Source organism: Pseudomonas gingeri (assembly GCF_013386165.1).
In the GTDB taxonomy this organism is placed as follows: Bacteria; Pseudomonadota; Gammaproteobacteria; order Pseudomonadales; family Pseudomonadaceae; genus Aquipseudomonas; species Aquipseudomonas gingeri_C.
Genome location: NZ_JACAOS010000015.1, coordinates 1 through 109,227, shown reverse-complemented (window position 1 = coordinate 109,227; position 109,227 = coordinate 1). Strand labels below are relative to the sequence as shown.

Below are 109,227 nucleotides of genomic sequence, written 5' to 3'. Positions count from 1 at the left end.
TCGGTCCTGGCTGCGGTTGGCAATTGCCGGGGTGACCAGGCCGGAGATCACTTCCATGGCGGTCAGCAGGCCCAGCAACAAGCCGGCGCTTTGTTCGCTCCAGCCTTTTTCCACATAGTAGGGGGCCAGCCAGGCCAGTACGCAGGTGTAGGACGCGGTGCCGAGACCGAAGAAGATCGCCAGCAGCCAGGCCCGTGAGTTGCCGAAGAACGACTCCTGTCGGGTGTTCGTCGAGGTCTGTGGCAAGTGTGGCACCGCCGAGCGCTGGCCGAACCAGACCACCAGGCCCACCAGCGCCAGCAGCCCCCAGATGGCCAGGCTGATACGCCAACTCCCGGTCTGGGCCAGCACGAACGGCGAGAAGGAGGCCGCGATGGCCGCACCGCCCATGATCGAGGTCACGTAGACGCCCATGAACAGCGACACGTTGTTGCTGAAGCGTGACTTGATCAGTGCCGGCATGACCGCCTGAATCAGGGCGATGCCGAGGCCGGCCAATACCGCGCTGAGGATCAGCTCGACGGTGCTGTCCAGGTACAGCCGCGAAGCCGTTGCCAGACCGATGATCAGCAAGGACAGGACGATGGTGCGGTGTTCGCCGAAGCGCTGGGCGATGCGCATCCCGAGGAACATCGCCAAGCCCATCGCCATGACCGGCAGCATGGTCAACAGCGAGGCGGCGCTGAAACTCAAGGGGATATCCCCGCGAATCGCCGATAAGAGCGGCCCGACCGCAGCCATGGACGGCCTCAGATTGAGGGCGACCAACACCACACTGACCATCAACCATGCGGCGTGGGTGCTTGAAGCTCGAACATTTTCCATTTGTGAGCCTTAGTTAACAAAGCTCTGATTAGGCCATCCCGGGTAGGTTGAGGCAATTTGATAAATAGGCTGGGGTATCGAGAAATTAGGATTCGGCCTTTTCCGGGGCCGAGAGTTGCCTGGCGTGCAGCGGGGTTTCGCTGGCGGCTGAATGAAGTTGACGGTACGCCGTTACCAATTGATCCAGGCTGAACGCGCGATTGCGCCCACTGGGATTGGGCAGCACCCAGACGGCGGCGTTGCCAAAGGTTTTTGACTGCAGCCCCCAGGCTACGTCTCGTTGGCCGGATAACCCGCCGTACGCGGCTTTGCCGAGAAAGGCCACGAAGCGGGGCGCATAGCGGGCGATCTTGTGTTCAAAGTCTGTGGCGATGGCGGTGAAGTCGGCTGGAGACAGCTGATCCGCACGCGCCGTGGGCCGTTCAACCACGGCGGTCAATCCACAGCCATGTTGCAAAATCGTCCGATCGTTTTCCGGGCGGATTTCCTCCTGGGTAAAACCGGCCAGATGCAGCGTGCGCCAGAAGCGATTGCTCCGGCCCGCAAAGTGATGCCCCTGGGCGGCCGCCAGCAGTCCCGGATTGATACCGCAGAAGATCACCGCCAGACCTTCATCCAGAATGTCTTCGAGTTTTTCACCCACCCCACACCTCACCAGACCGGCGGTTGCCGGGCACTTTATTCAAGCTCATCCGCAGATCACCTCGACGGCATTGCGTGCCAGCTCCGTCAATTCCGCACGGGATTTACCCGCCCGGGCCCGTATTGAAAGGCTGTGCAGCAGGGATGCGGCGAGTACGGCAAGTGCGGCCGGGTTGGCATCGCCATTCAATTCGCCGGAATCGACGGCCAGTTGCAGACGCACTTCGAGATCGGTGTCGAGCTGGTTGAGGCGATCGGCAAGCAGGTCGCGTATTTCACGGTCTTCGGCAGCTTCGGTGGTGGCCGTGCCGATCACAAAGCAGCCCCGTGGCTGACCGTCACCCGAGAAATAGATCGACAACTGCCCCTCGTAGAAACCCAGCAATGCCTCGCGCAAGGTCAGCGTGCTGTCCGTCAGCGCCGCGTGCACGGCGGCGGCGGCCTGCGCCCAATACTGCTCAAACGCCTTGATATAGAGGGCGTGTTTGTCACCGAACGCCGCATACAGGCTGGGGCGGTTCATGCCGGCCGCCGTGGCGATGCTGTCCAGCGATGCGCCGGCATAGCCGGTGCTCCAGAAAACCCCGAGCGCCTGCTGCAACGCTGTCTGCGGGTCATACGCGCGGGGCCGGCCGCGGCCTTTGCCCTCGGTAACTTTATTTTGTGCCATATTGTATAAAAATCCTTGAGTGGAGCCCGTCATGGGCATATTCTTACACCATCGCACAAAATTAAGGAACCAGAAGTTCCTGGATTACAGGTTTGTTGTGGCGGAGCTCGAACCGGGCAGCGCTGCGATGAAACAGATGCGCTGGAGTCACCCTCCAGACCGAGCATGGACTGCTTTCTCACAGCCAATTTTGATCTCGGGCCCCAGGTGGTTTTGTGGGCCCGATTTCCCGGTTAAAGGTGCATTCGATCATGACTCAACCGTTCGACATCCCCGCTTCACAGACCTTCGAGCACCCAGGGCCGAACCCGATCCGCAAACCACTCAAGGAGATATTACGGCCCTTGCTGATGGTCGGTGTCCCGCTGCTTTTCGCGGCGCTCGGGTATGCCCGTTATCTGGCCGGCGAGCCCTATGTCTCGACCGATAACGCCTATGCCCGGGTGGCGAAGGCCTCTATCAACGCTCGGGTTTCCGGGCAGGTGGTGGAAATTGCCGTGGAGGACAACCAAGCGGTGCGCAAGGGTCAGGTGTTGTTTCGGATCAATCCGGAGCCGTTCCAGATCGCGGTTAACCGGGCTGAAGCGCAACTTAACCTGGCGCGGCTGCGTATCCAGGGACTCAAGGCCAGCTACCGCCAACAGCAGGCCGAACTGCAATCGGCCAGAGAGTCGGCCGGCTTCGATCAAAAGGAGTTCACCCGCAAGCAGGCCCTGGTGGCGACCGAGTTTGTCTCGCGTTCCCTTTATGAGCGTGCGGACACCGACCTTAAAGTGGCCCGGCAACACGTGGCCTCTATCGAACAACAGATCGCCAGCACCGTTGTTGCGTTGAACGGCAATCCGGATATCGACGTCGATCGCCACCCGGCGATCCGTGAGGCCAAGGCCCAGCTTGACGAGGCGCAGCTCTATCTCTCGTACGCGACGGTGTATGCGCCGGATGATGGGGTCGTCGCCAAGGTCGATGATTTGCAGGTGGGCAACTACGTCAGCAGCGGGGCGCCGGCCTTTGCGCTGCTGTCTCGGCGGGTTTGGGTCGAGGCCAACTTCCGCGAAACGGAGCTGACCCATATGCATCCAGGCCAAGCCGCGACGATCAGTCTCGATACCTATCCGGGCCACGCCTTCAAGGCCCACGTGATCAGCATGAGCCCGGGCGCCGGCGCGGACTTCGCACTGTTGCCGCCGGAAAATGCCACCGGTAATTGGGTCAAGGTGGTCCAGCGGGTTCCGGTTCGACTCGAACTCGATCAAGCCGATCCGGATTTGCCGTTGTTCTCTGGCACCAGCGCGACGGTCAAGGTCGATACCGGTTATCGCACTCCTTGGTGGCACCCGCTCAAGGCGCTGTTGAGCGCGGGGATTGAGTCATGAACGCCAATGGTGAGGAGGGCACGCGTACGCTGAGGTTTGCCGTGCTGTTCGTGACCTATATGCAGTCGGCGAGCCTGCCGCTGCCGAATGCAGTGCTCAGGTTTATCCAGGGCGCCTTGTCGATGAGCGACGATCAGGCGGGTTGGGTGTTCACCTCCTACCTGGCGGCGAGCGCGATCACCCTGCCGTTGGCGCAATGGCTCGCCGGGCGCTATGGCTTGAAGGCGGTGTATCAAGCGGCGATAGCCTGTTTCGCCGTCGGTTTGCTGCTCGCCACCCAGGCAACCACTGCGCTGGCGTTTGTCGGCGCTCGTATTGTCCAGGGCGCGGCAAGTGGCGTATTGGCACCGCTGTCGATGGCCATTGCCCTGGAGACGTTGCCGCCGGCACGACGTGGGAACTTTGGCTCGGTATGGACGGCCATTGTGTTGCTGGGCATCGTCAGTGGTCCGAGTCTCGGTGGCTGGCTTGGCGAGTTCTACGGCTGGCGCTCGATCTTCTACATCAGCCTGCCGTTGTCGGCTTTTATCTTCCTCGTGGTGACGCTTTTGCTACAGGAGAAGAAGGCCGAGAAACGCCCGTCCTTTGATTTCTTCGGCTTCGGCTGCTTCACGCTGGGCATGATCGGGCTGCAAATGCTGCTCGACCGAGGAGAGCGCCTGGAATGGTTTGCCTCACTGGAAGTCTGGCTGGAAGCCGTGGCCTGTGCCACGGGGTTCTATCTGTTCGTGGTGCATGTGCTGACCGCCAAGGTGCACTTCCTCAGCAAGGGCTTGTTCCGCGACCGCAACTTCGTGCTGTCGACCGTGATGTTTTTCGCATTGGGTTTTGTGCTGCTGTCGACCATGGCGCTGACCTCGCCGATGTTGGATGAACTGCTGGGGTTTCCACCGGACACGACGGGCTTTCTGACGATACCGCGCGGCGTAGGGCTGGTCGGTGCGTTCCTGCTGATGGGCCGTGTGGCCGAGCGTTTCGACCGTCGAACCTTCGTGGCAGCGGGCATTGCCCTGGTGATCTATGCCAACTGGCTGATGCTCGGTTACTCGCCGTTGATGGGCTGGTGGCCGGTAGCGCTGGCGGGTGCGCTCCAGGGCGTCGGGCTCGGTGTGTTGATGCCGGCTCTGGGCAAAGTGGCGTTCAGCACCCTGGACCCGAAGCTGCGCCCGGAAGGGACGGGCTTCTTCAATCTGGCCCGTGTCTACGGCAGCACGATCGGCGTGGCGGTGGTGCAGGCCAGTTTCTTCAACAACACGCAGGCGATGCATTTGGCGCTGGTCAGCCATCTGAGCGCGTATCGCGTGGCGGCCTCGACGTCTTTGCCGGCATTGGGCGCGCTCAACGAAATGATCACCGGCCAGGCGGCCTTCATCGCAATCATCGACCAGTTCAAGCTTTTGATGTGGGCGATGTTGCTGGTGAGTCCGCTGGTGCTGCTGCTTCGCAAACCCGCACCGATCAACTAGTTTTCGTGGAGTCTGGCAAATGAAACCCAATGCATTCGTCCTCAACGGACACTTGTTTCCTACGACGGTCGGTGCGCTGTCGGCGGCTTTTTTCCTGTCCGCCTGTACCGTCGGGCCTGACTACCAAGCGCCGTCGCAAAGCCCGTCGCAACACTATGACCAACAGGCCGAGCTGGGACTTGCCCAAGGCGGCAATATTGAGCTGGGCAAGCAGGTCAACGGTGACTGGTGGTCGGCCTTTCAATCACCGAAGCTCGACCAGGTTGTCCGCCGGGCAATCGCTGGCAATCTTGAACTGGTGGCGGCTGACGCGACTCTCCGACAAGCCGCTTCGTCCGTGGCCGCGGCGCAGGGCGCGCTCTATCCGCAGGTCGATTTTGCCGCCCAGGCCGGTCGCCAGCGGGTTCACACTGATGCCCAACCCTCGGTGGCCAATTTCTACAGCATCGGGCCGCAGGTGGGTTTTGACCTCGATGTGTTCGGCGGTAATCAGCGGCAGGTCGAACAGCAGGTGGCCCTGGTCGATCTTCAGCAGCATCGCTACGAAGCGGCGTACCTGACCCTGACCGGTAACGTTGCCCGCCAGGCACTGTTGCTGGCATCTGCCAACGCGCAGAGGGCGGCGGTCGAGAAACTGCTGGCCAATGACAGCCGCAATCTCGAACTGGTGCGCATGGCCCACCTTAACGGCAGCACCACGCAGATCGATGTTGCCCTGGCCGAGACGCGGCTGGCGCAGGATCGCACGCTGTTGCCACCTCTGGATCAGCAGCGCGATGCGGCACGTCACGCGCTGTCGATTCTGGCCGGGAAGGGCCCGGCTGACTGGGTCGCACCTGACTTCGAGCTGGCCGAATTTGTCTTGCCGGCCAGTGTACCCGTCAGCTTGCCTTCGGAAATGGCCCACCAGCGGCCCGATATCCTGCAAGCCGAGGCTGACTTGCACAGGGCCAGTGCCGCCGTGGGTGTCGCGACCGCCAATCTGTATCCCCATGTCACGCTTTCCGCGTCCCTGGCGCAGGCGGCTTCCGGCAATGGCGGCGCCGCGCTCTGGGGCTTCGCGGCGGGGTTGGCGGGGCCGATCTTTGACGGTGGAACGCTCAAGGCTGAACGCCAGGCCGCGGTCGACGGCTACAAGGCGTCCCTCGCGGGCTATCAGCAGACCGTCATCCAGTCGTTCGGTCAGGTCGCGGACACGTTGCAGGCCATCCACCACGACGGGCAGGAAAACCTTGCGCAAGGGGACGCGCTGCGCGCCGCCGAAAGCAGTTTGCGCTTGAACCAGCAGGCCTATGCCCTGGGCGAGAACAGCACCCTCCAGGTGCTGGAGGCCGAGCGAGCCTATGAGCAGGCGCTACTGGGACAGATCCGCGTGAAGACCGCGCAGTACCTCGACACGGTGCAGTTGTTCGTGGCGCTCGGCGGCCATTGCGTGGGTGTTTTTGATTCGCGGGTGGCTGATCGCTAAGCGCGGCAGCCTTCACACCCGGCGTCAAGCCATTGATCAACCGTTGCTGTGCTGAGCCCTTTCTGCGTTTGGGCCGGCATCCGCGCATTTTATAAACGGTCACTTGCGTGTGGCCCCTGGTAATGGAGTAAAGACATGACCTATCACGATGCTCTTCGCGACACCCGGTTTCCCATTGTTCACGGAACGGGTGAAATGCCGGCCGTTGGCTTTGGCACGTTGTTCCGCGACCTCTCGGTGACCACGCCCGCCGTCAAGGCGGCATTGGAAGCCGGTTTTCGCCATTTCGATTGTGCCGAGCGTTATCGCAACGAGGACGGTGTCGGCGTTGCTCTGCAGGAGGTTTTTCAGGCTGGTAAGGTTCGGCGAGAGGAGGTGTTCATCACCACCAAATTGTGGAATACCAACCATCGTCCCGAGCGCGTCGAAGCGGCGTTTACCGCCAGTTGCCGACGGCTTCAGGTGGATTACCTCGATTGTTATCTGATCCATACGCCCTTCGCCTTCCAGCCCGGTGATGACCAGGACCCGCGAGACGAGCAGGGACAAGTGATCTACGACTCCGGCGTCACCCTGATCGAGACCTGGAGGGCGCTTGAGCGCCTGGTGGATGAAGGGCGCTGCAAGTCCATTGGTTTGTCCGATATCACCTTGGACACCTTGAAAGCCCTGGTGGCCGTGGCGCGGATAAAACCGGCGGTCGTGCAGGTTGAATCCCACCCGTATCTGCCTGAATGGGAACTGCTCGAGTTTTGCCAGCAGCACGGCATTATCCTCCTGGCGTTTGCGCCACTCGGGCATGGCATGGAGCCTAACGTGCTGGAAGAGCCGGTGATTACCGGGATCGCTCAACGTTTGCAGAAGACCCCGGCGCAAGTGACATTGGCCTGGGCGGTACAGCGAGGCGTGGCTTTTCTGACCACCTCTGCGACACCGAACCATATCCAGGAGAACTTCGATATCTCCACCTTGCCGCAGCGGGCCATGGTTGAGATCCGGGAAGAGATCAGCACCCGCATCCGCTTCAACTCGGTGGTTGAAACCGGAGTGCCCGGGTTTATTCCTCGGAAAAAATGACCCGTGAGCGGGGTCGGCTTTTGCAGGGCCGTCTTTCTTTGCACGGGCGCGGCTTCAGCTGGGCCGGTGATATTTTTACCGCCTGAAAAAGACAACGGCCCCAGATCAGGGGCCGTTGTTTTTTCGCGAGAGACAGGCGTCGAGCGGCTTTATTCGGTGGTCCGCTCATGATGGCTGGAAACGAACTGCTTGAAGCGCTCGGTGGGCAAGCCTTCGAACAGTTCCGTTGGCGTGCCCTGGACGTCGATCAGGCCGCCGTGCATGAACACCACCCGGTTGGACACGTGGCGGGCAAAACCCATTTCGTGGGTGACCACCAGCATGGTACGGCCTTCTTCGGCCAGGGAACGCATCACCCGTAGCACCTCGCCCACCAGCTCAGGGTCAAGGGCCGAGGTGGGTTCGTCGAACAGCATGACCTGGGGGTTCATCGCCAGTGCACGGGCGATGGCTACCCGCTGCTGCTGGCCACCGGACAGGTGCGCCGGGTAATAGTCGCGGCGATCGTACAGGCCGACCTTGTGCAGCAGGGCTTCGGCTTCTTCGACGCATTCGGCGCGGGAACGCTTGAGCACGCGCATCGGGCCTTCAATGACGTTCTGCAGCACGGTCATGTGTGACCACAGGTTGAAGCTCTGGAACACCATGCCCAGGCAACTGCGCATGCGCTCGACCTGGCGGGCGTTGCTCGGAGTCTGGCGACCGTCGGCGTGCTGCTTCATCTCGATCACTTCACCGTTGACGGTGATGATGCCTTGATCGGGGGTTTCCAGCAGGTTGATGCAACGCAGGAAGGTACTTTTACCGGAACCACTGGCACCGAGGATCGAGATCACATCGCCCTTGTGGGCCTCCAGGGAAATACCCTTGAGGACATGGGCGCTGCCGAAGGATTTCTGAATATTGCTTACCGACAGGGCTGAAGCGGACTGAGTGCTCATGGCAGGCTCCTTATCAAATCAGGAATGGGTGGGCAGCGAAGGCGCGGCTTTCTTGATCGCGTCCACTGGCCGCTCACGCAGGTGCGGCGAGAGGCGATACTCGAGCCAGGCGACAGCGCGAACCACCAGGAAATTCAGCACCAGGTAGATCAAGGCCGCGCAAATGAACACTTCCATGGTGCGATAGGTGCGCTGGATGATCTGTTGCGCGACGCCGGTGACGTCCCACACGGTGACCAGGCTGGCCAGCGCCGTGGACTTGACCAGCAAGATGGCTTCGGTGGAGTAGGCCGGCAGGGCCTGGCGCAGGGTGACCGGCGCAATGATCCGGCGCAGCAGTTCCCACGGCGACATGCCGACGGCCTTGCCCGCTTCGATCTGCCCCTGTGGCACGCTCAGCAGCCCGCCGCGAATGATTTCGGCGGTATAACCGGCGGTGCACAAGGCCAGGGAAACCACCGCGCAGCCATAGGGTGATTTGAGCAGCACCCAGGCGAAGCTGTCGCGAATGGCCGGGAACTGGCCCAACCCGTAGTAGATCAGGAACATTTGAATCAGCAGCGGCGTACCGCGAAACAACATGATGTAGAAGCGCGCCGGGTAGCTGAAGAACCACCAGCGGCTGACCCGCAGGCTGACGATGCCGACGGAGAGGGTAAGACCGATCACCAATGAGCAGAAAAACAGCGTCAGCGTTGTGGGCAACGCTGCCAGCAGTTTGAGCATGGTGTCAGCGAGGAACGGAAAATCGATCATAAGTAGTCCTTCCGACTCGAACTAGACTGGGCTGCGCTGCTGCGTGCGACGCACGCGAGCCTCGGCGATGTTGAACAGCCGACCGGACAGGCCAGTGAGAACCAGGTACACGATGCCGCCGATGATGTAGAAGGTGAAATATTGTCGCGTCGAGCCCGCTGCCACCTGGCTGGCACGCATCAACTCCACCAGGCCGATGACTGAGATCAGCGCGGAGTCCTTCAGGCTCATCTGCCAGACATTGCCCAGCCCGGGCAGTGCAAAACGCAGCACCTGGGGGATCAGAATCCGTTTGAAACGCATGGCCCGGCTCATGCCGATGGCCAGCCCGGCTTCCAGTTCGCCCTTCGACACCGCGAGAAAGGCGCCCCGGTAGACTTCGGCCTGATAGGAGCCGGAAATCAGCCCGACCGCCAACGCGCCGACGAGAAACGGTGGTACGTCGATATAGCCTTCACCGCCGAACCAGTGGCCAACGGCGGTGACGACACTGGCACCGCCAAAGTAGAACAGGTAGATCACCAGCAATTCAGGGATGCCCCTGAACAGGATCGAATACAGGTCCCCGAGCCAGCGCAGGCCGCGCTGCCGGGATAGCTTGGCCGCAGCGACCAGACTGCCAAATACCGCCCCCACCAGCAAAGCCGCCAGGGTCAATATCACGGTCATGCCCGCTGCCTTGAGCAGCGCCATTCCCCAGCCTGAGTCTCCAAAACTGAGTAGCTGCAAGAGGTTCATAGAAGGTCCCACTTAGGATGAAGGTTAAAGCAGCCCGACAACGGTGACGTTGCCGGGCCATTCAAAATCATTGCTTAGGCGTGAGGTCTGCCTTGAACCATTTTTCGCTCAATTTCTTGATCGTGCCATCCGCCATGGCTTCCTTGAGGGCGGCGTCGAACTTGGCTTTCAGCTCCGGGTCTTTCTGACGGAAGCCCAGGGCTTCGCCTTCACCCCAGATCGGGCCTTTGATGACCGGGCCGGTAAAGACCAGCGGTTTGTTCTCTGGTTTGTCCATGACCGAGTTGAAGAAGGTCACGTCATCGAACGCGACGTCGATACGGCCGGCCAGCAGGTCGAGAATGGCTTCGGCGGAGCTGCCGTACTCGCGAATGGTCGCGACATCCTTGAAGTTTTCATCAATGAACGGGGTGTAGATGGTGCCGGAGGCAATCCCGATGGTTTTGCCTTTGAGGGCCTTGCGCAGTTCTTCAACGCCGGCCCGGACTTCCTTGGCATCGGTGCCCAGGGTGATGGCTGATTCGACACCGCTTTTGCCTGGCAGCAGATCGGCTTTCAACGAAACGAAGCTGGCTGGGGTCTGGGCATAAGGTACCGAGAAGGCCATGACCTTCTGGCGCTCGTCGTTGATGACGATGGCGTCCATCAGCACGTCGAACTTACCGGCATTGAGGCTGGCGATCATCCCGTCCCAGTTCTGTACGACGACGTTGCACTTGAGCTTCATGCGCGGGCAGATGACATCCATCAGTTCCGGTTCGAAGCCACCGATCTTTCCGCCTGGAAGTGTCAGGTTCCAGGGCTCGTAGGCACCCTCGGTGGCGATATTCACCGAGGTCCACTCTTTGGCCTGGAGTGCCGGGGCACAGGCCAGAACCATTGCACTGAGCGCTACAGAACCCAACCAGCTTGATTTCTTCGACATCTTTATACTTCCTGCCTAATCAATGGAGTGTTGCGAACTGATCCGGCTCAGGCCGAATCTCCAATGCTTGTCCGTACAACGGTTCTTGTGCGGGCAAGACAAAACCCTAAAAGCCAACCTGCTAGTTAAGCCGGTTAATTCGCACCCATAACGGTTTCAGCCTGGATAGCTGGCCCCTCTCCATGTGCCCTGGTCCGACAGATCAGCCTGTGATCATCGGCAGGTTCAAGCCTTGCTCTTTCGCGCAGTCGATCGCGATCTGGTAACCCGCATCGGCGTGACGCATCACCCCCGTGGCCGGGTCGTTGTGCAGGACGCGGGCAATCCGCTCGGCTGCTTCGTCGGTACCGTCACAGACGATCACCATGCCCGAGTGCTGCGAGAAGCCCATGCCGACGCCGCCGCCGTGGTGCAGGGAGACCCAGGTCGCGCCGCTGGCGGTGTTGAGCAGGGCGTTGAGCAGTGGCCAGTCGGACACGGCATCGGAACCATCCTGCATCGACTCGGTTTCACGGTTCGGGCTGGCTACCGAACCGGAGTCCAGGTGGTCACGGCCGATCACGATCGGTGCCGACAGCTCGCCGCGACGCACCATTTCGTTGAACGCCAGACCGAGCTTGGCGCGCTGACCCAGGCCAACCCAGCAGATACGCGCCGGCAGACCCTGGAAGCTGATGCGCTCGCGGGCCATGTCCAGCCAGTTGTGCAGGTGGGCGTCGTCCGGGATCAGTTCCTTGACCTTGGCATCGGTCTTGTAGATGTCCTGCGGATCGCCCGACAGAGCGGCCCAGCGGAATGGACCGATGCCACGGCAGAACAGCGGACGGATATAGGCCGGGACGAAACCCGGGAAGTCGAAGGCGTTTTCCACGCCTTCTTCCTGGGCCATCTGACGGATGTTGTTGCCGTAGTCGAAGGTCGGGATGCCTTGCTTCTGGAAGTCGAGCATGGCCTTGACGTGCACGGCCATCGACGCCTTGGCGGCCTTCACCACGACGGCGGGTTCGGTCAGGGCGCGGGCACGGTACTCGTCCCAGGTCCAGCCGGCGGGCAGGTAACCGTTGAGTGGATCGTGGGCGCTGGTCTGGTCGGTGACCATGTCCGGGCGCACGCCGCGCTTGACCAGTTCCGGGAGGATTTCAGCGGCGTTGCCGAGCAGGGCGATGGAGATCGCCTGGCCGGCAGCGGTGTACTTGGCGATACGCGCCAGGGCGTCGTCGAGGTCGGTGGCTTGTTCATCGACATAACGGCTGTTCAGGCGGAAGTCGATGCTGACTTGCTGGCATTCGATGTTCAGCGAGCAGGCGCCGGCCAGGGTCGCGGCCAGCGGTTGCGCGCCGCCCATGCCGCCCAGGCCCGCGGTCAGGACCCAACGACCTTTGAGGTTGTTGTCGTAGTGCTGGCGACCGGCTTCGACGAAGGTTTCATAGGTGCCCTGGACGATGCCCTGGCTGCCGATGTAGATCCAGCTGCCGGCGGTCATCTGGCCGTACATGGCCAGGCCCTTGGCGTCCAGTTCGTTGAAGTGTTCCCAGGTCGCCCAGTGTGGCACCAGGTTGGAGTTGGCGATCAGCACGCGAGGGGCGTTGCTGTGGGTCTTGAACACGCCGACCGGCTTGCCGGATTGCACCAGCAGGGTCTCGTCGTCATTCAGGTTGGTCAGGCTTTCGACGATCTTGTCGTAGCATTCCCAGTTCCGCGCAGCCCGGCCGATACCGCCGTAGACCACCAGCTCCTTGGGGTTCTCGGCCACTTCCGGGTCGAGGTTGTTCATCAGCATCCGCAGCGGCGCTTCGGTCAGCCAGCTTTTCGCGGTCAGCTTGTTGCCACGGGCGGCGCGGATTTCAACGTCACGGCGCTTTGTAGGCTTCTGGGTATTGTCAGTCACGAAAAAACTCCTCTGCGATCAATCCAAACCAGCCCAGGCAGTGGGCGAGTGAGCTTGTGTGGGACGTCCCTCACAAGCGGAAACCGGTTCTGTGTAGCGTTCAGTGGCAACTTATACGCACACACATTTACTTGTACATACAAGCATATGCAATCAAGCGGCCAACTTATGCGGTCGTCGCTCAATAAAACTCGGAATTTTGCTGAGAAGCCCTTGAGACAAGGCTTTGGCGGGAGTAGTTTTTTTCCTGAGGGATTTTGCGACGGTGTTACGACTGTTACCTGAGCTGGGAATTGCGCCACGTTGGGGCGCTCGGTGACAGTTTGAGAGATGTTAGTGCGCGCTGGGAAACGACTGGGAGGGGGATTTGGGGGACAGGAATGGGGCGCGTGACACTGGAAACCGGGTCAGACCTCAAGGCCAGCCTTCAGTCGTCGGGATGCTGCGAAACGCACCCCGATAACGGCTGAAAGGCCGCCTTGGTCTGGCGCTTTTACTTCAGGTGTTTCTGCACCGTGGCCAGAATCTCACCACTGCGCACCTGTTCGGTAACACTCACCATGTCCTGATAGAAGGCCCGATCATGCTCGGCGACCGGCACACGGCTGCGCACCAGGTCATAAACCGCCTTGGTTACACTGGATGCCTTGTGCACATCATGGAAGTCCAGGGCCTGGCAGCCCACCAGCAGTTCAATCGCCAGCACCGACTCGAGCTTTTCAGAAACCTTGTAAGCCTTGATCGCGGCGTTATACGCCAGGCTGACCAGATCTTCCTGGTTGGCGCAGGTCGAGAAGCTGTCAACAGAGGAGGGGAATGACAGTGCCTTCATTTCCGCATACAGGCCGGCGGCGGTGTACTGGAGGATCATGTAGCCGCTGTTGAGGCCGGGGTTGCGAACCAGGAAGGCCGGCATTTCACTGAAGTGCGAGTTGACCATGCGGTCGGTACGACGCTCGGAAATCTTCGCCAGGTTGGCCAGCGCCACACACAACGAGTCCGCCGACATGCCGATGTAGCTGCCGTCGAAGTTGGCCCCGGAGATGGCAATGCCGTCGCCGTCTTCCAGCGGGAAGATGATCGGGTTGTCGCCCGAGGAATGGATTTCGTTTTCGATATTTTCCCGGGCGTGATCGATGAAGCGCTTCGACGCGCCGTGCACCTGGGGAATGGCTCGCAGGCTGTAGGCGTCCTGCAACCGGTAGTCGATGTTTTCGGCGATCAGTTGGCTGTCATGCAGCATCGCCTTTATCTCCCTGGCGGTTTGCGCTTGCTCCTTGTGTGCCTTGATCGAGTGATAGAGCGGGTCGAAGGCGCGAATCGTGCCTTTCAGTGCTTCCAGCGAAAGGGCGGCGGCCACGTCGGCCAGGGAGGCGGTCTGCATGGCGTTATAGAGGGCCAGAGTCGCGATGGCGGTCACCGACATGGTGCCATTGAGCATGGCCAGGCCTTCTTTGCACTGCAGGTCGGTCGGTTGCAGGCCGACCTGTTCCAGCGCGGTGGCGCCATCGACCCATTCGCCGCCATTGACCCGGGCTTTGCCCTCGCCAAGCAGGACCAGGGCCAGGTGCCCTTCGACGGCCAGATAGCCCACCGAGCCTTCGCCTGGCGCAAACGGCACGACTTCGTTGTTGAGCAGGCCGGCAATCAACTCCAGCAATTCCAGACGGACCCCGGAAAAGCCTTTGCCCAGGCTGATCAGCAGCATCAACTGGATCGCCCGGACCTGCTCACGCTTGAGCGGCTCGCCCACCGCGACGGCGTGGGAGCGGACGATATTGACCTGAAGCTCCTTGGCATTCTGCGGCGAAATCACATGCCGAACGTTATCGCCGAACCCGGTGGTCACCCCATAGACCAGGCGATTCTCATCGAGAAAACGCTCCACCAGACCCCGGGATTTTTTCACCCGGTTCTTGTAGCTCTCGGCAAAGGACACCTTGGCGGAATAACGGGCTACCGCGACGAACTCTTCGATGGAAGGTTCTCTGTCGCCAAGAACGACCTGAGTGATCTGCTGAGGATGAGCTTTCATTGCGAACTCCCGAGAAACGAAATAATTGAGGAGGCTGGACCAGCCAGACCATCGCCCGATTGAGCGTGGGAGAAGGCTAAAGCGATTTATAGATGAAGAAAATATGGCAATTTCTGTCAGTTTTAATAGAATTTCTAAACTTAAACAGGCCTTCGAGAAGGTGCATCACCATGAGCCGTTTACCGCCCCTGCGAGCCCTCCAGGTATTTGAAACCGTCGGCCACTGCGGCGGCATATCCCAGGCGGCTAAACGCTTGAACCTTTCCGTGGGCGCGGTGAGCCAGCAGATGAAGTTGCTGGATGAGGCCTTGGGCATGAGCCTGACGGTCAAGGAGGGACAGCGCCTGCGGTTGAATGCCATTGGCCTGCGTTTTCATGCGCGTTGTTCTGCCGCCTTTGAAGAGTTGCGGGCTGCGGTTTCCGAAGTCGAGCGCTCGAAAAATCCCAACAACCTGTATGTCAGTGGCCTGCCTTCGCTGATGACCAAGTGGCTGGCGCCCCTGACCTACGAATGGCAGCACGGGCATGGGGATCTCGACATCTATCTGGACAGCACGTTGGCGGATACGTCAGAGGAGGAAAATGCCGACTTTCGGATCGGCTATGGCGAACCTGGCCAATATCCGGAGCATAGTGCCGTGCTGTTTCGCGATTGTGTGGTGCCGGCCTGCTCACCTGGGCTGTTGGGCGTTCCAGGCTCTCCGGGGCGGGTGGAGCAGGCCGCTGACCTGCTGCAATACCCGCTGATCCGTATCGATTCGCGACCGAAATTCGACTCACCGCCCTCATGGGACGAATGGTTCGAGCGGGAAGGCGTCAGCGTCGAGCAGGCGATTGTCATCCGCCGTAGTTTTTCTTCGTCGAGCATGGCGATTCAAGCCGCCATCGATCATCAAGGCGTGGTGCTGGCGCAGTTCTCGATGATTTCCCGCGACATTGATGAAGGGCGTCTGGTCATTCCCTGGGGGAGCGCCATGGTACTGCCCTCGCCCTACTACCTGAGTTGGCACCCCAATACGTTGCAGAAAGCTCAGTGCCGGGCCTTTCAGCGCTGGCTGATGGGGCGGGGCAGGGCGCAAGAGGACATTACCCGCTCGTTGATAGCAGCACCGCCCCTTGGCAATCAGTGAAGGGAAGACACGCTGATTGCCGTCTCTCACGGGGACTTTAGAGCCTGATCTGCTTCAGGGATCGATTGATACGAACACAATCAAAGGTGGTGGGATCAAAGTCGTTATCGCCGAACCATTCCAGCACGTTTCCATGCTCGGGGTGGCCGGCGTCGTGCAGGGCCGTCAGAAACTCGTCATAACCCAGCATGCCGCCAATATCTTCCGGTGGCCGGGCGTTGGCGCCGTCGATGCAGTAGGGCAATTGTGGGCAGACATCAGCCGGTATGATTTTCTCCAGCCGGATCAGGTGCTCCCAGCCATCGCTGAAATCATAGACATAACGCAACGTCTGTTTGCCTTGCAGGGCGCTGATCAGCGTCTGGCGTTTCTCCACAATGACCGGTGGCTTCCAGCCGGTGTCGGGCGTTGCAACGTCGTAGCTGTCACCGCTGATTTCAAATTCGTGAAGGTGCGTGCCCGTCCAGCCCATTGTCGCCTGAATGACCTGGTGCAGATTACCCAGGGTGATGCTTTCGGGGACCGCTACCTGACGCCAGATCGTGGGTGTTATCCACTTCAATTCAATACGCAGGATCAGCACACGGTCGGTTTGGGGTGTCGGCAATTGGGCAATCTGGGTCATGAGTCAGGCAGCCTCTCGAGGTCAATGAAGGGGCGAGCGATACCAGCAATCGCCCTGATGCTTCCTTTAAGTCATCCACTTCAAGTGTTCAGTCTCGGGAGTATCCGTTGTAGGAACTTGATTGATGGACGCCATACTCCGATGGTAGCGACGTTGTTCATCGACGAAAATCAGACTGCAAGGACACGTTTGGTGTGAAACGTCCTACAGTTGCGGGCGGTATTTAAATGGACTGGCCATATCGACACTGCAATTAAGACCTTTCAGGATCCGGCAGTGAAATTCACGGACTCGCTCATGCGCACAAGGCAACGATCTGGGGGGATTCGTTGATCCTGCTCAGTGCGGCAAGGGGATTGTTCAGCTCGAACCTTCGGCACCCTCAACCGTGCTACGCAGGGCATTGGCCAGTTCTTCGCAGCATCGATAATAGCTTCGCTCGGCGACCTTGACGGCCCGGAATCCTTCTTCCAGCGCATCTTTGTGCGACTTGCTCAAGGCGGCGACCGCCGTGCGCCATGCCTGACGGGCGTTGTCTGCTTCTGTCAGGTAGGGTTTCAAGAGATCGGCGTCAATCATCGTCATAGAGGGCGATTCCTGGTTCTGGTTTTTCTGCGGCAGGCCTGCTGGCGGATCGAGCACCCGTCGCCCCTGTTTTTTCTTCGCTCAGCTTAGGGGGAGGCGAATGAACTGTCGACTGTTCGCGCGCATGTCCGAAGCGCCTCTCGTCGCTCTGTCGAGATTGGGCTTTGTCGATGATGAGGCATACTCTGCGCCATCGAGATGAAAAGGATCGAACCATGTTGTTGAGTAAACGCGAGCAGGCGCAGCTCGAGCGTCGCCTGGTTGCCACCCTGACCGAGGCCTGCGAGACGGCCAAGGCCCGAGTCGTCGGGTTTGCCTGGCTGACCCATGAGGTGGACTTCGCGCACTTTCCCTCCAGCCTGCGGGTGACCTGGGTTTTCGACACCCGGGCCAACCGGGATCAGGCGTTGGCCGGCGAGTCAGCCCGGCAGATGCTCGAACTGACCACTGAGGCCCTGCGCGACGCTGATGTCGAGGTCAAGCAGGTGTCCGCTCATCTGGCGTTCGATAGCGAGGAGCATTGCCAGCAGGTGAGCGCCGGCAACTGGCAGCAGCACCTTGCGCGCAGCCCGCGTCCGGGGCGCGGCTGAACCATGGCCAAGGACATCGACAATCCCTGTATTTCCGTGTGCCAGCTCAACAGCGAAATGTGCCTGAGCTGTGGGCGCTCCAAGGAAGAGATCAAACAGTGGAAACGCATGAAGCGCCCGGAAAAAATGGCCGCGGTGCAACGGGCGGCGCAACGCCTGAAAAGCTTGCAGAAAAAGAAGCGTTAGTCCGCGTCGAAGTCCGTGGAGCGGGTCAGTGCCTCCCAGGCGTCGAGTTCCGCCGCATAGCTGGCGAGCTTTTCCCGAACCAGCGCGAGTGCGTCACTGCCCAGCAGCAGGTGAGCCGGCGGTTGGTCGCTGGCGATCAGGCTGAGCATGGCCTTGGCCGCTTTGACGGGATCGCCCAGCTGTTTGCCGCTCTTGGCTTCGCGGGCGGTTCGGATGGGGTCGAACAGGGCGTCGTAGTCGGCGATGCTGCGTGGCGAACGGACCATGGAGCGGCCGGCCCAATCGGTACGAAACGATCCCGGGGCAACGGCCGTCACCGCGATATTGAACGGCTTGAGCTCCTTGCTCAGTGTTTCGGAGATCCCTTCCAGGGCGAATTTGCTGCCGCAGTAGTCCGCAATGCCGGGCAGGGTGATGAAGCCGCCCATGGACGTGATGTTGATGATGTGGCCCCGGCGGCGCTGGCGCAGATAAGGCAGCAGCGCCTTGGTCACCGCCACGGCGCCAAAGACATTGACCTCGAACTGGTGGCGTATTTCTTCGAGTGATGACTCTTCGAAGATCCCTTCATGGCCATAACCCGCGTTGTTGACCAGGACATCGATAGGTCCCAGCGAGGATTCCATCTCGGCCACTGCGGTGTCGATACGGTCGAAATCGGTGATATCGAGCAAACGCCCGAAGGCTTGGGACGGTGCCAGGGCCTCAAAGGCCTGCCGGGCTGCTTCGTTGCGCAGTGTACCGATCACCCGATGGCCGGCGGCAATCGCCTCAATGGCGAGTGCTCGCCCGAAGCCGCTGCTGACGCCGGTGATAAGCAGGGTTTTGACTGACGACATGCTGATTTCTCTCATGGCAAAGGAGTGGGTCCGACAGCGAGATGTCCCGGTGTACGAATGACTCAACTCTAGTCCCCGGGCGTCGGCAGGGAGAGCTCGCTTCCTCTGAATGTCTAGCCTATTCCTATGAGCGCTCTGTTATTCCCGGCCAGCCTTGCGCACAATCGGCGGCAGTGCCAGTGAGGATGGGAAATCAGGTGAACGCCGAGACGTGGGACCCCAGCGACGTGCGCCAGCGCATGATTGCGCTGATGGACAAGCTGACACCCCGGGAAGGTTACAACCTCACGGCGCTGCCGGATGTACGTTTCCTGCGCTCCAACCGGCCGTTGAGCCTGACCCCGGTGTTCTACCAGCCGGGTATCGTCATTGTCTGCCAGGGCAGCAAGCGCGGCTTTTTCGGCGACCAGGTCTACCTTTACGACGAGCAGCATTACCTGGCCGTTGCAGTGCCCGTGCCATTCACCATGCAAACCCAGGCCACTGAACAGGCACCGCTACTCGCCATTTACCTGCACCTGGATTTCAACGTTGTCGCCGATCTGATCCTGCAAATCGACCAGCAGGGCGGCGTCCCGTCGTCCAAACCCCAGGGTATGTTATCGACGCCCATGGACCGGGCGATGAGCGAGTCGGTCTTGCGTTTTGTCGAAGTGATGGCGCGGCCTTTGGAGGCCGAAATCCTCGGCCCCGCACTGGTCCGCGAAATCTATTTTCGGGCATTGACCGGGGAGCAGGGCGGCGCCATGCGCGCGGCACTTACCCTGCAAGGCCAGTTCGGCAAGATAGCCAAGGCCATTCGCAGAATTCATGGGGCCTTCAGCCTGCCGCTGAGCGTGGAGCAATTGGCCGGCGAGGCGGGCATGAGCGTTCCCTCGTTCCATAGTCATTTCAAGTCGGTCACCCAGACGTCACCGCTGCAATACCTGAAGTCGATCCGCTTGCATCAGGCACGTTTGCTGATGGTCAGGAACGACATGAGCGCCGCGAGTGCGGCCCTGGAAGTGGGCTACGAAAGCGCATCGCAGTTCGGGCGTGAGTTCAAGCGGCTGTTCGGCGGCAGTCCGGTTGAAGAGGTCAAGCGGATGAAGGCCAGCTTTGTGGTTCCGCCGCTGGTATGGCCGGCGAGCGCAAGCCGATAGCGCCCTGTGCACGGCCAGCAGTGCGCTGACCCCGGAACCTGCCCGTCGCCCTGCACATACCTTTCTGCAAGGCGCCTTTACCTGAACTATCTTGTTAACAACCACGTCTGCACCTCGCGGGCTTGGCAGACGAGTGGCTGTCGGCTTTCAAGCAACCTGCGGCGTCAGTTCCAGGCGACCGATGGTCTCAGTTATTGCCGAGTACACCGATAGTCTTGGAATAGTACGGCCAAAGGGATTCTTGCAGTCATGTTCAATACTAATCTGAAGAAGATATTAGAGAGCAAAGAAGAAGAGCTTTTCAGGTTGCACCAATTGTTCCACGGCATGACGGCGGAAATGGTCTCGCTGCTGCTCGATCCGCAATTTCGCATCATCGACTTCAATCAGCGTTTTCTCGATCTGCTGGGTTATACCGACGAGCAACTGCGAGGTCGGCCCTTGGACCAGATCATCCCGGCCTATGTCAAAAACCTGGACTGCTACCGTAACCTCCAGGCGGCGGTGGCCAAGGGCGAGTCGGTCAGCGATAACTACCGTTTCCTGCGCGCTGATGGCAGCCTGGCCTGGATGCATGGCAGTTGGCAGCCGGTCAGGAACGAGAAGGGCGAGCTGTTGCATATCCAGTGTTTCGCTCGCGATGTCAGCCGCACGGTCGAGACCATGAAGGAGAACGAGGCCTTTATCCAGGCCTTGCTGCGTTCCACGGCCGTGATCGAATTCAACCTCAAGGGCGAGGTGATCACCGCCAATGACCAGTTCCTGCGGGCCATGGGCTACTCGCTGGCGCAGATCGTCGGCAAACATCACCGTATTTTCTGCACTGCCGAAGAAGCGGCGTCCACTCAGTACCAGGCCTTTTGGACGACCCTCAATCGCGGGGAGTTCGTCGCGGGTCGCTTCAAGCGCGTCGACAGCCATGGGCGGGATGTCTGGTTGGAGGCCACCTACAACCCGGTCCATGATGCTCAGGGGCAACTCTACAAAGTGGTCAAGTTCGCCAGTTTGGTGACCGACCAGGTGGTGCGCGAGAAGGAGGTCAGCGAGGCGGCGGGCATTGCCTACGATATTTCGTTGCAGACCGACACGACCGCGCAGCGCGGGGCCACGGTGGTCAAGGACACGGTGCTGACCATGCAGGCCATTTCCGAGGAGATGCAGTCGGCCTCGGAGGGCATTGAGGCCTTGGGCAAACAATCGATGCTGATTACCTCGATGGTCCAGACCATTGGCGGTATTGCCGCGCAAACCAACCTGCTGGCGCTCAATGCCGCCATCGAGGCGGCCCGGGCCGGGGAGCAGGGCCGAGGGTTTGCGGTGGTGGCCGACGAGGTCCGGCAACTGGCGGGGCGCACCAGTGCCGCCACGGAGGAAATCGTCACGGTGGTCCAGCAGAACCAGAAGCTGGTGGACGAGGCGGTGCGCGACATGTCCACCAGCCGGCACAAGGCTGAACAGGGCGTCTCCCTGGCCAACCAGGCCGGCGAGGTGATCATCGAGATCCAGGACGGGGCCAAGCAGGTGGTGGGCGCGGTGGGGCGGTTTGCCAATCAGTTGAAGTAAGCGCGGTGGGGTCGCCTGATACCAGGCGATCCTTGCCCTAGAAAACCGCGCGCAATGCCAATATCGCTAGGTAGATCAGGGCCACTGCGCACAGGCCATGACTCAGCCGCTGCCAGCCCGGGGAGGCGGCCTTCCTGAGTCCGTTGACCAGCGCGGCGATCAGAAAGCAGCAGGCCACCGATGCGAACATGAAGCCGGCAAAGAACATCAGGGTTTGCCCATGGCTTGGGGTCTGGCCGACGATGCCCGAAAGCGCGCTGCCCAGTGCTCCCCAGTAGACGACGTTTTTCGGGTTGGCGATGGAAATGCTTGCCCCCGCCAGCAGGGCGTTTTTCCCTGGCCGTTGGTCCGCGCTGTCGGCTGCGGGCAACTGCCAGGCATCCTTCAGGCTGCGCAGGCCCAGCCAGGCCAGATAGGCGGCGCAGACGCAGGTGAGGGGAATCCGCACCTGCTCATGTTCCAGCAGCAGCGACAGCCCCGTGAGCCCGATCACTGCCCAGAGGGCATCCCCCACCAGCGAGCCGATTTGCACCAGCAACGCCGGCTTGAAGCCATGGAGCAAGCCGCGTCGCAAGGTTTCCGCCAGGACGGCTCCCGGCGACAAGCAGAACACCACGCCGAAGATCAGCGCGGACAGGAAGATCGTGAGCATGCCTACCTCCAATAAACGTTTGGCGGCATTGTCGATGCAGAGCTGCAAACGATCTTGTACCGGATTGCACGTTTCAACGTTTTACCGCGCTTTGATAACGTCCGGGCGTCAGGCCATAGGCGGATTTGAAATGCCGATTCAGATGGCTCTGGTCGGTAAACCCCAGGGTGCAGGCGATGTCGCCGGGCGATCCGCCGTTGCGTAGCAGCCCCTGTGCTCGTCGGGTTCGCAATTGCATGGCCCACTGTCGAGGGCTGAGTCCGGTTTCGCGCTGGAAGGCTCGCAGGAGATGGAATTTCGACAGGCCGAACTCGTCGCTCAACTCATCCAGGCTTTGTGGGACCTGCAAACGCTCGGCGATGATTTCCTGGGCCCGGTTCACCAGGCCGCGCCCCACCGAGGCAGTGCCGGGCAGACGCAAACCGCTCAAGGCAACGACTTCGCCCAGCAACACCACCAGCGTCTCTTCGGCGAGGGCCCGCAGCAAGGGGTCTGGCATCAGCGACTGTTCCACCGCCAAGGCGAATTTTTCCGCGAGCTGTGGCTGGTAGCAAAGCGCACGGCCAAACTCCAGATGCTCCAGGCCCAGGTCCGCCGCCAGTTGCCCGGCACTGACGTAGAGGCTCACGAAACGCCAGGGCGTGCCGGGTGCGGCCCCTCCGCCCTGGATCTGGCCGGGGTTGTAGAGGGTGATATTGCCGGCGCCAGCGCTGAAGGTCCGCCGGTCCAGCCAGACCTTTTCCTCGCCGAGCAGATTGACCCCGATTACACATTCATCGTGGCTGTGCCTGGCGAAGTGAAGGCCGGTGCAGGCGGTGCTGGAAATCTCGTACTTTTCCAGCCAGGCATAACGTATGGAGTTCACATGGACGGCCCGACATTGCGCTGTAGGACGCAGGATACCCAGCCTTACGGGGGCAATCCATGGCTGTTTGAAAATATGTTGTTACGTTTTTTCAGTGCTTTGGGGGTAAATATTTTTATGAGTTGTTTGAAGTTTTAGACTTGGGATTTATTGCTGGTGGGCGCTGTAATCTATTCGCTGTGTTGTGTGTAGGTTTTGTCGGTGATTTTTTAAAAATTCAATATATTCAGCGGGTTGTTAAATTTTGATTAAGTTCAATGCTCATGTGTCAGATGGACATAATTCTTATTTGGGCTAGGTTTAAAGTTCTCCCTGAGTTGGAGAGTTTTCTATCAAAGGAGTGATAAGAATGAACAAACCGTTGTCGAAACCCGAACTTAAACATGGTCGTGTCGTTTCGCCTTCCAGTCGTGGATCGGTGGCCGTGGATCTGGGGTTGCTCGGTACCTGGCAGGTCAATGAAATGGAAGGCGGGAAGAATTTTCCGGCGCTCACCGCCGGGCCTTTCCCCAAACCGTTTGAAACCGATGACCAGAGCGTTGTCCCACCCGCTGACGGTTACATCCTCAGTGGCGGGAAAAACGATGCCCGCGACTGCATCAACTTCACCGACGAGGAATTGAGCAAGAAGCTCAATCGTCCCTCTGCCTGGCCACTGTTGAACGTCAATCCAGGGCAGATCTTTAATGTGCAGTGGGAATACACCGCCGCCCACGTCACCCGGGGCTATCGTTGGTTCATCACCAAGGACGGCTGGGACCCCAAGCAACGCATCAGCCGCGCACAGCTGGAAGCCAAGCCGTTTTACGAGGACTTCTACACCCAGGTGCCTTACTACCAGCACAGCGATGAGCTGAAGGCCAAGGTGGAGCACGACGTGAAACTGCCGGCGGGCAAGAAGGGCCATCACGTCATCGTCCTGTTGTGGATCGTCGCCAACACCGGCAATGCGTTCTACCAGGCGTTTGACGTGGACTTCAAATGACCTTGCCGTCGTGCAGTCAACCTCCTGCAAATTTCTAAAGGACTGGAATGTGACCACCATCGATTTTTCACTGCTCAAATCCAAGGCCAGCGATGCGGCATCGGCGATGCCGAGTCTTGCCGGCAAGAAAATCCTCATGGGTTTCTGGCACAACTGGGCCGCGGGGCCAAGCGATGGCTACCAGGGCGGCAAGTTCGCCAACCTGGCGCTGACGGATGTGCCCGCGGAGTACAACGTGGTGGCCGTGGCCTTCATGAAAGGCAACGGTATTCCGACGTTCAAGCCGTACAACCTGTCTGATGCGGAGTTTCGCCGCCAGGTGGGGGTTCTCAACGGTCAGGACCGTGCCGTGCTGATTTCCCTGGGCGGCGCCGATGCCCATATAGAACTGCACAAGGGTTCCGAGCAGCCGCTGGCCAATGAAATCATCCGCCTGGTGGAAACCTATGGTTTCGATGGGTTGGATATCGATCTGGAACAGAGTGCCATCGACTATGCCGACAACAAGACGGTATTGCCCGCTGCTCTGAAACTGGTGAGGAATCACTACAAGGCCGAGGGCAAGCACTTCATCATCAGCATGGCCCCGGAGTTTCCCTACCTCAGCACCAATGGCAAGTACGTCGATTACATCAAGGCCCTCGAGGGCTACTACGACTTCATCGCGCCGCAGTATTACAACCAGGGCGGCGATGGCGTCTGGGTGGCGGAAGCCAATGGCGGCAGCGGGGCCTGGATCGCGCAGAACAATGACGCGATGAAGGAGGATTTCCTCTATTACCTGACCGACAGCCTGGTCACGGGCACACGGGGCTTTACCCGGATTGCGCCGGACAAGTTCGTCATCGGTTTGCCGAGCAATGTCGATGCGGCGGCGACGGGTTATGTGATCGACCCGGCGGCGGTGGTCAACGCGTTCAAGCGATTGGACGCCGCCGGCCACGCCATCAAGGGGCTGATGACCTGGTCCATCAACTGGGATCAGGGGCTCAGCAAGTTGCAGGTGCCTTACAACTGGGAGTTCCGCAATCGCTACGCGCCGCTGATTCATGGCGCGCCGGGGGCGGCTGAAATGCCACTGGGCAGGCTGCAGGCCTGAGCTGAAAAACGAAACCCGGCGCTTGCGCCGGGTTTTGTCTTGCCCGCTCCCGCTTAGTAGCGCCAGTGCCCTGGCACCCAGATCCACTGGTTGTGGCCCCAACGATAATGTCCGGCGACCCAGTGATAACCGGGGGCAGGCATGACCGGTACGACTTCAACAATGGGCGGCGGTCGACGCGGATGCACCGGCTCGACAATACAGCCCGCCAGCGATGCGGCCATCAGGGTGGCGATAAGCGCGGTCTTGAATATTCGCAGCATGGGGTAACTCCTTGCAGAGTATTGAATCGTCACCCGGTTGGCGGGCTTGTAAGGGTTAAACGTCGTACGGCGTAAAATCCGTCGCGGCTACAGGTTTTTCTGCATCGCCTTGCCCTTGCCCTGCCCGCGGAAATACAGCGAGTCGACCAGCTTGCGACGTTCCTCCTGGGGCAGGGTGCCGGCGAACTCCGCCAGGGTGTTGTCCACCAGCGAACGGAGTGCGACATCCGCCTCGCGAGCCTTGCCCAGGTCCGTCAGCAAGGCCGGTCGGTCCAGCGTCGGTGCTTCAAGCTGCTTGATCACATCCTGACGCGCCTGGCGTCCCGCCATGATCAACGGCTGGCTGTCGGCCCGATTGCGTCGCAGCAGTTGGCGCAACTCATGCTGGCGCGCCTCCGGCAACTGCACCATGGCCTGGCGCAAGCCGTGCTGGTTGACGGCGGCCATGGCCGGTTTGGTCTTGACCAGCCAGTGGTAGACGCCACCGCCGATGCCACAGATCAGGAAGACATTGAGCATCAACGACATCAGGAGGAAGTTCTTGATGGTCTTGGACGGTTGACTCATTGCTCGCTTTCCTCGGCGTTTACGGTGAAGACGATGTCGGCATCGCCCTGGTCGAAGATGCTCGGCAGCGCTTCGGATGCGCTGGGCAACGGCAGGCTCAGCGAGGCCACCAGCATCCCGGTGGCAATGCCCGCCAGGCCCACGCCGACGAAGCCGACCCGCGACAGCCAGTCGGCATAACGGCTCCAGAACGACGTCGGCCTGGCCGGGGGCGCCGAAGCGACGATCCGTCGGGCCAGTGCCGGGTCGGGGGTCGCCAGTTGATAGCTGTCGAGCAGGCTGTCGAGCTGTCGAGCCTGTTGCAGCACCAGGAGTGACGTCGCATCGCCACGTTCGAGCAAGGTCCGGGCGTCGACGCGTTCGGCCACCGGCCAGCGTTGCAGGTCCGCGCCGTAGGCGTCCGCCAGGTAAGCAAATCGTTCGGGCGTCATCGTTTTCCCCTTCCTAGGCTGTCTTGACCGTGGGTTTCGGCAAGAGCGCTGCGCAGGTTGCGCCTGGCCCGCGACAGCAGGCTTTCCAGTGCATCGACGCTGATGTTCATCAGCGCCGCCGCTTCGATGTTCGACAGCTCCTGGTAGTACTGCAGCACGATGGCTTCGCGCTGACGATCAGGCAACGCGGCCAGCGCGGCCGCCATTTGCTCATTGCGCGCCGTCGCCTCCAACTGCTCATCGGGGCGTAGTGCGCTGTCGATCGGCTCGTTGCCGGGCTCGTCGTCCTCCAGCGGGCGCTCCTTGCGCTTGCGCAGGCGGTCGTGACAGAGGTTCAGCACCACCCGATGCAGCCAGGTGTCAAAACGCGCTTCGCCACTGCGCCAGCTCGCTGCTTGCTTCCAGATACGCAGGAAGCTTTCTTGCGCCACATCCTTGGCCTCGTCGGCATCGCCCAGTATCCGGCTGGCGAGCGCGAGCAAACGGGGCAGTTTGCGCGACACCATCTCGTTGACGGCGGCAGGCTCCTTGTTGCCAATACGGGCCAGCAGCTCAACGTCCGGATCAGTTTCTTTCAATCGGGCAAGTCTCGGTCCGGTGATGGGTTCGGGAATGACAAGGCCGGGCGCTGCCAAAACGCCGCCCGGCCAGGGGATCAGTGCATCCAGCGCCCTTCGGTCCAGCGCCAGTTAGGACCGTGGGACTCCCAGTGGCCCGGTTCCCAGCGCGCATTGCGCATGACCGGCTGCCAGTGGCCCGGTATCCAGGCGTAACCCCGGCCTTCCCAGCGCCAGTGGCCACGGTCCCAGGCGTAACCTGGACGTTCCACGGGAATGGCTTCGACACGCATGGGCGGTGGCGCTTCGCGGATGATGACTTCGGTCTGGGCGAAGGTCGGCATGCTGGTCAGCGCGGCGAATGCCAGCGGGATCAGCAGGAGGGCATGGCGCAATTTGGCCAGGGGTCGTGTAGATCTCATGACAACTCCTTCAGGCTGCGTACGAAAGTGAACGCTGCTGATGGGTTGAACGATAGGTGTGGGGGAAATCCGTCGCGAGAAAAAAACATTTTTTTATTGATACATTCTGAATAAGGCGCGAGGCCAGTATTACGCAGGGAGGCCGGGCACTTGATGAAAAATATTCGAGGGGCAGCGACGGATTGGTCGGCGTTGTTACGTTCAACCGGTAACCGCCGCAATCGGCAGGTGCCTTGGCCCTGTGCATTGAGCGGTTTCGTTCACTGAATCCCTTGAGGAAACCATCATGTCACGTCGTCTTTCGCTGCTGGGTGCAGCTGTGTTGCTGCTGAGTCTGAGCGGTTGTGTGATCTTGCCGGGCCATCGGGATCATTGCTGCTGGCGCTATTACGGGGACGCGGCGCCTGCGACGGCTGTGAATTCCGTGGCAAACGGTTAAGAGACACACGCTCGAAAACGCCACTCACCCTGTAGGAGCCGGCTTGCTGGCGATGGCGCCAGCAAGCACACCGCAAGGCTCAAGGGCCCCATCGCTGGCAAGCCAGCTCCCACAGGGGGCCGGGGCAACAGGATACTTTTGTGGTGATACGCGGTCCTGTAGGAGCCGGCTTGCCGGCGATGGCATCAGCAAGCACACCACAAGACTCACGGGCCTCATCGCGAGCAAGCTCGCTCCTACAGGGACCGCGTCGATCATCGTTGCGCGTTGGCAGGCAAGACGGTGTCTACAGAGGCGGATTGGCACCTGTTTATGCGCCAGAATTGCCTTGTCATAAAATGAAGTAATTCCCAGCTTGTGTTTTGCGCTTTGCTGAGACTGGAAAATCATAAAAAACAGGCCCATCATTCCCGTCGCTGTCTAAGCTTCACAGGTCTGCGCCGCGCCTCTTGGAGAGCGGTGGGAAATTAGCCTTATTCCGGGAAATTATTTTGTCTAACGTCTGCTCCAGCGGCCTCGATATTGGCTTCGCTTCGCTGAATTATCTGCAAATCGGCATTCTGGGTATCATCCAGGGCATCACCGAGCTGCTGCCTATCTCTTCCACGGCGCATATGCGTGTCGTGCCGGCGGTACTGGGCTGGCAGGATCCGGGCTCGGCTTTTTCGGCCGCGATGCAACTGGCTGCGCTGGCGGCGGTGGTCAGTTATTTCTGGCGCGATGTGCGCGATGTCGTGGGCGGTAGCATCGGCGCCGTGCGCCAGGGCGACTACAACAGCCCGTGGTTCAAGTTGGCGGTGGCGATCATCCTGGCGACCATCCCCATCGGGATCGCCGGCCTGGCCTTGTCTTCGACCCTCAACGCCTGCGACTCGCCCCTGCGCGGGCTGACGGTGATCGGCATTTCCTGCCTGGTGATGGCGGTGTTGATGGCGGTGTCCGAGTTCAGTGCCCGCCATCAGCGGGTGGTGGGCCAGATGCGTCTGCGCGATGCACTGATCGTCGGTATTGCCCAGGTCGGTGCCCTGATTCCGGGTGTTTCCCGTTCCGGCTCGACACTGACCGCGGCGCTGTTCCTCAACTTCAAGCGTGAAGAGGCCGCCCGGTTCTCCTTCCTGCTGGGCTTGCCGGCGATCGCGCTGGCCGGGCTCAAGGAATTGCTGGTGCTGCACCATGCGCAGATCCCGGCAGAGGCCTGGAGCCATCTGTTGTTCGGCTTGGTGGTGGCGAGCATCTCGGCGTTCTGCGCGATCTGGGGCCTGATGCGCTTCCTGGAACGCTTCTCCACCTGGCCGTTCGTGATCTATCGCGCGGCCCTGGGGATTTTCCTGCTGGTTGGGGTCAGCACCGGCTTCCTGTCGTAATCGACAAGCCCGAGCGTAGCCTGCGGGCTACGCTTATTTTGCCGTTGCCAGTGCATAACGTCGGCAATGTTCCAGATACCCCTGCTCATGGCTGCCCACCAGCTGTACGACGCTGGTCCATAACCAGGACGGCGCATCGAGGGTTTTCGAGCGATTGAGCTGCAGCTCCGCCCGCCAGCTTTTACGCGTGGCTTCATCCATCTGCCGGGCATGGGCAATACCGATCACCCGAGCCAGATAACCTGCCGCGTGCTTGGCGTCGGTTTCATTGAGGGTGTCCAGTTCCAGCTTGAGATCCTGGGGCAGCAGCTCCCGGATGAACACCCCGTGGTCGAGAAAACGTGTGGCGATCATCCGCTCTCCCAGGCCCGGAGACAGATGCCGGGCGCCTTCGACCACCCGTTGCGCGTTGTCCCGCGGCATGTGTACATGGGCGCCGCGTGGGGCCGCGGCGGCGACGGCTTCCTTGACGTCGATCAGGCAATAATCCTGCTCGTCATGCCCGCCGACACCCAGCAGGACGGCGTAGCGCAACAACCCCAGCGAGCTGCAACCCTTGACCCAGTAGGCACAGTCGAGCAATTCGACACTGGCGTCATTGGGGCGGCCTTTGAGCGAAGTCACCAGGGCCTGGATCTGCTCGCTGGCGCACAAGGCCTTGATCGCGGTTTTCTCGTCACGGGCCATGGGCCAGAAATGCCGCCCTATCGGCAGGGTCAGCTTGGTGTTCTCCATACGCTCCCGGGCCAGGTTCTTCCAGGTACGCTTGACCGCGTCCCGCAGGCCGGCCTTGACCTGCGACGGTCGCTCGGGCGTATGGTCGGTCTCATCCAGCAGGGCCTGTTCATAGCCCAGCATCATCTCTTCGAGCATGCGCGCGGTGGTCACGCCGGGCAGGTCCGAACCGCGTGCGGCGGTGGCCAGGGACAGGCCGAGGCGCACCAGGTCATGGACGGGGTTGCCGATCACCGTCTGGTCGAGGTCGCGAATATGGATATCGATGCCACCGTGACGGTCCCCGGTGGGGCCCAGGTTGCCGGCATGACAGTCGCCGCAGATCCACACGTTGGGGCCTTGGGGCAGGCGCCTGCCGCGCTGGCTGTGCAACCACTCATAGAACTGCACCGTACTGCCGCGCACATAGGCGTGAGCCGAACGGGCCATTTTCTCATTGCGCAGGTTGGACAGGAGGGGGTTACGTGCGGCAGGGCGTGGTGGTTTCAAGGGCGGGCTCTTCATTCTGGTGAGAAGGCGATGCTCATCTCGTATAGAGCCTAGACCGCTGCGTTGACACGTTCGATCCCTGTCCCAGTGGTTTTTCGCGTTTTTCAGGCAAAAAAAAGGCCCGCACAGAGCGCGGGCCAAGAAGAGGTTTCACCAAAGAAGCAGGTAGAAATATAACCAGCCAACGCCATGCTCACAGTGAAAGAAGTTTTATTCGTTTTTAATTAAAACCTATTATTTTCAATGGTTTAAAGGTGAATAAATGAACCTTTTCCCGGCTGCCCCTGAATATTTTTTCATGATTGCTTTTGGCGGCCTGGGAAGCCTTCCAGGTGCTATCGATGCAGGTTGTTTTCCAGTCCCTGACGAACCTCGGGCCACTCTTCGTCAATGATGCTGAAGCGTACGGAGTTGCGCTTGCGCCCGTCCGGCATGATTCTTTCGTTGCGCACGATCCCCTCCTGCTGAGCACCCAGGCGCAAAATCGCCGCCCGGGATTTTTCATTGATCTCGTCAGTGGTGAATTGCACGCGCACGCAATCGAGCACCTCGAAGGCATGGCGCAGCATCAGGTACTTGGCCTCGGTGTTGACGAAGCTTTTTTGCCAGCGGGTCGAGATCCAGGTGCTGCCGATTTCCAGCTTGCGGTACTGGCGATCGATCTTCCAGAACCGCGTGGAGCCGATGACTTCGCCGCTGGCCTTGATCACGATGGCAAACGGCATCACCGTTCCGGCTTCCCGGCCGGTGAGGGCGTTGCGCAGATAGGACTCGACCGTATTGGGTCCCGGCACCACGGTGAAGGGCAGGTTCCACAGTTCGCCATCCCGGGCGGCCGCCACCAGGGCGTCGGCATCGTCGGGCTGAAGGGGGCGCAGCAGCAACCGCTCGCCTTCAAGGGATTGCAGCAATTGCAGGTTTTTCACGGGGCAGGGCTCGCAGTGCAGTGTTCAGCGAGCATTACAAAGTAGCCGGGATCGGCTTTGCAAGAGCCATTCAAGGTTAAAACCGTCAGGCCAATGCCGGCGTGCTTCCCTCAGGCCAGGCTGACGTCCAGTAACCGAGGCTGGGCAATGGCCAGGTAATCCTGGGTATCGAGCACCATCGAGGCGTCCAGCCGGCCGGCATTGAAGGCAATTTCGCGGTAGCGGCTGGTCAGGCTCGGGTCGACGATCAATTGAATCCGCTCATCGAAGACGAAAGGCGCAATGGCGCCGATCCGGCAGCCGGTCAGTTCCATGGCGGTTTCGGGCTTCACCAGTTCGGCTTTTTTTCCGCCCAGGGCGGCACCGACTTTTTTCATGTCGAGCTTCTGGTCCCCCGGCAATACCACCAGGGCATAGGGTTCGGCCTGCCCCTTGAGGGAACAAAGCATGGCCTTGGCGCCCTGGCCCGGTTCGGTGCCACGGATTTCGGCGACCCGTGCCGATTGGCCCTCGGCATCGTGCATCAACACCCGGTAGGAGGCGGCGCGGTCATCCAGCAGCGCCACCAGGCGATCGAACATGGGATACATGGAGCTCTCCTCGGGTTGACAGGGTCAGGTTTGCAGAATCAGGTCATAGGACAGTTTGCTGATCAGGATCACCAGCAACACCAGGAACAGCGCCCGGACAAAGGGTACGCCCTTATGCACTGCCAGCCAGGTGCCGGTCAGTGCGCCGAGGATGTTGAAGGCGGCCATGGGGATGGCGATCAGGTAGAGCACGTTGCCCGTCGGAATGAAGAACATCAGCGCGGCGACGTTGGTCGCAATGTTCACCACCTTGGCTGACGCCGAGGCGTGCAGGAAGTCGAAGGCGAAGCAGCGGATAAACAGGAAGATCAGGAAACTGCCGGTGCCGGGACCGAACAGCCCGTCGTAGAAACCGATGGCACCGCCGATCACGATCGCCAGCAGTTTTTCCTTGGTGCCGATGCGCATGGGTTTGTGCAGGGCGCCGAAGTCTTTTTTCCAGAAGGTGTAGATCGCCATCAGTACGATCAGCACCAGCACCGCCGGACGGATCACCGACTGCGGCACGGCCGATACCGTGGCCGCGCCGAAAAAGGCCATGGCAAAGGCCGCGCAGGCGGCGGGGACCACCAGGCTCCAGTCGATCACCACCTTGCGTACGAAGGACCGGGCCGCGAATGCGGTGCCGCAGGCGGCCGCGACCTTGTTGGTACCCAGTAGCGCTGCCGGTGCTGCCGTGGGCAGCACGTTGAACAGTGCGGGTATCTGGATCAGTCCGCCGCCGCCCACTGCCGCATCGATCAGACCGGCGGAGAAGGCGAACACGCAAAGGATGACAATATCGACCATGAAATCAGGCTCTGACGATGAAAGGTTGGTGTGGGTCCAGCGGCACCACGCGTGCCGGATCGTTGACCCCGAAGACGCGCAGCATCCAGCGGTCGCGGCCGTCGTAGCGGGGGGTGAAACCGTCCCGGGCATGCAAGGTTTGCTGGTTCTTGAAAATCAGCATGTCCCCCGGTTGCAGCAGAATGTGGTGCACGACATCGGGATGATTGGCCGCCGCCGCGAACAGTTGCAGGGCAAACTGCGCGTTGGCGCAGGTCGCGGCGACACTGGCCTTGTTGTAGCGGCAATACAGGCCACCGCTGGCATTTCGGTAGAGCAGGGGAACGTTTTCCAGCACATTACCTTGTTTGCCGAAGGAGGCCGGTCGGCGAATGGCGAAGTGCGGACGCGATAATTCTTCTTCGACCGAGGCTGGCAGCATGGCCAACACGTCGGCAATGGCGACGATGCGCGTCGGCACGTCCAGCTCGCAGCGCAAACCGGTCAGGGACAAGTACTCCGGGCAGGCCGATAGTTGCGCAACGGGTTCGCAGGCCAGGGGCAGGTGCGGGTTGTCGACATGCATGCCCAGGTCCATGCGTGAGCCATAGGAGCTTTTTTCGCCCTCGCGTTGCTGCTTGGGTGACACATGGCGGAACACGGTGTCATCGCTTTCGCCTTCGTAGGCCACCGGACGCGTTTGCAGGGTTTGCAGCACGGACAGGATCGCCCCGGCCATAACCGGCAGCTGCTCGATCCCCGGCGCCATGTCGTAGGGCGTGGCTGGCAACTGCAGGTCCACCGGCAGCCCCCTGACGATCATCGCCACCTCACGGCTCTTGGGGAAGTCGCGCAGTTGCTGGAGCTTCTCGTTGCCCAGGGTGCTCTCCAGCAACTGACCCAGGGCCGGCATGTGGCTGATGCCCGAGGCGCTGTCGGTCACGGCCAGCGACGCCAGGCCGGCGTGCAGGGTGCGCTGCTCGTCGAGGGATAGATGAATCTGCGGTATCCCTTGGCGGGTCGAGGTCGCGGATTTTTTCCCCAGCCATTCACGAATTTCTTCGCCAATAAGTGCCGCAGATTTCCCGACTATTTCATCCAGCTTTGACACGTCCGTTTGCTCCTGTTTGCCTACGTCCCTGTGGGTTGAACGGGAAGGCTAACGGAAGGGCCTTTTTTGTGTTGCAATGCCGCATTGTGAAAAATGCAATGAGGTGGGCAAATGGCCCTGGATATGTTGGGGGAGCTGGAAGCCTTTGCGACGGTGGCACGTAAGCGTAGCTTCGTCGCCGCGGCCCGTACCCTGGGACGCTCGCCCAGCTCCTTGACCCGTGCGGTGCAGGCCCTCGAGGAAAGCGCCGGGGTCAAGCTGTTCAATCGTTCGTCGAATGCCGTGAGCCTCACCGAGGCCGGTGAACGCTTCTTGCCCCATGCTTACAAAATGCTGGATCTGCAACGTGATGCGGATGAGGACCTGTCCGGTCTCAGCGGCCTGGCCCACGGCTGGATTCGCTTTTCCGCCCCCGAGTTTCTCGGGCACGGGGTATTGCCCCGGCTGATCGCGCAATACTGCGAGCATTATCCGGACGTGAACGTCGATGTGATTTTCACCGATGAAACCATCGATCCGGCCAAGAGCAAGTTGGACTTTTCGATTCGCGGTGCGTTTCCGCAATCCAGTGACCTGATCGGCTTTCCGCTCTGGAGTTATTCCCGTTACCTGTATGCCAGCCCCGGGTATCTGGAGCGGCGCGGAATGCCCGATTCCATCGAGGCATTGGAGGCCCATTCGTTGATCCTGCATACGGCGCCGCGAATTCTCAAAGAGTGGAATTTTCGCGGTGACGAGCAGGCCATCAGCTTTCGGGTGCATCCGAAGTTTCGCTTCAGCTCCGGTGCGGCGGTGTTCCATGCGGCCCTGGCGGGTGTCGGCATTGCCCGCCTGGCGGACTGGCTGGCAGAACCCGAGGTCGAGGCGGGGCGCCTGGTCCGGGTCTGCCCCGAGTACAAACTGACCTCCAGCAGCGGCGAGAACCCGCAGATGCATGCGGTCTATCCGGCGGGGAGCCTGCCGCTGCGGGTCAAGTCGCTGCTGGAGGTCATCCGTGGTTTTGGCGAAAGCCTGGATCGCAAGCATTCACTGACCTTCTAGGCGGCCAGATGCCCTTTTGTGCGCCTGGCGTTGAGCACGGGTTCAATCCGGGAGCCGGGCAGGGCCCAACTGTTCCCGTATCAAGGCGACGAACCGCGTCGCGGCGGGTGACAGGGGTTGGCCGCTGCGGCGGATCAGGCCGATTTCCCGGCTGACATCGGGGTGTGCCACCGGGCGTTTTTGCAGGCCGCTCTGGCCGTCATCCGCCGACTCCGGCAGCAACGCCATGCCCAGGCCCTGGCGCACCAGAGCCAGGACCGTGGACATATAGTTGGCTTCCAGCCCCGGCACCAGCGTCAGGCCTTGCTCGTCGAACAGTTGCTCGACCCGTTCGCGCACGCTGCTGTCGCGCCCGGTCAGGATCATCGGCTGGCCGCTCAGGTCCGCCAGGCTGACCGTTGCCTGGCGCGCCAGCGGGTGTTCATCGGGCAGGAACAGGCACAGACGATCGACCATCACCACTTCAAAGTCCAGGCCATGGTTGAGCCGGGCCCGTACCCCCAGTCCGAAGTCCACTTCATTCTCCCGCACCAGGCTGTCGATGCGCTGGGCGACCACGTCCCGCAGGCGGATTTCGATACCGGGAAAGGCCTGACGAAATTGCTTGAGCAAGGGTGGCAGGGCGCCGGAGCAGATCGACGGCAAGGCGGCCAGGGTCACCACGCCCCGGTGCAGGCTGGCCAGGTCGCGGGAACCGCTGACGATGTTGTCCAGGTCCAGCAGCAGCTTTTCCATGGGCCCACGGGCCTGCTGACCGGCAGCGGTCAGGCTGACCTGACGGGGGCTGCGCTCCAGCAGGGTGACGCCGAGCCACTCTTCCAATTGCTGGACCTGCACCGTCAGCGCCGAGGGCGAAAGGTGCAGCAGGACGGCGGCGCGGGCGAAGCTGCCGGTCTGGACAACCGTGAGGAAGGCGCGAATATGTTGGACGGCGTTCTTCATTCTGTTTTTCCGAATGCATGGCGGTGAACATTCCAATTTACAAAGCTTAACCGCCTTCCAATACTGGGGAAAACAATAACTGTCCGCCGTTGAGCGGCCCCGGAGTCTTTCCATGCTCGCCACGTTGGGTGTCATCACCATCGTCTGTCTGCTTGCGGCTGTCATGAGCAAGCGCCTCTCGCCCCTGGTCGCCTTGATCGCCTTACCGATCCTGGCCGCGCTGCTCGGCGGGTTCGGTCTGCAAACCAGTGCCTTTATCGTCACCGGCATCAAGAACGTCGCCCCGGTGGTGGGCATGTTCGTGTTCGCCATCCTGTTCTTCGGGGTGATGACCGATGCCGGCATGCTTGACCCGATCATCGACCGCATCTTGCGCACGGTGGGCACGCGGCCCACGCGGATTGTCATGGGCACCGCCCTGCTGGCGTTGTTGGTGCACCTGGATGGCTCCGGGGCGGTGACCTTCCTGGTGACGATCCCGGCGATGTTGCCGCTGTATACGCGGCTGGGTATCGACCGACGGATCCTGGCCTGTGTCGCGGCGATGGCCGCCGGGGTGAATTTTCTGCCCTGGACCGGTCCGGTGTTGCGCTCGTCGGCGGCCTTGCACGTGCCGGTGGCGGACCTGTTCCAGCCATTGATTCCGGTGCAGATCGTCGGCTTGCTGTTTGTTTTCGCCTGTGCCTGGTGGTTGGGCCGGCGTGAGGAGCGGCGCCTGGGCCTGGGCGCCGGTCTGGCCACGGGCAGTGTGCCGAGCCGGGTGATCAGTGCAGAGGAAGAAGCCCTGCGCCGTCCACGGCTGTTCTGGGCCAACCTGCTGCTGACGGTGCTGGTGATGGCGGTGATGATCGCCGGCTGGGTCGACCCGGTGGTGATGTTCATGCTCGGCACAGTGGTCGCACTGTGCCTCAACTACCCGAATGTCGACGCCCAGCGCGCCCGTATCGATGCCCATGCCAAGACTGCCTTGACCATGGCCAGCATCCTCCTGGCGGCCGGGGTCTTTACCGGGATCATGCAGGGCACCGGCATGCTCAAGGCCATGGCCGAAGTGGCGGTGGCGCAGATTCCGGCCGGCCATGGCAAGTTGATTCCGGCGGTGGTGGGTTTCCTGTCGATGCCGCTGAGCCTGTTGTTCGATCCGGACTCGTTCTATTTCGGGGTGATGCCGGTGATCGCCGAGGTCGGCAAAGCCTTGGGCGTGGAGCCCTTGCAGGTGGCCCAGGCGTCCTTGCTGGGGGTGCACACCACCGGCTTCCCGGTCAGCCCGCTGACCCCCGCGACCTTTTTGCTGGTGGGCCTGTGCAAGATCGAACTGGCCGATCACCAGCGTTTCACCATTCCTTTCCTGCTTGCCGCTTCGGTGCTGATGACCCTGACGGCGCTGCTCCTGGGCATCTTTTGAAATGAGGGACCTTGCGATGAAAACCTTGCGTATTGGCTCCGGCGCCGGCTATTCGGGCGACCGCATTGAACCGGCGGTGGAACTGGCGGCCAAGGGCGAACTGGATTACCTGGTGTTCGAATGCCTGGCTGAACGGACCATCGCCCTGGCGCAACAGGCTCGGCTCAGTGACCCCGAGGCCGGGTATGACCCCTTGCTGCGGGAGCGGATGGAGCGGGTGCTGCCCTTTGTCGGCGGTAACGCGCGGCGTCTGCGGATCATCACCAATATGGGCGCGGCCAATCCCCTGGCCGCCGCGCGGGAGGTCCGGCGGATCGCCGTTGAATTGGGTTTGCCAGGGCTCAAGGTGGCGGCGGTGACTGGCGACGATGTGCTTGAGGTGCTGCATGCCGAGCCGAGCCGTTTGCTGGACAACGGCTTGCGGGTCGAGCAGTTGGGCGACCGGCTGGTTTCCGCCAATGCCTACCTGGGCGCTGAAGGCATCGTCCAGGCCCTGGCGGCCGATGCCGATGTGGTGATCACTGGCCGGGTGGCTGATCCGTCGCTGTTTCTCGCGCCGCAATGTTTCGAGTTCGGTTGGGCGGCGGACGATTGGCCGCGCCTGGGCCGTGGCACCTTGATCGGTCATCTGCTGGAGTGTGCGGGGCAGATTACCGGTGGTTACTTTGCCGATCCGGGCGTCAAGGAGGTGCCGGATCTGGCACACCTGGGCTTTCCCCTGGCCGAAGTGGATGCCGAGGGGCGGGCGACCATCACCAAGGTCGCCGGCAGCGGCGGGCGGGTGGACGCTGCCACCTGTACCGAGCAGTTGCTGTATGAAGTGCATGACCCGGCGGCCTACCTGACGCCGGATGTCATCGCGGACTTCCAGGGGGTGGGTTTTGTCGAGGAAGACGTGAACCGTGTCGGCGTGTGGGGCGCGGACGGGCACCGGCGCACGGACACCTTGAAGGTCTCGGTGGGGTATCTGGATGGCTGGATCGGTGAGGGGCAAATGTCCTATGGCGGTCCGGGTGCCCTGGCCCGCGCAAGTTTGGCGCGGGAGATTGTCTTGCGGCGCCTGGACATCATCGGTGTAAAGGCCGAGGAAGTCCGTGCGGAGTTGATGGGTGTCGATGCCCTCTATGGCGAAGCGCTGAGCACGCGAGGGCAGGGCGAGCCCTGGGAAGTACGTTTGCGGGTGGCGGCGCGTTGTGCCGATCGAGCCGATGCGCTGCGCGTCGGCAATGAAGTGGAAACCCTGTACACCAACGGCCCGTCAGGCGGTGGTGGTGCGAGCAAGAGCGTACGGCAGGTGGTGGCGGTGGCATCGCTGCTGTTGCCACGGGAACATCTGAAGGCAACGGTTCATCTGGAGGATCGGTCATGAGCGGTCTTGAATTGCGCGCTTTTGCCCATTCGCGCACGGGCGACAAAGGCGACACTTCGAATATCTCGGTGATCGCCTACCGTGCCGAGGACTACCCCAGGTTATGCGAGTGGCTGACGGCCGAGCGAGTGGCGGACTACTTTGCACCTTTGCTCGATCCGACGGCCGGGCCGGTACGACGCTATGGGTTACCAGGGGTGCGGGCCTTGAATTTCGTCTTGCCGGGCATCCTGCGGGGCGGGGTGACCCGCTCCCTGGCGCTGGATGCCCACGGCAAGAGCCTGGGCTCGGCGTTGCTGGGGATGCCGTGGGAGCGCGATTAACCCGCGTGTTGCAAACGCTGGGCAACACGTTCGGTGATCAGCCCGCGTTGCTTTTGCGACTCCGCCACCCGTTGCAGGGCAATCGCCAGCACGTCGGCGGGCGCGGTCTCCGGGCGGCCGGCGTTGAACGGCGGAAAGGGGGCGTATTCGAATTGCAACTGGATCACCTGGGCTTCCTGCGCGCCCACCAGCTCGCCGGCCAGGGTCAGGGCAAAATCGATCCCGGCGGTGATACCGCCGCCGGTCAACAGGTTGCCGTCACGCACCACGCGCTCTTTCACCGGGATGGCCCCGAGCGGCGCCAACAGGTCGTGATAGGCCCAGTGGGTCGTGGCTTTGCGGCCTTGCAGCAGTCCGGCGGCGCCCAGCACCAGGGCGCCGGTGCAGACCGAGGTGACATAACGCGCCTGGACGGCCTGACGGACGATGAACGAGAGGGTTTCGGCGTCTTCCATCAACGGCCCGACCCCGGCACCGCCCGGAATACAGATCACGTCCAGGGGCGGGCAGTCTTCGAAAGTGGTCGTTGGCGTAAAGGCCAGGCCGGTGCTCGAGGTGACGGGCGCCAGGTCCTTCCAGATCAGGTGGATCCGGACGTCAGGCAGCGAGGCGAGGACTTCGTAAGGGCCGGTGAGGTCGAGCTGTTGGACTTTGGGGAACAACAGAAAGCCGATATGCAGTGTCATGGCGATAGCTCCTTGGAAGTGAATAAAAAGGTCCTGCGAGGCTGGACGAGTCCACTGTAGTTTCGTAGGCTTTGGCGTATCCGCCATTGAGCCCACGTTTCACGCCAAATCTATGAACATTCCCAAAACGATCCGGATCCTGGCTTTTCCCAATGTGCAGGTGCTCGATGTCACGGGGCCGCTGCAGGTGTTTGCCTCGGCCAACGACCTGGCGCGTGCCCAGGGCTTGCCGTTGCCCTATGCCGTGAGCGTGATCGCCGCCCAATGCGAACCGGTGATGAGTTCGGCGGGGCTGGCCCTGGTGGCGGAGCCGTTGCCAGCGGCCGGCATGCCCTGCGATACCTTGATCATCGCCGGTGGCTGGGGCACCTACGCGGCAGCCGAGGACCCGCTGCAGGTCGCCTGGGTGCGCCAGCAGGCCGGCTGCGCACGGCGGGTCGCCTCGGTTTGCACCGGGGCTTTCCTGTTGGCAGCCAGCGGCTGGCTGGACGGGCGGCGGGTGGCGACCCACTGGACCCGCTGTGAACAACTGGCGGCGCAGTACCCACGGGTGCAGGTCGAGCCCAATCCGATCTTTATCAACGATGGTCCGGTCTGGACCTCGGCCGGGGTGACGGCGGGTATCGACTTGTCCCTGGCGCTGGTGGAGGCGGACCTGGGGCGTCCCGTGGCGCTGGAAGTGGCGCGGCATTTGGTGGTGTTCCTGAAACGTCCGGGTGGGCAGTCGCAATTCAGCGCCACCTTGTCCTTGCAGAAAGCGGGTAGTCGCTTTGGCGATTTGCAGGCCTGGATCGCCGAGCATCTGGCGCAGGACCTGTCGATTGCGGTGCTGGCCCAGCAGGCGGGCATGAGCGAGCGCAGTTTCGTCCGCCACTATCGCGCCGAAACCGGACAGACGCCGGCCCGGGCCATTGAGCAGATCCGTGTCGAAACCGCCCGGCGCCTGCTGGGTGACACCGCACTGCCGATCAAACGGATTGCCACCCGTTGCGGTTTCGGTAGCGAGGAAACTCTGCGCCGCAGCTTTCTGCGGGCCATCAGCGTCACGCCGCAGGCTTATCGCGAACGTTTTTCGGTGCGTCCATAAAGGTCGATGGCCGTAAGCCGTCGATCCATTTCGTTGACCTAAGCCATCCCCTGAATGTCGATTGCACCTAAGCTGTTGGAATATCGGACGTAGTTCTCAATAAAACCTGTACGTTAAGCATGTTTTGTAAAACTTATGGCATCATGCCATTAATGCTTTCCCTGATACCCCAATAAGATGAGCACCGGTCTGTGTCAGTGATTCCCCTAGTTGTGTGTGACGACTCCAACATGGCCCGTAAGCAGGTTTTACGGGCGCTGCCGGCGGATTGGCAGGTCTCGATCACCCAGGCCTGCGATGGTCGTCAGGGGCTGGATGCCATTCGCCAGGGTTTGGGGCAGGTGGTGCTGCTCGACCTGACCATGCCGGAAATGGATGGTTATCAGGTGCTCTCGGCGATCCGTGCCGAAGGGTTGCAGGCACAAGTGATCGTGATCTCTGGTGACGTCCAGGAAGAAGCGGTCCGCCGGGTGCACGAGCTGGGTGCACTGGCGTTCCTGAAGAAGCCCTTCGACCAGGACGAGCTACGCGAGACCCTCGACCGCCTGGGTCTGCTCAATGCCCCTGGTCAGGCGCCGTTGGCCGTTCGCCCTGAATCGACCGCGGAAATCAGTTTTCGTGATGCCTTTCGCGAAACGGTCAACGTCGCCATCGGTCGTGCGGCCGCGCTGATCGCCAAGGTCCTGGGGGTGTTTGTGCACTTGCCGGTGCCGAACGTGAACATTCTCGAAGTGGGCGAGTTGCACATGGCGCTGATGGATGCCGGGAGCGGCAACCAGCTCACCGCCATTTGCCAGGGTTTTATCGGCAGCGGTATCGCCGGTGAAGCCTTGCTGATGTTCCATGACTCGGAAGTCGCCGACATGGCGCAGTTGATGCAACGCCAAGGCACCGAGTATTCGGACCTGGAAATGTTGCTCGACCTCTCCAGCGTACTGATCGGTGCATGTCTGAGCAGTATTGCCGAGCAGATCGACGTGGTGTTTTCCCAGGGCCACCCACAGATTCTCGGGCAGCACGCGGCCATCGACGAATTGATCCGGGTCAACCAGCAGCGCTGGAAAAAGACCCTGGCGGTAGAGATCAGCTACAGCCTGGAAGGGCATGACATACATTTCGACTTGCTGTTGTTGTTCACGGAAGATTCCATCCAGCGGTTGACCGACAAACTCGCTTACCTGATGAGCTGAGCCATGAACGACACCCTCGATCTGAACGAGTTTCACTGGTTGCTGGCGATTGTCCAGAGCATCGACGTCGGCGTGGTGGTGCTGGACCGCGACTATTGCGTGCAGGTCTGGAACACCTTCATGGAAAACCGTTCCGGGGTACAGCCCAAGGACGCCAACAGTCAGTCTTTCTTCAGCCTGTTTCCTGAAGTGGATCGTGAATGGTTCAGCCGCAAGGTGGAGAGTGTCGCCACCCTGGGCACGCCGGCGTTCACCATCTGGGAGCAGCGTCCTTACCTGGTGCGGTTCAAGAACTACCAGCCGATCACCGGCCAGGAAGACTTCATGTACCAGAACACCACGTTGTTGCCGTTGCGGTCGACCAACAGCACGATTACCCATATCTGCCTGGTGATCTATGACGTCACCGACGTGGCCACCAACCGCCACCAGCTCCAGGCGGCGAATGCCAAGTTGCAGAAACTCTCCAGTACCGACCGCCTGACTGGCCTGTACAACCGTGGGCATTGGGAGGAAAGCCTCAAGGCTGCCTATGCCCGTAACCAGCGCTATGGCAATGCCACGAGTCTGGTGATGTTCGACATTGACCACTTCAAGCGGGTCAACGACACCTATGGACACCAGGCCGGGGACAAGGTCATCGAGCGGGTTGCCGATATGGTCCGCGAGCATGTGCGCGACAGCGACGTGGCCGGGCGTTATGGCGGCGAAGAATTTGGCGTGGTGTTGTCGGATACCGACAAGGCCGGCGGGCGCTTTTTTGCCGAGCGCTTGCGCAAGGCCATCGAAGGGCTGGAAGTCGTGCACGAAGGGCAGAGCATCCGTTTCACCATCAGCCTGGGGGTGGCGGACCTGAGCCGGCCTTCGGTCAGTCACGCCGACCTGATCGCCTGGGCGGACCAGGCGCTGTACGCGTCGAAGAAGGCTGGACGTAACCAGGTGACGGTTTACGAGTAAACCGCACCGGTTCGCCTTGCCATGATCAGAGTCGGAATTTTCCTACCAGCGTCTGCAGGTGCCCGCCCAGCCGGGCGAGTTCGACGCTGGACGCCGCGGTTTCCTCACTGGACGCCGCAGTTTGTTCGGAGATCTCGCGGACATTGGTCACGCTTCGATTGATCTCCTCCGCCACGGCACTTTGCTGCTCGGCGGCCGTGGCGATCTGGTGGTTCATCGACTCGATGGCCTGTACCGACTGGGTAATGCCATCCAGCGAAACGCCGGCCCGGCGAGTGAATTCGACACTGCTGTGAGCCAGTGTGCGGCTGCTTTCGAGGCTGCTGGCGACCTTTTCGGTACCGCTGTGCAACCCGTTGATCAATTGTTCGATTTCCTCGGTGGACGTCTGGGTGCGTTGTGCGAGGCTGCGCACTTCATCGGCGACCACGGCGAAGCCACGCCCGGCTTCGCCGGCACGCGCCGCTTCGATCGCGGCATTCAACGCCAGCAGATTGGTCTGCTGGGCAACGGACTTGATGACGTCGAGGACGCTGCCGATCTTGTCGCTTTCCTGCTTGAGGTCAGTCATGGCGGTGGTCGAGTGATTGACCTCGTTGGCCAGTTTGTCGATCTGGCCCATGGCCTGGCTGAGGACCTCGCCACCTTCGCGGGCCTCACGGGTGGCGCTGACGGCGGCATTGGAGGCCTGTTCGGCGTTGCGTGCGACTTCCTGGACCGTTGCGGCCATTTCGTTCATGGCCGTGGCGACCTGGTCGGTTTCTTGTCGCTGGTTGTTCACCCCGGCACTGGTCTGCTCGGTGACCGCCGACAGTTCCTCGGCGGCACTGGCAATCTGTACGACGCCATCACGCAGGCCGCCGATCAATTCACGCAGGTTGAGCGTCATGCGCTGCATGCTCACTTGCAGTGCACCGAGTTCGTCGCGACGCGTCACCGTGACATCGCCGGTCAGGTCGCCGGCGGCTACGCGTTCGGCCCGGCCCAGGGTTTCCACCAACGGTCCGACGATCAGCCGCGTGATGACCCAGGCCGCCAGGACGCCGAGCAGCAAGGCGGCCAGAACGGCGCCGGCGAGCCAGTTACGGGCGTTCAGGACGTCAGCGACGCGTCGTTCAGCCTGGTTCTGCGCCAACTGTTTGCTCGCCGCGAAGAGAATGGCGATGTCATCATTGAGCTGCGCCTGGACTTTTTCCGCCTTGCCCTGGGCCTCGGCGAACTGGCCGACGGTGACGCGATAGCCGGTCATCGCCTGTTGCAGGCGCTGCAGGCTTTCGGTCTGGGAAGGCAGCAGTTCGTTGAGGGTTTTCAGATAGGTGCCGGCCTGGTCGATAGCGTCCTTGGCCGGTTGTTCAAGCTCGGCTTTCAGGCTGTAGCTGTAACCCCTGAGTTGAAACCGGGCTTGCTGGACCAGCATCTGCGCGTTGACCAGCGCATCGACCTGGGGCTGGTTGCCACTCGAGGCGGCGCTGTCCTTGAGTTTTTGCAGCTCGGCCACGGCGGCGTCGGCATGATTGCCGAACACGGCGCGCGTTGCATCGCGGGCCTGGACGAACTGGCTGAAGTCGTTGAAGTGCGTGCGATAGCGTTTCACCGAATCACTGGCCAAGGCGATCTGCTCCAGATCGGACGGGGCCACGAAGACCGAGCGGCTGTAGGCGAGGTGGCTGTCGAGAGCGTCCAGCAGCTTGACCACGTTGGCGGCATGTTGCGGGTCGGCGGTCATTGTGTAGGCCAGACGGCCGATGCGCACTTCCTTGGCCAGGTCGTTCAGCTTGGCGATATCGAGGATTCGATCACTGCGATTGCTCAGTGACTGGATACCCGACCAACCGGTGGTTGCGATCAACAGGGTCAGCATGATGACCACGCCAAATCCAAGGATGAGTTTGGTCCTGACGCTGATGTTTTCCAGCATCCTGTTGATGGGTGCAAGCATTGAGCAACTTCCTTGGTTTTAAGCCACAAATAGGCGGGCGTTTGCGCCCGTGGTCATCTTATGTCGGCTGTAATGCTCGGAGCTTGATGCAGGTAATAGGATGTTTGTTGAGGTTCAGTATTGATGAGGCAGTGCGATTTGCCGGCTGCCGACCAGTTTTCCCCATTTCTGGGTGGGTAGATAAACCCGGACCATCGTGGCGATCGGGTTGATAAAGGGGGTTTTCCCGAGTTGCGTATTGGTGCTGGTCGTGACACCGAGCAAGCCATTGACCACGGCACGAATCAGCAGATGTTCGCAGTTGTTCTGCCCGGCGAGAAACATCGACTTGCCACTGTCGACAGTGGGCAGGCAGTAGGCGCACAAGATATTTTTTGCGTAGGCCTTTGGAATTCCCATGATATGGAATACTTCGGCGCGGGTTTTCCATCGGTCGAAGGCGTTGTCGGCATAACCCACGTAGGTCGAGTTCTCGCCGGTGTTATGGATGATGTAGATGCAGGCTGTTGTCGCCGGGGCGGGGTTGACCGAAGGCGTGGCATCGTCGCCACATGCGAGCCCCATATCCCACGAATGATAGGTTTCGAAACGGAATTCCGCGATCGCCATTACCCTGCTCCCTGGTTTTTGGAGGGAGATCGTATCAGAGGCCAAATGGCCCCACTAGATGTTCAGTCTCCCGCGTAGCGGCAGTCTTCGGTGAGAGAAGGGTTAGACCTCAGTTGGCCGCGCATGATGATTTGGACTTTGGCTTACGCCTCCGTCGCCGATGGTCAGCCGCTCCGTGCCGCACTACGAAGATTGGACTGAACGACTAAGCGATGAAACGGGGCAATGAGAAAAATATAGAGGCGACCCAAGCGATTGTGGCAGTGAACAACGGTCGACAGAATCAATTGACGTTTAGCTCCCGGCGACGACTGAGCGGAACACAGAACAGAGAGCCTGAAGTCCAGGTGCTTGTCGTCTTCTCCAAGAACCACTTCAGTTGGACTTGTGCTGTAGATCTTGAAGATGCCGAGCCGGCCCGCTCCGCTCTCCGCATCCAGTGATGCGAGATGCTTGGCTGTCTTGAGGCCGAAACCGGCCACGAGCGCGTCTCGAACCGCCATGAGGCGGCTGATCCAAGGTGCTTGGTGAGCGAAGATGAACCTCGCCAACAATTCGGGATTGGTTGACGCCCCGGTGGGAAGCTCGATCGAGTAAGCGTCGGCGAGATTCATCGATGCGTAGGCTTTGGCAATCGCCGACTCGGGAGGAAGCGACACTGATGTTGCGTGATGGTGTTTGGTTGACATGTCTGCGGCCTATGGTTCGTTTATTTCAGCGTGAAGCCCCGTCTTGCCGCCACCAACGCATAAAATTGATAGCTCCCAAGTCCCTGGGCAGGAGATCAGGCCCGCCGCGCCATCAGCAGCACCGACGCGGCCCCGGACAGCAGTACCGCACAACCGCGATTGAACAGGCGTTTGCCCTTCGGTTCGGCGAACCAGCGACGCATATGGACGCCCATGTAGGCGTAGGCGCTGATGGCGATCAGTTCCAGCATCAGGAACAGGGCGCCCAGCACGGCGAACTGGGCTGAGATGCCTTGCGCCGGGTCGATGAACTGGGGGAGGAAAGCAGTGAAGATGAGGATGGCTTTTGGATTGCCAGACGATGGGCAATATATACTATTGTCTTTTGAGCATACCAGGACCATCGCAAGCCTATGAATGGGGCAAAAGTCTACAGCTATACACGCTTCTCTGATCCGAAACAGGCTCTTGGGCACAGCGCCGACCGCCAGCTCCAGTACGCGAAGGTTTGGGCAGCAGAGCGCGGCCTGACCCTGGACGAGAGCTTGTCGCTTAAGGACGAAGGGCTGTCCGCGTTCCATCAGCGGCACGTCAAGCAGGGGGCGCTGGGCGTCTTCCTTCTGGCCGTTGATGAGGGGCGTATACCACCTGGTTCAGTGCTGATCGTTGAAGGGCTGGACCGGCTAAGTCGAGCAGAACCAATTCAGGCTCAGGCGCAACTGGCGCAGATCATCAATGCTGGTATCACAGTGGTGACTGCCAGTGATGGGCGAGAGTACAACAGGGAGAAGCTTAAGGCGCAACCCATGGACTTGGTGTACAGCCTCCTTGTGATGATTCGTGCACATGAAGAAAGCGATACCAAGAGCAAGAGGGTGAAAGCGGCTATTCGCCGGCAGTGTGAAGGTTGGATGGCTGGAACATATCGAGGGTTGATCCGCAATGGTGGTGACGCCAATTGGCTCAAGTGGACAGGCTCTGCCTGGGAGTTGATACCGGATCGCGTAGAAGTTGTTTTGTTGGCTATCGAAAAATATAAGGAAGGGCTTGGTTCTGATCGCGCTTATCGGTTCATGATCGAACGTGGTTATAACCTCAACACCGTCGGCATCAACGCAGCACAGCTGTACCGACTGATCAAGTTGCCCGCATTGAAGGGCGTCAAACGACTTGCAATTGATGGTGAAGACTTTGAGCTGCCTGATTATTATCCACGGCTGATGTCTGACATTGAGTTTGATGAACTTCAGTTATTGACTACGCAACGCAGCAGGCGCCGGCCAAAGGGGGCAATTCCAGGTGTTGTGACGGGCATTGGAATTAGCTACTGCGGATATTGTGGTGCTGGTATGACAGGCGTGAATCAAATGGCGAAGATTCAGGCAGACGGGATGCTGCGTGACTGCAATCGCCGCTTAATCTGCCTTTCGAATTTGAATGCTAAAGGCTGTTCGCATGGAAGTATCAGTGTGGCTCCGGTTGAACGTGCGTTGATGGCGTACTGCTCGGACCACATGAATCTCCAGCGCCTACTGGAGCCCGCGCATGATGGTCAGGATCTTCGGGTCCATCTGATGAATGCTCGAAAGGTGGTCGACGATCTTGATCGCCAGTTATCTCGTGTGACCGAAGCATTGCTGGCGGGGGAAAGCGATGGCGCTACGCCGATGGTGTTTGTCAGGAAGGCTCGGGAGCTGGAAGAGCAACTGCAAGCGGCGAAGGTTGCAGTCCAGCAAGCTGAACGCGAACTGGTAAGTGCGACCTCGCGTCAGGCGCCAGCAGATGCCAGGGTGTGGGCCAACCTGGTGGCGGGGGTCGATGCTCAAGAGGTGGGGCCACGAGAGATGGTGCGCCAACTGATGATGGACACCTTCGAAAGGATCGTTCTCTACATTCGCGGGGTTGTACCCGACGGGCGCAAGTACATCGATGTGTTGCTCATTGCCAAATCTGGTCAGCGTCGATGGATGCGGATCGAGCGCCGGACAGGTCAGTGGGCGGCCGGTAGCGACCGCCCTTAGCAATCAAGCTGCAAGCTTCTTGCTATGGCCTTGACATGGTGGGCTGGCATGAACCACCAGGTGTCCCTGTCCCTCCCAGAAGTTCTCCTGTACCTCGACGCACACGCGCCAGGCTGCCCAGGCAACGTCGTCGCCGGAAGCCAGGATGTTGCCTTGCTCGTCGACGATGGCCATACGGGCTTTTGTGCCCATTGGGCCTGTTGCGGTGAAGCCGGTGCTGACTGTTGCGCTGAGGTTCACACCGTCCAGTTCAGGGTTGGGTAGGGCTGCTTTCATGCTGCCTCCGAAATGGTCACCGGCTCCCAGGCCGACTCGCAGAGCCCGTAGGCGCTGGAGCAAGCGGTGGCATCAGTGGCAATCATCAGGTCGTACTGGATGCCGCCTCGGGCTGTCTTCGACCATTCCACTGCTTGGCGGATGCTGGCTATTTCCATCACCTCTATAGCGGGTAGGCCGGCTATTGAGCCTCTTGGGTGTTTTGCATTGGAGCCCGCGAAGAAGGTTGCTGCGCCGCTCTTGCTCGCTTGCTGCGTCAGTCGCTCCCAGCGGTCAATCCGGTCGATGACTTCGGGGAAGCGTAGGGCGATCTCGCGCAGCTCATCCTTACGGCAGTTGATGCAGGGCATGCACCCCACACGGCCCATGCCCTGGGAGTACAGTGGGTTCGGCTTTATGTCCATGTAACGATGGGCCTCGAACACCGCTGGGATATCCCACTTCAGGATCGGCCTGTAGTTGAACAGCCCTCCACCAACCTCGTCGCACTCAGGCAGGTAGCGCCTGTTCAGTGATTCGTCGGCCCGGACGCCTTGCCAACTGACCAGCATGTCGCTCTTGCCCATCAGTGGCATGACCACCTGCTCCAGCATCGGATCGCGCTTCAGCTCCATGGTGCAGAACTGGGCCTTGCGGGAGGGGAATCGACCTTTCCAGATGCAGAGGTCGAGGAACGGATTACCGGTCGGTTGCAGCACGTCGAGTGCGGCCAACACGACGGCTTCGTCAATGCCTTGTTCGCGCCACTTGGCTTCTATGAACTTGCGTTTGCCGGCGATCTGGCGTGTGAAGTCGGCGCGAACCCGGGTGATGGGCACGCCGGTAGCCTGCTCCAGGTAGTCCAGATACTGATAGGTCTGTTCATGCTCGTTGCCGGTGTCCGCGAAGACGGCCTGCAGGTTTGGTGTTTCCAGGGCGATGGCGACCAGCAGGGTTGCCGTACTGTCCTTACCGCCGCTTACGCTAACGATGTTATGGGTGGTCATGCTGCCTCCTGCATTTCGGCTTCGGGAAACAGTGGGTTGGCCTCTAGCAGTGCCCTATAGGGCTTCGGCGAGACCGAATTGCCACACATTTTCACTTTGGCCTTGTTGGAGAACTTACGGCCGTCGTGCCCGAAATCTATCTTGTAGTCATGTGGGAAACCCTGGATGTGGTACAGCTCGGCTGGGGTGAGCATCCGCATGCCGATATCGACGATCACGTATGGGTTGCCCTTGATCGTCACCGTCACCAGCGCCAGGCGGTCCCGGGTGGTGATGGTGGCGGCCGGGTCGCGGGCGTCGTAGGTGTTGTCGCTGCCGTAATAGCCCATCAGGAATGCGGCGACGCGCTCTGCGCCTTCCTGATGCTTTGGAGATAGAGTGCACTCCACCAGCGCCAGATGTGTCCCGCCGGCGGTGATGGCAGGAGCTTGATCGCGAAGATCTTCACCAATGCTGTTGTTACGCAGGGTCACGAGGCTGGCGGTCACAACGTTCTGCTGGCTGCCGGTGGTGGTCAGCGCAGTCGCTGGCTCCTCCGGGTGGCGGCCGAGAGTGGTGTTGTATCCCCCGTTGTGTTGTGCAACGTAGGCAGCGTTCACCAGTGTTGGCGTCACAACGGCGAAGTGGCCACCTTTGACCTCGCTGCAGATCGTTCGCCCGGGCTCGTCCGCCGGCATGTTGCGCTGGTTGCTTGCATTGGCGTGCTCGGTGATGAACGGCGCCACGACGGGTTGTACCAGCGCGAACCCCTGGCCGCCCGTGATCGTCGCCGCCGGTGTGTCAGTCGACTGCCCTCTGAAGTCGTTGCCACCATGGTTGACACTGACGATGAAGGGGTTGGGGTGGTCCAGCAGGTAGCGACGAATGCCCTTGCGGATGCGCTCCATAGTCTTGGGCTTCAGCGGGCGGCGAACGCTTGCTGCCTTGCCTTCCTCGGTGTCGAGGAAGATGGAGGGGCAAGGTAGGTTCCAGTCAATGCAGCTAGCGATAGGCTCCCACGGCAGTTGTCCAGGCCCTGGCACTTTGGCGTGGGAGGCCTCTGGCCAGTTGAGCTGGACGCCGTCCTTGCGGGCGATGAAGAACAGGCGTGCACGGGTGGTGGCCGCGCCGAAGTCGGCCGCTACCAGCTTGTCATAATGGAATTTGTAGCCCATGCCACTCAGGATCTTCAGGAAGCGGCGCCAGGTGTGCCCCTTCCGTTTGGGGTCCGGGATCAGGAACTGTTCCTGCACCGATACGCACTCACCAGGTGCTGCGACGGTCCCGTCGAGGCGGATCACGCGACCGGTCGCCTTGCAGCGTTTGGCGATCAGCGGTCCCCATTGGAGAATCTGCATCACGTTCTCCATGGTGAGCATCAGCGGCAGGGTCTGGCCACACCACTTGATCACCATCCACGACAGGGCCCTGCTTTCCTTACTGCGTGGCTGGCCGCCAGCTGCTTGGCTGTGATGTGTGCATTCGGGGCTCGCGTGAAGACGCCCAACGGGACGGCCTTTGGTTGCGTCCCGAGGCTCTACCTTGCGGATGTCTTCGCGGTAGTGAGTGGCTTGCGGGTGGTTGACGATGTGCATGCTGATGGCGTCGTCGTCATGGTTGACGGCGATGTCCACGCTCTCACCCGTGGCTTGCTCCGTGGCTTCCGAGGCTCCGCCGCCACCCGCGAAGAGGTCGACATTCAGGTACTGCCGGAGACTTAGGGACATCTGCCCGTAGTAGATGGCCTCGGCGAGGTTGTGTTTGCGGAAAGCAGTCATAGCGTCACCGCCATGGCATGGACTGTGTCACCCTGCAGCAACTTGGTTAATGCCCGGATCTGAGTAAAAAAACGTTTTCGGCGGGCCTGACCATCGATGTGCGGGTGAACATCTGTGGCGGCGTCGAGGAGTCGCTTAAGTAGCAGGCTGCGTTGAGAGAGATGTTCTTGTAGGTCAGAGTTCTTGATCTCGAGATCCAGTACTGCTGAATTTTCCTTTTCCGCCTCAGTCCTAGCTGCGGCCATCGCAGGGCGTAGGCCGCTGATATCGCTGAGGACAAGGTTGCGGTGTTCGTCGTCGAACCATGGCCCAGGATTGAAACCTGCAGCAGCCAGAAGATCATCCGCCTGGCTCCGGGCATCGCCTATCTTGGCGATCATCCTCTCGCTCCCTGTCATTGCATGAATAGCCCGGATTTCCTTGTTCTTGTCGTCCAGTGCCAGGTCGGCTTTGTCCAGTCTTGCCTGGAGTGCGTCGACCTTGGCCTGCAGGTGCTGCTTGTCCAGTGCCTGCTTGGCGATCTGCTCCGTCAATTCGCCCCGAACGTGGTCGAATGCGCCATGGGCAACCCACTCGCCCAGATCGTGCTCTTCCATACCGCCCTGCTCGGTGAAAATGAAACGATCAGGGGCGAGTTGGCTGGCAAGGAGATCGCTCTTGGCCTGCTGGACGCCCTTGCTCAGTGTCAGCTCGGCAATGTGCTTCTGGGCAGCATCTAGCAGCAGCCACACCTCCGTCATGCCGGCAAATTCGGCAACGTGGCGCGGTGACATGGTGGCCCATTCGCGGGGCTGGACGTCGGTCAGATCGGCGGGCCAATACTTCCGGCCTGCTGTCGATTCAGGGAATGGATTCGCGTGGCTTGAAGGGTGCATACACCCCACGACAGGCTGCGCGAGCGGGCGATTCTGAGCGTTCAGCGTGGCTTCAGGGGTTGCTGCCTCGCGCAGCTTTTCGTGGGGTATAAGCGCCTCGGTGGTGGCGCGGGTAGAGGCAATAATGCCTGCTGCTGCGCAGCAGAGACTGTTTTTTACGGGCGTGTCGATCCCGTTGTCGTTGCGGAGCAAAGCGGTCTGGGTCTGGGTGTTGTCCTGTGAGTGCGTCATACCGCTTTTCTCCGGTGTTCGATAGCAAGTTGATCCATCAGGCGCTGGTGGTAGGTGAGCCGAGCTTCGGTCGCGGACCAGGGACGGATGGTTTCAGCTATGGGTTCGATGCCGATCAAGACATCCCAGATGGCCGGGTCGGGGGGCATTAGGTCTCGGCGTTCGGTGGCCAGTGCGATCAGGTCTGCGTGTTGTACCGACTCCGGTAACAGCGGGCCGAGGCCAAAGCGCACGCATATCTGGAGCCAAAGCACATGCTCCATTTGCTGGTAAGCAGCCATGACCTCCTTGATCGGTCGCACCATGTCGCCGATGTAGGCCTCGGTGGCATCGTGGAGCAGGGCGGCCAGTTTGTGCTCCTCGGGCACCAGGTCGGCGACCATGCAGCTGTGTTGGGCCACGCTGTAGAACTCGTGGGTGTGGCCGTTGAACCGGCACAGGTGCGCCAGTGCGTGGGAAATATCCCGTGGGTCAATCTGGCCGGTTTCAGGTCGGAGCACGTCGAACTGCTGGCCGGTACGGGTGAGTATCTGGCTCATCACGCGGCCTCCTTGCGCAGGTCGGCCAGCAGCAAAGCGTTGTCGGTGTCCTTGTGCAGTTTGCGCAGGGCCTCGTAGCCGACCAGCTCTTTCAGTTGACGGTCGAACTCTTTGCGGTGCCGGGTCAGGTCACGCAGTTTTGTGGTGGCATTGGTGTGCTGCTGTTGCAGTTCACCAGCTGCTTGTGGGGTGAGGCGCAGCATCATGGGGGACCGTTTCATGCTGCCGTCTCCTGCACGATAGGTTCCAGCAGCGCTGCCATGGTCTGAGCCTTGTCTCGCAGCTCAAGCGCTGTCTTGGTCGAGCCAGGGGCAGAAAGTACCCTGAAGGTTTCAGCGGCCAGTTTCAGTTGGTCGGCGATTGCGAGCAGTGCCTGGCGTTCGTCTTGCCCGAATTTCGATGCGGCCAGAGCGCGCTTATAGTGTTGGTAAAGTGATTTGTGATTGCTTTTGGCCTGTTCTAGCAGCAGCTGCAGCTCGCGGATCGCCTCCGAGTTATCGGCCTGCTGAATGGCTTTGCCCTCGTCGATACCCTCGAAGTGGCCATCGCTTCGGCCGCCGCGATAGCCGCCCCAATAGGTGAGGCCGACACAAAGGATGAGGGCGGTCAGTGCGCAAATCTGAATTGCGGTCATGTGGTGTGCTCCTAGTAGTTTCATTGGCTGGTGGTGGCAGCCGTTTGGGTTACTGGTCTTGCTCGGGTGAGTCGGTCTGCAGCTTGGCGTGGTCCTCATCCGCCCTGTAGGCGCGGATGTCGATCAGTGCGGCGACATGCTTGATATGTGCGTACTTCGGTGCCTTGCGGCTGCTGTCCAGCGTGGTCACGGGCAACTGAATCCGGCCGCTGCTGATCTCGGCCGCGAACGACTGCTCGTTGAGGTTGCGGAAGTACTGCACGCGCAGCTTTTCCAGGGGGATAAGCACGTCACCAAAGGTGCGATAGAGCAGCTCGACGGTGGCCGTTTCCGGTGCTGGCATAAGCCGTAACGGGTTCTGGTTGGCATCCTTCATGCGACAAGTTCCGTCCGGGTCTTTTTCACTGTATGAAGATCTCTCAGAGCACCCTCGGCCGTACTGCCGCTGCCGATCATGAAGCTGTCGTCTGAGCTGCTTTCGTGGGTTGTCAGCAAGATCGTCAATGTCTGGTATCGGTCTGAGTTGTATTCGCTGATGTTGAGCTGGGTAGAGCTGGCTCTGTAGTTCGACTCCTGTTTTAGGAGGCTGGCAATGGCGGCTAGCTTGAGTTGTTCTCGCTGGATCGAGGTCGGGTTGGTCTGGCCCGGCAAGGCAGCGATTGGCCCCGGCTCATTTGGCTCAGTCGCCTCGGCGATGCGCTGCAGGGCTTCTGCGAGGCATTCCGGTGTGCGTTGATCAATGGGGGTGCGCAGTAGGGCGAGGATCTGCTGATCGATCAGGTTGTGGTCCATGGTCCTTTCTCCGTTTCGGGTGGTTCCAGAAGTTCAGGCAGTGGCGTTTGGTCAGCTCGCGCAGATGCTCCGGCACTTCAAGGAGCGCGGCATTGCGCTCCTTGCGAGTGGGGAGGGCGATGATCTGGCGGGCGTACTCCCTAGGCCACGTCACGGTTGTCTGCCGGGATGGCAGGAAGATCGAGCCCGAGCTGGTTAGCCAGCCAGGCAATGCCGGCTTGCCGGACCTTGGTCGACTGGCTGTACTGCATGCCCAGCTCGTTGTGGTACCAGTTGCTGTCCTTGACACGCAGGTACTCGCGGTCACGGACTGGGAAGGCCGGCAGATTGCGGTCGGTGAGCAGGCCTTTTTCACGCATCAGCTTGATCAGCTTGGGGCGGGTGAGGCCGAAGTACTTGGCGGTCTTTTCGAGGTTGCGTTCCATGATCGTCGTCCTCAAGCCGCATGCGCGGCAGGTGTAGCCGCTGCTGCAAGGTGACGGATGGATTCAGCGATCTTTTCGAACATCTGCACATCTGTGCCACATGCGGTGAAACACTTGGTGTGAGGGCGTTTGACGCCGATGCTCATGATGGTGGTGACGGCCGTGCGTGTGTGATTACGGTGGATGGCAACCTGGACCGGCAAATCGAAGCCGAGATCCAGGCTCAGGGTGCCGCCGGTACGAACCAACTCGAGCACCTGGTGCATGTGGTCCGAATCAAACGTGGCGTATCGCCGATCCGCGTGGGGAATGTGCGGTTCCAAGGCAGCATCACACTGGTGAGCTGGGCCGTTGGCAATCTCTTCAATGAAGTCAGCCAGTTTGAGATGGGTTTTCTTGCCGTTCGGCAGGGTCAGCGAGTGGCGTTCGCTGCCCAGTTCGACGGTGAACGCGGTGTCCGATTTGTTGCGCTCTACCTTCAAGCGGAACGCCAGGGCCTGACGCTGAGGTGTGGAGCGAAGAACGTGCAGAAAGGTTTCGCTCAGGTTGACCTGGGCGCTGAGCAGGCTCAGGGTCCGGTTATCGATCTTGAACTTTCTCATGCTGCCTGGCCCCCATCGTTAGGGTCGAAAGGGGCGGGCACGACAGAGGCCTTTGGCTTGGGTTTGTTCGCGATGAAGGCGCAGCCGTACTGACGGGCCAGGCGCCTTACCTCGAAGATGTGGTGTGGATTAGCAGCGGCCGGGTGGACGTGCAGGGATGCAGTGGTGTGCATGATGTTGCCTCGCTCTGTGGTGGAAGAGTGAGGCGAAAATAACCTAGGTTTTAATTCGTGGCAATAACCTAGGGTTTAATTTTATAGCAGAGGTGGTGAATTCGCTGGGTTCAGTGTCGACCACCAGAACACGCGGCCAATAATCTGGATGCGGTTTTCCATGATTGCATCCAGGTTGTAGTCCTCATCACCGTACTCCTCCCGGTTGAAGCTGCGGAAGCGCAAGGCACCACCGGGAAGGCGATACAAGAACTTGATGCGAAGAAGGCCGTCATGGTCAATCGCATACAACTGACCATCGATGATCCTGGTCATGCCCTTGTCGACCCCGAGGGTGGCGCGATCAAGGATCAGCGGGTGGTTGGAGTTGCCGGTATTGGTCGCACAGGCTGCGTTTGCTGGATCGACTCCTGCCATGCGAAGGGTGTAGCTCGAAAAGCGTACCTTGCGCCCTGAGGCGATCTGAACGGCTGTCCGGCCCGTCCCTGAGGCAATCTCTACTTCCTTGTACAGCGGCAATTCAACCTCGTCGTCATCTAGTGGTGTTGAGTCATCCCAGGTTGATAGCTCGCCGAGGATGAAGGGGGTCCCATCTCGAGGCTGCACTCGATAGTTGACTGTAGAGGCTTCTGCGTTCGGGAGGATCCCCAGCTCAAGCCAGTCAATATCTATCCGCAGAACCCGGGCAATCTGAGGTAGGAACTTGCTTGTCCTGGACTTGCCCGAGGTCAGTTTCTGAATGCTGGTTTGCGAGCAGCCAACCAAGGTGCCGAGATCTTCCTGCACTAGGTTGCGTTGACCCATGGCATAGATCAGGCGATCAGCCAGGGTAGGTAGTTCGGACTTGTCTGGATAGTTCATAGGTAGAGGCTACAACTAAGGTTATAAGGTGTCCAATCACCTAGGGTGTTGACTGATTACACCTTAGGTTATAATCTGCGCCCCAGACATCTCATTCTGAGGTAAAACAGATGGCTACAAACGATTTAAGGGCCAGCAATGCAATACCTTCTGCCCCGCTTGAAGCCCTGCTGAGGGCTTTGAAGGCTTGCGACGACAACCAGTCTGAGCTTGCTCGCCGTTGCAACGTCAAACAGCCCCATGTCTGGAAATGGCTTAAGGCCGGTCGTGTTCCTACCGAGCGCGTTCACGCTGTAGTACGTGCCTCTGGCGGTGAAGTCTTGGCGCATGAGCTGCGTCCTGACTTGCCTGATCTCTTTCCGGCCCCAGCTTTTCAGGCTGTTGCTGCGTAAAACTTAGAAAAAAGGCGACCAATTGGCCGCCCAGTTTCCCCCGACACGCACCACCACAGCGGTGTCGGGCCGCGATAAAGGTAGGCGAGCACACCACATGCTAAACCGCCGGCTTTTACCGCGTTTCCAAGGCACGGATGCCTTGGGTTGCTGCCGTCTCCACCACAGATAAGGCAGCTGTTGCGCCAGGGGCGAGCGACGGATCGTTCGCCTCGGCACGGTGCCGGTGTTGATCCTGAAGATCTCGCCGGCTTTTGGGCCCTTTCAAGCCACGCGGCAAATGTATCACCACTACATGTCGCGCGGCACTGGCAACTTATAAGGATTAATGCCATGAGCCGAATCGCTCTGAGTTGCGTTGACCGAGCAAAGCGGGAAGTCCTGTCGCTCGATCTCGCTCTTTACCATGCTGCACGGGACTATCCCGGCGGCGCCGCAGCAATCGCCGCCACCACCGGCAGAAACCCCACCACTCTGCAGCACAAGCTGTCTCCGACCCATCCCAGTCACACCGTCAACATTCAAGAGTTCGGCGAGATACTGGAACTGACCAAGGATCGCCGCATTCTCGATGCTGTGCACGCGTTGGTAGGGGATACGGTTTGGCAGGAATTGGCTGAGACCTACACCAGTGACATGCCCGAGACGCTAACGACTGGCATAGCCGGCTATTTCCGTCAGGTCGCCGATCTGGCCGACACCTGGGCACAAAGCATCGGTGATGGGGTCGTGTCTGATCAGGAACTGGCAGCCATCCGGTTGCAGGTGTTCCGAGGTATCCAGGGGCTGTTGGCAATGTTCAACCGTGCCACCTACGTCAACCAGACCACGCGGGGTATCGACCGTGGCTGATATTGCTGATTTTGCAAATGACCTGGTGCAGGAGCGGCTTGATCAGGCGCTGGCTGCCCGCAACGCCAGCAAGCCAGATATTGCCGCTCATTCGTTCCTCTTCTGCGAGGGTTGCAATGACCCTATCCCTGAGGGCCGTCGTCTGGCGATTCGGGGTTGCACTCAATGTGTGGCCTGCCAGGCCTTCGACGAGGTTGTGGAGGCTCGCCATGCTCGATGAGGTCCTGAATCAGTTCTCCGACTATGGCCTGGAGCCAGAGCAGCCGCTGACCTTCGGCAAGCTCACCCGGTGCAAGACCACTCAGGACAAGGGCAAGGAAAAAAACGGCTGGTACGTGGTCCACGAACACCGCACCGAGAAAGGCGACACGCTGATCTTCGGTAGCTTCGGTGATTGGCGCTCGGGCGAGTCGCAGAAGATCAAGGTCAAGGCCGGCAAGATGAGCGCTGAAGAGCGCGAGGTCATGAAGGCCCGGCAGGAAGAGGCCAAGCGAAAGGCTGCCGAGATCGCTGTCAATGCGGCACGTCGAGCGGCCAATCGTGCGTCCGGCATGTTCAAGCGGATGCCTGAGAAGGGCCGTAGCGCCTATCTGGATCGAAAACAGATTGTCGGTTTCGGCGTTCGTTATGCCCCGCGTACCGGTGCCGTGTTGGTGCCGATGAGCAATGTGCGCGACCAGATCGTCGGCTTGCAGGTGATCTTCCCGGAAAAACAGGAAAGCACCGGCCGCGACAAATCATACTGGCCCGCCGGGATGTCGAAGGAAGGCGCCTTTCACCTGATCGGCCCGCACCCTGAACCCGGTGAGCCGGTGCTGGTGTGTGAAGGCTTCGCGACCGGCTCAAGCCTGCATATGGCGACCTCTATGGCGGTCGCCATCGCCTTTGATGCGGGCAACCTGATGGTGGTCTCCAAGGCCATGCGCGAGCGCTTTCCGGGTCGCCCGATCATTCTTTGCCGGGACGATGACTGGAAGACCAAGCGCCCCAACGGCGAGCCCTGGAACCCTGGTGAAGAGAAGGCCAATAACGCGGCGACGGTGGTCGGCGGTCAGGTTGTCGCGCCGATCTTCTCCGGTGAGCGTGAGGTCAAATGGACCGATTTTAACGACCTGCATTGCGCCGAGGGATTGGAGGCTGTCCGCCGCCAGGTGCTCGCGGTGGTCAAGCCGCCTGCTGCAGGTGGCTGGAAGGATCAATTGGCCCGCACCGAAAACGGAATGCTCATTGCCCACATGCAGAACGTTGAGCTGATCCTCGACAACGACGAGCGCTGGTCGGGCGTCATCGGCTTCAGTGTGTTTAGTTCCAAGATCGTCAAGTTGCGGGCTGCCCCATACGGTGGCGGCGTCGGCGACTGGGCGGACATCGACGACGTGCAGGTCATGAAGTGGCTCGCGCAGCAGTACAACCTTCGGGTCAAGGCCAGTAGCGTGATCGAGGCGGTCAGTGTGGTGGCGCACAACCATGCGTTCCACCCGGTGCGCGACTTCCTCAATGGCCTGGAGTGGGACCGCGTGCCACGGCTCGGAAGTTGGCTGACCGACATCATGGGCGTGGCTCTGACTGACTACAGCTCGAAGGTCGGCAAGCGTTGGATGGTCTCGGCGGTGGGGCGGGTGATGCAGCCGGGCTGCAAGGCCGACTCGGTGATGATCCTTGAGGGGGCGCAGGGTGCGGGTAAGTCCACGGCGCTGGGCATTCTCGGCGGTGCATGGTTTATGGACACGCCTTTTGCCCTGGGTGACAAGGACGCCTTTCAGGCGATTCGTGGTAAGTGGATCGTCGAGCTAGGGGAACTGGACAGTTTCAACAAGGCCGAGTCCACCAAGGCCAAGCAGTTCTTCTCGGCGTCGACCGACACCTACCGCGAGAGCTACGGCCGCAGAACGATGGACGTGCCACGCCAGTGTGTGTTCGGGGGGACGACCAACCAGGACGAGTACCTCAAGGACGCCACGGGTAACCGGCGTTATTGGCCGGTGGCCTGTACCAAGGTCGATCTGGACCAATTGCGGGAGATCCGCGACCAGCTCTGGGCTGAGGCGATGTACTGCTATCAGTCCGGCGATATCTGGTGGGTCAACCGCGACGAAGCGCCGTTGTTCGCCGAGGAGCAGGAAGAGCGGTTCGTGGTGGATGAGTGGGAAGGTCCGATTCTGCAATGGCTTGAAGAGTCCCAGATCGGCGAGACCGCGACCGGTAGCGAGATCTTGTCCGGCGCTCTGAAGCTGGACTTCGGCCACTGGGGCAAGCCGGAGCAAATGCGTGTCGGCGCGATTATGCATCGTCTTGGATGGCGCAAGGTGCGGCAACCGGCGCTGGCCAAGAGTGGCGTTCGCCCGTGGGCTTACAAGAAACCTGTCGAGTGGGGCAGGAAGTCGGACCTGGTGCAGGTGAAATTCGAGGAGCCGTGTTTCGATGATTAAGGAGATCGATGCACGCCTGCGGATGTGGGCAGAGGAGCTGCACAGTAACTTCACTAAGGGCGGGCTCGCTGGCGGCAACATGGTCGCCATGATGATGGAGAACAATGGTCAGTTGATTCGCGGCACGCGTGCATTCCGTGCTCCACTGGAAGGGTCGCTGGACATCGAGTTGATCGTGACCAAGTGGCTGGACGCGTCGTTGGCGACCGTTGTTCGCGAGCACTACCTCAACCACGACACGAACATGTCGTTGCGGTATGCCCATTGTGGCTGCGGGCGCGACACCTACTACCAGCGCCTGCATGAAGCGCACCTTTGCATTTACGGGATGCTGATGGGGATTGCTGCTTGATCCTTGCCCTGGCTCCGTCTGTTGCTGTCCTACTGGCTCGCCTTGTCCCACTGCAATTTCATGCAGCAGGACAAGCGCGGGCCGCGTCGTTGTTGGCTTGTCCTACCGTCCAACCTTCACACACGTCATGCACACATGAGCGCAGCGGGAGCAGGTACGCGCCCGTGGCGCGCATGCGTGCTTTTGATTTTCTCTCTTTACGGGAGAAAGGATTAATAAAGGTAGGACAGTAGGGCAGAGCCCCGAATCTAGGCGCCTGTAGCTGTCCTACTCCGATCTTGAATAGTGGGACAGCCCAGACAGCGCCAGAGGAGCAGGAAGCCGAAGTAAAGATATTCACCGACATTGCCCAGGCGTTCACCAGACATTCGCCGGGTGGCATTAAAACGGGGTTGCTGCCACCGGAATCCACCTGTAAAAAGTAGTCATCTTCGATAGGTGCGACCGCATAACGCGGCAGGCACCACACCACTGAACCCGGCCCTTGCGCCGGGTTTTTGCGTTTAAGGGGTAGGGAAATGACGAACGAGCAGCAAGCGCTTATTGAGATGCCGATCTGGATGGTGATCGTGCTGTCGATGGTCGGCGGTGTATCGGGTGAGGCATGGCGGGCCGACAAAGCCGGGGTGCGGGGCTGGTCACTGGTGCGGCGGTTGGCGCTTCGGTCGGGTGCCTGTGTGGTCTGCGGGCTTTCGGCCATGATGCTCTTGCATGCCGCCGGGGTCTCGGTCCTGGCGGCGGGCAGCATCGGGTGCATCACCGCGATGGCCGGTGCCGATGTCGCCATCGGGCTGTACGAACGCTGGGCAGCCAAGCGGCTGGGGGTGTGCGACGTGCCACCCGCCAGCGGCGACCAGGGGTGAAGGGCTGGAGGCCCCGTAATACGGGGCTTCCAGTGATTTGCACTGAAATAGGGCGCCGAAATCGAGCCGGGGACCCTGGAGCGATCCGAAGGGCACGGGGTCGGAAACCCGCGGGAAAGCGTTAGCGGATGTGCTGTCAGCTTACTGAAATTCAATCCATTGAAATTGAAAGGTTTCCATTGAAAAGCCGTTGAAAAAGGAGGGCTCATGACAGAACCAACCTACCTGTCAAAGAGCGCCTTCGCGGCTCGTATTGGCAGGTCACCCAGTTACATCACCTGGTTGAAAGACAACAACCGACTGGTGCTTTCGCCGGACGGGAAGAAAGTCGATGTCTTGGCGACTGAGGCGCTGATCGCCGAAACAGCCGACCCGAGCAAGGTCGCTGTCGCTGCTCGACACCACCAGGACCGGCTCCAGCGTGACGTTTACAGCCAATTGAACCCTTCGGTCGAGCCGACTTCCATGGCTGCGCCGCCGCCCCCGTATACACCTGCGGGGCAGCAACCCGACTTCCAGAAGGCCCGAGCACTGCGCGAGCACAACCTTGCGCAACTTGCCGAGATCGAGCTGCGCAAGGCCAAGGAGGAGTTGGTGGAACGGTCTGCAGTCAAGCTTGCGGCCTACAACGGTGGGCGCCTGCTGCGCGACCAACTGCTGGGCATGCCCCCGCAGTTGGCTGCTGAACTGGCTGCCATGACCGATCCATGGGAAATCGAAAAGCACCTGACGAAAGTCATCCGCCGCACGCTGGAGGACGCCGAGAAGTTGTCCACGGCGGACCTGGAGCGCGCTATCACAACGAGTTGAGCCTATGCCCACTGATATCCCGGACGGTGCAGAGGTGTACCGGGAGGCGTATTTCCGTGGGCTACGTCCCGACCCAGACCTCTGGATCGACGAATGGGCCGACGAGTACATGCGTATTCCGCGTGACACCGGCGCCGCTGAGCCCGGCAAGTACCGCACCGCTCGCACGCCTTATGCTCGTGAGCCCATGCAGTGCCTGTCACCGGCTCACCCCTGCAAGCGCGTGGTCACCATGGTGGCCTCGCAGTTGATGAAAACCCAGATCGCGCTGAACTGGATCGGCGGCCTGATTCACATGGCGCCGTCCAACATTCTGACTTTGCTACCCAGCCTCGGGCTTGCGAAGCGGGTGTCGTCGCGGATCACCAAGACTATCAAAGCCACGCCTGAGCTGAGCGAACGTGTGGCCAGTGTGCGCTCCCGTGACTCGCGCAACACAATGGACACAAAGGAGTTCGAGGGCGGTTCGCTGTACGTCACAACGGCAGGCTCTGCAGCCAACCTGTCGGAGCTTTCAGCTCGGTATGTCTACGGTGATGAGGTCGACCGTTGGGAGGCAGACGTGGGCGAAGAGGGTGACCCCATTGAGCTGGCAGAGGCGCGGGGCAGTACCTTCGGTCGCAATGCCAAGTTCTACTTCTCCAGTTCGCCGACCATCAAGGGTGCCTCGCGGATCTCCGACCTGTTCGAGACTAGTGATCAGCGTCACTACTACGTGCCGTGCCCGCACTGCGGGCATATGCAGGTATTGGAGTGGGAGCGCCTGCTCTACAACGTCGACTTCAGCGTGGTGCATTACCAGTGCGCAGGGCCAGAGTGTGACGAACTGATCGACGAGTACCACAAGGGCAGCATGCTGGGCCAGGGCGAGTGGCGAGCGCACGCTACCGGTGACGGCGAGACGGTGGGCTTCTACCTCAACGCGCTTTACGCGCCGCTGGGCTGGAGCGACTGGCCGTCACTAGCGAAGCAATTCGAGCGGGCCAAGAAGGCCCAGTCACGCGGCGACTTGGAGCCGATGCAGGTGTTTTACAACACCCGCCTCGCCAAGGTATGGGACAGCGCGCAGGAGCAAACCAAGGCCGCGGTGCTGATTGCCCGGGCGCGGCTGGAGACCTACACCATTGGTGCTATGCCGTTGGGCGTGCTGATGGTGGTTGCTTCCGTCGACGTCCAAGCCAACCGCTTGGAGCTGCTGGTCATGGGCTTCGGTGTCGGAATGGAGCGTTGGATCATCGATCACCAGATCATCTGGGGTGATCCGGCAAACGAAAGCACCTGGTTGGTGCTGGACGACAAGCTCAAGGTTCGTTACCGGCACCCCTGCGGTGTAGGTCTTGCGATCCTTGCAACGGGGGTCGACTCCGGTGGTAACCATACAGACGAGGTGTATCAGTTCTGCCGCCTGCGCCGCTGGCGCAACGTGTTCGCAGTCAAGGGCGCGAGCAAGCCCGGCAAGCCGGTGATCGCTCAACGCCCATCAATGATGGACGTGACCTGGAAGGGCCAGACCGAACGCAACGGCGTGGAGCTGTGGTTCGTTGGTACCGACACTGCGAAGGACTGGATCTACAACCGCTACCCGTTCGAGTCAGGCCCTGGTGCGCTGCACTTTGCCAATGACCTGCCGGATGAGTTCTTCGAGCAGTGCGTCGTCGAACGAAAGGTGACTCGCTACATCCGGGGCCACAAGCGTATCGAATGGGTCAAGGGCAAGGCCGAGCGCAACGAAGCCCTCGACCTGATGGTGTACTGCCTGGCTATGGCCCATTACCTGGGCATCAATCGCTACCAGGAACACGACTGGGATCGAGTCCGTCAGGCCTTGGCGCAGTCGGGCCTGTTCGACGACGCGCTTGGTATCAAGCCTGTGCAGGGCGAGCGCGTCGACGACGATGCGGATGCGGATGCGGATGACGATGAAACCTCTGCGCCAGTATCCGTGCCGAAACCTGAACCGCCCGCTGTCCCGGTCGCACCACTGCGCCCGACAGCGGCACCGCCGCCACGCCGCACCTCGCAGAGCGGCTACCTGAAGAGACGCTGATATGTCCTTTACCCAGAAACATCTCGACGTCATCGAGCGCGCCATCGCACGCGGTGAAAAGACCGTGCGCTATGCCGACCGCACTGTCGAGTACAGAACGGTCGACGAACTGCTGCGAGCTCGCGAAGAGATCCGCACGTCGCTGACCAATGCCGCCGGTCCCCGCTCGCGGGTGGTCCGGCTTTCTCATGGAGGCAAGGGACTCTGATGGCCAGACACTATCCGACGCTCACCCGTAACGGATTCTTGCTGCCGTCGAACATCAAGGCCAGTTACGAAGGCGCCGGAGAGGGCCGCCGCTCGGCCAGTTGGGGCGCTCCCGACAACGGCATCAACAGCATCAACACCCCGGCGCTGCGCAACCTGCGTGCCCGTTCGCGGGCCGCAGTGCGTAACGACCCATATGCGGCCAACGCGATCAACAAACGGGTCAGCAACCTAATCGGCACCGGCATCAATCCCCGGCCGAGGATCAAGGACGATATCCTGCGCAACCTGCTGCAGGAGCTGTGGGAGGATTGGGTCGAAGAGTCGGATGCGGATGGCGTGACCGACTTCTACGGCCAGCAGACGCTGGTGGCGCGCACCGTTGAAACGGCGGGCGAGTGTTTTGTCCGGCTGCGTCCGCGCAGTATGGATGAGGGGTTGGCGGTGCCGTTGCAACTGCAGATCCTGGCGCCGGAGTTCGTCCCGCACGACAAGTTCGAAACCACCAAAAATGGCAACGTTATCCGCGCAGGGATCGAGTTCAACCCGGCTGGCAAGCGGGTGGCCTATTGGGTGTACCGCTCGCACCCGCGTGATTCATCGGCACTGAACAGCGGCTACAACCAACTGGTGCGTATCCCGGCCAGCCAGGTGCTGCATATCTTCGAACCGCTTGAGCCGGGCCAGTTGCGCGGTGTACCACGGCTGGCTCCGGTGCTCAAACGCCTGCGCAGCCTGGACAACTACGACGACGCGGTGCTGTTCCGGCAAGAGGTCTCGAACCTCTTCGCCGGCTTCATCAAGCGTCCTGCCCCTGATGCTCGGGGCGTGCCGTTGGATCCGCTGACCGGTGCCCCGATCAATGCAGACCGCGACGGCTTCACGCCCATGGTCGCGTTGGAGCCCGGCACCATGCAGGAGCTGGGGCCGGGTGAAGAGGTGGAGTTCTCCAAGCCACCAGACGCCGGCAATAACTACCCGGACTTCATGCGGCAGCAATTGATGGCGGCAGCCGCAGGTGTCGACACACCATACGAAGTCCTCACCGGCGACATGAGTGACGTCAACGACCGGGCGCTCCGGGTGGTGCTCAACGAGTTTCGTCGGCGCCTGGAGCAATTGCAGTTCACCGTCTACATCCACCAGCTCTGCCGCCCGGTGCGTGCAGCCTGGATGGATATGGCTGTGCTGGCGGGCGTATTGAATCTGCCCGACTACACGAAGCGCCGTCGCGAGTACCTGCGGACCCGCTGGGTGCCGCAAGGCTGGGCCTACATTCAGCCGGTGCAGGACGTCCAGGCGCGAATGCTGGAGGTCAACGCAGGCTTTGCCTCGCGCAGCGAGATGGTCCTGCGGACGGGCTACGACGCCGAAACGGTCGATGCGGAGAACGCCGCCGATGCTGCTCGGGCTCGCGACCTGGGCCTCAACTACCGAACCCTTATCGAGGTCGCCGAGACACACGGCGATCAGGAGAAACCATGAACCTGTTTCAGCCTCTACGCATTTTCAACATGGCCGGCAGTCAGCCGGCGACCCAGGAGAAGACCTGGTACAACCTCAAGGCCAGCGGCGAGGCCGGCAGTAAGGTCATCGAGGTCTACGTGTACGGCGAGATCGGCGCCTGGGGCATTACCGCCAATCAGTTCGTGCGTGACCTCGCGGCGATGGACGATGGCGTGTCCCAGGTTGTGGTCGCCTTCAACAGCATCGGCGGTGATCTGTTCGACGGTCTGGCGATTCACAACGCCTTGTCCCGCCTGGGTGACCGTTGTGTCGGGCGTGTCGATGCCCTGGCGGCCAGCGCTGCCAGCGTCGCGGTTTGCGGTGCACACAAGGTCGTGATCGCGGCCAACGCCATGCTGATGATTCACAACCCCTGGACCTACGCGGCAGGAGATGCTGAGGATCTGCGCAAGGTTGCCTCGGCGCTCGATCAGGCGCTGGAGGTCATCATCACGGCCTACAAAGCCAAGGCCCCAGATATCGATGAAGTCGAGCTGCGGCGTCTGGTCAATGCTGAAACCTGGCTCACGGCCAGCGAGGCCGTCGCGCTGGGGCTGGCCGACGAGATCGGCGACGGTGTGCAAATCAAGGCGTGTCTGGGGCAGGGCACGGTGATGCAGAAATACCAGCACACACCCAAGGCCCTGCTGGATCTGCTCGATTCCCCGCAGGATCCGGTGGTGAAGGATTCGCCTCGCACAGTGCTCGATTCAGCGGCGTTGGCCCTGCTGATCACCCAGGAGTGCAACAAGGCCGGGATCAGCAATCTGGTCGAACCTTTGATTGCCACAACCAAGCTGGTCGATGAAGCCACGGTGCAAGCGGCATTGACGCGAGCCAAGGCAGTTCGCGATCTGTGCGTGGCGGCCCGTTTGCCAGAGTGCACCCTTGAGTTCGTCAGGGCAGGGCTCGACGCCGACGCCGTTCGAGGACGCCTGTTCGACAAGCTGGTGGGCAGTGGCGGGGGCTTTGAAATCGACAGCAGCCTGCCGCTGGACACTGACCCGCCTGCCAAGGCTCAGGCCAAACAACCCGACCCATCCGGTATCTATGCTGCCCGTAAGGCGGCGCAGTCCGGGCAATCCCCATCTGCAACAGGAGCAAGAACATGACCATCAAACACGAACCGATGCATGCGGGCGAGTTCCTGCTGTCCGAAGGTGCCGGCAACATTTCACGCGAGGCCATCAACGTCGTGGCAGGAACTGAGCTGTGGCCAGGGCAGGTGCTTGGCTTGGTCACCGCCACGGCCGAATTTGCACCCTACAACCCGCTGGCGGAAGACGGCAGCGAGAACGCTGTTGCGATCCTCTACGGCCCCATCGGTGAGTCGGACCTGGTGCGTCGAGGTCGCGCCGTGGTGCGGTTGGCAGAAGTCAGCGAAGCCCACCTGACTGGCCTTGACCCGGCGGCCGAGGTATCCCTGGCCAAGCACTTCCTTATCGTCCGCTGAGACGATCCCTCTTTTCACAGAGCCCGCCATGTGCGGGTTTTTTTATCTCTGGAGATTGACCCATGGCCGAAATCGCCATTTTTCAGGATGACGCCTTCACCGTTCACTCGCTGACTGCCGCCATCAACGATCAACCCTACGTCCCGGGCCGTATTGGCGCACTGGGCCTGTTTCAGGAGGAGGGCATCACCACCCTGACTGTGCAGGTCGAAAAGGATGGCAACACCCTGGCGCTGGTCCCGGCCGGCGAGCGTGGCACGTCCGGCCTGGTGGTCGGTGGCAACAAACGCAGCATGATCCCTTTCAACACTGTCCACCTGCCGCAACGCTTCTCGATCATGGCAGATGAAATTCAGGGCATTCGCGCCTTTGGCACGCGCACTGAACTTCAAGCCGTTCAGGATGTGGTCAATGCACGGCTGGCAAAGGTTCGCCGCCAATTGGACGCCACCCACGAATATCAGCGCATGGGGGCGCTGAACGGCCAGATCCTGGATGCCGACGGCAAGACAGTGCTGCTGGATATCTACAAGACCTTCGGTGTGACGCGCAAGAAGCTGTCCATGGGGTTGAACGACCCCAATACTGAAGTGCGAGTCAAATGCGGTGACGCGCTGGACCTGCAGGAGGAAGCGCTGGGCAACGTGACAAGCAGCGGTTCTCGTGCCTTCTGCGGCAAGAACTACTGGAACAAGCTGATTACCCACAAGTCGGTCAAGGAAACCTATCTCAACACCCTGCAGGCGGCCTCCCTGCGCGGCGATGCTCGTGAAAGCTTTGAGTTCGGCGGGATCGTCTGGGAGCGCTATCGCGGCAAGGTGGCCGGTGTGTCTTTCGTTCACGAAGACAAAGCGTTGCTGATCCCCGAGGGCGTTCCCGACTTGTACATCTCGGTGTTCGCCCCGGCCGACTATATGGAAACGGTCAACACCCAAGGCCTGCCGTACTACAGCAAGATCAAAATGCTGGACTTCGACAAGGGCGTATCCGGCGAAGCTCAGTCCAACCCTCTGCACCTGTGCACCCGGCCGCTAGCGCAGATCCTGCTGGAGCTCTGATCATGTCGTTTCGCGAGCTGCTCGACGATATTGACGATGTGGTCTTCGAAACCCTGGGCGACAGTGCCCGGATCGAAGGCTATGACGAACCGGTGCTCGGCATGTTCTCCGCGCCATGGCGGCAACCGAAGTTCGGCAAGACCAACACCGGCATACGTGAGCCGACATTCGAGATCCGCGTCAGCGATTCGGATGGCTTGAAAAAGGGGCTGTTGGTCACCGTCGATGTACCGAAGCTGGATGGCGGCGGTGACTATGACTTGATGCAACTGGAGCCCAGTGGCGACGGCCTGGTCGCCTTGATCCTGAGGAAGCGCCCATGAGCATTGGCAGCTACGCCGAGCAGAAGCGTGACAGCGGCATGCTCACGATTCAGCCGAACGCGGCAGACCTTCAGGGGCTCGCCACGTTCGGTCAGTTGGTGCCCAAGGCTGCGGTTGCTGCCCAGCGACGAGCGATCAACAAAACGTTGGGCTGGCTGCGCACGCACATTGCCCGGGCAGTGGGCAAGCAGGAGCTGATCGCCATCGGCGCCGTGCGGCAACGACTGCGGGCCTATCCCGTTACTGGCAACACGATGCGCGGCAAGCTGTGGTTTGGCTTGAACGCTATCGAGGCCAGCCGGATCGGGCGGGCCAGGCAGAACAGTAGCGGGGTGTCTGTGGCGGGACGACGTTATCAAGGCGCGTTCTTCAAGAAGGTCTACGGCGGTGACGCCGATATCTGGATCCGCACCGCAAGCAAGCACTTCAACGCGGACGATTACCCCGAAACGTTGCAGGGCAAGCGCAGTTCCGGTTTCAGTCGAGAGAACGACAACCGCTTCCCGCTGGCGAAAGCCAAAGTGTCGCTGGACCAGTCGAGGGCGCTCTTTGACACCTGGATCAAGCGCGCTGACGAACGCTTGATGGAGATCCTCAAGCAGGAACTCAACTTTGAACTGCAGAAGTACCTGAAGGGGGCCAACCGTGTCTGAGGAAGCATTCAGCCTTGATCAGTTGTACGACGCTATCGAGCGACACCTGACCGAGCATCTGCCAGGTGTTCAGGCCGTTGTGTTCTGGCCGGTGATCGAGGAGAACCAAGGCATTCCACTGCCATCGGTGTTCCTGGAGATGTCGGAGTTCGAGCCTGCGAAGGATCCGGGCACCGGTGAGACCGTGCTCAAATGCAAGTTTGAGGCGCGGATCATCGTTGATCCGATCAGCGGCGTGCACCACCAGCAAGCGGTGCATTTGTCGACTCAGCTTGCCGTGATGCTCCGGGCGCAGACTTGGGGGCTGCCGGTCGAGCCTGCCGAGTTCGTCCAAGCGGGACGGGACTGGACCAAGCCCGATCTGGACAGCTACTCGGTCTGGTTGGTCGAGTGGACTCAGGAGGTCTACCTCGGCGTTGAGGAGTGGCCTTGGCCGGATCAGCCGCCGGGCACGCTGGTGCTGGATCTGCCTGGTGTCGGTCAGGTCAAACCGGAGGATCTGTAATGGCAGGTTATGCGTTGGCGCAGCACGACCGCATGATTGCTGCCATGTTGATGCCTTGCGTTGTATGCGCGGTCGATCTGGCCGAGGGAATGATCCGTGTCAGGTCTGGGGATTGGGTCAGCCCATGGGTGCGTTGGCACAGCCAGGCCGCTGGCAAGGCTCGACACTGGCGGGTGCCGAGCCTGGGAGAGGGCGGGGCCCTACTCAATCCCAGCGGTGTCCCGGGTATCGGCACCTTTGTCCCTGGGTTGTATAGCAGCGCCGGCCCCCAACCGGATAACCGTGATCATGTGGAAGTCTGGCGTTTTGACGATGGGGGCTCGCTTGTCTACGACTGGCAGGCCAACAGCTACACGATTGATCTGCCGGTGGGCACGGTGACCATCCATGTCGGTGGCTCGGTGTTAGAAGTCACACCGGATCGGATCCGTGTAGTGTCTGGCAAGATTGACCTGGTGGGCGAGGTCACAGTCGATGGTCCGTTGCACATAACCGGCAACGTCACTTGCGATGCATCGATCATCGACGCCACAGGTAACAGCAACCACCACACCCACTGATATCCCCCGTTAACCCTGCCCGCCGCGTGCGGGCATTTTCGTTTCTGGAGCATGCCCATGAATAAAGGCAAATCTGACAGCCCGCCGGATACGTGGCCTGTCGAAACCCTCGACCCACCATCGATTACGCAGGCGCGCCGGGCCATTGGCCCGGCGCGTGCCTTTCGCGACACCCTGTACACCTCGCGCACCTTGGTCATGTCTGACGGCAGCACGTTGCCCGTCGTCGCTGCCCGGGTCTGTGCATTTGGCGATGAGCAGCATGCCTTCCTGCTTGCTCATCCCGATCTGGAACCGCTGACGGAGTAATTGCCATGATCGGAATGGATCGCCGCACCGGCCAACCAATCTCCGGTCTTGCTCATCTCTCGCAGTCCATCGAAGACATCCTCGGCACCCCGTTGGGTAGCCGGCGGATGCGTCCTGAGTACGGCAGCAAGCTGCGGCGCTTTGTCGATCTGCCGGTCAACGCTGGCTGGAAAAGTGCCGTGCAAGCGGAAGTAGCTCGTGCCATCGGTCGCTGGGAGCCGCGGCTGAAACTCAAACAGGTCCGGGTGCTGGCTGTGGTTTCGGGTCGTATCGACCTTGAGCTGACTGGCGACTATCTGGGCGAAAGCCGATTACTGAGGGTGTCTGCATGAGTACAGTTGATCTGTCGGCGTTGCCGGCACCCCAGGTGCTGGAGCCGCTCGACTTCGAGGCTCTCTACGAGGAAGAGCTAGAAACCTTTCGCGGGTACATGGGAGACAACTGGTCCGCCGAGCTGGAGAGCGACCCGGTGGTGAAGCTGTTGGAGCTGTCAGCTTATCGCCGAATGCAGAACAGAGCGCGGGTCAACGATGCGGCAAAGGCCCAGTTGTTGGCCTACGCCGAAGAGGGTGATCTTGATCATCTGGCGGGCAACGTCAACCTCAAGCGTCTGGTCATCCAGCAGCAAGATCTGCTGGCCGTACCGCCGGTCGTAGAGGTCAAAGAGTTCGACGATGCCCTGCGCGAGCGAGTGCAATTGGCCTATGAAGGCTTGACCACGGCCGGGCCACGCAACAGCTACATCTTGCATGCCCGCAGCGCCTCGGCATTGGTGGGGGATGCCACGGCGGAAAGCCCGGCACCGGCCGAGGTGGTGGTCACCGTGCAGGCCCTGACTGGCAACGGTCACGCCGAGCAGGCGTTGTTGGATCAGGTAGAGGCTTACCTGAGCGACGATGATATCCGCCCGCTGGCCGACCGGCTGATAGTGCGCAGTACCGAAGTGCTGGAGTACCGGATCGACGCAGTGCTGTACATGCAAGGCGTGGGCTCGGAAAACGAGGCGATCCTGGTTGAGGCCAACCGGCGCCTGAAGGCTTGGATCAACCCTCGTCGGCGCTTGGGGGTTGAGGTGGCGCGGTCGGGCATAGACGCCCAGGTGCACCTGAATGGAGTGCGTCGAGTCGAGCTGCGGCAGTGGAGTGATATCCGACCCACAAAGTTTCAGTCGGGTTATTGCACCGGCTTTACCGTGGTTCAGGGGGGCTGACATGCGCAGCTTGTTACCCCTCAACTCCACGCAGCTGGAGCGTGCCATCGAGGTCGCCACCGCCGAAGAGACGGTCATAACCCTGCGCTCGTTGTACAGCCCTGAGACCTGTCCGGCCCATATCCTGCCCTGGCTGGCGTGGGCCTGGTCGGTGGACCGCTGGGACAGCAAATGGCCCGAGGCGGTCAAACGCAAGGCAGTCCGTTCGGCGTTCTACATCCACCAACGCAAGGGCACCATCGGTGCGCTACGGCGGGTGGTTGAACCGTTGGGCTACCTGATCGAGGTGGTGGAATGGTGGCAGACGACCCCGCTCGGTGTGCCTGGCACCTTTGCCTTGAAGGTTGGTGTGCTCGACACCGGTATCACCGAAGAGATGTACCTCGAGCTGGAACGCCTGATCGATGACGCAAAACCCGTCAGCCGACACATGACCGGTCTGGCAATCAGCCTTGAAAGTCAGGGCACCCTGAATATTGGTGTCGCCCTTTATGACGGCGACGTAATCGACGTCTACCCACCGATGCAGCGTGACATTGATGTCACGGGCTATATCGGCGCCGCTGGGCGTGAACACACTATCGACACCCTGGATGTGTACCCATGATCGACCTGAACTCGCAGTTTTTCGCGATCCTCACAGCCGTGGGCGAGGCCAAACAGGCCAACGCTGATGCCCTGGGGATCCCCTGGAAACTCACCCATTTGGGGGTCGGCGATGCCAACGGCACTGACCCTATACCCGACCGTCTGCAAAAAAAACTGATCAACGAGCGGCGCCGGGCTCCGTTGAATCAACTCAAGACTGATCCGGTCAACCCGGCTGTGATCATCGCCGAACAGGTCATCCCCCCGGATGTCGGTGGCTGGTGGGTGCGGGAAATTGGCCTTTATGACGAGGCTGGTGACCTGGTCGCGGTGGCGAACTGTGCGCCAAGCTTCAAACCATCGCTATCGCAAGGGTCTGGACGTACGCAGATCGTGCGGATGAACTTCATCGTTTCAAGCACTGGCAACATCGTCTTGAAGATTGACCCCTCGGTTGTGCTCGCAACCCGTGAGTACGTTGACTTGTCTTTGAAGCTCCTGTTGCCCGAGGACAAGACTCCGGGCACTTACCGTCGTGTGACCATCGATCAGCGAGGGATCGTTCAGTCTGGTAGCAATCCGACCACGCTGGCTGGGTACGGTATTGATATGGCGAGTCAAGAGGAGGCTGAAGTCCAGTCCGGCCAAGACAACGTCAAACCAATGAGCGTCTTGCGTGTGTTCCAGGCCATAGTAAAAAAGTTGGGGCTGGCGACTCAGTCCGGTGTAACTGATGCCACGCCAGGTCGTTTGATGACTGTCGGCGCAGGCGGTCTGATGTCGACTGTTGAGCCATTTCAAGATGCCAATGCTATTCCGTACCGGACCGGATTTTTCGGTGCGGCGGGGATCAGCCTCGTAAATGGTCCGCCGCAGGCGACTTCAGGGGATATGGTTCTTCAGCTCGTTTACAACGCCAACGCGGCTGTCCAACAGTGGTACTGCTATTCGGCTGATACGAAGTACTTTCGGCGTAAGTCTGTCGGGGTATGGTCTTCCTGGAAAGAAGATCTGCATACCGGCAATGTCGCGACTGATGACCAGCTCGACGCAGGCGTAAATAACACTGCACCTGTCACTCCCAAGACGCTCGCGATACGCCTGGCCAAGCTTGTTGTTGCTGCGACTGAAGCAACATCGGGCTGGCTGAAGATTTCGACGCAGGCGCTTGTTAATGCGGGTGTAGATGACGCAACGGCAGTCACACCGAAAAAACTGCGAATGGGGTTCGCTTTAAGCCTCACGTCTAATGGTTACATCATCTTCCCGAGCTGGCTTGGCAGCATGATTATTCAGTGGACTACCTCGGTAGATGTTGCACCGGGTGGGGTTGGATCTGTGTCTTGGCCGATCGCTTTTCCAGTGGTGTGCTACTGGGCGATTGGGGCGCCGCTTGGTCGGGCTGGTAACGGGAATGCTGGGAACGTAGTCGCGGGGACGCCGACCGCGTCATCGGTGCCGCTCTACAACTGGGGAGTAATCAATTCAGCTGCCCGAATTTTTGCGATAGGGAGCTAGGACATGCAGCGTTTCTATAGTCAACAAACCGGCTGCACATACCTGGAAGGCATACATGTGCAGATGCCTCCTGATGCAACGCCGATTACAGAGAAGCGTTATCTAACGGTGATTGCCAGCCCGGCTGAGGGAAAGGTTCGCGGTCACGATGCTAAAGGCCTGCCCATTCTCGTTGACCCGCCTTTCGAGCAGATCGTCGAGTTTGAGCGGGCTTGGCGCAACACCGAAATTGAGCGCGTCAAGTGGCTACGTGAACGTCATCAAGACGAGATCGGTTCTAATCGGCCCACCACGCTTTCAGCTGATCAATTCAACGAGCTCGTCGATTACATTCAGGCTTTGCGCGATTGGCCGGAAGCGGAGGCATTTCCTGACCCGCAGCAACGGCCTGCAGTCCCTGAGTGGATAGCTTCGCTATAGCCGCCTGAGTCACCCACCAGTCGCAACATCCCATCACTTCTGGCCTCGCATCTGCGGGGCTTTGTCGTTTCTGGAGAATGCTTTATGAGTTTTTTTCACGGTGTGACCGTCACCAACGTCGACACCGGTACGCGGGTGATCTCGCTACCGTCATCGTCCATCATCGGTCTGTGTGACACCTTCACTCCGGGGCCGAAAGCCACGGCCAAACCCAATGATCTGCTGCTGATCACACGCGAGAGCGAGGCCATCGCAGCCTGGGGGGAGGATGCCGCGATCACCAAAGCGGTGATCGCGATCTACAAACGCTCCAGGGCAGTGATCGTCGCATGTGGGGTCGCGAAGCTCGCAGACGAGGCGTTGCAAACCTCGGCCATTATCGGCGGCGTGCTCGCCACTAGCCAACGGACTGGCCTGCAGGCGCTGCTCGACGGCAAGAGTCGCTTTAACGCCCAGCCGCGATTGCTGATCGCGCCCAAGCATTCCGCCACCCAGGCTGTAGCTACAGCCATGGATGCCCTGGCCGGCAAGCTGCGGGCCATGGCCATTGTTGACGGTCCGAACAAGACCGATGAGGCCGCGATTGCTTACGCCGAGAACTTCGGCAGCAAGCGTGTGTATCTGGTCGATCCAGGCGTGCAGTTCTGGGACACCGGAGTCAGCGAAACGGTTGATGCTCCGGGCTCGGCCTGGGTCGCCGGCCTCTTTGCCTGGACCGATTCGGAATACGGATTCTGGGCATCGCCGTCGAACAAAGAATTTGTTGGCATTACCGGCACCAGCCGACCAGTCGAGTTCCTCGACGGCGACGAGACCTGCCGGGCCAACCTGCTCAACAACGCCAATATCACCACGATCATTCGTGATGACGGCTTCCGGTTGTGGGGCAATCGGACCTGTTCCAGCGACCCCAAATGGGCGTTTGTCACCCGTGTCCGCACACTGGATATCGTCATGGACGCAATCCTCTACGGGCATAAGTGGGCGGTCGACCGCTCGATCACCAAGACCTACGTCAAGGACGTGACTGACGGCTTGGAAGCCTTCATGCGCGATCTCAAAGCCCAGGGCGCGGTGATCAATTTCGAGGTCTACCCGGACCCGGAGCTGAACACAGCCGGTCAGCTGGAGCAGGGCAAGGTGTACTGGAATATCCGTTTCACCGACGTGCCTCCAGCTGAAAACCCAAACTTCCGCGTCGAGATCACTAACCAGTGGCTGACTGAAGTCCTCGACACCGCCGCCTAAGGAGACCCTGTTATGGCTATGGTTCCGCAAACGCTCTACAACACCAACCTGTTCGTCGACGGTATCAACTTCGCCGGCGAGGTGCCGAGTCTGTCGCTGCCCAAAATGACCATCAAGACCGATGAGTATCGCGGTGGCGGGATGGATGTCGGTATCGAAATGGATCAGGGCATGGAAAAAATGGAGGCGTCCTTCAGCACCAAGGGTGTTCGTCGTGAGGCCATGTCGAAGTTCGGACTGGCCGATCAGACCGGGTTCAACTCTGTGTTCCGGGGTTCGTTCAAGGGGCAGAAGGGCGCGACCACGGCAGTGATCGCTACCCTGCGCGGCATGCTCAAGGAAGTCGATCCGGGCGATTGGAAGCCTGGCGATGCGGCCGAGATGAAATTTTCCATTGCGATCAGCTACTACAAGCTCGAAGTCGGTGGGCGCCTGATGTACGAGATCGACGCCATTAACTGTGTCCGCGTCATTGATGGCGTGGATCAACTTGCACAAGTCCGCCGTGACCTTGGCCTTTAAAGGGAACCCTTGCAATGAAAGCATCTAAAGAAATTCCGGAATGGCTCACCCTCAGCATCGAGGGGGCCCAGGTGTTGCTCTCCACCCCCAGCTCGGTTAACGGCGTCAAGGTCGACCGACTGTCAATGCGTTCTCCTACTATCCGTGAGGTACGTGCTGCCGAGGCTTCTGTCCCTGATGACGAAGACAAGCGCGAATTCGTGCTGTTCGGTGGCCTGACCGAGGCCGGTCATCTGGATATCGAGGGGCTGACCGTGCGCGACTACAAGAGGCTACAGACCGCCTACTTTCGCCTGGTCAAGGAGGACGAGCTTTAACCCGGTCCTGCAAAAGCAACTGGCACGGCGCCTGGCGCGGGAGTTTTCATTTTCCGCTGCTGAGATCGAGTCCATGCCATTTTCCCGGATGATTTGGTGGCTCACGGATTGAGCCGGTCATCCTCCCCAGGAGATAACACATGGCGAACAACCTGGCCCTCGGCCTGGTCATTGGTGGCGTCGTCAGCTCAACTGTGGGCAACGCCTTCAAGGACGTTGAGACCCGCATCAAGCGACTCGGCGAACAGGGCACGAAAGCTCGTGTCCTGCAGAGCACCATCGGCGACACCATCCGCCTGCGAGATGAATGGAAAAAGGCCCACGATACCGGTGCTGCCTCGGCCGATGGCCTGCTCAAAAAATTGGAATCCAACCTCAAGACCCTGAAGGACCAGGGCGTCGAGGTCCGCAACCTACGCAAGGAATACCAGTCCCTGGGCAGCGTTGCTCGTGGCGCGGAACTCAAGGCCAAGGGGCATACGCAGATCCAGCAGGGCAAGGACGGGCTGAAGAGTACGGTCGGTCAGGCGGCGGCCTTGACCGCGTCCCTTGCGATCCCGACCAAGGTCTCCGGCGATTATCAGGCGCAGATCCGCCAGATGTCGCTGTGGGCCCACACCGCCGGCACGGGTGATGAGGCCAAGCTGGCGGAAACCATTAGCCAGGTCGCGGCTGACAAGGGGATGAGCCAGCAGTTGCTGGCGAAGTCCGTGGGCGGGTTGATTGAGAAGGGCGTCGAGTGGGAGGAGGCCAGTGCTTACGCTGGGCAGATCGCCGACTTGATCGATGGTCAGGGCATGGAGCCAGAGACCATCGCAACCCTGATCAACTCCTTCAAGGAGGCCGGGGTCAAACAGGGCGAGATGGGCGCCATGCTCGGTCAGGTAGCAGCGGCCGGTGACATTGGTGCATTCGGTCCGAAGGACATGGCGCGGTACCTGCCCAGCATGCTCGGCAACATCAAACGCCTGGGCATGGAAGGCCCGGAGGCGGTTCGGTTTCTGGGGGCGAGCCTGCAATCGCAGTACTCGCAGACCCAGGACGCGGCGTCGGCCGCAACGAACATGGACAACCTGCTCAACGCCGTGATCAGCAGCACCAGTCAGGAGCGTTTTGCCAAGGAAGGCTATGACCTGGCGGGTTCGATTCTCGCCGCAACCAAGAGCGGCAAAGCCGCCAACCCGGTCGACGCATTCATCATGCTCAGTGAGCGGTTGATCGCGAAGAAAGACCCGGCCAAGGCCAAAAAAGTCGCGGCTCTCAAGGCGAAGATCAAGGCTTCGGCCGATGGTAGCGCCGAGGAAGCCCAGGCCATGGTTGCCCTAACTGAAGCTGCCGGTCTGGCGAACATCGTCAGCGATCAGAGCGCCAGCTCCGGTCTGCTTGCGCAGATCAAGTACGGTGACAAGATCAAGGCCGACATGAAAACCATCGAGAAGACTGATGGCAAGGCCAAAATCGAGCAGGACGCGGCCAGGGCTCGGGAAACGTCCAACGACAAATGGAAGTCGGTTGCTGCTGGGGTCGAGTCGTCGATGACTCGCATCGGTGATGCGGTGCGACCGCTGACCGACATGGTGGCAGATGGTCTGGGCAATCTGGCGTACGGTTTGTCGGATCTGGCCGGGAAGTTCCCCACCGTCATTTCCGGGGCCACCATCTTGGCTGCCGGCGTCGTTTCCCTGGGGGCTGCGGTCAACGCGATCAAGATCGGCAGAGGCGTGCTCAACGTCGCTCGCGGTTCGATGATGGGCAACCCGAATGTGATCCAGAAGGTATTCGTTACCAATTCGGCCGGCGGGGCGGGTGGTATCGATGGTGGTGATGGTAAGAAAGGTCGGCGCGGTAAAGGTCGGCGGGGCAAGGGTCCTCGAGGATCGGTGGCCAGTACTGCGACGACGTCGCCTGTAGGTGCAACTACCCGTGGATTCTCCCCTGTGCGCGGCGCAAAGGTGGGGCTGAAAGGTGGCGCGCCGGTGGCCATGGTCGAGTCTGTCTTGATGGCTGCGGATACTTACCGGAATGCTCAAACCCAGGACGAAAAGGCCGAGGGCTACGGGAGTGCTGCCGGCACGTTTGCTGGCACCCTGGCCGGTGCAGCAGCCGGTGCTGCGATTGGTTCAGTGGTGCCGGTGATCGGCACTGCTATCGGCGGTGTGATCGGAGGCTTCCTGGGTAGCTGGGGAGGTGGTCAAGCTGGCGGTGCCTTGGGCAAGGCCATGTTTGGTGCTCCTGCTGTGCCGGAGAAGTCAGATCGGCCGGATGTCAGCGGTGCACCGTCGCCGTTGCTGCCGAAAGTAGGTGACGTTACTCGGTCGCTTGCGTCACCGGCCCCGTCCGTTGCAGCACCGACATTGGCGGCCCTGGCTATGGCGCCGAAGTCTGAACCCACCCGGGTAGACCAGCAATTTGCTTTCTCTCCGTCGATGCAGGTGACGGTGCAGGGTGATGCCAAGGACCCTCGGCAGCTGGCTCAAGAGCTGTTTCCGCATATGCGGGCTCAGTTTGAAGAGTTCAGCCAGCAGCAGGCTCGTCGCAATCTGTATGACGAGCCCCATATATAAGGAGGTGCCATGGCCTACATGGAGCAATTGCAATCCGGCTTCCGCTCCCTGGTGCAGGCGGGTGAGGCCGGACGGCGTGATATCGATGAGATGATGGGGCCGGTCAACGGCGCCATCAGCGAGATCTCAGGTGCCGCTGATGAGTTGAGCAGTATTCCTGGTGTTCCCCCGGGCGTTGGGGAAAAGCTGCAGCGTGTGATGCGCGGCATTGATGCAGCGCAGTCGAAGGTCGGGTCTGTTCTGGCGACCTACAGCAAGACCACGCGGGCCATATCTGCAATTGATGAGCGCCTGGATACCCTAAAGGAACAGGCCGCCCGGGCCAGTACCGCGATTAACCAGGTGGCGGGTAAGGTCAGTCCCTCGCTGGCGAACATCCTACCCAGCGGGGCGTTGTCGCCGAACGCCACGCCCCTGGCCGAGGCGGTGAAGCCGTTCCCGCATCTGATGATCTTGCAATCGTTGCAGCCCAATGCCCAGCCGTTCTACTTCAACCTTGACACGGCGGCGTTCGACGAACTGCGCCGCCAGACGGAGTTTCGCTGGGCGTCACAGGAGCGCCTGACCCGGCGCCCAGCACAGCAGGCGATTGGTATGGGCGAAGAGAAAATGACCCTCAAGGGCGTGATTTACCCCGGTTTCAAAGGCGGCCTCAAGCAGCTCGACACCCTGCGTAGCATCGGCGCCCAGCTCCTGCCGTTGAACATCACCACAGGTTATGGCCTAGTCCTGGGTACCTGGTGCTTGCGCAGCCTGGACGAAGAGCAGAGCGCCTTGCTGACCGGTGGTATCCCACGCAAACAGTCCTTCACCCTGGAGTTCACTCGCTATGGCGACGATATGCAGAACGTCTGATGGTGACCAGCTCGATACCTTGTGCTACCAGTACTACGGTCACCTCAATGGCACGGTCGAGGCCGTGCTCGATGCAAACCGCCTGTTGGCTGATGAGCCGCAGCCGTTGCGGGCTGGGTTGCTGATCACCTTCCCCGACGTTGCTGAGCCGATGACGGAGCAGGTGCAGTTGTGGGATTGAGGGGGGTCGTTAAAATGCGCGATCACCCTCAAATGGAGCAAGGGATTGAAGACTACAACCAAGGTATTCCTGGGACTGGCGGCGGCCGGTTTAGCAGTCGGGGCATATAAGGACATTAGTGACCGAGGTCCGAGTGAGCCGGATTATCCTGCCAGTGCAACGGCCGCGCAGAAAGCCTCGATACTGCTGGAGCATCGAATCAAACGCTCGGATCGTGAACTTGTCGAGGTCAGGGATGGTGGTGATGCGCTCACCATCGTTTATCGGCCGAGGGATAGTCACGATGGTGAGGGTTGGACCAAGCGGGTGCTTATGTCTGCACAGAATGCGTTGACTGCGATCCATGAGGCTCGTCCTGAAGGGGTATCTGTTGTCGTTATTCAGGCGCAGATCCCTGTTTCGACGCCAGGCGGTCCTACGACGTACTCAAACGGCCTTTACCTGACCTATAACTGGAGCGACCTGCAAACCCTCGATTGGTCGAAATGGGTCTTCTGGGATGCGGGAAACCTGCCTCGAGATATTTCCTTCCGCAGGTTCGGCCTGGAGGCAGCGCTTGAGTATTGCGCTACAGGCAGTAATGCGACCAACGTTCGTATCTTTTGCCAGCGGGCTGAAGCCGCTCGCTAATATTTCTGTCATCACCTGAGGCCCCGCTAAATGCGGGGCTTCGTCGTTTTTGGAGTTCATCACTGTGAAACCAGCTTTCCGAATCGTCGCTGACGGTGCCGACATCTCGGCGCTGATCAATGACCGACTGCTGTTATTGCGCACCCTGGACAAATCAGGCATGGAGTCGGATGAGTTCGAGTTGCGCATTGATGACCGAGACGGTGCTGTTGCGCTACCCAAGCGCGGGGCCAAGATCGAGGTCTACCTGGGTTACGCTGGTTCGACCTTGACGCGCTTGGGACGTTACACCGTCGATGAGGTCGAGTCGTCTGGGCCGCCGTCTACGATGGTCATTCGTGGTCGGGCCAGTGACCTGCGCGGCAGCGGCAAAACCACCCGTAGCGGTAGTTGGGAAGATGTCCCGCTCTCGCGCATCGTCGCCGACGTCGCGGCTCGCAATGGTTGGAAGCCCGAGTGTCCGGTCAGCAAAGTCGTGCCCCGTGCCGATCAGTTGAACGAGTCGGACTTCAACTTCATCACCCGGCTTGCGAAAGACCACGATTGCACGGCCAAGATCGCGGACGGCAAGCTGCTGGTCCTGCCTCGCCAGAGTGGTCTGACCGCCAGTGGCAAGAATCTGCCGGCACTCACGATCCGTCGGAGCGATGTGAGCCGCTGGCAGTTCCGTATCGGCGATCACAAAACCCAGAAAGCGGTCAGCACCAAGTACAAGAAAAAGAAAGACGGCGAGCTGGCCACCTTGACCCTGAGCAACGACGACGCCCCGGATGGCCTGCCCTCGGTCCATACCGACCGGCACATCCATCCCAACAAGTCCGCAGCTGAAGCAGCGGCAAAGGCCCGGCTCGCGGCCTTCAACCGCTCGACTGCCGGCGTGCGATTGGAAATGCCCGGCCGCACAGACCTGTTCGCTGAGCGACAGATCAACGCTCGAGACTTCAAGGAGGGCCTGGATGGCGAGTTCCTGGTCGACTCGGTCGAGCAGGTCTTCACCCAATCCGGCTGGTCGACCGCCGTCGAATGCAACGGCGGCAAGAAGGGCAAGGCCAAAGCCAAGGGCAAGAAAAAGAAGAAGGACAAGGAAGTCAAAGTTTTGGATCTCTGAATTACCGCTATCCCGTGCCAACCCACCCAGCCGCTATTCAGCGGTTTTTTTTCGTCTGGAGAAATGTATGACCGCACTCGAAACGCGTGGAGTACGCAACCGAAATCCCGGAAACATCGACTACAGCCCGTCCAACGACTGGCAGGGGCAGCTCAAGCCCGACCCAGCTATCGAGAAGCGGTTTGCCCGCTTCGACGCGGCAGAGAACGGTATCCGTGCGCTGGGCAAGGTGCTGCTAACCTACCAGCGCAAACATGGCCTCAAGACGGTGAAGGGCATCATCAGCCGGTGGGCTCCTTCTACTGAGAACGACACCGCCGCCTATGTGCGGGCCGTCGAAGCGAATACCTCGACCAAGCCTGGTGCCGAGATTGATCTGACCAGGCCTGCGGTAATGCAGGGGTTCGTCAAGGCGATCATCCATCATGAGAACGCCGGGTTTGCTTATCCGGACGCGGTATTGGTGGAAGGTGTGCGCAGGGCGCTGTTGTGAGTCCCGCTGCCTGGAAGCTGACCATTGAGCTGCTGGTGGTTCTGTTGATGATGTTGGGCAGCGCATCGGTGGCTTGGATATGGCAGTCCAACAGCTATGAACTGCAACTGTCCGGTCTGCGCAACCTGCACCAGTCCGACCTGGACGTCATCACCCGTGCTGCCAACGCACGATTGCTGGCGGATCGAGAGGCGCGCCAAGCCCTGGAGCTGCGCCTATCGGCTGCCGAACAAACCCACCACAAGGAACTGACCGATGCACAAAAAGCTCAGGCACTCCTGCGTGATCGCCTTGCTACTTCTGATCTGCGGCTGTCAGTCCTACTCGACACCACGGATCCAGCCAGTTGCCGCGCAGTGCCAACCACCGCCGCCGCCGGCGGCATGGTTCATGGAAGCGTACGTGCCCGACTTGACCCAGCGCATGCTCAACGAATTGTCGGGATCACCGGCGACGGCGATCAGGGATTGATCGCATTGGCAGCGTGCCAAGCCTACGCAAAAGAAGTCTCTACACCGAAGTAAAAGAAGCGGCTGCCCTGGATGCGTCAACATCCAGGGCGGCCGCCGTCCTCGCAGATTGTCCCTGCAAGTCCAGCCAAGGCTCCTGCTTCGTGCACAAAGCGGAGCGAGCCTAGCACCTGTTTATCCATACAGTAAAGGTCTTGCTTATAATGTCTACACCCATCATTCCTTGGATGGGCGGCAAACGCCGCCTGGCCGACCGCCTTATCCCTCTCTTCCCACCCCACGAGTGTTACGTCGAAGTCTTTGCCGGCGGTGCCGCGCTCTACTTCATGCGCCCCCAGGCGGCGCCGGTTGAAGTCCTCAACGACATCAACGGCGACCTGGTGACGCTGTATCGCGTCGTGCAGAACCACCTCGAAGAATTCGTACGCCAGTTCAAATGGGCGCTCAGTTCTCGCCAGGTGTTCGAGTGGCAGAAGATGACCCGCCCCGAAACTCTCACCGACATTCAGCGTGCCGCCCGATTCTTCTACCTGCAGCACCATGCCTTCGCCGGCAAGGTCACAGGGCAGACGTTTGGCACCGCAACCACTGGCCCGGCTATCAACCTGCTGCGTATCGAGGAAAACCTCTCGGCCGCCTGGCAGCGCCTGTCCGGTACCTACGTCGAAAATCTACCCTGGCTTGACTGCGCCGATCGATACGACCGTGCGCATACGTTCCACTACATGGACCCACCTTACTGGCAGACCGCCGGCTATGGTGTCGACTTCCCATTCGAGAACTATGAGCGCATGGCCGACTTCATGCGGCGCTGTAAGGGCAAGGTCATGGTCAGCATTAACGATCACCCGGACATTCGGCGTGTGTTCGAGGGCCTTCACTTCGAGACGCTGGATATTCGGTACACCACGACGAATCAGCGGCAGGGAAAGGCCGAGGTGACGGGTGAGCTGGTGATTATGAACTGGGAGCCCTCCGGCTTGGACGGGCTCTTGTTTTAGAGAATGGAATTAATAATATTTAAACGATGGTGTTTGTCAGGATGAATGGGGCTATTCTTTGGTCTTTTTGGTATAGGAAGAATTCAGCATTCTTATTAGCAAAAAATCTTCTGGGGAATCAATTAGTAGTTCTCCGTCTGGCGCAACGTTAATTTCGCATACTCTTGGGTGGGATAGTACCCCCTTGGGTATGGGGTTCGTTGCATATGGGTTGTGAAGAATAAAAAGTCCGTCCATTAGGTGTTCGGTATAGTTGATTTTTAGTGTTCTTTTGATTGTGGGTGTTATGCTGTTCTCGTTTGGATGAAAGGTTGTGTAGGTTGTTTGGGCGTCTGGGTTGTCGGCTAGAGCCCGGACTTTTCCCCAGGTGGCTAGACAGCTATAAATAACGGCAGATACTTCAGGGTAAGAGTTGTCACAAAATAACCCGACAGGAATATTTGTTTTTTCAGTTTTCGGTGCGCTGTATACGTTGTAACTTACTACGCTCTCGTCATTTATATTTGTTGCGGCCTCGTCATGATAGAGACCGTATAGCGCTGCTAGTATTGGTCGCGTAGACGCTAGATGGGCGGCGGGCCGATCAAAGGATGCAATTGCTATGATGTATGGTCTGTGCTGCATGTGTGGGAGGTTGGAATAGTAGTTTCGGTATCGCTTTATCTTTGAATCGAAACTATTGCAAATCCTCAAGGTTGATTGGATATTGAAATCTGTAAAGTCATCAGGTAGATCTTCTCGGGAGTACCCAAAAGCGGGTTTTCCAGTTTTTTCTTCTGGTCTTGCAATGGCTGCTTCAAGCCCAAATGGAAAAGGACCCTCTACTACAAAGTCAGGTGTGTGGTACTGCATGTCAGTTGTGCAGCCTAGCTCTTTTAGCACAGCGTACAAATACAGCTCCCAAAATGATGATTCGAAGGTTGTTTGAAATTCGATTATGAATTTCCCATCGCGATCTTCAAAACCATCAGCCCAGTGTTTAAGAACTTCTTGCTCGGGCTTAAATCTATCCTCCATGAGCATCTTATAAATGAGGTGTTGTTTTTCTGGGGCTGTTTTGCTATTGAAAATGTCTATCGCCATTTATGTCACTCCTTTAACATTTATTTGGAATGTTAACTGTAGCTCCTGCGTGGTTTTTTGCGACAAAGCCTTGTCCACGGCACATTGGACATTATTCGCGTAGCGCAAAGTGGTCCGTGCATGATATGCATTTTGTGAACGCGGCTGCAGTCAGTAGTGGGCGTGCTCGTTGGTAGGCACTGAAGTCATGATTTTCCAGAGCTATCTGGGCGATCTCGGCAAGCGCTCGATAGGTGCCCGGATCACCTATAATCGAGTATCCCTTTCCTTGGATGCGCTTGCCAGTCAGCACTAAGTCATAGGTGCTGCCGTCAGGCTTCGTAAGCGTCAGTCCGTCCATTGCCCATACATCGGCGCTGATGCGAAACACCAGCCGACGCCCTTCCTTCGCGTCGACCACTTGAGCTGCCCACTGTCCATGGGAGTCGGAGACTGCAGCCGGGTAATAAATCCTGCTGATGAGCTTGCCAATGGATGGGCCTCCTTGCGTGGGCACAACGTCATAGGACCCCGGGGCAGAAAGTTAGGCTTAGAATCAATGAGGGTCTCGACGGCATGCCATTACGCGGCGTTGGCAAGTTCGTCCATTTCCAGCCGCTGGTCCAGGTTGATGATCTGCGCCTTGAGCATTTCCTTACTGAGGGTTAGACAGGTGTTACGGTGCGCCTCCGGACAGAGCATCCGAAATTCGTGATCGTCCAGGAGCTTGCGCCAGTGGTTTAGCCACTCGGATTTGGATCGGGGGTGATCATGAGGTTAGGTATTCAAGATTTCTGTTTGTGCATACAGTGGTTGCGTGCGTAAGAAATTTCGATTCGTGCCGACGAGCTGTCAGTTTATTCGCTTTGATGGCCGGGATTAGCCGGGGCAAGGCTGAGTTGTTAGGGGTGCTGGTGCCCAGCATGACCTCACTACTAACTCTTTTGTGCCTAGACTTCGGTGGCCGCTTTTGACGCCGAAGCTGATGTCATTGCCGATCAGGTGGACAGGGTTGTGGCAAATTGGTAACTTTTGGTGCGTTCGTTCCACCCAACAGTCTTGTCACTTAATCGCGAGAACGGAATCTGTTTGATGAGTATAAAATTTTTGGAGAGCCACTTCGACAAGGTTGTCTATTTGCAAAACCTTCTGTCCGCACGTGCTACTGGGAATGCGGCGGACCCAACAGATTATCTCCAACTGAGGCATCAGCTCTTAACTGACTCAGAAATTGGGCATCGACTTCCGTCGTTTGTTAAACAGCACGGAAGCTTGGATTCGTTTTGGACCTGGATCAAGCAAAAATTCCCAACCTATGCTGAGCGCAGAACCTATCTGTCTGAACAGTTCACTCCCTTACTAGATTCGCTGAATCTGTCAGGGTACGAAGGCTTTCCTCCGGTACAAGCCGCGAAGCCCGTGCACGCAACCACATGGTCATCGTCAGTCCCGGTCGTCGCAAGGAACAAACGAAAGGTGTTCATCGTGCATGGGAGGGATGACCTTGCTAAGTACGAGGTAAGTCGGTTCATCGACAATCTCGGTTTAGAGGCAATAATCCTGCATGAACAGGCCAACGCTGGTCTGACGATCATCGAAAAGATTGAGCGTTATACCAACGAAGCGGACTTTGCTCTGGTGCTGTACACGCCCTGCGATCAGGGGCGGGGATATCACGAGCAGAAAGAAAACCCGAAGGACCGAGCTCGGCAGAATGTCGTTTTTGAGCATGGTTATCTGATGGCTAAGCTCGGCAGGGAAAACGTATGCGCCTTAGTCAAAGGCAAAATTGAGACACCGAACGACATCAGTGGTGTGGTCTATGTACCTCTGGACCAGGCCGGGGCGTGGCAAAAAGAGATCGTCAAAGAGCTTAAGGCTTGTGGATATACGATCAAGAATTGGTAGCAGCGAGCTTAGTTGCTCAATCTCAATTAGGTCGCATCCTGGGGGAAATATGAGCTTGATTGAAGAGGCACTTGAGGCGGAGCTGCCGAAGCTGGCTATGGATTTCTTCGTCGTTTTCTCTAGATTCGAGTGCGCGCTGAAGAGGTCTGGAACGTATGCAATTGGCAACGACGATGGGGTAGCTCCCGACTGGGACGGATTCTCCCGAGACCTAGGCCCGGGGTTCCTAAACAATGTCGTTGCCCAAGGAATTGCTCCTGCTTTAGTTGGCAATCCGCCCAAAAAACAGGTGAAGCTCGCCAATGGAATGCTTGGATGGAAAGATATGGGGGCAGTGGATAGTACGGCTGATCTCTTTCTTGCGATTCGCCGAGTGAGAAATAATCTCGTACACGGCGCGAAGTATCAAGATGGCGGGGCTGGTCATGCGGATTTCGTTGAGGGCTCTGAAAGAAACGACGCTCTTCTTGGCCAAGCACTGGCTGTGATGACCTTTGCTCTGGAAACTCGCCCAGATATCCAGGTTTTTTTTTCGTCGCGACTGAATGATCGATTGTGAGCGATATCCCCAACTGTTTTCGCAAACTCATCCGTATCTTGGTAGCTTCATAGGCTTCCTACTAAAGGCGTTGAACTGAAAGATGTAACCCCAGCTATCTGTGTCATCGCGAACATGTCTGCATCCAGCCTGACGGTATCGCTTACCCCATCATCACTTGAGTTCTCTTAGTGGCCGAAGGCGGGTTGTCGAGAGAGTTTATATTGATATTCGTCCGGTTTGCTGGTGCCTAGCTTGATTTCCCCACAGTTGAATAGCCAATTTCGACCCACAGATATACCCTCTTCCCAAGCGCCAATCATGCCTAAACCGGAAAAATATCATTTTCCGTAAGCTGCCCTAGCAGCTTCAAAAGGAATAACATTATCATGCGACACTGCGAACAATGCCGGTAGCAATTTATTGTCATTGGTTACAATATTATATTCGGAGCAAAGCGAGGCTAGTGAACAATCAGTAAGACCATACAGAAGGAAATCATTCAGGCCGGTATCGACTCTCAAGTTGGTTTTAATCTGAGTAAATGTTGAGAAATAATATTTTGCGAAGTCGAAAGCTTTATGTTTTGCATCTCCATTCAAATCAATTAAATTCGAAACCTCGGCTGCTATGTACGGAGTCAAGCAGATTTCACTGTGGGCTTTCATTACTTCTAGAAGTACATCAAAATCATCGGATGTATAGCTATTCAGTCGATTGGAGTTTTTAATGTGTCTTCTTTCTTCAATCGAGCCAATAACCAAAAGTAAAAAAAGATTGGTGTCTATGATTAGCTTTCGGCTAGCCAAATTATTAATCCTCCTTGTATCGTTTAAAGCCCCTGAATTGACCGCTTTGAAAGTCAACAAGAAACACTTTGTACTCTCTTCTTTTTCCAACTAGGTTGGCTAGTACATCTATGTTGGTTAGACCTTTGGGTGATCTGGAGATGTTAGGAATTCTTTCAAGATTGTAGCTGTACGTAACTTCATAAAGCTTGTTATCTGATGAAATTAAGACCCCTTCAAGGGTAATATCTTTTGCGCCTGGAACCAACCTCTCAACCTGTTCCCTTGCTACAGCAATAGCCCTATCGAAATCTACCATCATTCATCCGTCCCTAAAAATTTCTCTAGCCACATACTGCCATTATCGGATTTGCTTTGAAAGGCTTGTAGAAGCTTCCTCGAAGCTAGTCCTTTATGGCTAGCGACTAATATTTATATTCCCCATCATCTGGATTGCCGGCGGCCACCAGAAACTCCTGGCGGGCGAGGGCGCGCAGGCTGGCGGGGGCGCCTTGGGCGCGGGTGCCGGCCTCGGGATTGGCGCGCCAGAGTTGGATGGCGAGGTAGATCAGATAGGCCGCGCCGAGGATCTTGATGCCGTAGAACAGCAGTTCCGAGGTTTGTAGTACCACCGCCAGGCCCGCCGAGGCCAGGGCGATCATGCCGGCAAAGGCTACCAAGCGGCCCAGGCCTGCCAGGCACGAGGTGCGAAAGCCGTAGCGCGTCGAGTTGCTGACTGAGAGCAGGTTGTTCGGACCGGGGGCCATGTTCAGGGCGAAGCATGCCGGGAGAAAAAGGATCAGGGTCGACAGGTTCATGGCGGGCTCCAGAATCGAGAGGCGGGGGAATTAGACAATAGCGACAAGTATTGGCCCAGCGCCAGATCGCCGGACGCTGTACCTGATACTTGTCACGCAGCTGTACCGTACAAAGTTGGGTAACGGCAATAAATCCGGCCTCTACAGGCGCTTTGTGCCGCACGCAGGATTGTGTCCCGACACGGACCTTGTCAGCAGGGCTTGCCCTAATATCCCCATCAGTTAAGGCCGCTTGAGGTCGAGCGCGATTTTGTGGCGAGCGGGCTTGCCCGCGCTCGGCTGCGTAGCAGCCGTAAAACCGATCATCGTGTTCTACCTGACACACCGCAATCACCGGTTTCAGGGCCGCTTCGCAGCCCAGCGCGGGCAAGCCCGCTCGCCACAAATTTCAGCCAGGCTTGAGATTGTTCTTAACTGACTGGTATTCAGACCTGCCCGCGAAGAGGCCCTTGAGGCCACAAAAAACTTCGCAGACAAGTCCAATCGTCTGGCTGTTTTTTCAACCAGGCAGGACAGTTCCCTATTCTCTTGACTGGGATTTCCTGGCAAATCCCAGTGTGCAGTCCCGCTGACTGCCCCTTTTCCCCAGCCAGATTTCAGCTGATATAGCCGTAGACGCCATCCCATAGCAGCTTCATGGCGGTGACGACCAGCAGGCCGTAGCAGGCGCGATACATCTGGCGCTGGTCCAGTCTTGCGTGCAGTCGCCAGCCAAGCCATACCCCACTGGGAACGGCGAGCAGGCAGATCAATGTCAGGCTCAACACGTTGCCTGTGGGTCTGGCGAGGATCAGCCAGGGCACGGCCTTGAGCAGGTTGCCCACGGTAAAGAACATGCTGGTCGTGCCGGCATAGACTTGCTTGCTCAGGCCGAGCGGCAGCAGATAGATCGCCAGGGGTGGACCGCCTGAGTGCGCGACCATGGTCGTGATGCCTGATGTGAGTCCTGCAACCACCGCCTTGGGCGACGAGCGCGGCTGTACCCTGACTTCCCCGCCGGCCTTGAACCAGAGGCCGACAAAAATCAGCGTCACCACGGCCATCACAATGCCGATCGCACGGTGGTCCATGATGCGGAAGAGCAGATAGCCGACGCCGATTCCGACGACAAGGCCGGGCACCAGCAGGTTAAGGTCCGGCTTTGACCAGGTGGATGGCTTCCAGTAGCGCAGGCCGAACAAGTCCATTGCGATAAACAAGGGCGCAAGCAGGCCGCCGGCGGTGATCGGGTCCATTACCAGCGACAGGAGCGGGATGCCGACAATGGCAAAGCCACCACCGAACGCGCCCTTCATGAAGCAGATCAGGAACACTCCGGCGAAGGTGACAAGGAGTGTGGTGGTAGTCAGTTCCAAGGTGTTGTCTCCTTCTGCCGGATGATTTGAGAAAACTTCCGCCGTGAGGCGAGGTAAGGGGCGGAAATGGCGGCAGTCGTCATAGCCCAAAGGGCTCTTGCATGACTGATGCAAGGGCCTCGTGACCACGTTCGCGAAGGTGCGAGATCGCGGACAGGCGGTCGCGTGTTTCCTTGTTCTGGTTGAGCTTGCGTTTGCATTCGAGGCGTTGAAGTTCGATTTCGATGCCGACGATTTTCGACACCATTTCATCCAGATATTCCCGCGGTGCATCGCCCATCCTCCAGGGCCTGCTTTCACTGGATTCGTGGTGGCGCGTCAGCAGTGCCAGCGTGCGGCGCAGGAGTTTTTCTTCCTGCATCACGCGCATGACGCCATGCACCTGTACCACTTCGTAATTCCACGTAGGAACCTGGCGGTGCGTTTCGTGTTTGGATGCATAGCCGTTGGGCGAGACGTAGGCATCTGCGCCGCGGAAAATGACCATGACCGGCTTGCCGTCGGGGTTGCGCTGCCACACCGGGTTTGCACGAGCCACGTGGGCGGTCAGTAGTCCGTGGGCGCCTTGGTGAGGGTCAAAGTCAAAGGGGATGTGGTCTGTGTCCATGCCGGTTTCCCCCAGCGTCACGAGAATACCCAGGGGATGGTCACGGATGATTCTGTGCAGTTGTTCGGGGCGGCGCTCTGCAAAGTGTTCGGGAATATACATGGGGCGTTCATTTCGGATGGGGGAGAGCCCATAATCTCGATCATGACCTGCACAATAAAAAGTGCCAGTTTTGAGGTTTTTCCATGGACCAGTTTTCAACCCGCTCGAATCCGTCCACCCGAGGTACGGAACGTCGGCTCTACGCCAAGCTGCGCGCGCAGATAGAAGATGGCACGCTTGCGGCAGGCGCGAAGCTGGTGTCGACGCGGGTCATGGCCACTGAACTCGGTGTGTCACGTACCACTGTGACTGCGGCCTACGAGCAACTGGCCGCCGAGGGTTTTGTCGTGACTGCGGCGGGAAAGGCCGCGAGGGTCGCGAGCGTAGGGAGTGTCCAGCCCGGGCAGGTCAAGGCGGACCTGGCGCTGCGCGAACCACTGCCGCCTGCGCTTTCCCTTTACGGGCAGCGTGTTGCCAGTCTGAAACCCTACAGCGTGGCGTCTGCGCTGGCCCGCATCGATTTCAAGTACGGCTCGGTCGCTTCGAGGGATTTTCCGGCGCTGGGTTGGCAGCGTGCCTATCGCGCCGAGTTGGTCAAGCGTCAGCCAAATCTCTATTACGGCCAGCCCGAAGGGGAGGAGGGCCTGCGCGGCGCGCTACAGGGTTATCTGCGACGCGCACGAGGCCTGGTGTGCGATGTGGAACAGATTCTCGTCGTGCATGGCTCACAGCAAGGACTTGATCTGTGTGCCCGGCTTCTGTTGAATCCGGGGGATGCCTTCGTCTTCGAGGAGCCGGGCTACCGCATGGCCAGGTATTGCTTCGAGGCCACGGGCGCGACGGCGTTGCCCATACCTGTCGACGTCTCTGGATTGGATACCCGCGTGCTACCGGACGATGATCGCGTGCGGTTGGCCTATGTGACGCCGTCGCACCAGTTTCCCATGGGCGCAGTGCTCCCCATCGCTCGTCGCCTGGAACTGCTGAGATGGGCGAGTCGGCATCGCGCCTGGATCATCGAGGATGATTACGGCGGCGAGTTTCGTTATGGTCAGCGTCCCATTGACGCCCTGCAATCGATGGATGCCGAGGCCCGCGTGATCTACGTCGGAACCTTCTCCAAGGCGCTTTCGCCGCAACTCAGGCTGGGGTATCTGGTGCTTCCGTCGGAGCTGATCGAGGTTTTCCGAGAGGCCAAGCGACTGACGGATCGTCACTCCGCGCGCTGGGAGCAAAACGTGCTCGCTTCGTTGATCGAAAGTGGCACCTATGAGCGCCACGTGCGCCGCCTGCGTCGGGAGAACGAGCGGCGGCGACGAGCGCTGCTGGAGGCCGTTGAGTTGTATCTGGAGGGATGCGGGCAACTGGTTGGCATGGCTGCGGGTCTGCATGGCGTGTTTCTGATGCCGGCACTTCGTGCTCAGGATGAGCACCGGCTGCAGGCAGCGTCGCTTGAGCGTGGGGTCGGTGTTTATCCGCTCTCGCCGCTGTTTGCCGACCAGGCGTCGACAGCGTACGAGAGACCTGCGGGACTCATCTTGGGGTATGCGGGCCTGACGACGCAGGCGATTCATGAGGGGATTGGTATTCTCGGCCGGGTGATTCGGGACTTTATGGGTGAGTCTGGAACCCGGGATGGTTGAGTGTCTGGTCCCGTGCACCATGACTCTTCGAGACTGAGCACCTAGGAAAACAACGATGCCTCTCCACTTCAGACCATTGCGGTAATGTCAGGACTCTTTGCCATCTTCACCTCGCGCTATGCGGTAAGGCGCTCCCATTGTTTCTTGAATCTTGGCTTTGGATTCCAGGTATGGAGTTTCACCGCGTTCTCCTGATACCGCAGTAACGTCAACACATCCTGGAAGCACTAACGCACAGAGGGTGATCAAGATGAAGCGAAGCATATTGTCTTGTCCATTCCGTGCAGTAGAAGTTGCCTTGTTGCCTGGGTATTTTTCTTATACGTCAAAAATAACGCGCAAATGCGGACTTCTCAGCACGCTCGCCGGCGTGACGGTGCGTCGCTGCCAGGGAATCCTGCCGAAATACCAGACGCGCCAGAACGCGAGCTTCGGATCGGGATTGTCTTGCAGTAACGTGGCGAAGGTCTCTACGTCGCCGAGCTGAATGTCTGTCGCTTCCTGGATGACTTCACGAACAAAACGAGAACAGAACTGGCGCCGCGAGCTGATGTTGAAACCGGTGTCGTAGAAGGTCCCCATCCGGCGATCCGCCGCAGCCGCCAGCAGGCTGCGATGCCGGTCGTCGAGCGGCGTGGTCAGTCTCGCGACTGCACAGCGTCCGTGCTCGGAACGTTCCAGGAAGCGGGTCATCGGCGTGGTTCGGGCAAAAGGAAAGGTGCTCTCGGCAATCAGGGGGTCATCATCACGGTTGTCGACGACGACGCCCACGTGGTTGGTCCATGAGTTCGTGGCGTTGGAGACTTCTAGGAAGGGACGGGCGGTGACGCGGATGAAAACCAGGTCGCCGACTTGTACATCGCCAACCGTTGGCCCAGCCACTGGCAATGCGACACGTGAGTTTTTGTGCGCGCCCTGCGAACGTATGACGCTGTTCATCCCACTGTTTATGGACATGCTGGTCTCCCTGTTCTTGTGAAGGGCCAGTATGGGAGGAGGGTGCATCTTTCACACCTTTATCCTTTTTATTTCCTTATGCTGATACCTTCAGTATCGGATTCCAATACTTTATGGCCGCCATTACCCAGCTCATCGCGACAATCAAGCAGCGCCTCAAGTCAGCGGGAATGACCTATCGCGACGTTGCACAAGCCCTGGACCTTTCAGAGCCCAGCGTGAAGCGCCTGCTGGCCAGTGGGCGGCTGACGGTCGAACGCCTCGCCCAGTTCTGTGATCTGCTGGGGCTGACGATGGCGCAATTGCTTCAGGAGGCCGAGTCGTCGGCGCCGCGCCTGCAAATGCTGACGCGTGAGCAGGAGGCGCAGCTTGTCTCGAATGAGAAGTTGTTGCTGGTGGTCGTGTGTGCGCTGAATCACTGGTCGCTGGAAGACATGGTGTCGGCCTATCGCCTGTCGAAAGCCGAGTGCATCAAGCACCTGCTGGTGTTGGAACGGATGGGACTGGTGGACCTGAAGCCAGGCAACCGCATCAGGCTGCTGGTGGCGCGAGACTTTGACTGGCTGCCGGACGGTCCGATTCGGCAGTTCTTTGTGCAGCAGGGGTTGCCCGATTTCATGGGCAGTCGGTTTGGCGCGCCTGACGAAACCCTGGACTTTGCCCATGGCATGTTAACCCAGCCTGCCTATGCCCAGTTGCAGGTTGAAATGCACCGATTACGTCGCAAACTGGCGGATCTTCACGCCGAATCCTTGAGTGCTCCCTTGTCCGAGAAGCGCGGCACGGCGCTCCTGCTGGCCATGCGGGTATGGGAGCCGCAGGCATTCAGAAAGCTGAAACGGCCGGTGCCGGGCCACGCTCAGGAATAAGTAGCTGTTTTCAAAGAAATTTGTATGCCTTGGGGCTTCCCAGACGGCGCGAAAGTTGATAAATTTCCGTCCGTTCTTGCAGTGAACCTTTTCAGGTTCGTCAGCTGCAACGTCAACAAGCGGGTGCCAGGCACTCGTCGCAACAGATACAGGGGCGTCGCCAAGCGGTAAGGCAGCAGGTTTTGATCCTGCCATGCGTTGGTTCAAATCCAGCCGCCCCTGCCATTTTTCTTCTCGTAGCATTGCTCAAACAGCGATTGATACGAGTCCCGGGCAAGCTGTCTTGCCGAACAATCAGGCCACCCGATTTCTTCCCAGGGACTTTGCCTGGTAGAGCTGTTGATCGGAGCGTTTGATCAGCGCCATCGTCTCGCTGTCCGATGACTCAGCCAAACCAATACCGATACTGATGGTGACCTGTCCGACACTGGCAAAGTCCGCCTTGGCAACGGTGGCGCGGATCTTCTCGGCAACGGCCTCGGGGCTATTCGGCTCCTCGACCTCGGGTAACAGCACCGCAAACTCCTCGCCACCGTAGCGGGCGACGAAGTCCGTGGCGCGGATGCTCTCCTGAATAAGCCGGGCCAACTGCTGCAGCACCTGATCGCCGATGGCGTGGCCATGGCTGTCGTTGACCCGTTTGAAGTGATCGACATCCACCAGCAACAGGGCAAACGGACGTTCCGTGCGACGGAACAGCAGGTTGCACTCGGCCAGTTTTTCATCGAAGCGCCGACGGTTGTAAACGCCGGTCAGTGCGTCATGGGTGGCCATTTTCAATAAATCGGCATTGGCCTGGGTGAGGGCGGCAGTGCGTTGGGCGACGGTGGCTTCAAGCGACGTATTGGCTTGCTGCAGTTCGTGCTCCTTGCCGAGTAACGATTGGGTCATGCCTTGAATGGAGCGCCCGAGCTGGGCAATTTCCAGGACAAAATGCTCCTGGGGGAAGCTCGCGCCGGGCTGTTGGTTCTGCACCCGCTTGGCCGATTCGGCCAGTTGCTCGATCGGACGGCTGAGGTACAGCGCCAGGTAATAGGCGACGAAACCGAATGCGACAGCGGCAAGAACCCCCAGCAGCAACAACTTGTAGAGCAGGATGCGCGCGGGTTGAAGAGCGATATCCAGTGGCTGGCGAACCGCGATGTACCAGGCCAGTCCTGAGTTCGACGGGGTCGGTACCCTGACCGCGCTGGTCACATAACCCTTGCCCACTGTCCAGACCGGTGCGTCGGGGAGGTTGTCCTGCGCCGTCGGCAGGTTGGACAGCTGTTCTCCGGCGAGTGGTTCCGGGTAGAGGATTTTGCCGTCGGTGTCGACGATCAGTGCCTCCATCTCCGGTGTCAGTTCCTTCATCACGGCCGATTCGACAACGTGCGTCACCCAGCTCCAATGGGCGTGCGCGCCCAACACCCCGATGACCTGGCCTTCGGCATTGCGGATGGGGGCCGCGAAATCAATGAATCGAGAAGGCTCGCCGTTGGCGGAGCGGGGTAGCAACTTGGCCAGCAGGACCGCCTCGTGTGGATCGCCGGTGTAGTTACGCTGTAATCCTTCCTGGAACCAGGGGCGTGCCTTTACCGACTGGTTGACCAGCAGGTTATTCACCGATTGCCGTACACGCCCGCTGACGTCAGCCACCCCCATCCAGGCGTACTCGGCGCGGGATTGGGCGCGCAGTTCCATCGCCATCAGGATGTTCGGATCGTCCAGGTCGCCACGCCTGAAGAGTGGCGATCGACTGAGCAAGGAAACTTCCAACTGACGTTCACTCAGTTGCGAACCCAGCAGCGCCGCTGCTGACCTGGCGGTGCTCAACAGGGCATTGCCGCTCGCCTGTTTCATCTGCTCGGTGGCGATATGGCCGACATAAAAGCCTACGCTCACCAACGTCAGTAATGACAAACCGGCAAACCATAAGGTCAGGTGACTACGCAGACTGGCTTTGATCATGGGCAATATCTGAAGTGTTCAAGTCACAGTATGGTATGCGTAATCAAATGGGTGTGGCCATATCCTGATGATGTTTAAGCGTTGAAAAACAGGGACTTCAAGATTCCTTGCGAAGGGCTCGTATCGCTGTCTCAGGCCTTGCCGGTTGCGAGCCGCTGGCGCATCTGTTCACTGGCTGCGGGCCCTGCCTGCACCGTGCTCCGGCTCAACGGCACCGAACGGCCATCGACAAGATCCGCCATCATCAATTGCAGGGGACGTCCGCTCTCGCGTTCGACGATCTGCACACTTTCTCCTTCCGGCGCGTAGTGACGATTGCCCCATTCCACAAAGGCCAGGAGCACCACGCGAAAATCCTCGCCCTTGGCGGTCGGCACATATTCATGGCGCAGCGGGCGCTGGCTGTAGGGTTGGCGTTCGAGCAGGCCGGCGTCCACCAGCGCATTCAGACGCCGGGTCAGCATGTTCGGGGCAATCTCCAGGCTGCGGGAGAATTCGTCGAAGCGTTTCAGGCCATGCAGCGCGTCGCGCATGATCAAGATATTCCACCACTCGCCAACCCGCTCAAGGCTGCGGGCAACCGGGCATTCGGCCTGGCTCAGGGTTTTGCGTTGCATGGAGGCTCCTGTCGGGTGTTCGGATATTTGTGAGGTGGGCATGTTACTTTCATGATGATAGTAGCGTCCATAAGCCATTGCTTCACTCAATCACCTGAAGGAGCTGGATCATCATGAGCAAACGCATCGTCGTTACGGGCATGGGCGCGCTGACCCCGCTGGGCTGCGGCGTCGAACAGGTCTGGCAGCGCCTGCTGGCCGGACAGTCGGGCATTCGGGCCTTGCCGACGGAGTTGATCGGCGACCTGTCGATCAGCATTGGTGGTCAGGTCCAGGACCGTACCCAGGATCCGGAAGCCGGCTTCGACCCCGATCAACTGCTGGCCGCCAAGGAGCAGCGCAAAATGGACCGCTTCATCCTGTTCGCCCTGGCGGCGGCGGATGAGGCCCTGGCCCAGGCCGGTTGGGCTCCCGACTCCGCCGAGGCGCAGGAGCGCACGGCAACCATCATTGCGTCCGGGGTCGGTGGCTTTCCCGCTATCGCCGAGGCGGTGCGTACCACTGACAGCAAAGGGCCTCGGCGTCTGTCGCCGTTCACCATTCCCTCGTTTCTCAGCAATATGGCGGCCGGTCACGTCTCGATCCGCTACGGTCTCAAGGGGCCCTTGGGTGCTCCGGTGACCGCCTGTGCCGCCGGGGTCCAGGCCATCGGCGACGCGGCCCGGATGATCCGCGCGGGGGAAATCGATGTGGCGGTCTGCGGTGGCGCGGAAGCCTGTATTCACCGGGTCAGCCTGGCGGGCTTTGCGGCGGCGCGGGCGCTTTCGAGTGATCATAACGAGACGCCGCAGCTTGCTTCCCGGCCCTTCGATCAAGCCCGCGATGGTTTTGTCATGGGCGAGGGCGCGGGGTTGCTGGTGATCGAGGAGTTGGAACATGCCTTGGCACGCGGCGCCACACCACTCGCCGAGTTGGTGGGTTATGGCACCAGTTCCGACGCCTACCATATGACGGCCGGCCCGGAAGATGGCGACGGTGCTCGCCGTGCCATGCAGCAGGCATTGCGCCAGGCTGGTATCGAACCGTCCCAGGTCCAGCATCTGAATGCCCATGCCACCTCGACGCCGGTGGGCGACAAGGGCGAGTTGGCGGCGATCAAGGCGGTGTTCGGGACGGCGGGTGGTCCGGCCATCAGTTCGACCAAATCCGCCACCGGGCATCTGTTGGGGGCGGCGGGCGGGATCGAGGCGATCTTCACGATTCTGGCGTTGCGTGATCAGGTGGCGCCGGCGACGCTCAATCTGGATAACCCCGATGAGCTCGCCGAAGGTCTTGATCTGATTCGTGGCCAGGCCCGGCAGTTGCCTATGGAGTATGCGCTGTCCAATGGCTTCGGTTTTGGTGGAGTCAATGCCTGCGTGCTGTTCAAGCGCTGGGTGTAACGCTTTGGGCAAGGGCTTGCGTCGACCGTCTGCTCCTACAAGGGAGTGGGGGTTATTTTGAGAATTTTCTGGCGCCGGCCACACAGAGAATTACGGCTACCGTGACCCCCAGCATGCCCAGGCTGACTTGCTCGTGCAGTAACGTCGCCGCCAGGGCCAAGCCGAAAAACGGTTGTAGCAACTGCAACTGGCCCACGGCGGCAATCCCGCCCTGGGCCAGCCCGCGATACCAGAACACAAAACCGATCAGCATGCTGAACACTGAGACATACCCCAGGCTCAACCAGGCCGGCGTGCTGATGCCCGTGAATGAAGCGGGGCTCAGGCACCCGGTCAATACGAGCATCACCGGCAGCGACAGGACCAGCGCCCAGGAAATCACCTGCCAGCCTCCCAGCGTCCTGGAGAGTTTCGCCCCTTCGGCATAACCCAGGCCGCAGACCAGCACCGCCAGCAGCATCAGGATATCGCCCCGGGGCGAGGCGCTCAGCCCCTGGGAGAGGGCGAACCCCACCACCAGCAGGCTGCCCAGCACGGAAAAAAACCAGAACACCGGGCGCGGCCGCTCGCCACCGCGCAGGACGCCGAAAACCGCCGTCGCCAGCGGCAGCAGGCCGAGGAAGACAATCGAGTGCGCCGAGGTCACGTACTGCAACGCCAGCGCCGTCAACAGCGGGAACCCCAGCACAACGCCGATGGCCACCACGCCCAGGGACAGCAGTTGGCTGCGGGCCGGGCGCTTTTCCCTGAACAGCAACAGCAGGCACAGGGCGAGCACGCCGGCGATGCTGGCCCGGGCCACGGTCAGAAACACCGGATTGAACTCCAGGACCGCCACCCGCGTTGCCGGCAGCGAACCGCTGAAGATCAATACACCGATAAATCCATTGAGCCAGCCGCTGGTGTTTTGAGTCAGGGTCGGGGTGTTCAGGGGCGAGGTACGTTGCATTTTCGCTTCACACTCAAGGTTCGGGTTGCTTGAGGCGCATCCTATGATCGACTATTGATACAATCAAAATATTGTCATGGATACATCTGCCCATGCCCCGTTCCCGGTACAAGTCGCTGGTTGACGTTTTTGCTGCCGATATCCGCTCGGGGCATTTGCCGCCCGGCGCCCGTTTGCCGACCCACCGTCAATTGGCCGCGACCCATGGCCTGGCCCTCGTCACCGCCAGCCGGGTCTACGCGGAGCTTGAGAGCATGGGCCTGGTCAGTGGCGAAACGGGCCGTGGCACCTTTGTCCGGGAGACAGCCCTGCCTTCCGGCCTGGGCATCGACCAGCCCGACGTGGCCCTGGGCATGGTCGATCTCAACTTCAACTATCCGTCGTCGCCGGGACAGGCCGAGCAGCTACGCACAGCCTTGCGTCAGTTGGCGTTGTCCGGTGACCTGGAGTCCCTGTTGCGTTACCACCCCCATGCCGGGCGTCAGCACGAGCGGGCGGTGGTTGCTCGTCACCTCGAGGCGCGTGGGTTGAGGGTGACGGCCGAGCAGGTGCTGATTGTCAGCGGCGCCCAGCATGGCTTGACGGTGGCATTGATGGCGTTGCTGCAGCCTGGGGATGTGATCGCCGCAGACGCCTTGACCTATCCGGGGTTCAAGGTGCTGGCGCAGGCGCTGCACCTGGAGGTCGTGCCCATTCCCATCACCGAGCGGGGGCCGGATCTTGACGCCCTGGCAGCGCTTTGCCGCAGCCGCCCGGTGCGGGCCGTCTACAGCATGCCGACCCTGCACAACCCGATGGGCTGGGTGATGCCGGTCGAGCAGCGCGAGCAGTTGGTGGCGATTGCCCGCCAGCACGATCTGCTGATCATCGAGGATGCGGCCTACGCCTACCTGGCGCAAAACCCACCGCTGCCCTTGGCCGAGCTGGCGCCGGAGCGGACGCTGTATATTTCCGGCCTGTCCAAGAATGTCGCCGCCGGGTTGCGGGTTGGCTTTGTCGCGGCACCCGTTGCCAGGGTGGCGGCGCTGGAGCGAATCATTCGCGCGACCACCTGGAACACGCCGGGGGTGTTGACGGCGATTGCCACCGGCTGGATCGAAGACGGCACCGTCGCCCGGCTGGAGGTGCAAAAGCGCAAGGACGCACAGGCCCGACAGGCCCTGGCCGACGAGTTGCTGGGCGGGTTGCGCACCCTTCGGCATCCATCCTCCTATTTTCTCTGGCTGCCCTTGCCGGAAGACGCCAGGGCCGACCAGATCGCCATGGCGTTGATGCGCGAGCAGATCTCGGTCTCCACCGCCGAGCCTTTTGCCACGTCCCTGCAGGTTCCCCACGCGATTCGCCTGGCGTTGGGTTCCGTGGACCTGGACACCCTGCGAACGGCGTTGTTGAAAGTGGCGCGGGCGGTCGGTCCGCTGTTCTGATCCGTATTTTTCAGCGCGATCTGCATCTGTAATGAAATCGGCCCAGCACCGACAATGACGCTACGCAGCGGCTTTTGGCAGAGGCCTCGGGCCTGTTGCCAGATCAGATGCTGATTTGCACCGCTGCGCAGACTCATTTCTTAACCCGCGTTGTACCGCGACCTTATCGTGTAGGAGGCCTTATGGGCAAAATGGCGCTGTTCCTGGGTGGATTCCTGATATTGACCATTGCAATTGGCCTGCTGGCGACGATTTCTCCGACATAGGCGGTTGCTGGCCTTCAATGCGCCTCTGGGTCTGCCGCACTGTCGGTTGAAAAGGCCAGAGCCTTTTGTGATTCCAGCTCTGCCAGGCGCTCCGTGAGTTGCTTGTGCATCACCGTGAATGAATCGCTGCCCAGCGCCAGGCGCTTGGGTGCCGGGTGCTGATTGACACTGTCGATCATCAACCGGACCATTTTCGCCGGGTCGCCGATCGGCACGCTGGTGCCTTCCTCAATCATCTTTCTGGCGTAGTTGGCCGGCGATGCAGCATAGGCGTCATTTTTCGGCGCGAGCCTGGAACTGCCGTAGCGGAACCGGGTGCGCGCGCCCCCGGGTTCGATCAGCGTGCAGCCGATGCCAAATACGCCGACCTCCTGGTTGAGCGAGTCAATGAAGCCTTCGATTCCCCATTTCGTCGCGCTATACAGGGACCCGCCGGGGAAGGTCGCCTGGCCGCCCATGCTGGATAATTGAAGGATCCGACCACCGCCCTGTGCTCTCAGGAACGGAAGCGCGGCCCTGACCAATTGAATCGAACCCACGAGGTTGGTTTCCAATTGGTGGGTGATCTGCGGGTCGGTCAGTTCTTCGGCGGCACCGAAGAGGCCATACCCTGCGTTACTCACCACCACATCGATACGGCCCAGTGCCGTAAAGGCCTGCGTGACGACCCGATGAATGCCGGGTGTGTCCGTGACGTCCAGCTGGGCCAGCCAGAGCCGGCTCCCATGCTTGGCCTTGAGGTCGTCCAGGGCCGAGAGATCCCGTGTCGTGCCGGCAACACAATCCCCGTTATCCAGAAGCTGCTCGGCCATTTCCCGGCCAAAGCCGGAGTTCACGCCGGTGATCAACCAATTGCGCTGAGTCATGTTCAGATCCTCGAATAGTTGGAGGACCTAGCATAGAAGCAGTCATCTGGACGTAGAATGCGTATAAATCCTGTTTTCATTCGCGAGCGTCTAAAGTTATGGACTCTTTTTCCGACTACCTGGAGCTGTTGAGCGCACGGTCCATCGTCTCGGGCGGACTGACCACCGGCGGCCGGTGGGCAATCGAGTTTCCACCTTCGTCGCTGATCAAGTTCTGGGGCGTGCAGCGTGGTAGTTGCTGGTTGCTGATGGAGGCGCTGGGCGAGGCGGTTCGAGTCGAGGAAGGGGATGTTTTTCTCCTGTGTGTGCCGCGTGTGCACGTACTGGCCAGTGATGTGAGCGTTCGCCCCGTTCACTTTGACCAAGTGCTTGAGGGTCGAACGGGAAACAGGGTCAGGCATGGCGAGGGCGACGAGTTTTTCATGATCGGCGGCAAAGTTGATCTGGATGCCGACCACGGGCGTCTGCTGCTGGATGCGTTACCGCCGCTGATTCACGTTTCCGGCAAGTCTTCTGAAGGCGCCGCACTCAAATGGCTGCTGAACGAGCTGTTCAGGGAGCGTGAACATGACCTGCCCGGCAGTGAGACGGCTTCCATGCAAATGGCTCACTTGATGTTCATTCATCTCTTGCGGGCCCATTTCGCGAAAAACGAACCGGCGCCGGCGAGCTGGCTGCGGGCGGTCAGTGATCGACGGCTAGCCCCGGCGTTGCGCCTGATCCATGGTGAGCCCGGACGTACATGGGGGCTTGAAGCGTTGGCGAAAGCCTCCTCCATGTCCCGTGCCGGCTTTGCCGCGTATTTCAGCGCCGTGGCGGGTGTCGCGCCGATCACCTATTTGACTCATTGGCGCATGCTCCTGGCCATGCGGATGCTGCGAGGCACCCGCAAGACCTTGGGAGAGCTGGCCGAGACGCTTGGCTACGCTTCCGAAAGCTCATTCAGCAATGCCTTCAAACGTGTGGTCGGACGCTCGCCCAGAGCTTATCGCGACTCGACGGGAGAGGGCTGGCTGCTGAAAGGGGAGCCGTGCTTTCAGCGCTAGGCCAGATAGCGCCGAAACCAGCCCAGGGTCCGATCCCAGGCCAGCTTGGCGGCGGCTTCGTCGTACCTCGGTGTGGAATCGTTGTGGAAACCGTGGTTGACCCCGGCATAGATGTGGGCTTCATAGATCTTGCCGTTGGCTTTCAAGGCTTGTTCATAGGCGGGCCATCCGTCGGTGATGCCCTTGTCCAGTTCGGCGTAGTGCAGCAGCAGCGGGGCCTTGATCCTGACCACTTCTTCGGCCTTGGGCTGGCGACCGTAGAAAGGCACGGCCGCGCTCAGTTCCGGGTAGGCCACCGCCGCGGCATTGGCCACCCCGCCGCCATAGCAGAAGCCGGTGATCCCGACCTTGCCGGTGGTGCTGTCGTGCTTCATCAGCCATTCGATGGCGGCGAAGAAGTCATTCATGAGTTTTTCCGGGTCGACCGTCAGTTGCAGGTCGCGGCCCTTGTCGTCATTGCCGGGGTAACCGCCGACCGATGACAGGCCATCCGGGGCCAGGGCGATGAAACCGGCCTTGGCCACGCGGCGGGCGACGTCTTCGATATAGGGATTGAGCCCGCGGTTTTCATGCACGACCACCACCGCCGGCACCTTGCCGGTGGCTTTGGCTGGGCGAACCCGATAGGCACGCACCTGCCCGTGGCCTTTGGGGGAGGGGTAGGTGATGTATTCGGCGACGATGTCCGGGTCGGTAAAGGGCACCTGCTCGGCCAGTGCATAGTTCGGGCTGAGTGCCGCCAGGAGGCTGGTGGCGGCGAGGCCACCGAGGGTGAACTTCGCCGCGCGATCGAGGAATTCCCGGCGGTTGATCTTGCCGTGGACGTAGTAGTCGTACAGTTCGAGCAGTTCAGGGGCAAAGTCTTTTGCGGTGAGACGTTCCATCTGTGCGCTACCTTTGGAGGGATTCGAGGTCCGCCCTAGTGTAGAGCCTAAATGTGTGCCACCTGGTATTGCTGAAGCCACCGAATACCTTTCCAGTACAGCCACGCCGTCAACATCAACCAGCAGGCCCCACCCAGGGTGGGGACCAGCAGGAATGACCAGCCGGGTTGTGTCATGAACACGATGATCGGGTTACCCCCCGCTGGTGGATGCACGGTGCGGGTCACCACCATCAAGACCGTCGCCAATGCCCCGGCAAACGCCATGGGCAGCAGGCCCGGGCCGAAGACCTGCAGGCAGGTCAGGCCAACCAGTGAGGTCAGCAGGTGCCCGCCGATCACATTGCGCACCTGGGAGAACGGTCCTTCCGGGTAAGCGAACAGCAGCACGCAGCTTGCGCCAAAGGAACCGATCACCCAGGGTTGCCCGCTGTTGAGGCTGATCAGGCCGAGTCCTGCCAGGGCGATGAAAACCCCCAATCCGATCCACAGCAATGAAAGGATCCGCAGGCGCCGAATGGGGCCAGTTGCCTGGCCCGCGTGTGTCGAGGTCGACTTCATTTCTTGAAACGTTCTGCTTCTTCCGAACCTTTGGTGGCGTTGCCCGCGCTGTAGGAGTGCGCGCCGACGCCGGCCAATTCACCGCCCTGGACGATCAGGTACTCGTCGCGAATCGGTCGGTTCTCGAAATAACACTCGAGAATTTCCCGGGTGCCGGCGGCATAACGGGTCTGGGCCGACAGGCTGGTCCCGGAGATATGCGGGGTCATGCCGTGGTGCGGCATGCTGCGCCAAGGATGATCTTCGGGGGCTGGTTGCGGGAACCAGACGTCACCGGCATAACCGGCCAACTGCCCGCTTTCCAGCGCTGCCGCGATGGCATCCCGATCACAGAGCTTGCCGCGCGCGGTGTTGATCAGATAGGCGCCGCGCTTGAAGTGCTTCAGCGACTCGGCGTTGACCATGTGCTCGGTTTCAGGGTGCAGCGGACAGTTGAGGGTCACCACATCGCAGGCCTTGGCCAGGCTTTCCAGCGTTGAGTGGTAGGTCAGGTTCAGCTCTTTCTCGACCGCCTCAGGCAGGCGATGACGATCCATGTAGTGCAGGTGCATGTCGAACGGCTTGAGCAGGCGCAGGACCCGCAGGCCGATACGGCCGGCCGCTACCGTGCCCACGTGCATCCCTTCGACATCGTAAGAACGGGCGACACAATCGGCGATGTTCCAGCCGCCTTTGAGGACCCATTGGTGCGACGGTAGGTAATTGCGCACTAGCGCCAGCACGCTCATCACCACGTGTTCGGCGACGCTGTTGCTGTTGCAGTAAGTCACTTCGGCGACGGTGATCCCGCGGTCCATGGCGCCTTGCAGGTCGGTGTGATCGGAGCCGATACCGGCGGTGACGATCATCTTCAGCTTCGGCGCCTTGTCCATCCGTTCGGCGGTCATGTAGGCCGGCCAGAACGGTTGCGAAATCACGATTTCGGCATCGTGCAGTTCGCGGTCGAGGACGCTGTCAGCGCCGTCCTTGCTGGACGTGACGACGAGGGTGTGGCCGTTGGATTCAAGGTATTTGCGCAGGCCCAGCTCGCCGGAAACGCTGCCGAGCAAGGTGCCGGGTTCAAAGTCGATGGCTTTTGGGCTGGGCAGGGTTTGTCCGTCAGGGTAGCGCTCGAGGTGGGGCAGGCCGTCTCGTGCATAAGTCTCGGGTTGTCCGGTGATGGGGTCGTCGTAGAGCACGCATACAATCTTCGCCATGGGGACCTTCCTGTTATTGGAATGGGCCAGCGCGGGTGGCCGCGCTGGTTCGAGCAGTGGAGGCTGCTCGACCGGCATAGTCCGGCAGGGCGGGGGCGCTGGCTAATCGCTTGGGCTGATCTATAGATCAGCGCCGGTTATCAGCCGTGCAGGAAGGCATCGACGCGGGTTTGCAGGTCCAGGGTGCTGAAGATCGCCAGGGCCGATGCCAGCAGCAATGGCTGGGGATCGCGCTGGAGCATCACCAGGCCGATTTCCCGTTGCAGTTGCGGGACGATTGGGATGGCGGTGATTTCCTGGCGCATTTCGATCAGCGACAAGGCGCTATGGGGCACGATGCTGCACAGCCCGGAACAGCGGACATGGGCATACAGGACCATCATCGAGTCGGTTTCGACCCGGGGTGAAACCTCGACGCCGGCTTCGGCGAACGCCGCGTCGATACCCTGACGGCATTGCATGTTGGCGGTGAGCAGGCACAGCGGCAGGCGGGCAACATCGCTCCAGGACAGTTCAGTGGCGCCTTCCAGGACACGCTCATCGCGGATGATCAGCACATAACGCTCCTTGAACAACGGCAGGGTCTGGAACTCCCGCAGTCGCCCATCGGAGAGGTAGGTCATGCCCAGGTCCAGCTCGAAGTTGGAGATTTTCTGCAGCATCTGCGAGGTGGCCAGGGTGTAGACCTCATGGCGCATGTCCGGGTAGGGCCGCAGGCAGAAATCGGTGAGCAGGGGCACCATCGACAAGGTGGTGGGAATAGCCCCGAATCTCAGGATCCCGCTTGGGTTGAGTTCGCGGATACCGACTTCCTGGCGCATCGAGCCGCAATCGGAAAGGATCCGCCGTGCCCAGACCAGTACGCGCTCGCCATCTGCGGTAAAGCCCTCGAAGCGACGGCTGCGTTGCACCACCGAGACCCCCAGTTCCTGTTCGAGGCTGCGAATGGCACCGGACAGCGCCGGTTGCGAGATATTGCATTTTTCCGCCGCGCGCCCGAAGTGTTGCTCCTGGGCCAGTGTCACGAGGTAGGTCAGTTGACGAAGGAGCATGGGGCGTTTGTGCTCTGATGGGAAGGCTCGACGATGAACTGCACGCCAAAGCTACGCAATCAGGCGTTATGTAGTAAAGGATATAGCGAAAGGTCGGCTTCTTGGGTTCGCCCGGTGGTTTGACACCAACTACCACTACCTGGTGCACAGGGTCAGCGCCGCTCGTCAACTGCGTGCAGAACTGACTTGAGGCATCAGTACCGAGTCTGAAGTACCCGCCGGAGCACGTGAGCGTGCTCCGGCTTTTTTGTAGCTACTGTTGGCTTGAACCCCTACACTGCCGGGTGCTGTATCAATTTGTTACTGACAAATTGTACAACTCGTTCCGAAACAGGAAGCCGGTTGAAATCCGGCGCGGTCGCGCCACTGTATTCGTCTGCTTGTCAGCCGTAAGCCAGACCCTGTTTCTCCACCGTAATCCGTACTGGGACGCGACTTCCCTGGAGGTTCACATGGCTTATAGCGCTGCTACGCAGACCGATGTTTCCCTGCCCACTATTCCGTTGGGCGAAATTCTTCCCTGGGCCATTTTTGGCGGCCTGCTGTTGATGCTGGCGATCTATTTCGTTGGCGCGGAGCAGGGTGCAACTGCTTTGGTCAAAGGCATGTATGTCCATGAGTTCGTGCACGACGGGCGCCACTTGCTTGGTTTCCCCTGCCACTAATTCAAGGAATATGACATGACCGGTCAACTATTGGTTCGCGGCATGCTGGTGGGTTTGCTTGCCGGGATTCTTGCCTTTGGCTTCGCAAAAGTGTTCGGTGAGCCGCAAATCGACAAGGCAATTGCCTTCGAAGATCAAATGGCGCAGATGCACGGCGATGCTCCGGAAGAAGAACTGGTGAGCCGCGAGGTGCAGAGCACTTTCGGTTTGTTCACCGGTGTGGTGACGTATAGCGTTTCCCTGGGCGGGATCTTCGCCCTGGTGTTTGCCTACTCCCTCGGGCGTGTCGGCAAGATCGGGCCGCGTGGCCTGGCCGCACTGCTGGCCTTGGCGGCTTTCGTCACACTGATTCTGGTGCCTGGGCTGAAATACCCGGCCAATCCGCCGTCCATTGGCGACCCCGCCACCATCGCCCAGCGCACCAAGCTGTTCTTCCTGATGTTGCTGGTGTCGGTGATTGCGGCCGTGATTGCGATCAACGCAGCGCGCAAGCTGATCCCGGCCATCGGTATCTGGGGCGGCTCGATTCTGGCGGTGGCGTTGTACATTGTGATCATGGCGGTGGCAGGTTCCCTGTTCCCGACGATCAATGAAGTGCCGGAAGCGTTTTCGGCGGTTCTGTTGTGGAAGTTCCGCGTCGCTTCCCTGGGCATCCAACTGGTGCTCTGGACAACCGTGGGCCTGACCTTCGGCTGGTTGGCCGAGCGCAAATTGAATCTGCCCGGGTTCTCCACCCGCGCCTGAAGTTGAAGAGCAGTGCCGTGCAAAACGGCACTGCTTGAACCTACTCCTCATCCTGCTTCACCCCTTCCACAACCTCGCCGACCTTCGTGCGAGGGGCCTTCACTTGCCTGGCGTTGGTTTGTATCGAAAATGAAATAAGTTGCAACAATTCGTTGACGTCATGGTTTTGCCTGTCTAGCATCGCGACATTATTTTGATATCAAGCTTGTCTTCGAGGGATCGAACATGTCTCAACTCGTCTTCGGGACGAGGCTGTGTCTTGCGTTGTTGTGCATTTGTGCTCTGAATACCGCTCACGCTGCCCCCCCCACCCCGGGTGACACCGACCTGATCCGTGATCGCCAGGACCGCCTGCTCGAAGAGCAGCGTCGCCGTCTCGAAGAACTCAAGGACCTGCCCGGTAAAGCGGCAGCTCCCGTCGCGCCAACGGCTCCGGTTGATACCCGCTGTTTTCCGATCAAGAGCATCGACCTGCAAGGGGCTGACTCCCTGTCCGCAGGCGAGCGCGAACGTCTGCTGAAACCCTACATTGGTCAATGCCTGGGCGTGCCGCAGCTCAATGACCTGCTCAAGGTCATCACCGATAGCTATATAGAAAAAGGCCTGGTCACCAGCCGCGCCTACTTGCCACAGCAGGACCTGTCCACGGGCAACCTGAAAGTGCTGGTGGTCGAAGGCAAACTCGAAGGTTTGAAAGGGACCGACGGCAGCGGCCTGTCCGACCGTCAACTGGCGATGAGTTTTCCGGGCAAACCGGGTGACTTGCTCAACCTGCGCGAGATCGAGCAGATGGTCGACCAGCTGAACCGTCTGCCGTCGAACCAGGCGCAGATGGAGCTGGCGCCAGGCAAGGAAGTCGGGGGCAGCGAGGTGCTGGTCAAGAACAACCCGCAAAAACCTTGGCGGGCCGGGGTTTCCTACGGTAACGATGGTCAGCGCAGCACCGGGGAGCAACAGGCCGGGACGACCTTCGATTGGGACAGCCCGTTGGGTTTGGCCGATCAGTTTTCCTTGCGGGCCGGCCACGATGTGGTCCGTGACCAAACGAAGAACTCGCGCAATGCCATGCTCTATTACAACCTGCCATTCGGCTGGTGGAACCTGAGTTACACCTACAGCGAAAGTGACTACCGTTCCCAGCAGCAGGCCAGCGGTTTCAACTTCGAGTCGACCGGCGATAGCCAGAACCACCAGGTGAAACTGGAGCGGGTGATCTACCGCGATGCCTTGAGCAAGACCTCGCTCAATACCGGCCTGACCTACCTGCGCACCAATAACTACATTGAAAAGAGCAAGCTGGCCGACAGCAGCAACCGCCTGAGCGAAGCACAGTTCGGGATCAACCACGGTCGGCGCATCGGCAGTGCGTTCCTCAACCTTGACCTGGGGATGCAGGACGGCATCAGCGCTTTTGACGCCCAGGACAACAGTCCAAATTTCCAGCAGGGATTGCCCG

The 109,227-nt window shown here is 60.0% G+C and carries 118 protein-coding genes, 1 tRNA gene and 4 pseudogenes (1 of these 123 only partly in view); 66 read left to right on the top strand and 57 right to left on the bottom strand.

Annotation, left to right across the window (positions count from 1 at the left end; translation table 11 throughout):
* The 3 genes from HX866_RS13185 to HX866_RS13175 form a co-directional block, all read right to left on the bottom strand.
* Window positions 1-825, bottom strand: the 5' portion of a protein-coding gene (locus HX866_RS13185) for a cyanate transporter (protein WP_177092207.1). It extends 366 nt beyond the left edge of the window; only the first 825 of its 1,191 coding nucleotides appear in the window; it begins with the start codon at window positions 823-825; its stop codon lies beyond the left edge, outside the window.
* 85 nt (window positions 826-910) lie between these two features.
* Entirely contained in the window at window positions 911-1,468 is a 558-nt protein-coding gene (gene mug, locus HX866_RS13180; protein ID WP_177139956.1) for a G/U mismatch-specific DNA glycosylase, read from the bottom strand.
* A gap of 45 nt (window positions 1,469-1,513) precedes the next feature.
* Window positions 1,514-2,137 (bottom strand): TetR/AcrR family transcriptional regulator, encoded by a 624-nt coding sequence (locus tag HX866_RS13175; RefSeq protein WP_177139955.1) that lies wholly within the window; start codon window positions 2,135-2,137, stop codon window positions 1,514-1,516.
* A 251-nt stretch (window positions 2,138-2,388) separates the two neighbouring features.
* Between HX866_RS13175 and HX866_RS13170 the strand changes: the two genes are divergently transcribed.
* The 4 genes from HX866_RS13170 (at window position 2,389) to HX866_RS13155 (ending at window position 7,524) form a co-directional block, all read left to right on the top strand.
* Window positions 2,389-3,513, top strand: coding sequence for an HlyD family secretion protein (locus HX866_RS13170; protein ID WP_177139954.1), 1,125 nt, complete (start codon window positions 2,389-2,391; stop codon window positions 3,511-3,513).
* On the top strand, window positions 3,510-4,979 hold the full coding sequence (locus HX866_RS13165; RefSeq protein ID WP_177139953.1) for a DHA2 family efflux MFS transporter permease subunit: 1,470 nt from the start codon (window positions 3,510-3,512) through the stop codon (window positions 4,977-4,979). The genes HX866_RS13170 and HX866_RS13165 overlap by 4 nt, the downstream gene beginning before the upstream one ends.
* Before the next feature lie 19 nt (window positions 4,980-4,998).
* Window positions 4,999-6,447: an efflux transporter outer membrane subunit gene (locus tag HX866_RS13160; RefSeq protein ID WP_177139952.1), complete on the top strand. Its 1,449-nt coding sequence runs from the start codon at window positions 4,999-5,001 to the stop codon at window positions 6,445-6,447.
* Window positions 6,448-6,582: 135 nt separating this feature from the next.
* Complete coding sequence (locus HX866_RS13155; protein WP_177092201.1) at window positions 6,583-7,524, top strand: aldo/keto reductase; 942 nt, start codon at window positions 6,583-6,585, stop codon at window positions 7,522-7,524.
* Between the two features lie 149 nt (window positions 7,525-7,673).
* Here HX866_RS13155 and HX866_RS13150 read toward each other — a convergent pair whose 3' ends face one another.
* From HX866_RS13150 to HX866_RS13125, 6 genes are all read right to left on the bottom strand, one after another.
* Complete coding sequence (locus HX866_RS13150; protein WP_121138835.1) at window positions 7,674-8,465, bottom strand: ABC transporter ATP-binding protein; 792 nt, start codon at window positions 8,463-8,465, stop codon at window positions 7,674-7,676.
* Between the two features lie 18 nt (window positions 8,466-8,483).
* Window positions 8,484-9,221 carry an ABC transporter permease gene (locus HX866_RS13145; protein WP_177092200.1) on the bottom strand — a complete coding sequence of 246 codons (738 nt, stop codon included), beginning with the start codon at window positions 9,219-9,221 and terminating at the stop codon, window positions 8,484-8,486.
* A 21-nt stretch (window positions 9,222-9,242) separates the two neighbouring features.
* Entirely contained in the window at window positions 9,243-9,914 is a 672-nt protein-coding gene (locus tag HX866_RS13140) for an ABC transporter permease (RefSeq protein WP_305729591.1), read from the bottom strand.
* A 112-nt stretch (window positions 9,915-10,026) separates the two neighbouring features.
* The gene (locus HX866_RS13135) at window positions 10,027-10,791 is read right to left on the bottom strand and encodes a transporter substrate-binding domain-containing protein (protein ID WP_371316777.1); all 765 of its coding nucleotides are present in this window, start codon (window positions 10,789-10,791) and stop codon (window positions 10,027-10,029) included.
* Window positions 10,792-11,086: 295 nt separating this feature from the next.
* Complete coding sequence (gene hutU / locus HX866_RS13130) at window positions 11,087-12,772, bottom strand: urocanate hydratase (RefSeq protein ID WP_177092197.1); 1,686 nt, start codon at window positions 12,770-12,772, stop codon at window positions 11,087-11,089.
* 493 nt (window positions 12,773-13,265) lie between these two features.
* Window positions 13,266-14,807 (bottom strand): HAL/PAL/TAL family ammonia-lyase, encoded by a 1,542-nt coding sequence (locus HX866_RS13125; protein WP_177092196.1) that lies wholly within the window; start codon window positions 14,805-14,807, stop codon window positions 13,266-13,268.
* Window positions 14,808-14,977: 170 nt separating this feature from the next.
* Here HX866_RS13125 and HX866_RS13120 point away from each other — a divergent pair, with 170 nt between their 5' ends.
* Complete coding sequence (locus HX866_RS13120; protein ID WP_177104879.1) at window positions 14,978-15,937, top strand: LysR substrate-binding domain-containing protein; 960 nt, start codon at window positions 14,978-14,980, stop codon at window positions 15,935-15,937.
* Between the two features lie 37 nt (window positions 15,938-15,974).
* On the opposite strand, the gene HX866_RS13115 is transcribed toward HX866_RS13120, so the two are convergent.
* The gene (locus HX866_RS13115; protein ID WP_177092194.1) at window positions 15,975-16,562 is read right to left on the bottom strand and encodes a plasmid pRiA4b ORF-3 family protein; all 588 of its coding nucleotides are present in this window, start codon (window positions 16,560-16,562) and stop codon (window positions 15,975-15,977) included.
* Between the two features lie 360 nt (window positions 16,563-16,922).
* Complete coding sequence (locus HX866_RS13110) at window positions 16,923-17,204, bottom strand: hypothetical protein (protein ID WP_371316773.1); 282 nt, start codon at window positions 17,202-17,204, stop codon at window positions 16,923-16,925.
* Between the two features lie 158 nt (window positions 17,205-17,362).
* Between HX866_RS13110 and HX866_RS13105 the strand changes: the two genes are divergently transcribed.
* Both HX866_RS13105 and HX866_RS13100 read left to right on the top strand, forming a co-directional pair.
* The gene (locus HX866_RS13105; RefSeq protein ID WP_177139951.1) at window positions 17,363-17,737 is read left to right on the top strand and encodes a hypothetical protein; all 375 of its coding nucleotides are present in this window, start codon (window positions 17,363-17,365) and stop codon (window positions 17,735-17,737) included.
* Window positions 17,738-17,740: 3 nt separating this feature from the next.
* Complete coding sequence (locus HX866_RS13100) at window positions 17,741-17,923, top strand: DUF1289 domain-containing protein (RefSeq protein ID WP_121138867.1); 183 nt, start codon at window positions 17,741-17,743, stop codon at window positions 17,921-17,923.
* Here HX866_RS13100 and HX866_RS13095 read toward each other — a convergent pair.
* A complete protein-coding gene (locus tag HX866_RS13095; RefSeq protein WP_177139950.1) occupies window positions 17,920-18,762 on the bottom strand; it encodes an oxidoreductase in 843 nt (280 codons plus the stop codon). The two genes, HX866_RS13100 and HX866_RS13095, sit on opposite strands and share 4 nt — an antisense overlap.
* A gap of 239 nt (window positions 18,763-19,001) precedes the next feature.
* On the opposite strand from HX866_RS13095, the gene HX866_RS13090 reads away from it, so the two are divergent.
* The 3 genes and pseudogenes from HX866_RS13090 to HX866_RS34780 all read left to right on the top strand — a co-directional run bounded on the left by HX866_RS13090 (window position 19,002) and on the right by HX866_RS34780 (window position 21,467).
* Window positions 19,002-19,904: an AraC family transcriptional regulator gene (locus tag HX866_RS13090; protein WP_218179705.1), complete on the top strand. Its 903-nt coding sequence runs from the start codon at window positions 19,002-19,004 to the stop codon at window positions 19,902-19,904.
* 249 nt (window positions 19,905-20,153) lie between these two features.
* A pseudogene (locus tag HX866_RS34785) lies at window positions 20,154-20,915 on the top strand (PAS domain-containing protein); the annotation flags it as partial.
* Complete coding sequence (locus HX866_RS34780; protein WP_371319259.1) at window positions 20,892-21,467, top strand: methyl-accepting chemotaxis protein; 576 nt, start codon at window positions 20,892-20,894, stop codon at window positions 21,465-21,467. The pseudogene HX866_RS34785 and the gene HX866_RS34780, both read left to right, overlap by 24 nt.
* A 37-nt stretch (window positions 21,468-21,504) precedes the next feature.
* Here HX866_RS34780 and HX866_RS13080 read toward each other — a convergent pair whose 3' ends face one another.
* Window positions 21,505-22,119, bottom strand: coding sequence for a LysE family translocator (locus HX866_RS13080; protein ID WP_177139948.1), 615 nt, complete (start codon window positions 22,117-22,119; stop codon window positions 21,505-21,507).
* A 73-nt stretch (window positions 22,120-22,192) separates the two neighbouring features.
* Window positions 22,193-22,975 carry a helix-turn-helix transcriptional regulator gene (locus HX866_RS13075; RefSeq protein WP_371319258.1) on the bottom strand — a complete coding sequence of 261 codons (783 nt, stop codon included), beginning with the start codon at window positions 22,973-22,975 and terminating at the stop codon, window positions 22,193-22,195.
* A 358-nt stretch (window positions 22,976-23,333) separates the two neighbouring features.
* Here HX866_RS13075 and HX866_RS13070 point away from each other — a divergent pair, with 358 nt between their 5' ends.
* Window positions 23,334-23,969, top strand: coding sequence for a lytic polysaccharide monooxygenase auxiliary activity family 9 protein (locus HX866_RS13070; protein ID WP_177139946.1), 636 nt, complete (start codon window positions 23,334-23,336; stop codon window positions 23,967-23,969).
* Window positions 23,970-24,018: 49 nt separating this feature from the next.
* Window positions 24,019-25,047 (top strand): annotated as a pseudogene (locus HX866_RS13065) (chitinase); the annotation flags it as partial.
* A gap of 74 nt (window positions 25,048-25,121) precedes the next feature.
* Here HX866_RS13065 and HX866_RS13060 read toward each other — a convergent pair.
* The 5 genes from HX866_RS13060 to HX866_RS13040 form a co-directional block, all read right to left on the bottom strand.
* On the bottom strand, window positions 25,122-25,331 hold the full coding sequence (locus HX866_RS13060; RefSeq protein WP_177092186.1) for a YXWGXW repeat-containing protein: 210 nt from the start codon (window positions 25,329-25,331) through the stop codon (window positions 25,122-25,124).
* A gap of 87 nt (window positions 25,332-25,418) precedes the next feature.
* Window positions 25,419-25,898, bottom strand: coding sequence for a periplasmic heavy metal sensor (locus tag HX866_RS13055; RefSeq protein WP_177092185.1), 480 nt, complete (start codon window positions 25,896-25,898; stop codon window positions 25,419-25,421).
* Window positions 25,895-26,329, bottom strand: a complete 435-nt coding sequence (locus HX866_RS13050; protein ID WP_177125207.1) for a hypothetical protein — start codon at window positions 26,327-26,329, stop codon at window positions 25,895-25,897. Before HX866_RS13050 ends, HX866_RS13055 begins: the two co-directional genes overlap by 4 nt.
* Window positions 26,326-26,907 (bottom strand): RNA polymerase sigma factor, encoded by a 582-nt coding sequence (locus HX866_RS13045; RefSeq protein ID WP_177092183.1) that lies wholly within the window; start codon window positions 26,905-26,907, stop codon window positions 26,326-26,328. Before HX866_RS13045 ends, HX866_RS13050 begins: the two co-directional genes overlap by 4 nt.
* Before the next feature lie 77 nt (window positions 26,908-26,984).
* Window positions 26,985-27,308, bottom strand: a complete 324-nt coding sequence (locus HX866_RS13040; protein ID WP_177092182.1) for a YXWGXW repeat-containing protein — start codon at window positions 27,306-27,308, stop codon at window positions 26,985-26,987.
* A 930-nt stretch (window positions 27,309-28,238) separates the two neighbouring features.
* On the opposite strand from HX866_RS13040, the gene HX866_RS13035 reads away from it, so the two are divergent.
* Window positions 28,239-29,111, top strand: coding sequence for an undecaprenyl-diphosphate phosphatase (locus tag HX866_RS13035; RefSeq protein WP_177092181.1), 873 nt, complete (start codon window positions 28,239-28,241; stop codon window positions 29,109-29,111).
* A 33-nt stretch (window positions 29,112-29,144) separates the two neighbouring features.
* Here the strand turns inward: HX866_RS13035 and HX866_RS13030 are convergent, their stop codons facing one another.
* The 5 genes from HX866_RS13030 to HX866_RS13010 all read right to left on the bottom strand — a co-directional run bounded on the left by HX866_RS13030 (window position 29,145) and on the right by HX866_RS13010 (window position 33,730).
* The gene (locus tag HX866_RS13030) at window positions 29,145-30,335 is read right to left on the bottom strand and encodes a DUF2252 family protein (protein WP_177139945.1); all 1,191 of its coding nucleotides are present in this window, start codon (window positions 30,333-30,335) and stop codon (window positions 29,145-29,147) included.
* Between the two features lie 335 nt (window positions 30,336-30,670).
* Window positions 30,671-31,243: a GNAT family N-acetyltransferase gene (locus tag HX866_RS13025; protein WP_177140100.1), complete on the bottom strand. Its 573-nt coding sequence runs from the start codon at window positions 31,241-31,243 to the stop codon at window positions 30,671-30,673.
* A gap of 128 nt (window positions 31,244-31,371) precedes the next feature.
* Window positions 31,372-31,851, bottom strand: a complete 480-nt coding sequence (locus tag HX866_RS13020; RefSeq protein ID WP_177139944.1) for a YbaK/prolyl-tRNA synthetase associated domain-containing protein — start codon at window positions 31,849-31,851, stop codon at window positions 31,372-31,374.
* Between the two features lie 24 nt (window positions 31,852-31,875).
* Window positions 31,876-32,640 carry a sulfite exporter TauE/SafE family protein gene (locus tag HX866_RS13015; RefSeq protein ID WP_177092178.1) on the bottom strand — a complete coding sequence of 255 codons (765 nt, stop codon included), beginning with the start codon at window positions 32,638-32,640 and terminating at the stop codon, window positions 31,876-31,878.
* A gap of 4 nt (window positions 32,641-32,644) precedes the next feature.
* A complete protein-coding gene (locus HX866_RS13010) occupies window positions 32,645-33,730 on the bottom strand; it encodes a TauD/TfdA family dioxygenase (RefSeq protein ID WP_177139943.1) in 1,086 nt (361 codons plus the stop codon).
* Window positions 33,731-33,841: 111 nt separating this feature from the next.
* On the opposite strand from HX866_RS13010, the gene HX866_RS13005 reads away from it, so the two are divergent.
* Window positions 33,842-34,771, top strand: coding sequence for a LysR family transcriptional regulator (locus HX866_RS13005; protein WP_177092176.1), 930 nt, complete (start codon window positions 33,842-33,844; stop codon window positions 34,769-34,771).
* A gap of 42 nt (window positions 34,772-34,813) precedes the next feature.
* Here the strand turns inward: HX866_RS13005 and HX866_RS13000 are convergent, their stop codons facing one another.
* Entirely contained in the window at window positions 34,814-35,713 is a 900-nt protein-coding gene (locus HX866_RS13000) for a LysR family transcriptional regulator (RefSeq protein ID WP_177092175.1), read from the bottom strand.
* Window positions 35,714-35,825: 112 nt separating this feature from the next.
* Between HX866_RS13000 and HX866_RS12995 the strand changes: the two genes are divergently transcribed.
* Genes HX866_RS12995 through HX866_RS12985 form a run of 3 tightly spaced genes read left to right on the top strand, consistent with a single transcriptional unit; the run spans window position 35,826 to window position 38,810 of the window.
* Window positions 35,826-37,118, top strand: a complete 1,293-nt coding sequence (locus tag HX866_RS12995) for a CitMHS family transporter (protein WP_177125210.1) — start codon at window positions 35,826-35,828, stop codon at window positions 37,116-37,118.
* Between the two features lie 16 nt (window positions 37,119-37,134).
* The gene (locus HX866_RS12990) at window positions 37,135-38,487 is read left to right on the top strand and encodes an acyclic terpene utilization AtuA family protein (RefSeq protein ID WP_177139942.1); all 1,353 of its coding nucleotides are present in this window, start codon (window positions 37,135-37,137) and stop codon (window positions 38,485-38,487) included.
* Entirely contained in the window at window positions 38,484-38,810 is a 327-nt protein-coding gene (locus HX866_RS12985; protein ID WP_177104891.1) for an AtuA-related protein, read from the top strand. Before HX866_RS12990 ends, HX866_RS12985 begins: the two co-directional genes overlap by 4 nt.
* Here the strand turns inward: HX866_RS12985 and inhA are convergent.
* The gene (inhA, locus tag HX866_RS12980) at window positions 38,807-39,496 is read right to left on the bottom strand and encodes an isonitrile hydratase (protein WP_177092171.1); all 690 of its coding nucleotides are present in this window, start codon (window positions 39,494-39,496) and stop codon (window positions 38,807-38,809) included. The genes HX866_RS12985 and inhA overlap by 4 nt on opposite strands.
* A 112-nt stretch (window positions 39,497-39,608) precedes the next feature.
* On the opposite strand from inhA, the gene HX866_RS12975 reads away from it, so the two are divergent.
* The 3 genes from HX866_RS12975 to HX866_RS12965 all read left to right on the top strand — a co-directional run bounded on the left by HX866_RS12975 (window position 39,609) and on the right by HX866_RS12965 (window position 42,730).
* Window positions 39,609-40,583, top strand: coding sequence for a GlxA family transcriptional regulator (locus HX866_RS12975; protein WP_177125212.1), 975 nt, complete (start codon window positions 39,609-39,611; stop codon window positions 40,581-40,583).
* 191 nt (window positions 40,584-40,774) lie between these two features.
* Window positions 40,775-41,773, top strand: a complete 999-nt coding sequence (locus tag HX866_RS12970; protein WP_177092169.1) for a response regulator — start codon at window positions 40,775-40,777, stop codon at window positions 41,771-41,773.
* 3 nt (window positions 41,774-41,776) lie between these two features.
* Entirely contained in the window at window positions 41,777-42,730 is a 954-nt protein-coding gene (locus tag HX866_RS12965) for a sensor domain-containing diguanylate cyclase (RefSeq protein ID WP_177092168.1), read from the top strand.
* Between the two features lie 25 nt (window positions 42,731-42,755).
* Here HX866_RS12965 and HX866_RS12960 read toward each other — a convergent pair whose 3' ends face one another.
* The 4 genes and pseudogenes from HX866_RS12960 to HX866_RS12945 all read right to left on the bottom strand — a co-directional run.
* Window positions 42,756-44,648 carry a HAMP domain-containing methyl-accepting chemotaxis protein gene (locus HX866_RS12960; protein WP_177093315.1) on the bottom strand — a complete coding sequence of 631 codons (1,893 nt, stop codon included), beginning with the start codon at window positions 44,646-44,648 and terminating at the stop codon, window positions 42,756-42,758.
* Window positions 44,649-44,783: 135 nt separating this feature from the next.
* Window positions 44,784-45,278: a hypothetical protein gene (locus tag HX866_RS12955; RefSeq protein WP_177092167.1), complete on the bottom strand. Its 495-nt coding sequence runs from the start codon at window positions 45,276-45,278 to the stop codon at window positions 44,784-44,786.
* A gap of 164 nt (window positions 45,279-45,442) precedes the next feature.
* Entirely contained in the window at window positions 45,443-45,967 is a 525-nt protein-coding gene (locus HX866_RS12950) for a DUF2867 domain-containing protein (protein ID WP_177139941.1), read from the bottom strand.
* Window positions 45,968-46,062: 95 nt separating this feature from the next.
* A pseudogene (locus HX866_RS12945) lies at window positions 46,063-46,329 on the bottom strand (LysE family translocator); the annotation flags it as partial.
* A 51-nt stretch (window positions 46,330-46,380) separates the two neighbouring features.
* Here HX866_RS12945 and HX866_RS12940 point away from each other — a divergent pair.
* Entirely contained in the window at window positions 46,381-47,988 is a 1,608-nt protein-coding gene (locus HX866_RS12940; RefSeq protein WP_177139940.1) for a recombinase family protein, read from the top strand.
* 3 nt (window positions 47,989-47,991) lie between these two features.
* On the opposite strand, the gene HX866_RS12935 is transcribed toward HX866_RS12940, so the two are convergent.
* The 12 genes from HX866_RS12935 to HX866_RS12880 form a co-directional block, all read right to left on the bottom strand.
* Window positions 47,992-48,264 (bottom strand): hypothetical protein, encoded by a 273-nt coding sequence (locus tag HX866_RS12935; protein ID WP_177139939.1) that lies wholly within the window; start codon window positions 48,262-48,264, stop codon window positions 47,992-47,994.
* Complete coding sequence (locus HX866_RS12930) at window positions 48,261-49,250, bottom strand: phosphoadenosine phosphosulfate reductase domain-containing protein (RefSeq protein ID WP_177139938.1); 990 nt, start codon at window positions 49,248-49,250, stop codon at window positions 48,261-48,263. Before HX866_RS12930 ends, HX866_RS12935 begins: the two co-directional genes overlap by 4 nt.
* On the bottom strand, window positions 49,247-51,007 hold the full coding sequence (locus tag HX866_RS12925; RefSeq protein WP_177139937.1) for a DNA cytosine methyltransferase: 1,761 nt from the start codon (window positions 51,005-51,007) through the stop codon (window positions 49,247-49,249). Before HX866_RS12925 ends, HX866_RS12930 begins: the two co-directional genes overlap by 4 nt.
* Window positions 51,004-52,113, bottom strand: coding sequence for a hypothetical protein (locus HX866_RS12920; protein WP_177139936.1), 1,110 nt, complete (start codon window positions 52,111-52,113; stop codon window positions 51,004-51,006). Before HX866_RS12920 ends, HX866_RS12925 begins: the two co-directional genes overlap by 4 nt.
* A complete protein-coding gene (locus HX866_RS12915) occupies window positions 52,110-52,652 on the bottom strand; it encodes a phosphohydrolase (RefSeq protein ID WP_177139935.1) in 543 nt (180 codons plus the stop codon). Before HX866_RS12915 ends, HX866_RS12920 begins: the two co-directional genes overlap by 4 nt.
* Entirely contained in the window at window positions 52,652-52,873 is a 222-nt protein-coding gene (locus HX866_RS12910) for a hypothetical protein (RefSeq protein WP_177139934.1), read from the bottom strand. Before HX866_RS12910 ends, HX866_RS12915 begins: the two co-directional genes overlap by 1 nt.
* The gene (locus tag HX866_RS12905; RefSeq protein WP_177139933.1) at window positions 52,870-53,286 is read right to left on the bottom strand and encodes a hypothetical protein; all 417 of its coding nucleotides are present in this window, start codon (window positions 53,284-53,286) and stop codon (window positions 52,870-52,872) included. Before HX866_RS12905 ends, HX866_RS12910 begins: the two co-directional genes overlap by 4 nt.
* A gap of 49 nt (window positions 53,287-53,335) precedes the next feature.
* Window positions 53,336-53,662: a pyocin activator PrtN family protein gene (locus HX866_RS12900; protein ID WP_177139932.1), complete on the bottom strand. Its 327-nt coding sequence runs from the start codon at window positions 53,660-53,662 to the stop codon at window positions 53,336-53,338.
* Entirely contained in the window at window positions 53,659-54,078 is a 420-nt protein-coding gene (locus tag HX866_RS12895; RefSeq protein ID WP_177139931.1) for a hypothetical protein, read from the bottom strand. The genes HX866_RS12900 and HX866_RS12895 overlap by 4 nt, the downstream gene beginning before the upstream one ends.
* Window positions 54,079-54,218: 140 nt before the next feature.
* On the bottom strand, window positions 54,219-54,503 hold the full coding sequence (locus HX866_RS12890) for a phage antirepressor KilAC domain-containing protein (protein WP_177139930.1): 285 nt from the start codon (window positions 54,501-54,503) through the stop codon (window positions 54,219-54,221).
* Window positions 54,504-54,514: 11 nt separating this feature from the next.
* Window positions 54,515-55,105 (bottom strand): hypothetical protein, encoded by a 591-nt coding sequence (locus tag HX866_RS12885; RefSeq protein WP_177139929.1) that lies wholly within the window; start codon window positions 55,103-55,105, stop codon window positions 54,515-54,517.
* 254 nt (window positions 55,106-55,359) lie between these two features.
* Complete coding sequence (locus HX866_RS12880; RefSeq protein WP_177139927.1) at window positions 55,360-56,139, bottom strand: XRE family transcriptional regulator; 780 nt, start codon at window positions 56,137-56,139, stop codon at window positions 55,360-55,362.
* A 110-nt stretch (window positions 56,140-56,249) separates the two neighbouring features.
* Here HX866_RS12880 and HX866_RS12875 point away from each other — a divergent pair, with 110 nt between their 5' ends.
* From HX866_RS12875 to HX866_RS12710, 34 genes are all read left to right on the top strand, one after another.
* Entirely contained in the window at window positions 56,250-56,531 is a 282-nt protein-coding gene (locus HX866_RS12875; protein ID WP_177139925.1) for a transcriptional regulator, read from the top strand.
* 333 nt (window positions 56,532-56,864) lie between these two features.
* Entirely contained in the window at window positions 56,865-57,383 is a 519-nt protein-coding gene (locus HX866_RS34335) for a phage regulatory CII family protein (RefSeq protein ID WP_177139923.1), read from the top strand.
* The gene (locus HX866_RS34330) at window positions 57,376-57,603 is read left to right on the top strand and encodes a TraR/DksA family transcriptional regulator (RefSeq protein WP_177139921.1); all 228 of its coding nucleotides are present in this window, start codon (window positions 57,376-57,378) and stop codon (window positions 57,601-57,603) included. Before HX866_RS34335 ends, HX866_RS34330 begins: the two co-directional genes overlap by 8 nt.
* The gene (locus tag HX866_RS12860; RefSeq protein WP_177139920.1) at window positions 57,593-59,812 is read left to right on the top strand and encodes a VapE domain-containing protein; all 2,220 of its coding nucleotides are present in this window, start codon (window positions 57,593-57,595) and stop codon (window positions 59,810-59,812) included. The genes HX866_RS34330 and HX866_RS12860 overlap by 11 nt, the downstream gene beginning before the upstream one ends.
* Window positions 59,805-60,164, top strand: coding sequence for a PA0613 family protein (locus tag HX866_RS12855; RefSeq protein ID WP_177139918.1), 360 nt, complete (start codon window positions 59,805-59,807; stop codon window positions 60,162-60,164). Before HX866_RS12860 ends, HX866_RS12855 begins: the two co-directional genes overlap by 8 nt.
* A 518-nt stretch (window positions 60,165-60,682) precedes the next feature.
* Window positions 60,683-61,027: a phage holin family protein gene (locus HX866_RS12850; RefSeq protein WP_177139916.1), complete on the top strand. Its 345-nt coding sequence runs from the start codon at window positions 60,683-60,685 to the stop codon at window positions 61,025-61,027.
* A gap of 207 nt (window positions 61,028-61,234) precedes the next feature.
* Complete coding sequence (locus HX866_RS12845; protein ID WP_177139914.1) at window positions 61,235-61,837, top strand: terminase small subunit; 603 nt, start codon at window positions 61,235-61,237, stop codon at window positions 61,835-61,837.
* A 4-nt stretch (window positions 61,838-61,841) separates the two neighbouring features.
* The gene (locus HX866_RS12840) at window positions 61,842-63,884 is read left to right on the top strand and encodes a phage terminase large subunit family protein (protein ID WP_177139913.1); all 2,043 of its coding nucleotides are present in this window, start codon (window positions 61,842-61,844) and stop codon (window positions 63,882-63,884) included.
* Between the two features lies 1 nt (window position 63,885).
* Window positions 63,886-64,092, top strand: a complete 207-nt coding sequence (locus HX866_RS12835) for a phage head-tail joining protein (protein WP_177139911.1) — start codon at window positions 63,886-63,888, stop codon at window positions 64,090-64,092.
* Window positions 64,092-65,576, top strand: coding sequence for a phage portal protein (locus HX866_RS12830; protein WP_177139909.1), 1,485 nt, complete (start codon window positions 64,092-64,094; stop codon window positions 65,574-65,576). Before HX866_RS12835 ends, HX866_RS12830 begins: the two co-directional genes overlap by 1 nt.
* A complete protein-coding gene (locus HX866_RS12825; protein WP_177139907.1) occupies window positions 65,573-66,709 on the top strand; it encodes a head maturation protease, ClpP-related in 1,137 nt (378 codons plus the stop codon). Before HX866_RS12830 ends, HX866_RS12825 begins: the two co-directional genes overlap by 4 nt.
* The gene (locus HX866_RS12820; protein WP_177139905.1) at window positions 66,706-67,050 is read left to right on the top strand and encodes a head decoration protein; all 345 of its coding nucleotides are present in this window, start codon (window positions 66,706-66,708) and stop codon (window positions 67,048-67,050) included. Before HX866_RS12825 ends, HX866_RS12820 begins: the two co-directional genes overlap by 4 nt.
* A gap of 62 nt (window positions 67,051-67,112) precedes the next feature.
* Window positions 67,113-68,108, top strand: coding sequence for a major capsid protein (locus tag HX866_RS12815; RefSeq protein ID WP_177139902.1), 996 nt, complete (start codon window positions 67,113-67,115; stop codon window positions 68,106-68,108).
* Between the two features lie 2 nt (window positions 68,109-68,110).
* Window positions 68,111-68,431, top strand: coding sequence for a head-tail joining protein (locus HX866_RS12810; RefSeq protein WP_177139900.1), 321 nt, complete (start codon window positions 68,111-68,113; stop codon window positions 68,429-68,431).
* The gene (locus HX866_RS12805) at window positions 68,428-69,084 is read left to right on the top strand and encodes a hypothetical protein (protein ID WP_177139898.1); all 657 of its coding nucleotides are present in this window, start codon (window positions 68,428-68,430) and stop codon (window positions 69,082-69,084) included. Before HX866_RS12810 ends, HX866_RS12805 begins: the two co-directional genes overlap by 4 nt.
* Entirely contained in the window at window positions 69,077-69,589 is a 513-nt protein-coding gene (locus HX866_RS12800) for a hypothetical protein (protein ID WP_177139897.1), read from the top strand. Before HX866_RS12805 ends, HX866_RS12800 begins: the two co-directional genes overlap by 8 nt.
* Window positions 69,589-70,149: a phage baseplate assembly protein V gene (locus HX866_RS12795; RefSeq protein ID WP_177139895.1), complete on the top strand. Its 561-nt coding sequence runs from the start codon at window positions 69,589-69,591 to the stop codon at window positions 70,147-70,149. The genes HX866_RS12800 and HX866_RS12795 overlap by 1 nt, the downstream gene beginning before the upstream one ends.
* Window positions 70,150-70,206: 57 nt before the next feature.
* The gene (locus tag HX866_RS12790; protein ID WP_177139846.1) at window positions 70,207-70,458 is read left to right on the top strand and encodes a hypothetical protein; all 252 of its coding nucleotides are present in this window, start codon (window positions 70,207-70,209) and stop codon (window positions 70,456-70,458) included.
* A 5-nt stretch (window positions 70,459-70,463) separates the two neighbouring features.
* Window positions 70,464-70,790 (top strand): GPW/gp25 family protein, encoded by a 327-nt coding sequence (locus tag HX866_RS12785; RefSeq protein WP_177139893.1) that lies wholly within the window; start codon window positions 70,464-70,466, stop codon window positions 70,788-70,790.
* Window positions 70,787-71,668, top strand: a complete 882-nt coding sequence (locus HX866_RS12780) for a baseplate assembly protein (protein ID WP_177139891.1) — start codon at window positions 70,787-70,789, stop codon at window positions 71,666-71,668. Before HX866_RS12785 ends, HX866_RS12780 begins: the two co-directional genes overlap by 4 nt.
* A gap of 1 nt (window position 71,669) precedes the next feature.
* The gene (locus HX866_RS12775; RefSeq protein WP_177139889.1) at window positions 71,670-72,275 is read left to right on the top strand and encodes a phage tail protein I; all 606 of its coding nucleotides are present in this window, start codon (window positions 71,670-71,672) and stop codon (window positions 72,273-72,275) included.
* The gene (locus HX866_RS34325) at window positions 72,272-73,774 is read left to right on the top strand and encodes a phage tail-collar fiber domain-containing protein (protein ID WP_256344918.1); all 1,503 of its coding nucleotides are present in this window, start codon (window positions 72,272-72,274) and stop codon (window positions 73,772-73,774) included. Before HX866_RS12775 ends, HX866_RS34325 begins: the two co-directional genes overlap by 4 nt.
* A 3-nt stretch (window positions 73,775-73,777) precedes the next feature.
* Window positions 73,778-74,194, top strand: coding sequence for a phage tail assembly chaperone (locus tag HX866_RS12765; protein WP_177139887.1), 417 nt, complete (start codon window positions 73,778-73,780; stop codon window positions 74,192-74,194).
* Window positions 74,195-74,278: 84 nt separating this feature from the next.
* Window positions 74,279-75,442 carry a phage tail sheath subtilisin-like domain-containing protein gene (locus HX866_RS12760; protein WP_177139884.1) on the top strand — a complete coding sequence of 388 codons (1,164 nt, stop codon included), beginning with the start codon at window positions 74,279-74,281 and terminating at the stop codon, window positions 75,440-75,442.
* 18 nt (window positions 75,443-75,460) lie between these two features.
* The gene (locus HX866_RS12755) at window positions 75,461-75,964 is read left to right on the top strand and encodes a phage major tail tube protein (protein ID WP_177140099.1); all 504 of its coding nucleotides are present in this window, start codon (window positions 75,461-75,463) and stop codon (window positions 75,962-75,964) included.
* Between the two features lie 14 nt (window positions 75,965-75,978).
* On the top strand, window positions 75,979-76,281 hold the full coding sequence (locus tag HX866_RS12750; protein ID WP_177139883.1) for a phage tail assembly protein: 303 nt from the start codon (window positions 75,979-75,981) through the stop codon (window positions 76,279-76,281).
* Between the two features lie 140 nt (window positions 76,282-76,421).
* Complete coding sequence (locus HX866_RS12745) at window positions 76,422-78,845, top strand: phage tail tape measure protein (RefSeq protein ID WP_177139881.1); 2,424 nt, start codon at window positions 76,422-76,424, stop codon at window positions 78,843-78,845.
* 9 nt (window positions 78,846-78,854) lie between these two features.
* Complete coding sequence (locus tag HX866_RS12740; protein WP_177139879.1) at window positions 78,855-79,700, top strand: phage tail protein; 846 nt, start codon at window positions 78,855-78,857, stop codon at window positions 79,698-79,700.
* The gene (locus HX866_RS12735) at window positions 79,675-79,881 is read left to right on the top strand and encodes a tail protein X (protein ID WP_177139877.1); all 207 of its coding nucleotides are present in this window, start codon (window positions 79,675-79,677) and stop codon (window positions 79,879-79,881) included. The genes HX866_RS12740 and HX866_RS12735 overlap by 26 nt, the downstream gene beginning before the upstream one ends.
* A gap of 45 nt (window positions 79,882-79,926) precedes the next feature.
* A complete protein-coding gene (locus tag HX866_RS12730; RefSeq protein ID WP_177139875.1) occupies window positions 79,927-80,511 on the top strand; it encodes a hypothetical protein in 585 nt (194 codons plus the stop codon).
* A 64-nt stretch (window positions 80,512-80,575) separates the two neighbouring features.
* Window positions 80,576-81,619, top strand: a complete 1,044-nt coding sequence (locus HX866_RS12725; protein ID WP_177139874.1) for a phage late control D family protein — start codon at window positions 80,576-80,578, stop codon at window positions 81,617-81,619.
* 67 nt (window positions 81,620-81,686) lie between these two features.
* Window positions 81,687-82,112, top strand: a complete 426-nt coding sequence (locus tag HX866_RS12720) for a structural protein (protein WP_177139872.1) — start codon at window positions 81,687-81,689, stop codon at window positions 82,110-82,112.
* Window positions 82,109-82,636: a lysis protein gene (locus tag HX866_RS12715; RefSeq protein WP_371319251.1), complete on the top strand. Its 528-nt coding sequence runs from the start codon at window positions 82,109-82,111 to the stop codon at window positions 82,634-82,636. The genes HX866_RS12720 and HX866_RS12715 overlap by 4 nt, the downstream gene beginning before the upstream one ends.
* A gap of 149 nt (window positions 82,637-82,785) precedes the next feature.
* Window positions 82,786-83,583, top strand: a complete 798-nt coding sequence (locus tag HX866_RS12710; protein ID WP_177139870.1) for a DNA adenine methylase — start codon at window positions 82,786-82,788, stop codon at window positions 83,581-83,583.
* A gap of 51 nt (window positions 83,584-83,634) precedes the next feature.
* Here the strand turns inward: HX866_RS12710 and HX866_RS12705 are convergent, their stop codons facing one another.
* A complete protein-coding gene (locus HX866_RS12705) occupies window positions 83,635-84,666 on the bottom strand; it encodes a glycosaminoglycan attachment site (RefSeq protein WP_177139868.1) in 1,032 nt (343 codons plus the stop codon).
* Between the two features lie 1,071 nt (window positions 84,667-85,737).
* On the opposite strand from HX866_RS12705, the gene HX866_RS12700 reads away from it, so the two are divergent.
* Window positions 85,738-86,553, top strand: a complete 816-nt coding sequence (locus tag HX866_RS12700; protein ID WP_177139866.1) for a TIR domain-containing protein — start codon at window positions 85,738-85,740, stop codon at window positions 86,551-86,553.
* A gap of 49 nt (window positions 86,554-86,602) precedes the next feature.
* Window positions 86,603-87,112, top strand: coding sequence for a hypothetical protein (locus HX866_RS12695; protein ID WP_177139864.1), 510 nt, complete (start codon window positions 86,603-86,605; stop codon window positions 87,110-87,112).
* Between the two features lie 320 nt (window positions 87,113-87,432).
* On the opposite strand, the gene HX866_RS12690 is transcribed toward HX866_RS12695, so the two are convergent.
* The 5 genes and pseudogenes from HX866_RS12690 to HX866_RS12670 form a co-directional block, all read right to left on the bottom strand.
* Entirely contained in the window at window positions 87,433-87,900 is a 468-nt protein-coding gene (locus HX866_RS12690) for a hypothetical protein (RefSeq protein WP_177139862.1), read from the bottom strand.
* Window positions 87,901-87,904: 4 nt separating this feature from the next.
* Window positions 87,905-88,201, bottom strand: a complete 297-nt coding sequence (locus HX866_RS12685) for a hypothetical protein (RefSeq protein ID WP_177139860.1) — start codon at window positions 88,199-88,201, stop codon at window positions 87,905-87,907.
* 127 nt (window positions 88,202-88,328) lie between these two features.
* Window positions 88,329-88,697: pseudogene (locus HX866_RS12680) on the bottom strand (LysE family translocator); the annotation flags it as partial.
* A gap of 596 nt (window positions 88,698-89,293) precedes the next feature.
* Window positions 89,294-90,052: a sulfite exporter TauE/SafE family protein gene (locus HX866_RS12675; protein ID WP_177092164.1), complete on the bottom strand. Its 759-nt coding sequence runs from the start codon at window positions 90,050-90,052 to the stop codon at window positions 89,294-89,296.
* A gap of 79 nt (window positions 90,053-90,131) precedes the next feature.
* Window positions 90,132-90,761 (bottom strand): FMN-binding negative transcriptional regulator, encoded by a 630-nt coding sequence (locus tag HX866_RS12670; RefSeq protein WP_177092163.1) that lies wholly within the window; start codon window positions 90,759-90,761, stop codon window positions 90,132-90,134.
* Window positions 90,762-90,844: 83 nt separating this feature from the next.
* Here HX866_RS12670 and pdxR point away from each other — a divergent pair, with 83 nt between their 5' ends.
* Window positions 90,845-92,344, top strand: coding sequence for a MocR-like pyridoxine biosynthesis transcription factor PdxR (gene pdxR / locus HX866_RS12665; RefSeq protein ID WP_177092162.1), 1,500 nt, complete (start codon window positions 90,845-90,847; stop codon window positions 92,342-92,344).
* A gap of 318 nt (window positions 92,345-92,662) precedes the next feature.
* Here the strand turns inward: pdxR and HX866_RS12660 are convergent, their stop codons facing one another.
* On the bottom strand, window positions 92,663-93,301 hold the full coding sequence (locus HX866_RS12660; RefSeq protein WP_177125214.1) for a YebB family permuted papain-like enzyme: 639 nt from the start codon (window positions 93,299-93,301) through the stop codon (window positions 92,663-92,665).
* 113 nt (window positions 93,302-93,414) lie between these two features.
* Between HX866_RS12660 and HX866_RS12655 the strand changes: the two genes are divergently transcribed.
* Window positions 93,415-94,170 (top strand): helix-turn-helix domain-containing protein, encoded by a 756-nt coding sequence (locus HX866_RS12655; RefSeq protein ID WP_177139858.1) that lies wholly within the window; start codon window positions 93,415-93,417, stop codon window positions 94,168-94,170.
* 150 nt (window positions 94,171-94,320) lie between these two features.
* Window positions 94,321-94,395 (top strand) — tRNA-Gln (locus HX866_RS12650).
* 69 nt (window positions 94,396-94,464) lie between these two features.
* Here HX866_RS12650 and HX866_RS12645 read toward each other — a convergent pair.
* Window positions 94,465-96,120 carry a sensor domain-containing diguanylate cyclase gene (locus HX866_RS12645; protein WP_177125216.1) on the bottom strand — a complete coding sequence of 552 codons (1,656 nt, stop codon included), beginning with the start codon at window positions 96,118-96,120 and terminating at the stop codon, window positions 94,465-94,467.
* A 131-nt stretch (window positions 96,121-96,251) separates the two neighbouring features.
* A complete protein-coding gene (locus tag HX866_RS12640) occupies window positions 96,252-96,737 on the bottom strand; it encodes a winged helix-turn-helix transcriptional regulator (protein WP_177104897.1) in 486 nt (161 codons plus the stop codon).
* Window positions 96,738-96,850: 113 nt separating this feature from the next.
* Here HX866_RS12640 and fabF point away from each other — a divergent pair, with 113 nt between their 5' ends.
* A complete protein-coding gene (gene fabF, locus HX866_RS12635) occupies window positions 96,851-98,119 on the top strand; it encodes a beta-ketoacyl-ACP synthase II (protein WP_177125217.1) in 1,269 nt (422 codons plus the stop codon).
* Window positions 98,120-98,171: 52 nt separating this feature from the next.
* On the opposite strand, the gene HX866_RS12630 is transcribed toward fabF, so the two are convergent.
* On the bottom strand, window positions 98,172-99,068 hold the full coding sequence (locus tag HX866_RS12630; protein WP_177139856.1) for a DMT family transporter: 897 nt from the start codon (window positions 99,066-99,068) through the stop codon (window positions 98,172-98,174).
* Window positions 99,069-99,160: 92 nt separating this feature from the next.
* Between HX866_RS12630 and HX866_RS12625 the strand changes: the two genes are divergently transcribed.
* Complete coding sequence (locus HX866_RS12625; protein WP_177092155.1) at window positions 99,161-100,492, top strand: aminotransferase-like domain-containing protein; 1,332 nt, start codon at window positions 99,161-99,163, stop codon at window positions 100,490-100,492.
* 280 nt (window positions 100,493-100,772) lie between these two features.
* Here the strand turns inward: HX866_RS12625 and HX866_RS12620 are convergent, their stop codons facing one another.
* Complete coding sequence (locus tag HX866_RS12620) at window positions 100,773-101,624, bottom strand: SDR family oxidoreductase (RefSeq protein ID WP_177139854.1); 852 nt, start codon at window positions 101,622-101,624, stop codon at window positions 100,773-100,775.
* A 98-nt stretch (window positions 101,625-101,722) separates the two neighbouring features.
* Here HX866_RS12620 and HX866_RS12615 point away from each other — a divergent pair, with 98 nt between their 5' ends.
* Entirely contained in the window at window positions 101,723-102,670 is a 948-nt protein-coding gene (locus HX866_RS12615) for an AraC family transcriptional regulator (RefSeq protein WP_177139852.1), read from the top strand.
* On the opposite strand, the gene yghX is transcribed toward HX866_RS12615, so the two are convergent.
* The 4 genes from yghX to HX866_RS12595 all read right to left on the bottom strand — a co-directional run bounded on the left by yghX (window position 102,667) and on the right by HX866_RS12595 (window position 106,362).
* Window positions 102,667-103,554: a YghX family hydrolase gene (gene yghX / locus HX866_RS12610; RefSeq protein ID WP_177092152.1), complete on the bottom strand. Its 888-nt coding sequence runs from the start codon at window positions 103,552-103,554 to the stop codon at window positions 102,667-102,669. The genes HX866_RS12615 and yghX overlap by 4 nt on opposite strands.
* 47 nt (window positions 103,555-103,601) lie before the next feature.
* Complete coding sequence (locus HX866_RS12605; protein WP_177139850.1) at window positions 103,602-104,114, bottom strand: HPP family protein; 513 nt, start codon at window positions 104,112-104,114, stop codon at window positions 103,602-103,604.
* The gene (locus HX866_RS12600) at window positions 104,111-105,310 is read right to left on the bottom strand and encodes an NAD-dependent formate dehydrogenase (protein WP_177092150.1); all 1,200 of its coding nucleotides are present in this window, start codon (window positions 105,308-105,310) and stop codon (window positions 104,111-104,113) included. The genes HX866_RS12605 and HX866_RS12600 overlap by 4 nt, the downstream gene beginning before the upstream one ends.
* A 140-nt stretch (window positions 105,311-105,450) precedes the next feature.
* A complete protein-coding gene (locus HX866_RS12595) occupies window positions 105,451-106,362 on the bottom strand; it encodes a LysR family transcriptional regulator (RefSeq protein ID WP_177104905.1) in 912 nt (303 codons plus the stop codon).
* A gap of 452 nt (window positions 106,363-106,814) precedes the next feature.
* On the opposite strand from HX866_RS12595, the gene HX866_RS12585 reads away from it, so the two are divergent.
* The 3 genes from HX866_RS12585 to HX866_RS12575 all read left to right on the top strand — a co-directional run.
* On the top strand, window positions 106,815-107,027 hold the full coding sequence (locus HX866_RS12585; RefSeq protein WP_177092148.1) for a CbtB domain-containing protein: 213 nt from the start codon (window positions 106,815-106,817) through the stop codon (window positions 107,025-107,027).
* Window positions 107,028-107,042: 15 nt separating this feature from the next.
* A complete protein-coding gene (locus tag HX866_RS12580) occupies window positions 107,043-107,771 on the top strand; it encodes a CbtA family protein (protein ID WP_177092147.1) in 729 nt (242 codons plus the stop codon).
* A 225-nt stretch (window positions 107,772-107,996) separates the two neighbouring features.
* Window positions 107,997-109,227 (top strand): ShlB/FhaC/HecB family hemolysin secretion/activation protein (locus HX866_RS12575; RefSeq protein ID WP_177139848.1); only part of this gene is annotated, 1,231 nt, incomplete at its 3' end.

What these genes read in the sequence shown, in the direction of transcription:
- HX866_RS13175 (WP_177139955.1), bottom strand. Translation starts at nt 2,137, where the DNA reads ATGGCACAAAATAAAGTTACCGAGGGCAAAGGCCGCGGCCGGCCCCGC.
- HX866_RS13170 (WP_177139954.1), top strand. Translation starts at nt 2,389, where the DNA reads ATGACTCAACCGTTCGACATCCCCGCTTCACAGACCTTCGAGCACCCA.
- HX866_RS13165 (WP_177139953.1), top strand. Translation starts at nt 3,510, where the DNA reads ATGAACGCCAATGGTGAGGAGGGCACGCGTACGCTGAGGTTTGCCGTG.
- HX866_RS13160 (WP_177139952.1), top strand. Translation starts at nt 4,999, where the DNA reads ATGAAACCCAATGCATTCGTCCTCAACGGACACTTGTTTCCTACGACG.
- HX866_RS13155 (WP_177092201.1), top strand. Translation starts at nt 6,583, where the DNA reads ATGACCTATCACGATGCTCTTCGCGACACCCGGTTTCCCATTGTTCAC.
- HX866_RS13150 (WP_121138835.1), bottom strand. Translation starts at nt 8,465, where the DNA reads ATGAGCACTCAGTCCGCTTCAGCCCTGTCGGTAAGCAATATTCAGAAA.
- HX866_RS13145 (WP_177092200.1), bottom strand. Translation starts at nt 9,221, where the DNA reads ATGATCGATTTTCCGTTCCTCGCTGACACCATGCTCAAACTGCTGGCA.
- HX866_RS13140 (WP_305729591.1), bottom strand. Translation starts at nt 9,914, where the DNA reads ATGGCGCTGCTCAAGGCAGCGGGCATGACCGTGATATTGACCCTGGCG.
- HX866_RS13125 (WP_177092196.1), bottom strand. Translation starts at nt 14,807, where the DNA reads ATGAAAGCTCATCCTCAGCAGATCACTCAGGTCGTTCTTGGCGACAGA.
- HX866_RS13120 (WP_177104879.1), top strand. Translation starts at nt 14,978, where the DNA reads ATGAGCCGTTTACCGCCCCTGCGAGCCCTCCAGGTATTTGAAACCGTC.
- HX866_RS13115 (WP_177092194.1), bottom strand. Translation starts at nt 16,562, where the DNA reads ATGACCCAGATTGCCCAATTGCCGACACCCCAAACCGACCGTGTGCTG.
- HX866_RS13105 (WP_177139951.1), top strand. Translation starts at nt 17,363, where the DNA reads ATGTTGTTGAGTAAACGCGAGCAGGCGCAGCTCGAGCGTCGCCTGGTT.
- HX866_RS13100 (WP_121138867.1), top strand. Translation starts at nt 17,741, where the DNA reads ATGGCCAAGGACATCGACAATCCCTGTATTTCCGTGTGCCAGCTCAAC.
- HX866_RS13095 (WP_177139950.1), bottom strand. Translation starts at nt 18,762, where the DNA reads ATGTCGTCAGTCAAAACCCTGCTTATCACCGGCGTCAGCAGCGGCTTC.
- HX866_RS13090 (WP_218179705.1), top strand. Translation starts at nt 19,002, where the DNA reads ATGATTGCGCTGATGGACAAGCTGACACCCCGGGAAGGTTACAACCTC.
- HX866_RS13080 (WP_177139948.1), bottom strand. Translation starts at nt 22,119, where the DNA reads ATGCTCACGATCTTCCTGTCCGCGCTGATCTTCGGCGTGGTGTTCTGC.
- HX866_RS13070 (WP_177139946.1), top strand. Translation starts at nt 23,334, where the DNA reads ATGAACAAACCGTTGTCGAAACCCGAACTTAAACATGGTCGTGTCGTT.
- HX866_RS13060 (WP_177092186.1), bottom strand. Translation starts at nt 25,331, where the DNA reads ATGCTGCGAATATTCAAGACCGCGCTTATCGCCACCCTGATGGCCGCA.
- HX866_RS13055 (WP_177092185.1), bottom strand. Translation starts at nt 25,898, where the DNA reads ATGAGTCAACCGTCCAAGACCATCAAGAACTTCCTCCTGATGTCGTTG.
- HX866_RS13050 (WP_177125207.1), bottom strand. Translation starts at nt 26,329, where the DNA reads ATGACGCCCGAACGATTTGCTTACCTGGCGGACGCCTACGGCGCGGAC.
- HX866_RS13040 (WP_177092182.1), bottom strand. Translation starts at nt 27,308, where the DNA reads ATGAGATCTACACGACCCCTGGCCAAATTGCGCCATGCCCTCCTGCTG.
- HX866_RS13020 (WP_177139944.1), bottom strand. Translation starts at nt 31,851, where the DNA reads ATGTATCCCATGTTCGATCGCCTGGTGGCGCTGCTGGATGACCGCGCC.
- HX866_RS13015 (WP_177092178.1), bottom strand. Translation starts at nt 32,640, where the DNA reads ATGGTCGATATTGTCATCCTTTGCGTGTTCGCCTTCTCCGCCGGTCTG.
- HX866_RS13005 (WP_177092176.1), top strand. Translation starts at nt 33,842, where the DNA reads ATGGCCCTGGATATGTTGGGGGAGCTGGAAGCCTTTGCGACGGTGGCA.
- HX866_RS13000 (WP_177092175.1), bottom strand. Translation starts at nt 35,713, where the DNA reads ATGAAGAACGCCGTCCAACATATTCGCGCCTTCCTCACGGTTGTCCAG.
- HX866_RS12995 (WP_177125210.1), top strand. Translation starts at nt 35,826, where the DNA reads ATGCTCGCCACGTTGGGTGTCATCACCATCGTCTGTCTGCTTGCGGCT.
- HX866_RS12990 (WP_177139942.1), top strand. Translation starts at nt 37,135, where the DNA reads ATGAAAACCTTGCGTATTGGCTCCGGCGCCGGCTATTCGGGCGACCGC.
- HX866_RS12985 (WP_177104891.1), top strand. Translation starts at nt 38,484, where the DNA reads ATGAGCGGTCTTGAATTGCGCGCTTTTGCCCATTCGCGCACGGGCGAC.
- inhA (WP_177092171.1), bottom strand. Translation starts at nt 39,496, where the DNA reads ATGACACTGCATATCGGCTTTCTGTTGTTCCCCAAAGTCCAACAGCTC.
- HX866_RS12975 (WP_177125212.1), top strand. Translation starts at nt 39,609, where the DNA reads ATGAACATTCCCAAAACGATCCGGATCCTGGCTTTTCCCAATGTGCAG.
- HX866_RS12965 (WP_177092168.1), top strand. Translation starts at nt 41,777, where the DNA reads ATGAACGACACCCTCGATCTGAACGAGTTTCACTGGTTGCTGGCGATT.
- HX866_RS12960 (WP_177093315.1), bottom strand. Translation starts at nt 44,648, where the DNA reads ATGCTGGAAAACATCAGCGTCAGGACCAAACTCATCCTTGGATTTGGC.
- HX866_RS12955 (WP_177092167.1), bottom strand. Translation starts at nt 45,278, where the DNA reads ATGGCGATCGCGGAATTCCGTTTCGAAACCTATCATTCGTGGGATATG.
- HX866_RS12950 (WP_177139941.1), bottom strand. Translation starts at nt 45,967, where the DNA reads ATGTCAACCAAACACCATCACGCAACATCAGTGTCGCTTCCTCCCGAG.
- HX866_RS12940 (WP_177139940.1), top strand. Translation starts at nt 46,381, where the DNA reads ATGAATGGGGCAAAAGTCTACAGCTATACACGCTTCTCTGATCCGAAA.
- HX866_RS12935 (WP_177139939.1), bottom strand. Translation starts at nt 48,264, where the DNA reads ATGAAAGCAGCCCTACCCAACCCTGAACTGGACGGTGTGAACCTCAGC.
- HX866_RS12930 (WP_177139938.1), bottom strand. Translation starts at nt 49,250, where the DNA reads ATGACCACCCATAACATCGTTAGCGTAAGCGGCGGTAAGGACAGTACG.
- HX866_RS12925 (WP_177139937.1), bottom strand. Translation starts at nt 51,007, where the DNA reads ATGACTGCTTTCCGCAAACACAACCTCGCCGAGGCCATCTACTACGGG.
- HX866_RS12920 (WP_177139936.1), bottom strand. Translation starts at nt 52,113, where the DNA reads ATGACGCACTCACAGGACAACACCCAGACCCAGACCGCTTTGCTCCGC.
- HX866_RS12915 (WP_177139935.1), bottom strand. Translation starts at nt 52,652, where the DNA reads ATGAGCCAGATACTCACCCGTACCGGCCAGCAGTTCGACGTGCTCCGA.
- HX866_RS12910 (WP_177139934.1), bottom strand. Translation starts at nt 52,873, where the DNA reads ATGAAACGGTCCCCCATGATGCTGCGCCTCACCCCACAAGCAGCTGGT.
- HX866_RS12905 (WP_177139933.1), bottom strand. Translation starts at nt 53,286, where the DNA reads ATGACCGCAATTCAGATTTGCGCACTGACCGCCCTCATCCTTTGTGTC.
- HX866_RS12900 (WP_177139932.1), bottom strand. Translation starts at nt 53,662, where the DNA reads ATGAAGGATGCCAACCAGAACCCGTTACGGCTTATGCCAGCACCGGAA.
- HX866_RS12895 (WP_177139931.1), bottom strand. Translation starts at nt 54,078, where the DNA reads ATGGACCACAACCTGATCGATCAGCAGATCCTCGCCCTACTGCGCACC.
- HX866_RS12890 (WP_177139930.1), bottom strand. Translation starts at nt 54,503, where the DNA reads ATGGAACGCAACCTCGAAAAGACCGCCAAGTACTTCGGCCTCACCCGC.
- HX866_RS12885 (WP_177139929.1), bottom strand. Translation starts at nt 55,105, where the DNA reads ATGAGAAAGTTCAAGATCGATAACCGGACCCTGAGCCTGCTCAGCGCC.
- HX866_RS12880 (WP_177139927.1), bottom strand. Translation starts at nt 56,139, where the DNA reads ATGAACTATCCAGACAAGTCCGAACTACCTACCCTGGCTGATCGCCTG.
- HX866_RS12875 (WP_177139925.1), top strand. Translation starts at nt 56,250, where the DNA reads ATGGCTACAAACGATTTAAGGGCCAGCAATGCAATACCTTCTGCCCCG.
- HX866_RS34335 (WP_177139923.1), top strand. Translation starts at nt 56,865, where the DNA reads ATGAGCCGAATCGCTCTGAGTTGCGTTGACCGAGCAAAGCGGGAAGTC.
- HX866_RS12860 (WP_177139920.1), top strand. Translation starts at nt 57,593, where the DNA reads ATGCTCGATGAGGTCCTGAATCAGTTCTCCGACTATGGCCTGGAGCCA.
- HX866_RS12855 (WP_177139918.1), top strand. Translation starts at nt 59,805, where the DNA reads ATGATTAAGGAGATCGATGCACGCCTGCGGATGTGGGCAGAGGAGCTG.
- HX866_RS12850 (WP_177139916.1), top strand. Translation starts at nt 60,683, where the DNA reads ATGACGAACGAGCAGCAAGCGCTTATTGAGATGCCGATCTGGATGGTG.
- HX866_RS12845 (WP_177139914.1), top strand. Translation starts at nt 61,235, where the DNA reads ATGACAGAACCAACCTACCTGTCAAAGAGCGCCTTCGCGGCTCGTATT.
- HX866_RS12840 (WP_177139913.1), top strand. Translation starts at nt 61,842, where the DNA reads ATGCCCACTGATATCCCGGACGGTGCAGAGGTGTACCGGGAGGCGTAT.
- HX866_RS12835 (WP_177139911.1), top strand. Translation starts at nt 63,886, where the DNA reads ATGTCCTTTACCCAGAAACATCTCGACGTCATCGAGCGCGCCATCGCA.
- HX866_RS12830 (WP_177139909.1), top strand. Translation starts at nt 64,092, where the DNA reads ATGGCCAGACACTATCCGACGCTCACCCGTAACGGATTCTTGCTGCCG.
- HX866_RS12825 (WP_177139907.1), top strand. Translation starts at nt 65,573, where the DNA reads ATGAACCTGTTTCAGCCTCTACGCATTTTCAACATGGCCGGCAGTCAG.
- HX866_RS12820 (WP_177139905.1), top strand. Translation starts at nt 66,706, where the DNA reads ATGACCATCAAACACGAACCGATGCATGCGGGCGAGTTCCTGCTGTCC.
- HX866_RS12815 (WP_177139902.1), top strand. Translation starts at nt 67,113, where the DNA reads ATGGCCGAAATCGCCATTTTTCAGGATGACGCCTTCACCGTTCACTCG.
- HX866_RS12810 (WP_177139900.1), top strand. Translation starts at nt 68,111, where the DNA reads ATGTCGTTTCGCGAGCTGCTCGACGATATTGACGATGTGGTCTTCGAA.
- HX866_RS12805 (WP_177139898.1), top strand. Translation starts at nt 68,428, where the DNA reads ATGAGCATTGGCAGCTACGCCGAGCAGAAGCGTGACAGCGGCATGCTC.
- HX866_RS12795 (WP_177139895.1), top strand. Translation starts at nt 69,589, where the DNA reads ATGGCAGGTTATGCGTTGGCGCAGCACGACCGCATGATTGCTGCCATG.
- HX866_RS12790 (WP_177139846.1), top strand. Translation starts at nt 70,207, where the DNA reads ATGAATAAAGGCAAATCTGACAGCCCGCCGGATACGTGGCCTGTCGAA.
- HX866_RS12785 (WP_177139893.1), top strand. Translation starts at nt 70,464, where the DNA reads ATGATCGGAATGGATCGCCGCACCGGCCAACCAATCTCCGGTCTTGCT.
- HX866_RS12780 (WP_177139891.1), top strand. Translation starts at nt 70,787, where the DNA reads ATGAGTACAGTTGATCTGTCGGCGTTGCCGGCACCCCAGGTGCTGGAG.
- HX866_RS12775 (WP_177139889.1), top strand. Translation starts at nt 71,670, where the DNA reads ATGCGCAGCTTGTTACCCCTCAACTCCACGCAGCTGGAGCGTGCCATC.
- HX866_RS34325 (WP_256344918.1), top strand. Translation starts at nt 72,272, where the DNA reads ATGATCGACCTGAACTCGCAGTTTTTCGCGATCCTCACAGCCGTGGGC.
- HX866_RS12765 (WP_177139887.1), top strand. Translation starts at nt 73,778, where the DNA reads ATGCAGCGTTTCTATAGTCAACAAACCGGCTGCACATACCTGGAAGGC.
- HX866_RS12760 (WP_177139884.1), top strand. Translation starts at nt 74,279, where the DNA reads ATGAGTTTTTTTCACGGTGTGACCGTCACCAACGTCGACACCGGTACG.
- HX866_RS12755 (WP_177140099.1), top strand. Translation starts at nt 75,461, where the DNA reads ATGGTTCCGCAAACGCTCTACAACACCAACCTGTTCGTCGACGGTATC.
- HX866_RS12750 (WP_177139883.1), top strand. Translation starts at nt 75,979, where the DNA reads ATGAAAGCATCTAAAGAAATTCCGGAATGGCTCACCCTCAGCATCGAG.
- HX866_RS12745 (WP_177139881.1), top strand. Translation starts at nt 76,422, where the DNA reads ATGGCGAACAACCTGGCCCTCGGCCTGGTCATTGGTGGCGTCGTCAGC.
- HX866_RS12740 (WP_177139879.1), top strand. Translation starts at nt 78,855, where the DNA reads ATGGCCTACATGGAGCAATTGCAATCCGGCTTCCGCTCCCTGGTGCAG.
- HX866_RS12735 (WP_177139877.1), top strand. Translation starts at nt 79,675, where the DNA reads ATGGCGACGATATGCAGAACGTCTGATGGTGACCAGCTCGATACCTTG.
- HX866_RS12720 (WP_177139872.1), top strand. Translation starts at nt 81,687, where the DNA reads ATGACCGCACTCGAAACGCGTGGAGTACGCAACCGAAATCCCGGAAAC.
- HX866_RS12710 (WP_177139870.1), top strand. Translation starts at nt 82,786, where the DNA reads ATGTCTACACCCATCATTCCTTGGATGGGCGGCAAACGCCGCCTGGCC.
- HX866_RS12705 (WP_177139868.1), bottom strand. Translation starts at nt 84,666, where the DNA reads ATGGCGATAGACATTTTCAATAGCAAAACAGCCCCAGAAAAACAACAC.
- HX866_RS12700 (WP_177139866.1), top strand. Translation starts at nt 85,738, where the DNA reads ATGAGTATAAAATTTTTGGAGAGCCACTTCGACAAGGTTGTCTATTTG.
- HX866_RS12695 (WP_177139864.1), top strand. Translation starts at nt 86,603, where the DNA reads ATGAGCTTGATTGAAGAGGCACTTGAGGCGGAGCTGCCGAAGCTGGCT.
- HX866_RS12685 (WP_177139860.1), bottom strand. Translation starts at nt 88,201, where the DNA reads ATGATGGTAGATTTCGATAGGGCTATTGCTGTAGCAAGGGAACAGGTT.
- HX866_RS12670 (WP_177092163.1), bottom strand. Translation starts at nt 90,761, where the DNA reads ATGTATATTCCCGAACACTTTGCAGAGCGCCGCCCCGAACAACTGCAC.
- pdxR (WP_177092162.1), top strand. Translation starts at nt 90,845, where the DNA reads ATGGACCAGTTTTCAACCCGCTCGAATCCGTCCACCCGAGGTACGGAA.
- HX866_RS12660 (WP_177125214.1), bottom strand. Translation starts at nt 93,301, where the DNA reads ATGTCCATAAACAGTGGGATGAACAGCGTCATACGTTCGCAGGGCGCG.
- HX866_RS12655 (WP_177139858.1), top strand. Translation starts at nt 93,415, where the DNA reads ATGGCCGCCATTACCCAGCTCATCGCGACAATCAAGCAGCGCCTCAAG.
- HX866_RS12645 (WP_177125216.1), bottom strand. Translation starts at nt 96,120, where the DNA reads ATGATCAAAGCCAGTCTGCGTAGTCACCTGACCTTATGGTTTGCCGGT.
- HX866_RS12640 (WP_177104897.1), bottom strand. Translation starts at nt 96,737, where the DNA reads ATGCAACGCAAAACCCTGAGCCAGGCCGAATGCCCGGTTGCCCGCAGC.
- fabF (WP_177125217.1), top strand. Translation starts at nt 96,851, where the DNA reads ATGAGCAAACGCATCGTCGTTACGGGCATGGGCGCGCTGACCCCGCTG.
- HX866_RS12630 (WP_177139856.1), bottom strand. Translation starts at nt 99,068, where the DNA reads ATGCAACGTACCTCGCCCCTGAACACCCCGACCCTGACTCAAAACACC.
- HX866_RS12625 (WP_177092155.1), top strand. Translation starts at nt 99,161, where the DNA reads ATGCCCCGTTCCCGGTACAAGTCGCTGGTTGACGTTTTTGCTGCCGAT.
- HX866_RS12620 (WP_177139854.1), bottom strand. Translation starts at nt 101,624, where the DNA reads ATGACTCAGCGCAATTGGTTGATCACCGGCGTGAACTCCGGCTTTGGC.
- HX866_RS12615 (WP_177139852.1), top strand. Translation starts at nt 101,723, where the DNA reads ATGGACTCTTTTTCCGACTACCTGGAGCTGTTGAGCGCACGGTCCATC.
- yghX (WP_177092152.1), bottom strand. Translation starts at nt 103,554, where the DNA reads ATGGAACGTCTCACCGCAAAAGACTTTGCCCCTGAACTGCTCGAACTG.
- HX866_RS12605 (WP_177139850.1), bottom strand. Translation starts at nt 104,114, where the DNA reads ATGAAGTCGACCTCGACACACGCGGGCCAGGCAACTGGCCCCATTCGG.
- HX866_RS12600 (WP_177092150.1), bottom strand. Translation starts at nt 105,310, where the DNA reads ATGGCGAAGATTGTATGCGTGCTCTACGACGACCCCATCACCGGACAA.
- HX866_RS12595 (WP_177104905.1), bottom strand. Translation starts at nt 106,362, where the DNA reads ATGCTCCTTCGTCAACTGACCTACCTCGTGACACTGGCCCAGGAGCAA.
- HX866_RS12585 (WP_177092148.1), top strand. Translation starts at nt 106,815, where the DNA reads ATGGCTTATAGCGCTGCTACGCAGACCGATGTTTCCCTGCCCACTATT.
- HX866_RS12580 (WP_177092147.1), top strand. Translation starts at nt 107,043, where the DNA reads ATGACCGGTCAACTATTGGTTCGCGGCATGCTGGTGGGTTTGCTTGCC.